The 113,411-nt window shown below is 67.5% G+C and carries 99 protein-coding genes (1 of these 99 running past the window's edge); 41 read left to right on the plus strand and 58 right to left on the minus strand.

From position 1 onward, the window contains the following. On the plus strand, positions 1-732 hold a 732-nt coding region (gene yejK, locus ACTJJX_RS20405), incomplete at its 5' end, for a nucleoid-associated protein YejK (RefSeq protein ID WP_128551626.1). A 42-nt stretch (positions 733-774) separates the two neighbouring features. On the opposite strand, the gene ACTJJX_RS20410 is transcribed toward yejK, so the two are convergent. From ACTJJX_RS20410 to ACTJJX_RS20450, 9 genes are all read right to left on the minus strand, one after another. Continuing rightward, positions 775-1,686, minus strand: a complete 912-nt coding sequence (locus tag ACTJJX_RS20410; RefSeq protein ID WP_003119277.1) for a hypothetical protein — start codon at positions 1,684-1,686, stop codon at positions 775-777. 88 nt (positions 1,687-1,774) lie between these two features. Continuing rightward, positions 1,775-2,527 carry a VIT1/CCC1 transporter family protein gene (locus tag ACTJJX_RS20415; RefSeq protein WP_003143097.1) on the minus strand — a complete coding sequence of 251 codons (753 nt, stop codon included), beginning with the start codon at positions 2,525-2,527 and terminating at the stop codon, positions 1,775-1,777. A gap of 3 nt (positions 2,528-2,530) precedes the next feature. Beyond that, on the minus strand, positions 2,531-3,466 hold the full coding sequence (locus tag ACTJJX_RS20420; RefSeq protein WP_003092916.1) for a glutathione S-transferase family protein: 936 nt from the start codon (positions 3,464-3,466) through the stop codon (positions 2,531-2,533). Positions 3,467-3,586: 120 nt separating this feature from the next. Then, entirely contained in the window at positions 3,587-4,276 is a 690-nt protein-coding gene (locus ACTJJX_RS20425; protein ID WP_016852496.1) for a CatB-related O-acetyltransferase, read from the minus strand. 28 nt (positions 4,277-4,304) lie between these two features. Beyond that, the gene (locus tag ACTJJX_RS20430) at positions 4,305-4,619 is read right to left on the minus strand and encodes a GIY-YIG nuclease family protein (protein WP_003119275.1); all 315 of its coding nucleotides are present in this window, start codon (positions 4,617-4,619) and stop codon (positions 4,305-4,307) included. After that, positions 4,612-5,313, minus strand: coding sequence for a glutathione S-transferase C-terminal domain-containing protein (locus tag ACTJJX_RS20435; RefSeq protein WP_003092922.1), 702 nt, complete (start codon positions 5,311-5,313; stop codon positions 4,612-4,614). Before ACTJJX_RS20435 ends, ACTJJX_RS20430 begins: the two co-directional genes overlap by 8 nt. 66 nt (positions 5,314-5,379) lie before the next feature. After that, entirely contained in the window at positions 5,380-5,862 is a 483-nt protein-coding gene (locus tag ACTJJX_RS20440; RefSeq protein ID WP_016852495.1) for a nuclear transport factor 2 family protein, read from the minus strand. 70 nt (positions 5,863-5,932) lie between these two features. Next, positions 5,933-6,649, minus strand: a complete 717-nt coding sequence (pcsA, locus tag ACTJJX_RS20445) for a phosphatidylcholine synthase (protein WP_003105024.1) — start codon at positions 6,647-6,649, stop codon at positions 5,933-5,935. Between the two features lie 111 nt (positions 6,650-6,760). Continuing rightward, positions 6,761-7,786 carry an amino acid ABC transporter substrate-binding protein gene (locus ACTJJX_RS20450; protein ID WP_003119272.1) on the minus strand — a complete coding sequence of 342 codons (1,026 nt, stop codon included), beginning with the start codon at positions 7,784-7,786 and terminating at the stop codon, positions 6,761-6,763. Between the two features lie 295 nt (positions 7,787-8,081). Between ACTJJX_RS20450 and ACTJJX_RS20455 the strand changes: the two genes are divergently transcribed. Then, the gene (locus ACTJJX_RS20455) at positions 8,082-8,729 is read left to right on the plus strand and encodes an alpha/beta hydrolase (protein WP_003105021.1); all 648 of its coding nucleotides are present in this window, start codon (positions 8,082-8,084) and stop codon (positions 8,727-8,729) included. A 15-nt stretch (positions 8,730-8,744) separates the two neighbouring features. Here ACTJJX_RS20455 and ACTJJX_RS20460 read toward each other — a convergent pair whose 3' ends face one another. Further along, positions 8,745-10,643, minus strand: a complete 1,899-nt coding sequence (locus tag ACTJJX_RS20460; RefSeq protein ID WP_016852494.1) for an acyl-CoA synthetase — start codon at positions 10,641-10,643, stop codon at positions 8,745-8,747. A 283-nt stretch (positions 10,644-10,926) separates the two neighbouring features. Here ACTJJX_RS20460 and rhlB point away from each other — a divergent pair, with 283 nt between their 5' ends. From rhlB to dauR, 4 genes are all read left to right on the plus strand, one after another. Then, complete coding sequence (gene rhlB / locus ACTJJX_RS20465; RefSeq protein WP_003158777.1) at positions 10,927-12,450, plus strand: ATP-dependent RNA helicase RhlB; 1,524 nt, start codon at positions 10,927-10,929, stop codon at positions 12,448-12,450. Positions 12,451-12,610: 160 nt separating this feature from the next. Then, positions 12,611-13,558, plus strand: coding sequence for an NAD(P)H-dependent anabolic L-arginine dehydrogenase DauB (gene dauB / locus ACTJJX_RS20470; RefSeq protein WP_003118294.1), 948 nt, complete (start codon positions 12,611-12,613; stop codon positions 13,556-13,558). Positions 13,559-13,580: 22 nt separating this feature from the next. Then, positions 13,581-14,708, plus strand: a complete 1,128-nt coding sequence (dauA, locus tag ACTJJX_RS20475) for an FAD-dependent catabolic D-arginine dehydrogenase DauA (protein ID WP_003122058.1) — start codon at positions 13,581-13,583, stop codon at positions 14,706-14,708. A 62-nt stretch (positions 14,709-14,770) separates the two neighbouring features. After that, positions 14,771-15,403: a transcriptional regulator DauR gene (gene dauR, locus ACTJJX_RS20480; protein ID WP_003092943.1), complete on the plus strand. Its 633-nt coding sequence runs from the start codon at positions 14,771-14,773 to the stop codon at positions 15,401-15,403. 23 nt (positions 15,404-15,426) lie between these two features. On the opposite strand, the gene ACTJJX_RS20485 is transcribed toward dauR, so the two are convergent. From ACTJJX_RS20485 to ACTJJX_RS20525, 9 genes are all read right to left on the minus strand, one after another. Next, positions 15,427-16,218 carry an ABC transporter substrate-binding protein gene (locus ACTJJX_RS20485; RefSeq protein WP_003118292.1) on the minus strand — a complete coding sequence of 264 codons (792 nt, stop codon included), beginning with the start codon at positions 16,216-16,218 and terminating at the stop codon, positions 15,427-15,429. 637 nt (positions 16,219-16,855) lie between these two features. Next, positions 16,856-17,845 carry a GTP 3',8-cyclase MoaA gene (gene moaA, locus ACTJJX_RS20490; protein WP_003092949.1) on the minus strand — a complete coding sequence of 330 codons (990 nt, stop codon included), beginning with the start codon at positions 17,843-17,845 and terminating at the stop codon, positions 16,856-16,858. A 56-nt stretch (positions 17,846-17,901) separates the two neighbouring features. Further along, on the minus strand, positions 17,902-18,720 hold the full coding sequence (locus ACTJJX_RS20495) for a peptidylprolyl isomerase (protein ID WP_016852493.1): 819 nt from the start codon (positions 18,718-18,720) through the stop codon (positions 17,902-17,904). A 54-nt stretch (positions 18,721-18,774) separates the two neighbouring features. Further along, on the minus strand, positions 18,775-19,458 hold the full coding sequence (gene narI / locus ACTJJX_RS20500) for a respiratory nitrate reductase subunit gamma (RefSeq protein WP_003092953.1): 684 nt from the start codon (positions 19,456-19,458) through the stop codon (positions 18,775-18,777). Between the two features lie 2 nt (positions 19,459-19,460). After that, positions 19,461-20,201 (minus strand): nitrate reductase molybdenum cofactor assembly chaperone, encoded by a 741-nt coding sequence (gene narJ / locus ACTJJX_RS20505; protein WP_003092956.1) that lies wholly within the window; start codon positions 20,199-20,201, stop codon positions 19,461-19,463. Between the two features lie 5 nt (positions 20,202-20,206). Beyond that, entirely contained in the window at positions 20,207-21,748 is a 1,542-nt protein-coding gene (gene narH / locus ACTJJX_RS20510; protein WP_003092958.1) for a nitrate reductase subunit beta, read from the minus strand. Between the two features lie 11 nt (positions 21,749-21,759). Continuing rightward, positions 21,760-25,545, minus strand: a complete 3,786-nt coding sequence (locus tag ACTJJX_RS20515; RefSeq protein WP_003122056.1) for a nitrate reductase subunit alpha — start codon at positions 25,543-25,545, stop codon at positions 21,760-21,762. Between the two features lie 75 nt (positions 25,546-25,620). After that, positions 25,621-27,027: a nitrate/nitrite transporter NarK2 gene (gene narK2, locus ACTJJX_RS20520; protein WP_003105301.1), complete on the minus strand. Its 1,407-nt coding sequence runs from the start codon at positions 27,025-27,027 to the stop codon at positions 25,621-25,623. 12 nt (positions 27,028-27,039) lie between these two features. Next, entirely contained in the window at positions 27,040-28,335 is a 1,296-nt protein-coding gene (locus ACTJJX_RS20525; RefSeq protein ID WP_003105298.1) for a nitrate/nitrite transporter, read from the minus strand. Positions 28,336-28,509: 174 nt separating this feature from the next. On the opposite strand from ACTJJX_RS20525, the gene narX reads away from it, so the two are divergent. From narX to ACTJJX_RS20575, 10 genes are all read left to right on the plus strand, one after another. Continuing rightward, entirely contained in the window at positions 28,510-30,378 is a 1,869-nt protein-coding gene (gene narX / locus ACTJJX_RS20530) for a two-component system sensor histidine kinase NarX (RefSeq protein WP_003105296.1), read from the plus strand. Beyond that, complete coding sequence (narL, locus tag ACTJJX_RS20535) at positions 30,375-31,034, plus strand: two-component system response regulator NarL (RefSeq protein WP_003092968.1); 660 nt, start codon at positions 30,375-30,377, stop codon at positions 31,032-31,034. Before narX ends, narL begins: the two co-directional genes overlap by 4 nt. An 84-nt stretch (positions 31,035-31,118) precedes the next feature. After that, entirely contained in the window at positions 31,119-31,514 is a 396-nt protein-coding gene (gene anvM, locus ACTJJX_RS20540) for an anaerobic/virulence modulator AnvM (protein WP_003092971.1), read from the plus strand. Between the two features lie 171 nt (positions 31,515-31,685). Beyond that, positions 31,686-32,150 (plus strand): hypothetical protein, encoded by a 465-nt coding sequence (locus ACTJJX_RS20545; RefSeq protein WP_003092973.1) that lies wholly within the window; start codon positions 31,686-31,688, stop codon positions 32,148-32,150. Positions 32,151-32,165: 15 nt separating this feature from the next. Beyond that, the gene (locus tag ACTJJX_RS20550) at positions 32,166-32,915 is read left to right on the plus strand and encodes a class I SAM-dependent methyltransferase (protein ID WP_003105293.1); all 750 of its coding nucleotides are present in this window, start codon (positions 32,166-32,168) and stop codon (positions 32,913-32,915) included. 86 nt (positions 32,916-33,001) lie between these two features. Beyond that, complete coding sequence (locus ACTJJX_RS20555; protein ID WP_003113772.1) at positions 33,002-33,832, plus strand: SDR family oxidoreductase; 831 nt, start codon at positions 33,002-33,004, stop codon at positions 33,830-33,832. Positions 33,833-33,852: 20 nt separating this feature from the next. Then, positions 33,853-34,239, plus strand: a complete 387-nt coding sequence (locus ACTJJX_RS20560) for a hypothetical protein (RefSeq protein ID WP_003113771.1) — start codon at positions 33,853-33,855, stop codon at positions 34,237-34,239. A 94-nt stretch (positions 34,240-34,333) separates the two neighbouring features. Continuing rightward, positions 34,334-34,990 carry a tyrosine phosphatase TpbA gene (gene tpbA / locus ACTJJX_RS20565; protein WP_016852492.1) on the plus strand — a complete coding sequence of 219 codons (657 nt, stop codon included), beginning with the start codon at positions 34,334-34,336 and terminating at the stop codon, positions 34,988-34,990. Between the two features lie 104 nt (positions 34,991-35,094). Beyond that, the gene (locus ACTJJX_RS20570) at positions 35,095-35,994 is read left to right on the plus strand and encodes a TIGR01459 family HAD-type hydrolase (protein ID WP_003143075.1); all 900 of its coding nucleotides are present in this window, start codon (positions 35,095-35,097) and stop codon (positions 35,992-35,994) included. Positions 35,995-36,023: 29 nt separating this feature from the next. Then, entirely contained in the window at positions 36,024-36,269 is a 246-nt protein-coding gene (locus ACTJJX_RS20575) for a YgjV family protein (protein WP_003092978.1), read from the plus strand. A gap of 58 nt (positions 36,270-36,327) precedes the next feature. On the opposite strand, the gene ACTJJX_RS20580 is transcribed toward ACTJJX_RS20575, so the two are convergent. Beyond that, positions 36,328-37,602 carry a cation:proton antiporter gene (locus ACTJJX_RS20580; protein WP_003105667.1) on the minus strand — a complete coding sequence of 425 codons (1,275 nt, stop codon included), beginning with the start codon at positions 37,600-37,602 and terminating at the stop codon, positions 36,328-36,330. Between the two features lie 441 nt (positions 37,603-38,043). Between ACTJJX_RS20580 and ACTJJX_RS20585 the strand changes: the two genes are divergently transcribed. The 4 genes from ACTJJX_RS20585 to ACTJJX_RS20600 are packed head-to-tail and all read left to right on the plus strand — an operon-like array spanning position 38,044 to position 41,539. Then, a complete protein-coding gene (locus ACTJJX_RS20585; RefSeq protein ID WP_003092982.1) occupies positions 38,044-38,766 on the plus strand; it encodes an ABC transporter permease in 723 nt (240 codons plus the stop codon). Beyond that, the gene (locus ACTJJX_RS20590; RefSeq protein WP_003113769.1) at positions 38,766-39,701 is read left to right on the plus strand and encodes a glycine betaine ABC transporter substrate-binding protein; all 936 of its coding nucleotides are present in this window, start codon (positions 38,766-38,768) and stop codon (positions 39,699-39,701) included. Before ACTJJX_RS20585 ends, ACTJJX_RS20590 begins: the two co-directional genes overlap by 1 nt. Then, on the plus strand, positions 39,701-40,363 hold the full coding sequence (locus tag ACTJJX_RS20595; protein ID WP_003119254.1) for an ABC transporter permease: 663 nt from the start codon (positions 39,701-39,703) through the stop codon (positions 40,361-40,363). Before ACTJJX_RS20590 ends, ACTJJX_RS20595 begins: the two co-directional genes overlap by 1 nt. 12 nt (positions 40,364-40,375) lie before the next feature. Then, positions 40,376-41,539 (plus strand): osmoprotectant ABC transporter ATP-binding protein OsmV, encoded by a 1,164-nt coding sequence (locus ACTJJX_RS20600; RefSeq protein WP_003105661.1) that lies wholly within the window; start codon positions 40,376-40,378, stop codon positions 41,537-41,539. A gap of 127 nt (positions 41,540-41,666) precedes the next feature. On the opposite strand, the gene ACTJJX_RS20605 is transcribed toward ACTJJX_RS20600, so the two are convergent. The 4 genes from ACTJJX_RS20605 to ACTJJX_RS20620 are packed head-to-tail and all read right to left on the minus strand — an operon-like array spanning position 41,667 to position 46,484. Next, positions 41,667-42,575, minus strand: a complete 909-nt coding sequence (locus ACTJJX_RS20605; RefSeq protein ID WP_003113767.1) for an efflux RND transporter periplasmic adaptor subunit — start codon at positions 42,573-42,575, stop codon at positions 41,667-41,669. 36 nt (positions 42,576-42,611) lie between these two features. Continuing rightward, complete coding sequence (locus ACTJJX_RS20610) at positions 42,612-42,812, minus strand: DUF1656 domain-containing protein (RefSeq protein WP_003082823.1); 201 nt, start codon at positions 42,810-42,812, stop codon at positions 42,612-42,614. Next, positions 42,802-44,997, minus strand: a complete 2,196-nt coding sequence (locus ACTJJX_RS20615; protein ID WP_016852491.1) for an FUSC family protein — start codon at positions 44,995-44,997, stop codon at positions 42,802-42,804. The genes ACTJJX_RS20610 and ACTJJX_RS20615 overlap by 11 nt, the downstream gene beginning before the upstream one ends. Beyond that, positions 44,994-46,484, minus strand: a complete 1,491-nt coding sequence (locus ACTJJX_RS20620; RefSeq protein ID WP_003105655.1) for an efflux transporter outer membrane subunit — start codon at positions 46,482-46,484, stop codon at positions 44,994-44,996. The genes ACTJJX_RS20615 and ACTJJX_RS20620 overlap by 4 nt, the downstream gene beginning before the upstream one ends. A 245-nt stretch (positions 46,485-46,729) precedes the next feature. Here ACTJJX_RS20620 and ACTJJX_RS20625 point away from each other — a divergent pair, with 245 nt between their 5' ends. Beyond that, the gene (locus ACTJJX_RS20625; RefSeq protein WP_003092994.1) at positions 46,730-47,683 is read left to right on the plus strand and encodes a LysR family transcriptional regulator; all 954 of its coding nucleotides are present in this window, start codon (positions 46,730-46,732) and stop codon (positions 47,681-47,683) included. Between the two features lie 94 nt (positions 47,684-47,777). Continuing rightward, the gene (locus ACTJJX_RS20630; protein ID WP_003119251.1) at positions 47,778-48,755 is read left to right on the plus strand and encodes a 2-hydroxyacid dehydrogenase; all 978 of its coding nucleotides are present in this window, start codon (positions 47,778-47,780) and stop codon (positions 48,753-48,755) included. A gap of 17 nt (positions 48,756-48,772) precedes the next feature. On the opposite strand, the gene ACTJJX_RS20635 is transcribed toward ACTJJX_RS20630, so the two are convergent. Next, the gene (locus ACTJJX_RS20635; protein WP_003104227.1) at positions 48,773-49,675 is read right to left on the minus strand and encodes a DMT family transporter; all 903 of its coding nucleotides are present in this window, start codon (positions 49,673-49,675) and stop codon (positions 48,773-48,775) included. 125 nt (positions 49,676-49,800) lie between these two features. Here ACTJJX_RS20635 and mdrR1 point away from each other — a divergent pair, with 125 nt between their 5' ends. The 4 genes from mdrR1 to fecA all read left to right on the plus strand — a co-directional run bounded on the left by mdrR1 (position 49,801) and on the right by fecA (position 54,691). Further along, on the plus strand, positions 49,801-50,682 hold the full coding sequence (mdrR1, locus tag ACTJJX_RS20640; RefSeq protein ID WP_003119250.1) for a transcriptional regulator MdrR1: 882 nt from the start codon (positions 49,801-49,803) through the stop codon (positions 50,680-50,682). A gap of 100 nt (positions 50,683-50,782) precedes the next feature. Continuing rightward, a complete protein-coding gene (locus ACTJJX_RS20645; protein ID WP_003092999.1) occupies positions 50,783-51,292 on the plus strand; it encodes a sigma-70 family RNA polymerase sigma factor in 510 nt (169 codons plus the stop codon). Further along, entirely contained in the window at positions 51,289-52,242 is a 954-nt protein-coding gene (locus tag ACTJJX_RS20650) for a FecR domain-containing protein (RefSeq protein ID WP_003119249.1), read from the plus strand. The genes ACTJJX_RS20645 and ACTJJX_RS20650 overlap by 4 nt, the downstream gene beginning before the upstream one ends. Before the next feature lie 94 nt (positions 52,243-52,336). Next, positions 52,337-54,691: a TonB-dependent Fe(3+) dicitrate receptor FecA gene (gene fecA / locus ACTJJX_RS20655; RefSeq protein WP_003143066.1), complete on the plus strand. Its 2,355-nt coding sequence runs from the start codon at positions 52,337-52,339 to the stop codon at positions 54,689-54,691. Positions 54,692-54,786: 95 nt separating this feature from the next. On the opposite strand, the gene ivy is transcribed toward fecA, so the two are convergent. Beyond that, entirely contained in the window at positions 54,787-55,248 is a 462-nt protein-coding gene (gene ivy / locus ACTJJX_RS20660; protein ID WP_003093002.1) for a lysozyme inhibitor Ivy, read from the minus strand. 220 nt (positions 55,249-55,468) lie between these two features. On the opposite strand from ivy, the gene ACTJJX_RS20665 reads away from it, so the two are divergent. The 6 genes from ACTJJX_RS20665 to tsiT all read left to right on the plus strand — a co-directional run bounded on the left by ACTJJX_RS20665 (position 55,469) and on the right by tsiT (position 60,230). Next, on the plus strand, positions 55,469-57,052 hold the full coding sequence (locus ACTJJX_RS20665) for a peptide chain release factor 3 (protein WP_003093004.1): 1,584 nt from the start codon (positions 55,469-55,471) through the stop codon (positions 57,050-57,052). A gap of 384 nt (positions 57,053-57,436) precedes the next feature. After that, positions 57,437-57,832: a PAAR domain-containing protein gene (locus ACTJJX_RS20670; protein WP_003093006.1), complete on the plus strand. Its 396-nt coding sequence runs from the start codon at positions 57,437-57,439 to the stop codon at positions 57,830-57,832. Continuing rightward, a complete protein-coding gene (locus ACTJJX_RS20675) occupies positions 57,829-58,356 on the plus strand; it encodes a DUF4123 domain-containing protein (RefSeq protein WP_003104236.1) in 528 nt (175 codons plus the stop codon). Before ACTJJX_RS20670 ends, ACTJJX_RS20675 begins: the two co-directional genes overlap by 4 nt. Then, positions 58,349-58,732 carry a hypothetical protein gene (locus tag ACTJJX_RS20680; RefSeq protein WP_003104238.1) on the plus strand — a complete coding sequence of 128 codons (384 nt, stop codon included), beginning with the start codon at positions 58,349-58,351 and terminating at the stop codon, positions 58,730-58,732. The genes ACTJJX_RS20675 and ACTJJX_RS20680 overlap by 8 nt, the downstream gene beginning before the upstream one ends. After that, positions 58,729-59,514, plus strand: a complete 786-nt coding sequence (gene tseT, locus ACTJJX_RS20685; RefSeq protein ID WP_003104240.1) for a type VI secretion system effector protein TseT — start codon at positions 58,729-58,731, stop codon at positions 59,512-59,514. Before ACTJJX_RS20680 ends, tseT begins: the two co-directional genes overlap by 4 nt. Continuing rightward, positions 59,511-60,230: a type VI secretion system immunity protein TsiT gene (gene tsiT, locus ACTJJX_RS20690; RefSeq protein ID WP_003104242.1), complete on the plus strand. Its 720-nt coding sequence runs from the start codon at positions 59,511-59,513 to the stop codon at positions 60,228-60,230. The genes tseT and tsiT overlap by 4 nt, the downstream gene beginning before the upstream one ends. A 626-nt stretch (positions 60,231-60,856) precedes the next feature. Here the strand turns inward: tsiT and ACTJJX_RS20695 are convergent. The 11 genes from ACTJJX_RS20695 to ACTJJX_RS20745 form a co-directional block, all read right to left on the minus strand. Next, positions 60,857-63,151, minus strand: a complete 2,295-nt coding sequence (locus ACTJJX_RS20695; protein ID WP_440782018.1) for an ExeM/NucH family extracellular endonuclease — start codon at positions 63,149-63,151, stop codon at positions 60,857-60,859. 36 nt (positions 63,152-63,187) lie between these two features. Next, entirely contained in the window at positions 63,188-64,750 is a 1,563-nt protein-coding gene (locus ACTJJX_RS20700) for an alkaline phosphatase D family protein (RefSeq protein ID WP_003122044.1), read from the minus strand. 251 nt (positions 64,751-65,001) lie between these two features. Next, positions 65,002-65,517, minus strand: a complete 516-nt coding sequence (gene ubiT / locus ACTJJX_RS20705; RefSeq protein WP_003104247.1) for a ubiquinone anaerobic biosynthesis accessory factor UbiT — start codon at positions 65,515-65,517, stop codon at positions 65,002-65,004. After that, positions 65,511-66,401 carry a U32 family peptidase gene (locus tag ACTJJX_RS20710; RefSeq protein WP_003104248.1) on the minus strand — a complete coding sequence of 297 codons (891 nt, stop codon included), beginning with the start codon at positions 66,399-66,401 and terminating at the stop codon, positions 65,511-65,513. Before ACTJJX_RS20710 ends, ubiT begins: the two co-directional genes overlap by 7 nt. A gap of 11 nt (positions 66,402-66,412) precedes the next feature. Continuing rightward, positions 66,413-67,408: a ubiquinone anaerobic biosynthesis protein UbiU gene (gene ubiU, locus ACTJJX_RS20715; protein ID WP_003093020.1), complete on the minus strand. Its 996-nt coding sequence runs from the start codon at positions 67,406-67,408 to the stop codon at positions 66,413-66,415. Between the two features lie 114 nt (positions 67,409-67,522). Further along, complete coding sequence (locus ACTJJX_RS20720) at positions 67,523-68,746, minus strand: molybdopterin molybdotransferase MoeA (protein ID WP_003114306.1); 1,224 nt, start codon at positions 68,744-68,746, stop codon at positions 67,523-67,525. Continuing rightward, positions 68,743-69,300, minus strand: a complete 558-nt coding sequence (gene moaB, locus ACTJJX_RS20725; protein ID WP_003093023.1) for a molybdenum cofactor biosynthesis protein B — start codon at positions 69,298-69,300, stop codon at positions 68,743-68,745. The genes ACTJJX_RS20720 and moaB overlap by 4 nt, the downstream gene beginning before the upstream one ends. A gap of 100 nt (positions 69,301-69,400) precedes the next feature. Next, positions 69,401-69,853: a molybdopterin synthase catalytic subunit MoaE gene (gene moaE / locus ACTJJX_RS20730; RefSeq protein WP_003093025.1), complete on the minus strand. Its 453-nt coding sequence runs from the start codon at positions 69,851-69,853 to the stop codon at positions 69,401-69,403. A gap of 4 nt (positions 69,854-69,857) precedes the next feature. Continuing rightward, a complete protein-coding gene (gene moaD / locus ACTJJX_RS20735; RefSeq protein WP_003093027.1) occupies positions 69,858-70,109 on the minus strand; it encodes a molybdopterin converting factor subunit 1 in 252 nt (83 codons plus the stop codon). Continuing rightward, on the minus strand, positions 70,106-70,588 hold the full coding sequence (gene moaC, locus ACTJJX_RS20740; RefSeq protein WP_003093030.1) for a cyclic pyranopterin monophosphate synthase MoaC: 483 nt from the start codon (positions 70,586-70,588) through the stop codon (positions 70,106-70,108). Before moaC ends, moaD begins: the two co-directional genes overlap by 4 nt. Positions 70,589-70,861: 273 nt before the next feature. Further along, positions 70,862-72,253, minus strand: coding sequence for a PhoH family protein (locus ACTJJX_RS20745; protein WP_003093038.1), 1,392 nt, complete (start codon positions 72,251-72,253; stop codon positions 70,862-70,864). A 503-nt stretch (positions 72,254-72,756) separates the two neighbouring features. Between ACTJJX_RS20745 and copA1 the strand changes: the two genes are divergently transcribed. Continuing rightward, positions 72,757-75,135: a copper-translocating P-type ATPase CopA1 gene (copA1, locus tag ACTJJX_RS20750; RefSeq protein WP_003103003.1), complete on the plus strand. Its 2,379-nt coding sequence runs from the start codon at positions 72,757-72,759 to the stop codon at positions 75,133-75,135. Positions 75,136-75,166: 31 nt separating this feature from the next. Here the strand turns inward: copA1 and ACTJJX_RS20755 are convergent, their stop codons facing one another. The 4 genes from ACTJJX_RS20755 to ACTJJX_RS20770 form a co-directional block, all read right to left on the minus strand. Further along, positions 75,167-77,887 carry a LuxR C-terminal-related transcriptional regulator gene (locus tag ACTJJX_RS20755; RefSeq protein ID WP_016852490.1) on the minus strand — a complete coding sequence of 907 codons (2,721 nt, stop codon included), beginning with the start codon at positions 77,885-77,887 and terminating at the stop codon, positions 75,167-75,169. A gap of 332 nt (positions 77,888-78,219) precedes the next feature. Next, positions 78,220-79,587, minus strand: coding sequence for a DUF1329 domain-containing protein (locus ACTJJX_RS20760; RefSeq protein WP_016852489.1), 1,368 nt, complete (start codon positions 79,585-79,587; stop codon positions 78,220-78,222). A gap of 60 nt (positions 79,588-79,647) precedes the next feature. Then, entirely contained in the window at positions 79,648-81,573 is a 1,926-nt protein-coding gene (locus tag ACTJJX_RS20765; RefSeq protein WP_016852488.1) for a DUF1302 domain-containing protein, read from the minus strand. A 211-nt stretch (positions 81,574-81,784) separates the two neighbouring features. Then, positions 81,785-83,467: a fatty acid--CoA ligase gene (locus ACTJJX_RS20770; protein WP_016852487.1), complete on the minus strand. Its 1,683-nt coding sequence runs from the start codon at positions 83,465-83,467 to the stop codon at positions 81,785-81,787. 181 nt (positions 83,468-83,648) lie between these two features. Here ACTJJX_RS20770 and ACTJJX_RS20775 point away from each other — a divergent pair, with 181 nt between their 5' ends. Next, a complete protein-coding gene (locus ACTJJX_RS20775; protein WP_003103022.1) occupies positions 83,649-84,824 on the plus strand; it encodes an acetyl-CoA C-acyltransferase in 1,176 nt (391 codons plus the stop codon). A 98-nt stretch (positions 84,825-84,922) separates the two neighbouring features. Here ACTJJX_RS20775 and ACTJJX_RS20780 read toward each other — a convergent pair whose 3' ends face one another. Then, a complete protein-coding gene (locus ACTJJX_RS20780; protein ID WP_003093049.1) occupies positions 84,923-86,104 on the minus strand; it encodes an MFS transporter in 1,182 nt (393 codons plus the stop codon). 101 nt (positions 86,105-86,205) lie between these two features. Here ACTJJX_RS20780 and ACTJJX_RS20785 point away from each other — a divergent pair, with 101 nt between their 5' ends. Continuing rightward, a complete protein-coding gene (locus ACTJJX_RS20785) occupies positions 86,206-86,994 on the plus strand; it encodes an AraC family transcriptional regulator (protein ID WP_004345774.1) in 789 nt (262 codons plus the stop codon). 280 nt (positions 86,995-87,274) lie between these two features. On the opposite strand, the gene ACTJJX_RS20790 is transcribed toward ACTJJX_RS20785, so the two are convergent. From ACTJJX_RS20790 to cioA, 3 genes are read right to left on the minus strand one after another with little or no spacing between them, the layout of a single operon-like run. Beyond that, positions 87,275-87,436: a DUF2474 domain-containing protein gene (locus tag ACTJJX_RS20790; protein ID WP_223656238.1), complete on the minus strand. Its 162-nt coding sequence runs from the start codon at positions 87,434-87,436 to the stop codon at positions 87,275-87,277. A gap of 22 nt (positions 87,437-87,458) precedes the next feature. After that, positions 87,459-88,466 (minus strand): cyanide-insensitive cytochrome bd quinol oxidase subunit II, encoded by a 1,008-nt coding sequence (cioB, locus tag ACTJJX_RS20795; protein WP_003093053.1) that lies wholly within the window; start codon positions 88,464-88,466, stop codon positions 87,459-87,461. A 3-nt stretch (positions 88,467-88,469) separates the two neighbouring features. Continuing rightward, complete coding sequence (gene cioA / locus ACTJJX_RS20800; protein WP_003103027.1) at positions 88,470-89,936, minus strand: cyanide-insensitive cytochrome bd quinol oxidase subunit I; 1,467 nt, start codon at positions 89,934-89,936, stop codon at positions 88,470-88,472. A gap of 437 nt (positions 89,937-90,373) precedes the next feature. Between cioA and ACTJJX_RS20805 the strand changes: the two genes are divergently transcribed. The 3 genes from ACTJJX_RS20805 (at position 90,374) to betT (ending at position 94,453) form a co-directional block, all read left to right on the plus strand. Then, positions 90,374-91,153 carry a MetQ/NlpA family ABC transporter substrate-binding protein gene (locus ACTJJX_RS20805; RefSeq protein WP_003119236.1) on the plus strand — a complete coding sequence of 260 codons (780 nt, stop codon included), beginning with the start codon at positions 90,374-90,376 and terminating at the stop codon, positions 91,151-91,153. Positions 91,154-91,327: 174 nt separating this feature from the next. Next, positions 91,328-92,302, plus strand: a complete 975-nt coding sequence (locus tag ACTJJX_RS20810; RefSeq protein WP_003119235.1) for a sigma 54-interacting transcriptional regulator — start codon at positions 91,328-91,330, stop codon at positions 92,300-92,302. Between the two features lie 189 nt (positions 92,303-92,491). Continuing rightward, positions 92,492-94,453: a choline BCCT transporter BetT gene (gene betT / locus ACTJJX_RS20815; protein WP_016852485.1), complete on the plus strand. Its 1,962-nt coding sequence runs from the start codon at positions 92,492-92,494 to the stop codon at positions 94,451-94,453. A gap of 107 nt (positions 94,454-94,560) precedes the next feature. Here the strand turns inward: betT and ACTJJX_RS20820 are convergent, their stop codons facing one another. The 6 genes from ACTJJX_RS20820 to ACTJJX_RS20845 form a co-directional block, all read right to left on the minus strand. Then, a complete protein-coding gene (locus ACTJJX_RS20820; RefSeq protein ID WP_003114310.1) occupies positions 94,561-96,597 on the minus strand; it encodes an OPT family oligopeptide transporter in 2,037 nt (678 codons plus the stop codon). A gap of 162 nt (positions 96,598-96,759) precedes the next feature. Continuing rightward, positions 96,760-97,593, minus strand: coding sequence for a taurine dioxygenase (tauD, locus tag ACTJJX_RS20825; RefSeq protein ID WP_016562245.1), 834 nt, complete (start codon positions 97,591-97,593; stop codon positions 96,760-96,762). 98 nt (positions 97,594-97,691) lie between these two features. Then, complete coding sequence (locus ACTJJX_RS20830; RefSeq protein ID WP_016852484.1) at positions 97,692-98,510, minus strand: ABC transporter permease subunit; 819 nt, start codon at positions 98,508-98,510, stop codon at positions 97,692-97,694. Continuing rightward, entirely contained in the window at positions 98,500-99,291 is a 792-nt protein-coding gene (locus tag ACTJJX_RS20835; protein ID WP_016852483.1) for a taurine ABC transporter ATP-binding protein, read from the minus strand. Before ACTJJX_RS20835 ends, ACTJJX_RS20830 begins: the two co-directional genes overlap by 11 nt. A 64-nt stretch (positions 99,292-99,355) precedes the next feature. Then, positions 99,356-100,369 carry a taurine ABC transporter substrate-binding protein gene (gene tauA / locus ACTJJX_RS20840; RefSeq protein ID WP_003110398.1) on the minus strand — a complete coding sequence of 338 codons (1,014 nt, stop codon included), beginning with the start codon at positions 100,367-100,369 and terminating at the stop codon, positions 99,356-99,358. A 204-nt stretch (positions 100,370-100,573) separates the two neighbouring features. Next, a complete protein-coding gene (locus ACTJJX_RS20845) occupies positions 100,574-101,494 on the minus strand; it encodes a hypothetical protein (protein WP_023082203.1) in 921 nt (306 codons plus the stop codon). A gap of 324 nt (positions 101,495-101,818) precedes the next feature. Between ACTJJX_RS20845 and ACTJJX_RS20850 the strand changes: the two genes are divergently transcribed. Continuing rightward, positions 101,819-102,145, plus strand: a complete 327-nt coding sequence (locus tag ACTJJX_RS20850) for an HU family DNA-binding protein (protein ID WP_223198316.1) — start codon at positions 101,819-101,821, stop codon at positions 102,143-102,145. A 123-nt stretch (positions 102,146-102,268) separates the two neighbouring features. Here ACTJJX_RS20850 and ACTJJX_RS20855 read toward each other — a convergent pair whose 3' ends face one another. From ACTJJX_RS20855 to rocR, 7 genes are all read right to left on the minus strand, one after another. Next, positions 102,269-102,865 (minus strand): HAD family hydrolase, encoded by a 597-nt coding sequence (locus tag ACTJJX_RS20855; RefSeq protein WP_003114316.1) that lies wholly within the window; start codon positions 102,863-102,865, stop codon positions 102,269-102,271. After that, positions 102,862-103,731 (minus strand): acyl-CoA thioesterase II, encoded by an 870-nt coding sequence (gene tesB, locus ACTJJX_RS20860; RefSeq protein ID WP_003093084.1) that lies wholly within the window; start codon positions 103,729-103,731, stop codon positions 102,862-102,864. The genes ACTJJX_RS20855 and tesB overlap by 4 nt, the downstream gene beginning before the upstream one ends. A 33-nt stretch (positions 103,732-103,764) precedes the next feature. Next, positions 103,765-105,360 (minus strand): nitroreductase family protein, encoded by a 1,596-nt coding sequence (locus ACTJJX_RS20865; RefSeq protein WP_016852482.1) that lies wholly within the window; start codon positions 105,358-105,360, stop codon positions 103,765-103,767. Positions 105,361-105,362: 2 nt separating this feature from the next. Further along, positions 105,363-105,941 carry a GNAT family N-acetyltransferase gene (locus tag ACTJJX_RS20870; RefSeq protein WP_003106018.1) on the minus strand — a complete coding sequence of 193 codons (579 nt, stop codon included), beginning with the start codon at positions 105,939-105,941 and terminating at the stop codon, positions 105,363-105,365. Positions 105,942-105,967: 26 nt separating this feature from the next. Next, the gene (locus ACTJJX_RS20875) at positions 105,968-106,558 is read right to left on the minus strand and encodes a GNAT family N-acetyltransferase (protein ID WP_003106016.1); all 591 of its coding nucleotides are present in this window, start codon (positions 106,556-106,558) and stop codon (positions 105,968-105,970) included. 214 nt (positions 106,559-106,772) lie between these two features. Continuing rightward, positions 106,773-110,411, minus strand: a complete 3,639-nt coding sequence (locus ACTJJX_RS20880) for a transporter substrate-binding domain-containing protein (protein WP_003106014.1) — start codon at positions 110,409-110,411, stop codon at positions 106,773-106,775. A gap of 101 nt (positions 110,412-110,512) precedes the next feature. After that, positions 110,513-111,691: a two-component system response regulator cyclic di-GMP-specific phosphodiesterase RocR gene (gene rocR / locus ACTJJX_RS20885; RefSeq protein WP_003106013.1), complete on the minus strand. Its 1,179-nt coding sequence runs from the start codon at positions 111,689-111,691 to the stop codon at positions 110,513-110,515. Positions 111,692-111,972: 281 nt separating this feature from the next. Here rocR and ACTJJX_RS20890 point away from each other — a divergent pair, with 281 nt between their 5' ends. Further along, on the plus strand, positions 111,973-112,602 hold the full coding sequence (locus tag ACTJJX_RS20890; protein ID WP_003106011.1) for a response regulator transcription factor: 630 nt from the start codon (positions 111,973-111,975) through the stop codon (positions 112,600-112,602). 293 nt (positions 112,603-112,895) lie between these two features. After that, on the plus strand, positions 112,896-113,411 hold the beginning of the coding sequence (locus ACTJJX_RS20895) for a TIGR03862 family flavoprotein (RefSeq protein ID WP_003106008.1). The gene runs 726 nt beyond the window's last position; the window shows 516 of its 1,242 coding nt (coding positions 1-516); its start codon is at positions 112,896-112,898; the stop codon falls past the right edge of the window.

The raw sequence follows: 113,411 nt of genomic DNA on the forward strand, positions 1-113,411 counted from the left end.
AAGCTGATGGAGGAGTCCAATCTCTCCACCGGCGGCCACGTCCTGTTCGCCCACTACCAGCAAGGCATGACCGACTACCTGGCGATCGCCCTGCTGCACCACAGCGAAGGCGTGGCGGTGAACGAGTCGCTGGAGGTCACCCCGTCGCGCCACCTGGACCTCGGCCAGTTGCACCTGGCCGCGCGGATCAACATTTCCGAATGGCGCAACAACAAGCAGTCGAAGCAGTACATCTCGTTCATCAAGGGCAAGGGCGGGAAGAAGGTCTCCGACTATTTCCGCGACTTCATCGGCTGCCAGGAAGGGGTGGATTCGCCGAGCGAGACGCGCACCCTGCTGAAAGCCTTCAGCGATTTCGTGGAAAGCGAGGACATGGCCGAGGAACAGGCCCGCGAGAAGACCGAGACGCTGGTCGACTACGCCACCTCCCAGGCGCGCATCGGCGAGCCGATGACCCTCGACGCGCTTTCGGAACTGATGGACGACCAGCAACCGCGGGCGTTCTACGACTACATCCGTAACAAGGACTACGGCCTGTCGCCGGAAATCCCGGCGGACAAGCGCACCCTCAACCAGTTCCGCCGCTTCACCGGCCGCGCCGAAGGCCTGTCGATCAGCTTCGAGGCGCACCTGCTGGGCTCCAAGGTGGAATACGACGAAGAGCGCGACATGCTGATCATCCGTCAGTTGCCGACCCAGTTGAAGGACCAGCTCAAGCGGCGCAAGGACTGACCCGCGCCGCCCCGGAGCGCCGCCGGCGCTCCCTTTCCCTCCTCAGCCGCAGGCCCAGTCGAAGCGCATGTCGCGGAAATCGAGCTGGGCGTTGCCGCCGCCGAAGTTGTAGCCGCCCAGGTATTCCTCGAACTCTACGTAGAAGGGACTCATCTCCGGCACGCCCTGCACCGGACGCATGGTGCCGCCGATATGGTTCGGCAGGTGCCCTTCCACCCAGGGATGCTCGCGGTAGTTGTCGCGCTCGATCTTGCCGTCCAGCCAGTAGTGCGGCAGCTGGTAGCCGCCGTCGCCGTATTCGCTGGGCACCACCCCGGCGTTGGGGTCTTGCGCCCGCGCCGTCCAGCGCAGGGGGTAGCGCTGCTGGTGGCCGGCCGCCGGGCGGCCACCGAGGGCGCGCAGCAGGTAGTAGTCGTCCTCCGCCCAGTCCGGCACGAAGCTGGCCGCCGAACCAGCCTCCAGCCACTGCGGCGGCTCGGTCTGCGCCAACAGCGGGTTGCCCGCCGGCAGCGCCGGCGGCTGGCAGGGCGCGCCGCTGAATTCAGCGGCGTCGAGCAGGATCAACGCATAGGCGCCGCCGAGGATGTCCTCCATCCGATGCAAACGCGGATGGCTATTGCGCCCGGCCTCCCAGAACGGCCGCAGTTCCGCTTCGGCCGGCGGTTGCGCGGGCGGATCGATGAGCATCTCGCGAATGCCGTCGACGCTGGTCGGTCCACCGTCGTTCTGGTCCGGGGCGAGGGAGAAGAAGCTCAGCGCGACGATCTCCGGGCCATGCACCCGGTAGTCCTCCGGCAGCAGCAGGGTGAAGCCGTGCATCAGCGGATAGCCGGTGTCCGGATCCAGCGGCCACTGCTCCGGACGGATGCCCGGCGGCAGGCCGAAGCACCAGCCGTGGTTGGCTTCGCCGGCGTGCGCGGCGTCGTTGACGATTTCGATGTCGTAGGCGTTCATGGCCACTCCCTGGTCGGTTTTTCCTGTTCCCGGCCACGCCGGCCGGGTGTCGCAGTGTAAAACGGAGTCCCCCGCAGGCGAAGGACTTTCAGCCCAGGCCCACGCCGAGCGCGGTGCCCAACCCATAGGTGAAGGCCGCGGCAAGGGTACCGACCAGCACCTGGCGCAACGCCGAGAACGCCAGCGGCCGCCCGGTGAAACGGGCGGTGACCGCGCCGCTGAACAGCAGCGCAAGCAGGCTGAACAGCAGGCTTGCGACCAGCGCCGCGGCACCGTCGAGGAACAGGAACGGCGCCACCGGCACCAGGGCGCCAAGGGAAAACAGCAGGAACGACGTGCCCGCCGCGTTCCACGGGTTGCCGCCCAACTCCGTCGGATCGATGCCGAGGGCCTCGCGGGACAAGGTGTCCAACGCGCCACGACCGTCGTTCATCAGTTGCAGGGCCACGCGCCGGGCGGACACCTCGCTCAGCCCCTTGGCGGTGAAGATATCGATCAGTTCCTGGGTCTCGGTGTTCGGGCAGAGCCTGAGCAGGCGTTCTTCCTCGGCGATGCGCTTGCTCGCCATCTCGCGGGCGTTGGTCACCGACAGCCACTCGCCGAGGGCCATCGAACAGGCCCCGGACACCAGTCCGGCCATCCCGGTGAGGACGATGGACGAATGCGCCATGCTCGCACCCGCCACGCCCATCACCAGGCACAGGTTCGACACCAGGCCATCGTTGGCACCGAGCACTGCGGCGCGCAGCTTGGTGCCGGCGTCGCGGTCCGGCCTCGCCTCGGGCAACGCGCACTGCGGCGGATCGGCGTCCGGCCGCAGCGGCGGGGTCTCCGCCGGCATGCCTCAACGCGCCTCGATGCGAAAGCCCAGGCGCGGGAAATGCACATGCACGGTACCCGCCCGCGGGTCTTCGCGGCGCAGGATGAGTTCCTCGCTGCCGGCGAAGAGCAGTTCGCCCTGTACCGCGTCGACACCGTAGTCGGTGGCGGCGATGGCGACCGCCTGGCCGGGCAGGAAACCGTTGGGGTCGCTGAAGGATTCGTCCGGCAATGCCGCGGGCTGGCTGCCGCGAGCCACCTCCAGGGCTTCCTCCGCACTCATCTCGGCTGGTGCGCCATGGCCGAAGCCGAGCACCCGTCCCAACCAGGCCTGCACCTGCGGGTAATCGTCGACCAGCGGCGCGGTGACCGGCGTGCCCTTGAGGAACCACAGGCAGTGCGCCACGGCGAAGTCGGCGACGGACGCTTCGCCGAACAGGAAATCGCCGTCCTCGCGCGACAACTGGCGCTCCAGTCGCGCCATGAATGCCGGCCACTGGTGGCGCGCCTGTTCCAGCGGCAGGCGGCCGGCGCTGCCGCCGCTGAATAGCTGGCTGCGATCGGCCATGAAGGCCTTGAGGAATTCCGGCGGCAGCTTGCCGAAACGCACGGCGATGGACTCCGGGGCGAACGCCAGGCTTACCGCGTGCTGGAACAGCACCGCGTCGGCCCACTGGGCGAAGCTCGCGGCGACCATCTCCTGGCCTTCGGGAAACAGCGCCGGAACCGCCTTTTCCTGCTCCAGGCGACGGGCGATCAACGCGGTATCGCAATACACATCGGCGCCGACCTGCAACACCGGGGTCTTCCGATAGCCGCCGGTCAGCGCCACCAGGTCCGGCTTGGGCATCACCGGCGGAATCATCACCGAACGCCAGGACAGTTGCTTGAAACCGAGCAGCAGGCGCGCCTTCTCGGCGAAGGGCGAAGTGGGATAGTGATGCAGGATCAGCTCTGACATGGGCGCCTCCGGGCGGATGTGAGGCACCAGCTTAGCGCGGCTGGGAAAACACGCCTATGACAATCCGGGACATGAAGGGCGCCCCATCGCCTGGCCCGATGGGCCTGGCGATGGGCGCGCTCAATCCAGCCGGCACCCCTGGCGGGTGATGGTCATCCGCCGGTACGCCGCACGCGGCGCCTCGCGCGCCTCCAGGGCGGCGAGGAACTCCCGGGGTCGGTCCAGCGGCAGGCCGGTGAGGAAGGCGCTATCCAGCTCCCACCAGCGTGAGGCGAGCAGGCCCTCGATGATCTCCGGCGGATGCCGGTAGCGGATCACCTGCGCCGGAGTCCCGGCGACGATGGCATAGGGCGGCACGTCGCGAGTGACCACGGCGCGCGTGGCGATGATCGCCCCAGTCCCGACCTTGACACCTTCCATCACCATCGCGCTGTGCCCGATCCAGACGTCGTGGCCGATTTCCGCGTAGCTCAGCACCGGCTCGTAGCGCAGCGCGGTGCCGGTGTGCTGGAAGGGGTGGCTGCTCACCCAGTCGCTGGGATGGGTGTGTTTTTCCTGGCCGATGAAGCAGTCCGAGCCGATCGAGCAGAAACGCCCGATGGACGCCACCAGGGACAGGTCGGTGCCGCTGCGCACATAGCTGTAGGCGCCGATCTCCAGCCTTGGCGGGACGATGCGCAGGTGGCCGAGTTCGACCCGCTCCTCGAGCACCAGCGTGGTGCGCTTGCCGACACTGGCCGGGCCGCCGGCCAGCTTGCAGCCGCGGCGGCGGATCCAGCGTTTCCACCAATGATTCTTCAGGTAACCCACGAATACCCCATGACCGCAGATGAACGTCCTAGATTGCCGGCTCGCCGACCTCGCGCAACACCGGTACGCCGACCAACAGGCGCTCCTTGGCGCGCTTGCTCAGGGCCTTGATCGCCCGCTCGCGGCGCAGGGCGTCGCCCTTGCTGGCGCAGGCCTCGACGTAGACCAGCGCGCGGGCGGGGCTGGAATGGAAGAACCGCGCGCCCTTGCCGCTGCAATGAGTGTCGAAGCGGCGCAGCGGATCGTCGCTGATGCCGCAGTACAACGCGCCGTTTTCCGCCCTCACCAGGTAGACCGACCAACACTTCCCGATCGCCGCCGTGGCGGCCGTCGCCTCACTCACTCCAGACCCGCTCCCGCATCCGCTCGCAATACGCCACCAGGCGCGGATAGCCTCGCGCCACATGGCTGAGTGGGGTATCCAGGGTCGCCTCGATGAGGTTGGCGAGGATACCGTAAGCGGCGGCATCGGCGCTGCACGGATGTTCGCCGCCGTAGTACGGGACCTGGCCAAGCAGGCCGTCGAGGGCATCGAGGTCGTCGCGGGCGAAGGCCAGCAGTTCGTCCCTGCCGTGGACCCCGAGTCCCTGCGCCCTGAGGGTAGCGCGGACCTTGCGGCGCATGGCCCAGGCCACCGCGTCGCGCACGCCGAATGGCAGCGAGCCGAAGAACACCGGCTTGAGCACGCGCCAGCTGTCCTCGTCGAACCAGCGGAAATACAGCATCAGGTAGTACAGGTGTTCGTCGCACAGGCGCGTGATCGCCCGTGCCCAGCCCTTGCCCCGGGCATCCAGGCCGGCGTCGAGAGTGACCCCGTAGCGCTCGCCGAGGGTACGGATGACGATCTCGCTGTCACCGATCGCCTCGCCCTCGATACGCACGTAGGGCAGCTTGCCCTTGGGCGCCTTGCGCGGGTCGCTGACGACCTTCACCTGATACTCCAGGCCGGCCAGGCGCAACCAGGTTTCCAGTTTCAGGCAGTAGGGACTGGCATTGGGTACGTTGAATGCGGCGGGAAACTGGAAGAGCGTGATCATCGCGGCGTCCTGCGGGTTGTCCGCGGCGAGCTTAGGAGATTATCCGCGCTTCGGCCACCGACAGCCTCAGCCGGCCGCCGGATGGGCAGCCTGGTAGGCGGCCAGGCCCTTGCGCGCCTGCCCGCGGATCGCCCGCTGCACCGGCGGCGCCCAGCCCAGCAGCAGGCCCTTGGCGCCAAGCGCCTGGCGGCTCCAGCGCCACAGGTCGAACTGGTCGCGATGCTCGACGATCAAACCGTCGGCGAAGCGGAAACGGGCCTCGATGCGATTCTCCACCCTGCGCCCGGTCTGGGTGAACAGGTAGTGGGCCACCCATTGCGCACGCCCCTCGTTCTCGTCGGCGCGGACGTCCGCGTAGTCCAGGCGGAAGTCCCGCGCCCGGCTGGTCAGCAGGCGCCACATGTCGCCCACCTCGCGCCCGCGCAGTTCGCCGAAGGCCGGGTCGTGGAAGGTCGCCTGGGGAGCGTAGCAGGCCGCCATGGCCTCGCCGTCGAGGCGCTGGAAGGCCTGGTAGAAGCGCTCGATCAGTTCGGCGTTGGGGTGGGCCATGCGGGGTTCCTTGCGATGATAGGGACTTGCCAGGCGTCCCCAGGCGGGAACGCCGTCGTGCCGGGTCGTTTCAGCCGAACCACTCGCGGGCGCTGCGCCAGAGGCAGATACCGACGAAATAGGCCGAGGCGGCGAACCACAGGCCGAGCAGGATCGGCAGGTCGGCCGGCTGCTGGACGATCAGCAGACCGCTGCTGATCAGCCAGACGAAAGTCACGGCGATGTTCAGCGGCATGAACTGGCGCACGCGGAACGGGTGGAGGAACTTCATCCGGGTCAGGGTCAGGGCAGCCAGCACCAGCACCGTGGCGAGGTTGACCCAGGGGTGCAGGTCGAGCACGTAGAAGTACACCGCCACCACGTTCCAGGCGGCCGGGAAGCCGACGAAGTAGTTATCGGTGCTCTTCATGTTGACGTTGCAGAAGCAGAACAGCGATGAAACCAGGATCACGCCCACCGCCAGCAGCTCGAAATGCTCCGGCAGGGGGATGTAGCGGTAGATGAAGATGGCCGGGATGAACACGTAGGTCAGGTAGTCGATCACCAGGTCGAGCACCGAGCCGTCGAAATGCGGCAGCATTTCCTTGACTTCGTACTTGCGCGCCAGGGTGCCGTCGAGGCCGTCCACCAGCAGGGCCAGGCCGAGCCAGAGCAGGCAGGCCTGGGGTTTGTTGTCGACCAGCGCGAGCAGGGCCAGCAAGGCCAGGATCACGCCACTGGCGGTGACGGCGTGGACGCCCCAGGCCTTGGCTTTGTTGATGGGAGTCATCGATAGGTTCACGGGCATTTCTCTTGTTCGGTGTTCGGCATGACGCGTCGCTCTATAGTGCACCGGCACCGGTGCGTCTGTCTGTTATCGGATTGTCGGTGCTGGCGAGAGTTCAGCCAGCCCCGCCGGTCAGCGAATCGGCGGCGCATAGTGCAGGCCGCCGAGATTCCATTGCGCGTTGAGGCCGCGCGGCATCTTCAGCGGGCTGCCGTCGCCGACGTTGCGGGCGAAGATCTCGCCATAGTTGCCGACCTGGCGCACCATCTGCACCACCCAGTCGCGCGGCAGTTGCAAGTCCTTGCCGGCGTCGCCCTCGCTGCCGAGCAGGCGGGCGACGTCCGGGTTGCGGCTGTCCCTGGCCTGGCGCTCGACGTTGCTCGAGGTGACCCCCAGCTCCTCCGCGTTGAGCAGGCCGTACAGGGTCCAGCGGACGATGTTGAACCAGGCTTCGTCGCCCTGCCGCACGGCCGGGCCGAGCGGCTCCTTGGAGATCACTTCCGGCAGCACCACGTACTGCTCCGGCTTGGCCAGCTTCAGGCGCTGGGCGTAGAGCTGCGACTGGTCGGAGCTGAGCACGTCGCACTGCCCCGCCTCCAGTGCACGGGCGCTCTTCTCGTAGCTGTCGTCGAGCACCGCCTTGTAGCGGATGCCGTGGGCCCGGAAGTAGTCCGCCACGTTCAGCTCGTTGGTGGTGCCGGACTGGATGCACACCGTCGCGTCCTTCAGTTCGCGGGCGCTGGACACGCCGAGCTTGCGATTGACCAGGAAGCCCTGGCCGTCGAAATAGGTGACGCCGGTGAAGTGGATGCCCAGCGCGGTATCCCGCGAGCTGGTCCATGAGGTGTTGCGCGACAGCAGATCGACCGTGCCGGACTGCAACGCCGAAAACCGCTCGGTGGCGGACAGCGGGGTGAAGCGCACCTTCTCGGCATCGCCGAACAGCGCGGCGGCCAGCGCCCGGCAGATGTCGACGTCGAGCCCCTTGAAACGGCCCTTGGCGTCGGCGTAGGAGAACCCCGGCAGGCCGTCGCTGACGCCGCACTGCACGTAGCCCTTGCGCTTCACCGCATCCAGCGTCGCACCGGCCTCGGCCGTGGCGCTGGCGCCGAGGCAGACAGCGGCCAGCAGCAGCCAGGTACCTTTCATTATTGTCATCTGTTCGCCACTCCCTTCGCCGCCCCTGGGTGAACCGCCGGCCCCGCGCCGGTCGCTTCCCGGGCCGGTCGCCGCACTGTAACCGCAAGCGCCGCGGCACCGGCAGAGGCAGCCGGCGGCGCGACCGCGGCGGGCGACGAACGGCGTACCCGGCGCACTTCCCTTAGCAAAGCGCATCCGCGGGAAATTGGCGAATGCATGATCTGCGACAATCTGGCCGACTTGCGAGCGGGAAAGCGCCTGTTGTCGAATGGTCCTCCCATTCCGAACGCATATGCCCCTGCCTGGAGCCGTCATGAGCGAACCCCTGATCCTCGATGCCCCGAATGCCGACGCCTGTATCATCTGGCTGCACGGCCTGGGCGCCGACCGTACCGACTTCAAACCGGTGGCCGAAGCCCTGCAGATGGTCCTGCCGAGCACCCGCTTCATCCTCCCCCAGGCGCCGAGCCAGGCGGTGACGGTCAATGGCGGCTGGGTCATGCCGAGCTGGTACGACATCCTTGCCTTCAGTCCGGCGCGGGCCATCGACGAAGACCAGTTGAACGCCTCCGCCGACCAGGTCATCGCTCTCATCGATGAACAGCGCGCCAAGGGCATCGCCGCCGAGCGGATCATCCTCGCCGGTTTCTCGCAGGGCGGCGCGGTGGTCCTGCATACCGCCTTCCGCCGCTACGCCCAGCCGCTCGGCGGGGTGCTGGCGCTATCCACCTACGCGCCGACCTTCGACGACCTGGCGCTGGACGAGCGCCACAAGCGGATTCCGGTCCTGCACCTGCACGGCAGCCAGGACGACGTGGTCGACCCGGCGCTTGGCCGCGCGGCCCATGACGCCTTGCAGGCGCAGGGCGTGGAGGTGGGCTGGCACGACTACCCGATGGGCCACGAGGTGTCCCTGGAGGAAATCCACGACATCGGCGCCTGGCTGCGCAAGCGCCTCTGACGCCCGGAGCTTCTCTCAGACGGCGTGCAGCCGGTAGTTCAGCGCGTAGCCGCCGAGCAGCTCTTCCAGCGCCGCCCGGCGTCTTTCGTCAAGCGCGGGAACGTGCAGGTGGGCGAGCTGGCCGTGGCGCTCGTCGGCGACCACCTCCACGCGGATATCCTCGGCGATCCTCCGGCTTTCCTCCTCCAGCACCCGGCGGATCGCGTCCAGGCGCAGCGCCGGCTTGAAGGTCTTGCCCACCGCGGTGACCGGCATGCTCTCGATCAGCCAGATATCCTTGGGCACCGCCGCGCGCTCCGGTACGTGGCGGCTGGCGTGCTCCAGCAGCTCTTCCTCGCTGGCGCTGGCGCCGGGCTTGAGCTGGATATACGCCACCGGCAGCTCGCCGGCCTTGGCGTCCGGCTTGCCCACCGCCGCCGCCAGGGCCACGGCCGGATGCCGGTGCAGCGCTTCTTCGATCATCTGTGGGTCGATGTTGTGGCCACCGCGAATGATCAGGTCCTTGCTGCGCCCGGTGAGCCAGATGTAGCCGTCCTCGTCGATACGACCGAGGTCGCCGGTATTGAACCAGCCATCGCCGATCCAGATATCGCGGTTCCGGTCCTGTTGCAGGTAGCCCTTGAACACCGTCGGGCCCTTCAGGCAGAGGTTGCCCACCTCGTTCGGCGCGGCATCGCGCAGGTAATTGCCCTCGCCGTCGAGCACCGCGACCTTCACCTGGCAGTACGGCAGGCGCAGGCCGATCGAACCCGGCCGGCGCTCGCCGCCACGCGGGTTGCAACTGGTGCCGCAGGTACCTTCGGTGAGGCCGTAGCCCTCGATCACCTTGAGCCCGGTACGCGCCTCGAACTGGCGGATCAGCTCCACCGGCATCGGCGCCGCGCCGCACAGGGCGAAACGCAGGCTGGACAGGTCGCGGCCATCGCTGGGGACCTGCAGCAACGCCGCGTAGATGGTCGGCACGCCACTGAAGCTGGTGACCCGGTAGCGTTCCACCAGCTTCCAGAAGTCCTGGATCAGGGTCGGATTGCGGTAGCCCTGGGGCCCGGCCAGGAGCACCTGGGCGCCGCGATGGAAGGGCGCCAGGCCGGTAACCATCACGCCGTTGACGTGGAACAGCGGCAGGCCGCAGAGCAGCACGTCGTCCACCCCGTAGTCGGCGTTCAGGCCCATGATCTCGGCCATCGCCACCTCGTTGAAGTGGCTGTGCGGCGCCAGCTTCGGCGTGCCGGTGGTGCCGCCGGTGTGGAAATAGGAAGCGACGTCGTCCGGATGGATCGCCCGTCCGCTCTCCAGGCGGTCTGCCGGGCAGTCGGCGATCAGCGTATCGAAGTCCAGCACGCCCTCCGGCAGCGGCCCGCGCTGGGCCTTGAGCGCCTCGCGCTGCGGCGCCGGCAACAGGTTGGCCGGATCGACCACGACGATCGCGTACAGCTCCGGCAGCTGCGCGCGCAGGCCGGCGACCTTCTGCCACAGGTCGGTGCCGGGGAACGGCGCCAGGGTCACCAGCACCCGCGTGTTGGAGGCGCGGATCAGCTCGGCGATGTGCTCCGGCTCCAGCAGCGGGTTGATCGCATTGACGATCCCGGCAGCCTCGCCGCCCCAGATCACGTAGTGGGTCTGCGGCAGGTTGGGCAGCAGGAAGGACACCGCCTGGTGGCTTTCCAGGCCCAGCCGGTGCAAGGCGTTGGCGGTCTGGGTGACGCGGGCGAACAGCTCGGCATAGCTGATCCGCAGCGGTTCTTCGGCGGCGCTGCCATGCAGCAGGCAGCTCAGGGCGATACGCTGGCCGTGGCGCTGGGCCGAGCGTTGCAACAGTTCGTAGGTGCTGGACGGCAGGTCACGCTGTTCCAGCGGCACGCGTTCCAGGGCTTCGATATCGCTCAGCCCGGCGATCGATGGGGACGGATTCATGGTTTTCTTGTTCTTCCGTTGGTGAGTGGGCGGACACTCGCCGGATCGCTCCGGCACCGTCCCGAAGATGCCACCCCCGTCGTCGCCCTACCGTTGTCTTTTTGTAGCGCGCCACCGGTCGCGCGCACGAGTCCTCCCGAAGGCTGCCCCGGGAGCTTCGCGCAGCCCCCTCCAGGCCCCGTCCGGCCAGGGCTGGAGGGCGCCGGCCAAGCATGGATTTCTCCCCGCTGGCAACATGCTTTACACTGGCGCCCGTTCATTCCTTAACCACTACGAGATCGCCGTGCTCAAAGCACTCAAGAAAATCTTCGGCAAGGCCGACGGAACCCAGCCGCAGAGCGGTTCCTCCCCGGTCCCGCAAGGCCCTGCCGGCGCTACCGCGAAAGGTACCGCCCCCACCGGCGAAAAGCCGACCGAGAAACGCCCACGCAAACCGCGCCCCCCGCGCGCCGACAACGAGTCCGGCGCCCCGCGCGCCGCTGAAAAGGCCGAGAAAGGCGAAAAGCCCGCCAAACCCGCCGCCAAAGAAGGCCGGGACGCCAAGCCGCGCAGCGACAAGCCGCGCCGCGAACGCAAGCCGAAGCCGGTGGACAACTGGAAGCTGGAAGACTTCGTGGTCGAACCGCAGGAAGGCAAGACCCGCTTCCACGACTTCAACCTCGCCCCGAGCCTGATGCACGCCATCCATGACCTCGGCTTCCCCTACTGCACCCCGATCCAGGCGCAGGTACTGGGCTTCACCCTGCGCGGCCAGGACGCCATCGGCCGCGCACAGACCGGCACCGGCAAGACCGCCGCGTTCCTCATCTCGATCATCACCCAATTGCTGCAGACCCCGCCGCCGAAAGAGCGCTACATGGGCGAGCCGCGCGCGCTAATCATCGCCCCGACCCGCGAACTGGTGGTACAGATCGCCAAGGACGCCGCGGCGCTGACCAAGTACACCGGGCTGAACGTGATGACCTTCGTCGGCGGCATGGACTTCGACAAGCAACTCAAGCAGCTGGAAGCGCGCTTCTGCGACATCCTGGTAGCCACCCCAGGCCGTCTGCTGGACTTCAACCAGCGCGGCGAGGTGCACCTGGACATGGTCGAGGTGATGGTCCTCGACGAAGCCGACCGCATGCTCGACATGGGCTTCATCCCGCAGGTCCGGCAGATCATCCGGCAGACCCCGCACAAGGGCGAACGCCAGACCCTGCTGTTCTCGGCGACCTTCACCGACGACGTGATGAACCTCGCCAAGCAGTGGACCGTCGATCCGGCGATCGTCGAGATCGAGCCGGAGAACGTCGCCAGCGACACCGTCGAGCAGCATGTCTACGCCGTGGCCGGCAGCGACAAGTACAAGCTGCTGTACAACCTGGTGGCACAGAACAACTGGGAACGGGTGATGGTCTTCGCCAACCGCAAGGACGAAGTCCGCCGCATCGAGGAACGCCTGACCAAGGACGGCATCAGCGCCGCCCAGATGTCCGGCGACGTACCGCAGCACAAGCGCATCCGCACCCTGGAAGGCTTCCGCGAAGGCAAGATCCGCGTCCTGGTGGCAACCGACGTGGCCGGCCGCGGCATCCACATCGACGGCATCAGCCATGTGATCAACTTCACCCTGCCGGAGGACCCGGACGACTACGTGCACCGTATCGGTCGTACCGGCCGCGCCGGCGCCTCGGGCACCTCGATCAGCTTCGCCGGCGAGGACGATGCCTTCGCCCTGCCGCCGATCGAAGAACTGCTGGGCCGCAAGATCACCTGCGAGATGCCGCCGGCCGAACTGCTCAAGCCGGTACCGCGCAAGCACTGAACGTAGGCGTGGAGAAAAAAGGCGAAGCCATCCGGCTTCGCCTTTTTCGTTTCTGCGACACGCAGGTGCCGCCGTCGGTCATCGAGGCGGGTCGGCGCTTGCCCGGCAATACCTTAAAGTCCAGAATGGACAAATTGTTTACATCCATTCCGGAGATCGCATGAGCGCCGCCACTCCCCTGATCGTCCAGCAGGCCGAAGCCGAGCAACTGCTCGCCCGTATCGACGTCCTCCAGGCCATGCGCCAGCTGTTCCTCGACCTGGCCGCCGGCCAGGCGCTCCAGCCGGCCCAGCAACTGGTGGAGTTCCCCGCCGGTCGCGGCGACTTCATCAACTACCTCGGCGTGCTCGCCCAGGAACAGGTCTACGGAGTCAAGACTTCGCCCTACATCGTTCGCGAACAGGGCCCGTTGGTCACCGCCTGGACCCTGCTGATGTCGATGCAGACCGGCCAGCCCTTGCTGCTCTGCGATGCCGCCCGGCTGACCACCGCGCGCACCGCCGCCACCACCGCGGTGGCGGTGGATGCCCTGGCTCCGGCCGAAGCCGGCCGCCTGGCGCTGATCGGCAGCGGACCGGTGGCCCATGCCCACCTGCAATACGTGAAGGGCCTGCGTGACTGGCAGGGCGTGCGAGTCCATTCGCCGAGCCTGGACGAGCGCCGCCTGCAAAGCCTCCGCGCCATCGACCCGCGCGCCGAAGCCGCCGGCAGCCTGGAGGAAGCGCTGGACGAAGCCGATGTGATCCTGCTCTGCACCTCATCGGCCCGAGCGGTGATCGACCCGCGCCAACTCAAGCGCCCGGCGCTGGTCACCTCGATCAGCACCAACGCGCCCCGCGCCCATGAGGTACCGGCGGAAAGCCTGGCGGCCATGGACGTCTATTGCGACTACCGGCACACCACCCCAGGCTCCGCCGGCGAGATGCTGATCGCCGCCGAACAGCATGGCTGGAGCCCCGAGGCGATCCGCGGCGACCTCGCCGAACTGCTCAGCGGCCAGGCGCCACGTCCGGAATACCGGCGCCCGGCGTTCTTCCGCTCGATCGGCCTGGGCCTGGAAGACGTAGCCCTGGCCAACGCCCTCTACCGCCTGCGCCAGGCAGGCTGATCGCGCGATGCAGGAGAGCAGCATGATCGAAGCGGATTACCTCGTCATCGGTGCCGGCATCGCCGGCGCATCCACCGGCTACTGGCTGTCGGCCCACGGCCGGGTCGTGGTGCTGGAGCGCGAGGCGCAGCCCGGCTACCACTCCACCGGCCGCTCCGCCGCGCACTACACGGTGGCCTACGGCACACCCCAGGTGCGCGCGCTCACCGCCGCCAGCCGGGCCTTCTTCGACAACCCGCCGGCCGGCTTCTGCGAGCATCCGCTGCTCAGCCCGCGTCCGGAAATGGTGGTCGACTTCAGCGACGATCCGGAAGAACTCCGCCGTCAATACGAAAGCGGCAAGGCGCTGGTGCCGCAGATGCGCCTGCTGGACGCGGAACAGGCCTGCTCGATCGTGCCGGTGCTGCGTCGCGACAAGGTCTTCGGCGCCACCTACGACCCCACCGGCGCCGACATCGATACCGACGCCCTGCACCAGGGCTACCTGCGCGGCATCCGCCGCAACCAGGGGCAGGTCCTGTGCAACCACGAAGCGCTGGAGATCCGCCGGGTCGACGGCGCCTGGGAAGTCCGCTGCGACGCCGGCAGCTACCGCGCGGCGGTGCTGGTCAACGCCGCAGGCGCCTGGTGCGACGCCATCGCCGGGCTGGCCGGCGTCCGCCCGCTGGGCCTGCAGCCCAAGCGCCGCTCGGCCTTCATCTTCGCCCCGCCGCCGGGCATCGACTGCCACGACTGGCCGATGCTGGTCAGCCTCGACGAATCCTTCTACCTGAAGCCGGACGCCGGCATGTTGCTCGGCTCGCCGGCCAACGCCGATCCGGTCGAAGCCCACGACGTGCAGCCCGAGCAACTGGACATCGCCACCGGCATGTACCTGATCGAAGAAGCCACCACCCTCACCATTCGCCGCCCGGAACACACCTGGGCAGGGCTGCGCTCGTTCGTCGCCGACGGCGACCTGGTGGCCGGCTACGCCGCCGATGCGGAAGGCTTCTTCTGGGTCGCCGCCCAGGGCGGCTACGGTATCCAGACCTCGGCGGCGATGGGCGAGGCTAGCGCCGCGCTGATCCGCCACCAGCCGCTGCCGGCGCACCTGCGCGAGCACGGCCTGGACGAGGCGATGCTGTCGCCGCGCCGCCTGTCCCCCTGATGACCCGGCGGCGGGTTTGCGGCACACTCGCCTCGCCCGCCGTCCCACGAGAGTTCCTGCGCATGAGCCCGAGCCAAGACCCCAGCCTGGAGAACTACCGGGCGATCGCCGACGGCATCGCCACCCTGTTCTTCCCCCACGCCGAAGTGGTCCTGCACGACCTGCGCAGCCAGCGGGTCGACTACATCGCCAACAACCTGTCCAAGCGCGAGGTCGGCGACGACTCGGCGCTGGAAGACATGCTCGAAGGCGATAGCGACGAGCGCAACATCGGTCCCTACGAGAAACTCAACTGGGACGGGCAGAAGATCCGCTCGGTCAGCACCGTGCTGCGCGACGCCGCCGGCCAGCCGCTGGCGGTGCTGTGCATCAACCTGAACATCAGCCTGTTCGAGAGCGCCAAGGCGGCACTCGACCTGTTCCTCTCGCCGAGCAAGCTGATTCCGCAACCGGACGCGCTGTTCCGCGACGACTGGCAGGAGCGCATCAACACCTTCCTGCACGGCTGGCTGCGGCAGCGCCAGCTCGGCTTGAACCTGCTGACCCGCGAGCACAAGCGCGAACTGGTCCTGGCCCTGCACGCCGAGGGCGCGTTCAAGGGCAAGAGCGCGGCCAACTATGTGGCCAACGTGCTGAACATGGGCCGGGCGACGGTCTACAAGCACCTCAAGGAGCTGAAGGAAGGCGGCGACTGACGGCAACCGCCGCCGGCGAGCGGTCAGTCGCCGTAGATGTCGCTCTTGAAGTACTTGCCCTCGATGCGCTTGTAGGTCCCGTCGGCACGAATCGCGTCGATCGCCGCGTTGAGCTTGCCGACCAGCTCGGCGTCCCCCTTGCGCACCGCGATCCCGGCGCCCTCGCCGAAGTATTTCGGGTCCTTGAACTCCGGCCCGACGAAGGCGTAGCCCTTGCCGCGCGGGGTATCGAGGAAGCCGGTCTGCAGCGGGATGGAGTCGGCGAAGGTGGCGTCGAGGCGGCCGGCCACCAGGTCCAGGTAGATCTCGTCCTGGCTGGTGTAGCGCACCACTTCGGCACCGGCCTTGGCCAGCACCGCACTGGCGAAGCGGTCGGCGGTAGCGCCGCGCTGCACGCCGATGCGCTTGCCGGCCAACTGGCTGAAGCTGTCGTCGAGCTGGGCGCCTTCCTTCATCACCAGGCGGCCCGGCGTGAAGTAGTACTTGTGGGTGAAGTCCACCGAGCGCCGGCGTTCCTCGGTGATGGTGATGGAGGACAGCGCGGCGTCTATCTTGCGAACTTTCAGCGAGGGAATCAGGCCATCGTACTCCTGCTCGATCCACTGGCACTTCACCTGCATCTGCGCGCACAGCGCGTTGCCGATGTCGTAGTCGAAGCCGGCCAGTTCGCCTTCGGCGGTCTTGAAGGAAAACGGCGGGTAGGCGGCCTCGATGCCGATCCGCAGGTTGCCATCGGCGGCGACGGCGGATCCGCTGGCGAGCACGCCGAGCAGCAGGCCTCCCAGCAGGTTCTTGGTGTTCAGCGACTTGATCATGGACGACTCCAGGGGTGACGAAGGTGCGCCCGCGGCCCGGGCGGGAAACAGACGGTGATCTGTCCTTATACTTTTCGTCCAATCTGGACCAAAAAGTACACACCGTCAATCGCCGTCCCTCCTCCGCTACCCCTCCTTACCTCCTTCGAGGAATAGGCCCGCCGGCCCGCGGGACTTAGTCTTGAGCCATACACAGCCACCCCGCGAGGTGTTCCGCTACGCAGACATCACCCCTTGCTCCATTTCAGCTATCACGGTTAAGGCTCTATTTACGCCTGGATCCCCGCGTCACGCTCATGCCGCGGGGATTTTTTCGTTTCGTCAACGCCCTTGAAAGGCTTCGCTACCCGTCGCAAGCCGCGCTCCGCCAGCTAGCGCGTCCAGGTCGGCGCCGAGCGCGAGTACCGAAGGGTGCCTGAGCGACGTACGGGACTAGGCCGGGCTGGACATGCCCGGCCACCCGGACGCGCGGCGCAGCTAGGTGATCGCACGCAGTTCCTGCGACGGTTATGCCGTGATGTTTTCCGGGGGCGAGCTGTACAGCAGCGAGACCGGCGACGAGACCCTGCTGGCCTACCAGAAGAGCGGCCTCGCCCTGGCCGCTGGCGAAGGCCCGCTGGAGGCGCCCCGAGTCGCCTCAGCCGCCGCTCATGTTCATGAAGCGCAGCACCTGCACCTCGCCGGCGGCGCTGAATTCATGGCGCGCCGGCTTGCGCTGGAGCGCCTCGCCGATCGCTTCCAGCAACGGTCCGTCGTGCAGTGGGTGGCGGCGCAGCAGCGCGCGCAGGTCGAGTGAATGCTCGTGGCCGAGGCACAGCAGCAGGCGGCCCTCGACGGTCAGGCGCAGGCGGTTGCAGGTGGCGCAGAAGTTGTGCGAGTGCGGCGAGATGAAGCCGATACGTGTCTGCGGATGCTCGACCAGGCGCACGTAGCGCGCCGGCCCGCCGCTCTGCTCGGCGCTGTCGAGCAAGGCGTGGCGCTGGGCGATCAGCGCGCGTACTTCGTCGCTGGAGCAGAAGCTCTCGCCACGTTCGCGGCCGACCTGGCCAAGCGGCATCTCCTCGATGAAGCTGATATCCAGGCCGCGGGCGATGGCGAAGTCCACCAGCGCCGGCACCTCATCGGCGTTGCGCCCCTTCATCACCACCGCGTTCAGCTTGATCCGGCGGAAACCGGCGGCCTGGGCGGCGTCGATGCCGGCCAGCACCTTATCCAGCTCGCCGTTGCGGGTGATCGCCCGGAAGCGCAGCGGATCGAGGGTATCGAGGCTGATGTTGAGACGCGACAGGCCGGCGTCGTACAACGGCCGGGCGTAGCGCACCAGTTGCGAGCCGTTGCTGGTCATGCACAGTTCGCGCAACCCCGGCAGTGCCGCCAGGCGCTCGCACAGGCCGACGATGCCGGGCCGCACCAGCGGCTCGCCGCCGGTCAGGCGCAGCTTGCGCACACCGCCGGCGACGAACAGCCGGGCGACCCGCTCGATCTCCTCCAGGGTCAGCACCTGCTGGCGCGGCAGGAAGCGCATGTCCTCGGCCATGCAGTAGACACAGCGGAAGTCGCAACGGTCGGTGACCGACAGGCGCAGGTAGTCGATCTGTCGGCCTTGGCCATCGATCCAGTCGGTCATGTCCTGGGTACTCCGGTTGATCTTCGGGAGGGAGAGGGAAACATCGGCGCCGAAGGCTATTGCACCAGCGCCCCATCCGCGCCCTCGAAGGCGAAGCCCTCGATGCAGGCATCTCCCGCCAGCACGCCGATGTACTGCCCCACGGCCCGCTGCAACACCTGCGCTTGCAGGTGCGCGGCGATCTGCGCGCGGGCCGCGTCGAAGTCGAGCGGCTCGCCGCCTTCGCACCCCAGCAGTTCCACCACATGCAGGCCATAGCGGCTTTCCAGCGGATGCTCGAGCAGCCCGGGCGCGCGGCGCAGCAGGCGCTTCTCGAATTCGGGGACGGTCTGCCCCGGCTCGATCCAGCCGAGGTCGCCGCCCGCCTCCTTCGACGGACAGGCGGAGAAACGCCGGGCCAGGTCGACGAAGCGCTCGGGATGCCCGCGCAACTCGTCGAGCAGCTCCGCGGCCTGCTTGCGCGCCGTCTCGCGGCCTTCCAGGTCGTCCGGCGCGCAGGCCAGCAGCACATGGCGCAATTGCAGGCGCCAGGGGCCGAGCAGGCGTCCCGGATTGGCCGCGTACCAGGTCCGGCAGGCGTCTTCGTCGGCTTCCGGGACCTGCACCTCTTCCTCCAGCAATTGGCGGATGCGCGCTTCCTCCGGCGTCTCGCCGTCTTCGCAGCGGGCCTCGATGCCCAGCGCGTCGGCCCGTTGCAGGAGCAACTGGCGGACGATCAGCGCACGGCAGGCGGCCTCCAGCGCCAGCGCGTAGCTGTCCGCCGGGTGGTATTGCAGTTCGCGGGCCAGCAGGTCTTCGCCGATGGCCACGCCGTTGACCTTCAGTTGCGGCAGTTCGACCTTCTCGACGCGTTCTTCGTAGTGGGAGCAACTCATGATCGATCACCTCGGTTCGGCGGGCCGGCGCCGGATGCGCCGGCCGCCCAGGGTTCAGGCAGGACGTTTCTGACGCACGATCTGGTAGCGCCGGCCCAGGTACCACACCGGCGCGCTGACGATGTGCACCAGGCGGGTGAAGGGGAACAGCACGAACAGGGTAAGGCCCAGGCCGACGTGCAGCTTGTAGACCAGGCCCACCGGCGCGATGGCCTCGGCCGCCGCCAGCGGACGCAGGGTGACGATGGCCTGGGCCCAGTCGGCGAGCATCACCATCACCGAGCCATCCATGTGATGGGTCGAGGCGACGATGGTGGAGAGGCCGAGGATCAGCTGGGCGTAGAGCACCAGCAGGATCATCAGGTCGGAGGCGTTGCCAGTGGCGCGCACCCGTGCGTCGGTCAGGCGGCGCAGGATCAGTCCGCTCAGGCCGATGAAGCAGAGCACGCCGAAGAAGCCGCCGGAGACCATCGCCAGCAGTTGCTTGTTCTCGGTGCTGATCAGGTGGTGGTAGACCGAGGCCGGGGTCAGCAGGCCGACGAAGTGGCCGGCGAGGATGAACAGCACGCCGACGTGGAACAGGTTGCTGTATACCCGCATGCCCTTCTTGCTGAGCATCTGGCTGGAACCGGCCTTCCAGGTGTACTGCGAGAGGTCGAAGCGCGCCCAGCTGCCGACCAGGCAGATCAGCAGCGCGACATAGGGATAGATCCCGAAGAACAGAAGATTGGTCGACATGCTCAGACTCCTTCGCGGGCCGCGCGGTACTGCATCTGCGGTACCGGCTGGGCGACCCATTGCAATGGTTGTTCGGTGGACGCCGTTGGACGGCGGCCGCTGCTCGACGGGCAACCGCCGGCGGGGTCGGTGAAGCTCACCGGGGTTTCCTCCCAGGCCCGGTCGATGGCCTCCAGGCTGTCGTCGCGCTGTTCCTGGGCCTGGTCGCGACGCAACGCGCCGAGGTCCGGGCGCTCGCCGCCGAGTTCCAGCAACGCCTCGAAAATCGCCGCATAGGCGCTGCCGCGTTCCTCCAGGCGCAGCGCCAGCAGGCCGAGGATGTGCGCCACTTCGGCGAGCCCTTCGCTGGCCGCCGCGAACGGCAGCAGCGACAGGTATTCGAGGTACAGCGGCAGGTAGTCCGGCAGCTCCGGTACGTCGATTTGCAGGCCGGCCCCGGTATAGCGGTCGAGCAGGTCGACCATCGCCTGGCCACGGTCGCGGCTCTCGCCGTGGACGTGCTCGAAGAGCAGCAGCGAGACCGAGCGGCCGCGCTCGAAGAGACCGTCGTAGCGCGCCTGGACGTCCAGCAGGTCGCCCTGGCAGAGCTCGTTGAGCAGCGCCGCGAGGCCGTCGCGCAGCGCTTCCGGCAGTTCGCAGGTGCGGATCAGCGCATGCAGGCCGAGGCTCTCCTCGCGCAGCTCGGCGCGTGGATAGTCGAGTAGCAGGGCGAGCAGGCGGAACAGTTGGCTGTGATCGTTCATGGCGCTCACTCCTGGATCTGCACGACCTGGATCACGTCGCGGCGGTTGGTCGGCTTGCCGCCGAACAGGTTGACGGCGGAGTTGCTGCCGCCGGAACAGCCGTTGCCGAAGCTGAAGCCGCAGCCGGAACGCTCGGCGAAGGCATCGGAAAGCGCTTCCTCGCGGTGCGCGCTGGGGATCACGAAGCGATCCTCGTAGTTGGCGATGGCCAGGTAGCGGTACATCTCCTCCACCTGCTCCACGCTCAACCCGACCTTGGCCAGCACCTCCAGGTCCTGGCGGCCTTCGACGTGCTCGGCGCGCTTGTAGGCGCGCATCGCCAGCAGGCGCTTGAGCGCCAGCAGCACCGGCGCGGTGTCGCCGGCGGTGAGCAGGTTGGCCAGGTACTGCACGGGGATGCGCAGCGACTCGACGTCCGGGATCACCCCGTCGCTGCCGATGTGCCCCTCGGCGGCGGCGTTCTGGATCGGCGACAGCGGCGGCACGTACCAGACCATCGGCAGCGTGCGGTATTCCGGGTGCAGCGGCAGGGCCAGCTTCCAGTCCATCGCCAGCTTGTACACCGGCGACTTCTGCGCCGCCTCGATGACGCTGTCGGCCACCCCGTCCTTGCGCGCCTGGGCGATCACCGCCGGGTCGAACGGATCGAGGAAGATCTCCAGTTGCTTCTCGTACAGCTCGCGCTCGTTCTCGCAACTGGCCACTTCGTGGATGCGGTCGGCGTCGTAGAGCAGCACGCCGAGGTAGCGGATGCGCCCGACGCAGGTCTCCGAGCAGACGGTGGGCTGGCCGGCCTCGATGCGCGGGTAGCAGAAGATGCACTTCTCGGACTTGCCGCTCTTCCAGTTGAAGTAGATCTTCTTGTACGGGCAGCCGGAGATGCACATCCGCCAGCCGCGGCACTTGTCCTGGTCGATCAGGACGATGCCGTCCTCCTCGCGCTTGTAGATCGCCCCGCTCGGGCAGGACGCCACGCACGCCGGGTTCAGGCAGTGCTCGCAGAGGCGCGGCAGGTACATCATGAAGGTGTTCTCGTACTCACCGTAGATGTCCGCCTGGACCTGGTCGAAGTTCTTGTCCTTGCGCCGCTTGGCGAACTCGGTGCCGAGGATCTCCTCCCAGTTCGGGCCCCACTCGATCTTCTCCATGCGCTGCCCGGAGACCAGCGAGCGCGGGCGCGCCACCGGCTGGTGCTCGGCCTTGGGCGCGGTATGCAGGTGCTGGTAGTCGAAGTCGAACGGTTCGTAGTAGTCGTCGATCTCGGGCAGGTCCGGGTTGGCGAAGATGTTCGCCAGCACGCGGAACTTGCCGCCGATGCGCGGGCGGATCGAACCGTCTGCCGCGCGCACCCAGCCGCCCTTCCACTTCTCCTGGTTTTCCCATTCCTTCGGGTAGCCGATCCCGGGCTTGGTCTCGACGTTGTTGAACCAGGCGTACTCCATGCCTTCGCGGCTGGTCCAGACGTTCTTGCAGGTGATCGAGCAGGTGTGGCAACCGATGCATTTGTCGAGGTTCAGCACCATGCCGACTTGCGAACGAATTTTCATGGCGTCTCTCCTCAAATGTCCTGGGGCAGCGGTTGCGGCAGGGCGTCGCCGCCGAGTCCGCCGTGGCGGGGCTCGTCCAGCCAGTCGACCTTGCTCATCTTGCGCACCACGACGAACTCGTCGCGGTTGCAGCCGACCGTGCCGTAGTAGTTGAAGCCCCAGGCCTGCTGGGCGTAGCCGCCGATCATGTGGGTCGGCTTGAGCACCACGCGGGTCACCGAGTTGTGGTGGCCGCCACGGGTGCCGGTGGTCTCGCTGCCGGGTACGTTCACGATGCGTTCCTGGGCGTGGTACATCATCACCATGCCGTCCTTGACCCGCTGGCTGACCACCGCGCGGCAGGTCGCCGCGCCGTTGGCGTTGAACACCTCGACCCAGTCGTTATCGACGATCCCGGCCTTGGCCGCGTCGTGCTCGCTGAGCCAGATGATCGGACCGCCGCGCGACAGGGTGAGCATCAGCAGGTTGTCGCTGTAGGTGGAGTGGATGCCCCATTTCTGGTGCGGGGTGATCCAGTTCAGGGTGATCTCCGGGTTGCCGTTGGGCTTCCTGTTCAACAGTTTCTCGGTGGTCCGGGTGTTGACCGGCGGCCGGTAGCTGACGAAGCCTTCGCCGAACGCCTGCATCCACGGGTGATCCTGGTAGAACTGCTGGCGACCGGTGATGGTGCGCCACGGGATCAGCTCGTGGACGTTGGTGTAGCCGGCGTTGTAGCTGACGTGCTCGTCCTCGAGGCCGGACCAGGTCGGGCTGGAGATGATCTTGCGCGGCTGCACCTGGATGTCGCGGAAGCGGATCTTCTCGTCTTCCTTGGGCAGCGCCAGGTGGGCGTGCTCGCGGCCGGTGATCTTCGACAGCGCTTCCCAGGCCTTGACCGCGACCTGGCCGTTGGTTTCCGGAGCCAGGGCGAGGACCACCTCGGCGGCGTCGATGGCGCTGTCGATACGCGGCCGGCCCTGGCTGACGCCGCTCTCGACCACGCGATGGTTGAGGTCGCCGACCAGCTTCACTTCCTTCTCGGTGTTCCAGCCGATGCCCTTGCCGCCGTTGCCCAGCTTGTCCAGCAGCGGACCGAGCGAGGTGAACTTGCGGTAGACGTTCGGGTAGTCGCGCTCGACCAGGTGCAGCGTCGGCAGGTTGCGTCCCGGCACCGGCTCGCACTCGCCCTTCTTCCAGTCATGGCCGTCGCCGCCGAACGGCTGCGCCAGCTCGGTGGGGGTGTCATGCAGCAGCGGCACCGTGACCAGGTCCTGCTCCACGCCGAGGTGGCCTTCGGCGACGGCGGAGAACTTCTTGGCGATGGCCTTGTAGATCTCCCAGTCGCTCTTGGCTTCCCAGGCCGGATCGGTGGCCGCCGACAGCGGATGGATGAAGGGGTGCATGTCGGAGGTGTTGAGGTCGTCCTTCTCGTACCAGGTAGCGGTCGGCAGGACGATGTCCGAGTACATGCAGGTGGAGGACATGCGGAAGTCCAGGGTGGTGACCAGGTCGAGCTTGCCCTCGGCACCGTCGTCGACCCAGTCGACCTCGGTGGGACGCGGACCGCCGGCCTTGCCGAGGTCATCGTTCATCACCCCGTTCTTCGCCCCGAGCAGGTACTTGAGCATGTACTCGTGCCCCTTGCCGGAGGAGCCCAGCAGGTTGGAGCGCCAGATGAACATGTTGCGCGGGAAGTTCTGCGGATCGTCCGGCGATTCGCTGGCGAAGCGCAGGCCGCCGCTCTTCAGTTCGCGCACCACATAGTCGGCGACCGGCAGGCCGGCGGCCTCGGCCTCGGCGGCGATGCGCAGCGGGTTGCGGTTCAGTTGCGGCGCCGACGGCAGCCAGCCGAGGCGTTCGGCCTGGATGTTGTAGTCCAGGGCGTGTTCGGCGAAGCGGCTGGCGTCGGCCAGCGGCGACAGCACCTCGTGCATCGACAGCTTCTCGTGGCGCCATTGCGAGCTGTGCAGGTAGAAGAAGCTGGTGCCGTTCATCTGCCGCGGCGGCCGGCTCCAGTCCAGGCCGAAGGCCAGCGGCGCCCAGCCGGTCTGCGGGCGCAGCTTCTCCTGGCCGACATAGTGCGCCCAGCCGCCGCCGCTCTGGCCGATGCAGCCGCACATCATCAGCATGTTGATGACCGCGCGGTAGTTCATGTCCATGTGGTACCAGTGGTTCATCGCCGCGCCGATGATCACCATCGCCTTGCCGCGGGTCTTGTCGGCGCTGTCGGCGAACTCGCGGGCGACCTGCGTCGCGCGCGCCGCCGGGACGCCGGTGATGCGCTCCTGCCAGGCCGGGGTATAGGGCGTGTCGGCGTCCTCGTAGGAGGTCGCCACGTTGTCGCCGCCCAGGCCGCGGTCGATGCTGTAGTTGGCCATCTGCAAGTCATAGACGGTGGCCACCCGCAGGCGCTTGCCGTCCGCCGCGACGATCTCGCGGAACGGCACCCGGCGCAGCAGTACCTCGTCGTTGGCGACGCCCTTGAAGTGCGGGTGCTCCTGCCCGGCGAAGTACGGGAAGGCCACCTCGCAGGCATGTTCCGGGCCATCGAGCAGCGACAGTTGCAGGCGCGTCTGGTCACCGCTCCTGCCGTCCAGCTCGGCGATGTTCCACTTGCCAGACTCGCCCCAGCGGTAGCCGATGGCGCCGGTGGGCGAGACCAGCCCGCCGCTGCGCTCGTCGTAGGCGATGGTCTTCCACTCGGGGTTGTTGTCCTGGCCGAGGTTGTCCGCCAGGTCGGCGGCGCGCAGGTAGCGGGTCGGCTTGAACGCGCCGCCGGCGTGTTCTTCCAGCAACACCAGCATCGGCATGTCGGTGTACTGGCGGCAGTAGTCGACGAAGTAGGCGCTCGGCCGGTCGAGGTGGAACTCCTTCAGGATCACGTGACCGAAGGCCATGCCCAGCGCGGCGTCGGTGCCCTGCTTGGGGTTGAGCCAGAGGTCGGTGAGCTTGGCCACCTCGGAATAGTCCGGGGTGATGGAGACGGTCTTGGTGCCCTTGTAGCGCACCTCGGTGAAGAAGTGCGCGTCCGGGGTCCGCGTCTGCGGCACGTTGGAGCCCCAGGCGATGATGTAGCTGGAGTTGTACCAGTCGGCCGACTCCGGCACGTCGGTCTGCTCGCCCCAGATCTGCGGGCTGGCCGGCGGCAGGTCGCAGTACCAGTCGTAGAAGCTCAGGCAGACCCCGCCGATCAGCGACAGGTAGCGGGCGCCGGCGGCGTAGCTGACCATCGACATGGCCGGGATCGGCGAGAAGCCGATCACCCGGTCCGGACCGTAGGTCTTGGTGGTGTAGACGTTGGCCGCGGCGATGATCTCGGTGACCTCGTCCCAGCTGGAACGGACGAAGCCGCCCAGGCCGCGCTGGCTCTTGTAGCTCTTCGCCTTGGCGGCGTCCTCGACGATGCTGGCCCAGGCGTTCACCGGGTCGCCGTGCTGCGCCCGCGCCTCGCGCCAGAGCTTGAGCAACGGCTTGCGCACCTTCGGGTACTTCAGGCGGTTGGCGCTGTAGATGTACCAGGAATAGCTGGCCCCGCGCGGGCAGCCGCGCGGCTCGTGGTTGGGCAGGTCCGGACGGGTGCGCGGGTAGTCGGTCTGCTGGGTTTCCCAGGTGATCAGGCCGTTCTTCACGTAGATCTTCCAGGAGCAGGAGCCGGTGCAGTTCACCCCGTGGGTGGAGCGCACGATCTTGTCGTGCTGCCAGCGCTGCCGGTAGGCACCTTCCCAGGCGCGGCTCTCGTTGCTGGTCTCGCCGTGGCCATCGGCGAATTCGCCCTGCTTCTTCTTGAAGAACTGCAGGCGGTCGAGCAGGTGACTCATCTTGATCTCCTCACCCGGTCTGTGCCGGGCGTTACAACGCTAATCAGGGGTTGCCGCGGGCTGCTGCCGACGGACTCAACAGGGACTCTCCGCACCCTTGCGCGCGTACCACCACCAGGTGGCGACGATGCAGCTCAGGTAGTAGGCGATGAACACGTAGAGGGCGCCCTCGGCGCTGCCGGTCATGTGCAGCGAGGTGCCGAACGCCTTCGGGATGAAGAACCCGCCGAAGGCGCCGATGGCGGCGGAGAAGCCGATCACCGCGGCCGACTCCATGCTCGCGTTGCGCGCCGCGCCGGCTTCGTCGGCCTGGCCGTCGCGCACCCGCCGGGCCCACTCGTTGCGGAAGATCACCGGGATCATGCGGAAGGTGGAGCCGTTGCCGATGCCGGCGAAGAAGAACAGCAGGATGAAGGCGCCAAGGAAGCCGAAGAAGTTGCCCTGGCCGCCGTCGCCCGGCAGGAAGGCGATCACCGCGAACACCCCGCCGATCATCAGCGCGTAGTTCCACAGGGTGATCCGCGCGCCGCCGAACTTGTCCGCCAGCCAGCCGCCCAGGGGCCGGCTGAGGGCGCCCACCAGCGGACCGAGGAAGGCGTATTGCAGCGGGTTGACGTCGGGGAACTGGGTCTTGCTGAGCATCGCGAAGCCGGCCGAGAAGCCGATGAACGAGCCGAAGGTGGCCACGTACAGCCAGCACATCAGCCAGTTGTGCTTGCGCTTGAAGATCACCGCCTGGTCGCGGAACGAGGCCTTGGCGTCGGCGATGTCGTTCATCCCGAACCAGGCCGCGACCGATACCACGGCGATGAACGGCACCCAGATCCAGCCGGCGTTCTGCAGCCACAGGCGACCGCCGTCGCCGAGCTGCTGCGGCTCGCCGCCGAAGGCGCCGAACAGGCCGCCGGCCACCGCCAGCGGCACGGCGAACTGCATCACCGAGACGCCGAGGTTGCCGAGCCCGGCATTCAGGCCGAGGGCGGTGCCCTGCTGGCTCTTCGGATAGAAGAAGCTGATATTGGACATGCTCGAGGCGAAGTTGCCGCCGCCGAAGCCGCAGAGCAGCGCGATCAGGGCGAACACCCAGTACGGGGTGCTCGGGTCCTGCACGGCGAAGCCCAGCCAGATGCACGGGATCAGCATCGAGGCGGTGCTCAGGGCGGTCCAGCGACGACCGCCGAAGATCGGCACCATGAACGAATAGAACACCCGCAGGGTGGCGCCGGAGATCGACGGCAGCGCCGCGAGCAGGAACAGCTGGTCGTTGCTGAAGGCGAAGCCGGCGCTGTTCAGGCGCACAGTCACCGTGCTCCAGATCATCCACACGGCGAAGGCGAGCAGCAGCGCGGGGATCGAGATCCACAGGTTGCGGCTGGCGATGCGCTTGCCGTTGCGCGCCCAGAACTCGGGGTCCTCGGGGCGCCAGTCGAGCAGCAGCGGTCCCCGTGCGGCTTTCAGTTGGGTATTGGCGATCATGCCCATGACGGCATTACCTCAGGAGTGGGTGGGAAGAGTGGGAGGAAGGTCGACGTCGGCCGAGGCGGCCTGGCCGTCGATGCGGCGTTGCTGCTTGATCGCGTAGTGCATCCAGACCATGCAGACCACGGTCAGGCCGAACAGCAACATGAAGCAGGAGGAGCGCACGCCGATGTGGTCGGCGGCGTAGCCGAACAGGATCGGCAGGCAGAAGCCGCCGAGGCCGCCGATCACCCCGACCATGCCGCCGACGGTGCCCATGTTGCTCGGGTAGTAGTCGTGGATGATCCGGTACACGCTGGCCTTGCCGAAGCCCTGGGCAATGCCGACGACGAACACCAGGAAGGTGAACAGCCAGACGTTCAGGCCGATGCCCAGGCTGAGGTCGCCCTGGATGCCGTGGATGGTCATGGTGGTCTGCGGGTAGGAGAGGAAGAACAGGCACACCAGGCAGACCCAGAACACGCCCCAGTTCACCGAGCGCGCGCCGTAGTGGTCGCTGAACCAGCCACCGAGGGCGCGGATCAGGCCGGACGGCAGGGTGAACAGCATGGTGATGAAGGACGCGGTCTTCAGGTCCAGGCCGTATTCGGCGATGTAGTACTTCGGCAGCCACAGGGCCAGGGCGACGAAGCCGCCGAAGACGAAGAAGTAGTACAGGCCGAAGCGCCAGACGCGCAGCTCGGCGAGCGGCGCCAGTTGCTTGGCCAGGGTCGGCCGCTGGCTGGCCTCGGCGGCACCCTTGAGGTGCGCCGGATCGGTCCAGGTGAACAGCCAGAACAGCACGGCGGTGACCAGCATGGCTACCGAGTAGACCTGCGGCACCATGCGCCAGCCGAAGGCGACCACGATCATCGGCGCCACCAGGTTGGTGATCGCCGCGCCGGCATTGCCAGCACCGAAGATGCCCATCGCGGTGCCCTGGCGCTCCTTCTCGAACCAGGCCGAGGTGTAGGCGATGCCGACCGCGAAGGAGCCGCCGGCCAGGCCGACGAACAGGCCGAGCACCAGGTAGTGCCAGTACTGGCTGGCGAAGGCCAGGCCGTAGATCGGGATGGCCACCAGCAGCATGTGGATGAAGAACACGATGCGGCCGCCGAAGCGGTCGGTGATCAGGCCCAGCGGCAGGCGCACCAGGGAGCCGGTGAGGATCGGCAGGGCGACCATCAGGCCGAACTGGGATTCGCTCAGGCCGAGCTCGTCCTTGATGCGGATGCCGATGATCGAAAACATCGTCCACACGGCGAAATTCACCGCGAAGGACAAGGTACTCATGCCGAGGACGGAGTACTGTTTCTGACGTAGGGAAGCCATGGCTAAACTCTCTGCACGGACAGCGTTCAGCGAGAGCCTAGGGAAGGTGTTCCTATGCAAATTTGATAGGAATCAATGAAATACCGGCCGTTCCGTGCCTAGATGCGCGCCCCTACCTCGAAAGAGGTACGGCTGAAATTATTGCGCAACTAACTGTTTTAAAAGGCTTTTCTCATGAACAAGGCGACCGCGCCGGACGCTGACCAGCGGGACAGATTCTTTGGAGGTAGTGACAGGGCCGGAAAGCCGATCCTGCGCCGCTCCCTGGTAGTCCGCTTCGGCTGCTACCTCACCCTGCTGGTATCGCTGGCGCTGATCGGGATGTTCAGCGCCCTGCTCTTCGCCGACTACACGCACCAGGACGCCGCGGTGATCAACCACGCCGGCTCGTTGCGCATGCTCACCTACCGGGTCGCCCTGGAGCCCAGCCTGGAAGGCCGCCAGGCGCTGCTCGGGACCCTCGGCGAACGCCTCGACAGCGGCGACATCCGCCGCCTGCTGCAACGCCAGGACGCCGACGACCCGATCCGCCAGTTGCACCAGGAGCTGCGCGAGGGCCTCGCGCGCCTGGACCCGCGCGCGCTGCCCGGACGCGCCGTGCTGGACGCCTACGTCGGCGACATCGACCGTTTCGTCGGCATCCTCCAGGCCAAGGCCGAGCGCCGCTCGCAACTGCTCAGCACGGTGCAGGGCCTGTGCCTGTTCCTCAGCCTGCTGGTGGTGTTCGTCACCCTCTACGACCTCAGCTATCACGTCATCGGCCCGCTGCGCGAACTCACCAGCACCGCCCGCCGCCTGGGCCGCGGCGAGCTGGACGCGCGGGTCACCTACAGCGGCGAGGACGAACTGGCGCAACTGGGCGAGCGCTTCAACCAGATGGCCGGCGAGCTGAAGAGCATCTACGGCGACCTGGAAGAGCGCGTGGAGGACAAGACCCGCGCCCTCTCGCAGAGCCACCAGCGCCTCGAACTGCTCTACGCCAGCGCCCGCCGGCTGGGCGAGAACCCCTACGACAGCCGCACCCTGCAACCGCTGCTGAACCAGTTGGAGAAAGTGCTCGACGCCGGCCGCGTGACCCTCTGCCTGAACAAGGACGGGGTCGAGCGCGCCTACAGTTCGCTGACCACCACCGAGCGCCCGGCGGACTTCTGCCTGCAGGGCGACTGCGGTAGCTGCCGCGAGCAGGCCAGCGCCTGCGACCAACCCTCGTCCCTGGCCCAGCCATTGCTGATGCAGCCCCTGTCCATCGCCGGCCACCGTTTCGGCGAACTGTTCATCGAAAGCCGCAGCGGCCGCCTGGAGAACTGGCAGCAGCAACTGATCGAGACCTTCTGCGACAACATCGCCCGCACCTTCGCCCTGTCCCTGCAACAGGAACAGGAAAGCCGCCTGGCCCTGTTCGCCGAGCGCGGCACCATCGCCCGCGAACTGCACGACTCGCTGGCACAGTCGCTGTCCTACCTGAAGATCCAGGTCAGCCGCCTGGGCACCCTGCTCAAGCGCGAGGCGCCGGCGGAGAAGATCGAGGACACCCTCGACGAACTGCGCGAAGGCCTCAACGGCGCCTACCGGCAACTGCGCGAACTGCTCACCACCTTCCGCCTCAGCCTCGACGAGCCGAGCCTGGAAGCCGCGCTGGGGAACGCCGTGGCCGAGTTCGGCGAGCGCGGCGAGGTGACGATCGAACTGGACAACCGCCTGCAACACGTGCCGCTGAGCCCCAACGAGGAAATCCACGTCCTGCAGATCGTCCGCGAGGCGCTCTCCAACGTGGTTCGCCATTCGCAGGCGCAACGGGCCTGGGTGCGCCTGAGCAGCCAGGCCGACGGCCAGGTGAGCATCGCCGTCGAGGACGATGGCGTCGGCTTTGATCCGCAGCAGAACCGCAGCGGCCATTATGGGCTTACCATCATGCAGGAGCGCGGCCAGACCCTCGGCAGCCAGTTGCGCTTCGAAGCGCGCGCGCCCCACGGCACGCGAGTGCTCTTCAGCTTCGTGCCGACCGCCCTGCAACCCTCCGCCGCCAAGGAGCCGACCCCATGACGGACATGCCAGCCACCGCCGACGAACCGGTTCGCCTGCTGCTGGTGGACGACCATCCGATGATGCGCAAGGGCGTCGCCCAGTTGCTCGAACTGGAAGACGACCTCAGCGTGGTCGGCGAGGCCGGCAGCGGCGAGGAAGCCCTGCGCCTGGCCGCCGAGCTGGACCCGGACATGATCCTGCTGGACCTGAACATGAAAGGCATGAACGGCCTGGACACCCTGCGCGCGTTGCGCGAGGCCGGAGTCGACGCGCGCATCGTGGTGTTCACCGTGTCCGACGACAAGGGCGACGTGGTCAACGTCCTGCGCGCCGGCGCCGACGGCTACCTGCTCAAGGACATGGAGCCGGAGCGCCTGCTCGAGCACATCCGCCAGGCCGCCACCGGACAGATGACCCTCAGCCCGCAGTTGACCCAGATCCTCGCCCAGGCCCTGCGGGGCGACGACCGCTCGAAGAGCCTCGACGAGCTGACCGAGCGCGAACGGCAGATCCTCCGCCAGATCGCCCACGGCTACAGCAACAAGATGATCGCGCGAAAGCTGGACATCACCGAAGGCACGGTGAAGGTCCATGTCAAGCGGGTGCTGCACAAGCTCGGCATGCGTTCGCGGGTCGAGGCCGCGGTGTGGGCGGTGGAGAACGACCTGGTGTGAGCCGCGCGCGGGCTTGATTCCGGTCAAGAAATCCACCGCGGCGCTGCGTCGATACTGGCGGCTTCCTTCCACGAGGCGCCCGTCATGATGTTCGAACGCAGCCCCGACGATCCCCTTCCCCTGGTCTACGCCTGCTCCGGCTGCTCCAACGTGGCGCAACTGGCCAACGATCTCGCGCTGCGCCTGGATCGCGCCCGGCTGGCGGAGATGTCCTGCATCGCCGGAGTCGGCGGCGACGTCCCGCTGCTGGTCCGCCGGGCCCGCTCCGGGCGACCGATCCTGGCCCTCGACGGTTGCCCGCTGCATTGCGTGAAAGGCTGCCTGGCGCGCCACGAGGTAGTCCCGACCCTGCACCTGACCCTCAGCGAACACGGCCTGAAGAAGCGCTACGGCGAGGACTGCGAGGCGCAGGACGCCGAGCGCCTGTTCGTCGAACTGGAGCGTCTGCTGACGCCGGGCGGCAAGCGCCGCTGCGAATGACGGCCAGGCCGGGGGCGGCGGCTATCCCCAGCCTGCCGAAACCCGCATCCCCGCCTTTCGGCCTCCCTCGCGCATATCGCGGCGCCTCCGCCGCGTAAGCGTGCCCGTACCGCCTGCGATACGCAGCAGTGCGCTAGGATGTCCCCTCGGCTTCGAAGAAAGGACATTTCAATGCTGATCGGTGCGCTGCTGGTCCTCACCTGGGTCATCCTCCTCGTCCGATACCCGGCCAAGGCCCTGCCGGTCTCCCTGGCGGCTCTCGCCGGGCTGGGCCTGGTGGCGGCCTGGGTGATCTGGCAGGACAACGACGAAAGCCGCCACCTGCAACGCCAGGAACTGCGCCTGAGCTATGCGCCGGAACGCTGTCCGGTGGACCGGCCGCTGGCGGTCGAACTGAAGAACGGCAGCGACCGTCCGTTGCTGGAGCTACGCTGGAGGATCGCCGCCTACCGCCCCGGCGACAGTGTCAACCTGGCCGACACCAGCTTCGACAGCCCGCGCTACCGGGCGCCGAACGCCCTGCTCGGCGGCGACAGCTGGCACGATTGCCTGCCGCTGCCGCCGCTGCGTCCGGGCTATCGCGCCAGCACCCTGGAATTCCGCGCCGAACGCCTGGACGGGCGTTTCGGCAACTGACCGAGGGAGGACCCGATGGAAACCCGCCGTCTGTTCGACCAGGGCTCCGCTGCCTACGCCAGCGCCCGCCCGCGTTATCCCGATGCGCTCTACCGCCATCTCGCCGGGCTCTGCGGCCAGCGCCGGCGCGCCTGGGACTGCGCCACCGGTACCGGCCAGGCCGCGCTCGGCCTGGCGCAGTACTTCGGCGAAGTCCTCGCCAGCGACACCAGCACGCAGCAGATCGAACACGCCGTTGTCCATCCGGGTATCCGCTACAGCGTGCAGGACGCCGAAGCCACCGACTATCCCGACGCCGCCTTCGACCTGGTCTGCGTAGCCCAGGCCTGGCACTGGTTCGACCATTCGCGCTTCAACCGCGAGCTGCTGCGCGTGCTGCGTCCCGGCGGCGTGTTCGCCGCCTGGGGCTACGGCTGGTTCAGCATCGACGCGCAGATCGATGCCGCCATCGACGAGGAATACCTGCGCCCGATCGGCCCGTACTGGGCGCAACAGAACCGCCTGCTGTGGAACGCCTACCGGGATGTCGAGCTGCCGCTGGGCGAACTCCCCGCGCCGGCCTTCGTCATCGAGCAACAATGGAGCCTGGCCCGGTTGTTCGACTACATGGCCACCTGGTCGGCCAGCCGCCTGTGCCGCGAGGCGCAGGGCAACGCTTTCGTGCGCCAGGCCCTGCAACGGGTCGCCGCGCTCTGGGGCGAGCCGACCTCGACACGCAGGGTTCGCATGCCGCTGGCGCTGCGGATCGCGCGCAAGGACGCCTGACCGAGCCTTCGAGCGGTTTTCCGCGGCCGGCGAATCCAGTACGGTAGGCCGCCCTCCTTCCAACTCCCAGCCAAGGAACGCTGCCCATGAGCCAACCCGTCGCCTTCGTCACCGGCTGCTCCAGCGGCATCGGCCGCGCCCTCGCCGACGCCTTCCAGCGCGCCGGCTACCGGGTCTGGGCCAGCGCGCGCAAGGAGGACGACGTGCGTGCCCTGGCCGAGGCCGGCTTCCAGGCGGTGCAACTGGACGTCAACGACGCCGCCGCGCTGGCCCGTCTGGCCGAGGAACTGGGAGTCGAAGCCGCCGGCCTCGACGTGCTGGTCAACAACGCCGGCTACGGCGCCATGGGTCCGCTGCTGGACGGCGGCGTCGAAGCCATGCGCCGGCAGTTCGAGACCAACGTGTTCGCCGTGGTCGGCGTGACCCGCGCGCTGTTCCCGCTACTGAGGCGCAAGTCCGGCCTGGTGGTGAACGTCGGCAGCGTCTCCGGCGTGCTGGTCACGCCCTTCGCCGGCGCCTACTGCGCCTCCAAGGCCGCGGTGCATGCGCTGAGCGATGCCCTGCGCCTGGAGCTGGCACCGTTCGGCGTCGAGGTGCTGGAAGTGCAGCCGGGCGCCATCGCCTCGAACTTCGGCGCCAGCGCCAGCCGCGAGATGGACAGCGTGGTCGACGAACGCTCGCCCTGGTGGCCGTTGCGCCGGCAGATCCAGGCGCGCGCCGCGGCATCCCAGGACAATCCCACGTCCGCCGAAGACTTCGCCCGCCAGTTGCTCGCCGCCGTGCAGCGCCGTCCGCGCCCGCCGCTGGTGCGCATCGGCAATGGCAGCCGGGCCCTGCCGGCGCTGGCCCGCTGGCTACCGCGCGGCCTGCTGGAGCGGCTGCTGAAGAAGCGCTTCGGTCTCGACACGCGCCTCTGAAACCGCCAGGAGATACCGCCATGGGCGACCGCCTTGCCGTACCCATCCGCTACTACGCCCTGGCCGGGATCGCCGCGGCGATCCTGCTCAACGTGCTGCTGCGCGGGGTGGTCCGCTTCGGCGGCCTGCCGGCCAGCCTGCTGATCGCCGCGCTGGTCGCCGGCGGCCTGGCCTGGTGGTTCGCCCGCGCGCAGCGGCGCTGGCCGACCTGGGGCGAGCGCTTGCGCCTGGTCGCCCTGTATGGCGGAGTGCTCGGGGTCCTTTACCTGCTGCTGGTCGGCCTCGCCTCGCTGAAAGGCGATCCCAGCCCGGCGGCACTGCTCATCGTGGTGCTGCACTACCTGTGCTATCCGGCGCTGTTGCTGGTGTTCTTCTCCGGCAGGGTCTATGGATTCTTCCTGCGCTGACAGGTGAGACTGCCTCAACGAATTCTTCACATTCTCTTCAGCTCGGCTTGACCCGCCCTCGCCTAGTGTTGGCCACCCACCGCACGAGGCCGACATGCACCGTTCACCGCTCGCCTGGCTCCGCCTGCTCCTCGCCGCCGTGCTCGGCGCCTTCCTGCTCGGCGGCCCGCTGCATGCCGCCGAGACTGCCGCCACGCGTTCGCCAGCCTGGGCGCAAGCGGTCGACCCGTCGATCAACCTCTACCGCATGAGCCCCACCCTCTATCGCAGCGCGCTGCCCAACGCACATAGCGTCGCGCTGCTGCAACGCCTGCAGGTGAAGACGGTGGTCAGCTTCATCAAGGACGACGACCGCGCCTGGCTGGGCCAGGCTCCGGTGCGGGTGGTCAGCCTGCCAACCCACGCCGACCGGGTCGACGACGCCGAGGTGCTCAGCGTCCTCCGCCAGTTGCAGGCCGCCGAGCGCGAAGGCCCGGTACTGATGCACTGCAAGCACGGCAACAACCGCACCGGACTGTTCGCCGCCATGTACCGCATCGTCGTGCAGGGCTGGGACAAGCAGGCCGCGCTGGAGGAAATGCAGCACGGCGGTTTCGGCGACGAGGACGACATGCGCGACGCCAGCGCCTATGTGCGCGGCGCCGACGTCGACGGCCTGCGCCTGGCGATGGCCAACGGCGAATGCAGCCCGTCGCGCTTCGCCGTCTGCCATGTGCGCGAGTGGATGGCCCAGGCGCTCGACCGGCCGTAAACACGCGCAGGGCCGAAAGGCTTGGTCCCGTCACGCAAGTTTGGCACCCTTGGGACTCGCCGCCGCACGCGGCGGCCCACTTCGACAGCCGCGACGAGACTCCCATGAGCGATGCCCCGACCTCCCCGCGCTTCAGCGCCGCCACCAGCACCCGCCTGCTCGACCATGCGCAACTGGAGGCGCTCTGCGCCGACTATGACGGCTTCCTTCTCGATCTCTGGGGCGTAGTGATGGACGGCACCGAGGCGTTCCCCGGCGCCCTTGCCTGGCTCGCCCGGCGGCACGCCGAAGGCCGCCCGGTCTGGTTCCTCAGCAACTCGTCCAGCAGCGTGGTGGAAATGAGCGCCGGGCTCGAGCGCCTGGGCATCCGGCGCGACTGGTTCGCCGGCATCACCACGTCCGGCCAGTTGACCATCGACGCCCTGCTGCAAACCGCCGAATACCGGCGTGGCGGTATCTACCTGGCCGGCGTCGGCCTGGCCCAGCAGAGCTGGCCGGCGGAAATCCGCGAGCGCTTCGTCGAGGACATCGCCCAGGCGGCGCTGATCGTCGGCGTCGGCAGCTTTCCCCAGGATGAACTGGAACAGCGCTTCGCGCCCCTGCGCGGCGCCACCGACCTACCGTTCCTCTGCGCCAACCCGGACCGCGTGGTGGTTTCCGGCGGCCGCACGGTATACGGCGCGGGCATGCTCGCCGAGCTGTTCAGCGAGGAAGGCGGCCAGGTCAGCTGGTACGGCAAGCCCGACCCGGCGGCCTTCCGCATCGCCCAGCGGCAACTGGAAGCGCGCGGCGCGCGGCACATCCTGTTCGTCGGCGACTCGCTGGTGACCGACGTCCCCGGCGCCCTCGCCGCGCGCATCGATACGCTCTGGCTGGGCGCCACCGGCATCCACCGCGAAGCCCTGGGCGCCGAGTTCAACGGAGCACTCGACGAGGAGCGGGTCAGGTCGCTGCTGCACGGCTATCCGATCCGACCGCACTTTGCCGCGCCAGGGCTGGTCTGACCCTCAAAGGTCGGAAAAAGGATGCACGCATGCACTGGCTGGACTACCTGCAATGGCCCGCCATGCTGGTCACGGTGGTGGCCGCCTGGCTGGTGGCGTCGGCGCATCGGCGAAGACGCAAGGTCGGCTTCTGGGTGTTCCTCGCCAGCAACCTGCTGTGGATCGCCTGGGGCCTGTACGCCCAGGCCTATGCGCTGATCCTGCTGCAGGTCTGCCTGGCGGCGATGAACCTGCGCGGCACCCATCGCAACGAAGCGCCACAGGACAGCGCCTGATGGCCGCCAACGAAAACGCCCGCCATGACGGCGGGCGCTCGCTTTGCGAAGGCTGCGCTCAGTGCGCCCCCTCGCTTTTCTCCAGCGGCTGGCCGGCGTAGATACGACGCACCAGCGGGCCGATGGAAAGCCCCTGGAGCAGGATCGATACCAGCACCACGATGTAGGTCAGGCTGAGGATCAGGTCGCGCTCCGGCCCCAACGGCAGGGACAGCGCCAGCGCCACCGAGACGCCGCCGCGCAGCCCACCCCAGACCAGGATGCGGATGGTGCCCGCCGGTACCTGCCGGTTGGCGCCACGGAAACGGCGCAGGACCAGGATCGCCGGGCCCACCGTGAGCAGGCGCGAGACCAGCACCGCGCCGCCTAGGGCGAAGGCCGCCGCCACGTGCAGCCAGGAGAACGGCAACAGCAGCAGCTCCAGGCCGATCAGGGCGAACAGCAGGGCGTTGAGGATCTCGTCGATCAGTTCCCAGAACTTGTCCACGTAGCGCCGGGTCTCGTCCGACATCGCGTAGTGGCGTCCGTGGTTGCCGATGATCAGCCCGGCCACCACCATCGCGATCGGCGCCGATACGTGCAGGCGCGCGGCCAGCGCGGCACCGCCGATGACCAGGGCGAGGGTCAGCATGACCTCCACCTGGTACTGGTCGATGCCGCGCATCATCACGAACACGCCGTAGCCGAGCACCGCACCGAAGACCACGCCGCCGATGGCTTCCTGGACGAAGAGGATCGCCGTGGCGCTGACCGTGGGCGCCTCGCCGAGCTGGAGGATGCCGAGGATGATGGCGAACACCACCACCGCGGTGCCGTCGTTGAACAGCGACTCGCCGACGATGGTGGTCGCCAGCGGTTTCGGCGCGCCGGCGGACTTGAGGATGCCGAGCACGGCAATGGGGTCGGTCGGCGAGATCAGCGCGCCGAACAGCAGGCAGTAGATGAAATCCACCTGCCAGCCGAACAGCGGGAAGGTGTAGTAGGCCAGGCCACCGATGACGAAGGTGGCGATCAGCACCCCGGCGGTGGCCAGCAGGCCGATCGGCCACTTGTAGCTGCGCAGGTCGGAGAGGTCGACGTGCAGTGCGCCGGCGAACAGCAGCGCGGGCAGGAACCAGGTCATCAGCACTTCGGAGAAGTCGATGCGGCGGATGATTTCCTGCATCTCCACCTCGAGGATCGGATAGCCCAGTTCCGACAGCCCCTGGACGATCAGCGAGAACACCAGCGCCGTGGCCATCACGCCGATGGTCGGCGGCAGGCGGATGAAGCGGTAGTTCACGTAGGTGAGCAAGGTGGTCAAGGCAATGAATGCCGCGACGAGATCGAGCATGACGCGGGGTACTCCCTTAGCAGAAGGTAAAACACCTACCCCAAAAGGCCGATCCGTGAACCGTGGGGTGCGAATGTCTGGAAAAGCCCGAGAAAATTTCGGAACCCGCATCATAACCGCAGAAAAGCCCTGGACGTCCAGCGCACCGATACGGTGCATGGCGCGCCGCCGACGCGGCAGCACCATTATCGACCGCTTCCCCGGGAAAATTTCTTCGTTCGCCGCCAGCCCAGGCGAGACGGCGGCTGCGGCCGCTTGCCCAGGCCCGGTCATGGCACAAGCATGGCCGTTTCGTTGAACCTCCGCGAACGACGAACGGTCAACCCTTTCAGGGTCGGGAATTCGGTGCCCATCCGAAGCCTTTGATTTCCGGCCTGTTTCCGCGCTTCGACGAAGCGCCCGACAGCGTAGCCAACGCTCATTCCGAAGGGAGTCCCGACCATGGTGAAAACCTGTGGCAAGGCCCTGCTCGGCCTCTGCGCCGCAGCCGCCGTACTGGCCTTGCTGATCCACTGGATCACCCCCGCGACCATCCTCCACTACCGCGAGGACCTGCTGTTCTACTTGCAGGCCCACCTGGTGCTGGTCTTCAGTTCGATGGCGGCCGCCCTGCTGGTCGGCGTGCCGGCCGGCATCCTGCTCAGCCGTCCCGGCATGCAGGCCCAGGCCGAACGCCTGATGCAGGTGTTCAACGTCGGCAACACCATCCCGCCGCTGGCGGTGCTGGCCATCGCCCTGGCGATCATCGGCATCGGCAACGGCCCGGCAATCCTCGCCCTGTTCCTCGCCTCGCTGCTGCCGATCGTGCGCAACACCTACGAGGGCCTGCGCAATGTCTCGCCGGCGCTGAAGGAAGCCGCCACCGGCATCGGCATGACGCCCAACCAGGTGCTGCTGCGGGTGGAACTGCCGAACGCGGTGCCGATCATCGTCGGCGGCGTGCGCGTGGCCCTGGCACTGAACGTCGGCTCCGCGCCGCTGGCGTTCCTGATCGGCGCCAACAGCCTGGGCAGCCTGATCTTCCCCGGCATCTACCTGAACAACCACCAGCAACTGCTGCTCGGCGCCGCCTGCACGGCGCTCCTCGCCCTGCTGCTGGACGCCCTGGTGGTGCTGTTCAGCCGCATGTTCCTGGAACGCGGCCTGACCGCCAAGGAGGCCTGATGAACCGACTGATCCGCTCACTCTGCCTGGCCTGCGCCGGCCTGTTCGCCGCCGGCCTGGCGCAGGCGGAAACCCTGCGCATCGGCGGCAAGACCTTCACCGAGCAGCGCATCCTCACCGCCATCACCGCGCAGTTCCTGCAGAAGCGCGGCTACGACGTGACGGTCACCACCGGCCTGGGCAGCACCCTGGCCCGCGCCGCCCAGGAAAGCGGCCAACTGGATATCGTCTGGGAGTACACCGGCTCGTCGCTGATCGTCTACAACCACATCGACGAGAAGCTCGACGCCGCGGCTTCCTACCGCCGGGTCAAGCAACTCGACGAAGCCCAGGGCCTGGTCTGGCTGAAGCCGACCCGCTTCAACAACACCTATGCCCTGGCCATGCCCGAGGAACAGGCCGAGCACCTGGGCATCCAGAGCGTCAGCGATCTCGCGCGGGTGCTCGCCGAACAGCAGGAGGCCGAGCCCGGGAGCACCCACCTGTTCGCCATGGACCCGGAGTTCGCCGGCCGCCCCGACGGCCTCGGTCCCATGAGCGAGCTGTACGGCCTGCACTTCACCCGCAACGACATCCGCCAGATGGACGCCGGGCTGGTCTACACCGCGCTGAAGAACCGCCAGGTGTTCCTCGGCCTCGTCTACACCACCGACGGCCGCCTGAAGGATTTCAAGCTGCGCGTGCTGAAGGACGACAAGCAGTACTTCCCCTTCTACAACGCCGCCCCGGTGGTGCGTAAGGAGGTCATGCAGCGCCATCCGGAGTTCGCCACGCTGTTCGATCCGATCATCGAGCGGCTCGACGACGCCACCATGCAGGCGCTCAACGCGCGGGTCGATATCGAGCAGCAGACGCCACAGAAGGTCGCCGCCGACTTCCTCCGCGAACACCACCTGCTCGACGACGGCCAGGCCGGCCAGGGAGGTAGCCAGTAATGGACTTCTTCAGCGTGCTTTCCCATCTCGACTGGTCCCAGGTCGGCCAGCTCACCCTCCAGCACCTGCTGCTGGTACTGGTCGCCGTAGGCCTGGCGATCCTCGTCGGCGTGCCGCTGGGCGTGCTGATGACCCGCTTCACGTGGCTGGCCGGCCCGCTGCAGGGCGCCGCCACGGTGATGCTGACCATCCCCTCGATCGCCCTGTTCGGCCTGCTGATGCCGGTCTACTCGGTATTCGGCCAGGGCCTCGGGCCGCTGCCGGCGATCACCGCGGTGTTCCTCTATTCGCTGCTGCCGATCCTGCGCAACACCTACCTCGCCCTGACCGGCGTCGAAGCGGGCATCCGCGAGGCCGGCAAGGGCATCGGCATGACCTTCTGGCAACGCCTGCGGATGGTCGACATTCCCCTCGCGGTGCCGGTGATCCTCGCCGGCGTACGCACCGCCGTGGTGATGAACATCGGCGTGATGACCATCGCCGCGGTGATCGGCGCCGGCGGCCTGGGCGTGCTGATCCTCACTTCCATCAGCCAGAGCAACATGCCGATGCTGGTGGTCGGCGCGGTACTGGTCAGCCTCCTGGCCATCGCCGCCGACCTGCTGCTGCAATGGCTGCAACGCATCCTCACCCCCAAGGGACTGCGCGCCAGCGCGCACTGACAGGAGCCGAACATGATCGAACTGGACAAGCTCAGCAAGACCTTCACCCAGAAGAACGGCAAGGAGTTCCGCGCCGTCGATTCCGTCAGCCTGACCGTGGAGAAAGGCGAGATCTGCATCTTCCTCGGCCCCTCCGGCTGCGGCAAGACCACCACCCTGAAGATGATCAACCGGATCATCCCGCCGACCTCCGGCCGCGTGCTGATCGACGGCCAGGACACCGCGGACCTCGACGAAGTCACCCTGCGCCGCCACATCGGCTACGTGATCCAGCAGATCGGCCTGTTCCCGAACATGACCATCGAGGAAAACATCATGGTCGTGCCGCGCCTGCTCGGCTGGGACAAGGCGCGCTGCAAGGAGAAGGCCCGCGAGCTGATGAGCATGGTCAAGCTGGAGCCCAAGCAGTACCTGCAACGCTACCCGCGCGAACTCTCCGGCGGCCAGCAGCAGCGCGTCGGGGTAATCCGCGCGCTGGCGGCGGACGCGCCGCTGCTGCTGATGGACGAGCCGTTCGGCGCGGTCGATCCGATCAACCGCGAGTCGATCCAGAACGAGTTCTTCGAAATGCAGCGCAAGCTCGGCATGACCGTGATCATGGTCAGCCACGACATCGACGAAGCCATCAAGCTGGGTGACAAGGTGGCGGTGTTCAAGAGCGGCCGGCTGCTCCAGTACGACCACCCGGACACCCTGCTGGCGCACCCGGCGGACGAGTTCGTCAGCGCCTTCACCGGCCAGGACAGCACGCTCAAGCGCCTGCTCCTGGTGCGCGCCGAAGACGCCGCCGACAGCAGCCTGGTCACCGCCCGGCCGCAGACCCCGGTGGCCGAGGCGCTGGAACTGATGGACGAGAACGACCGGCGCTACCTGATCGTGGTGGATGACCAGGGCAAGGGCCTGGGCTACGTGCGACGCAAGGACCTGCGCCGCCAGGAGGGCACCTGCGCGCCGTTCGTCACCCCGTTCCGGGTCACCGCCAGCCACGACGAGCACCTGCGCATCCTGTTGTCGCGGATGTACGAGTTCAACAGCTCCTGGCTGCCGGTGCTCGACCCCGACCAGCAGTTCCTCGGCGAGGTCACCCAGGAATCCATCGCCGACTACCTCAGCTCCGGCCGCTCGCGCGGCGGCAAGGGCCTGATCGTGTCGCCGGCCGAACAGGTCGGGGCCTAGGCCGCCGGGTGGATATTCACCGCCGGCAGCCGCCAACCGCAGCGTATTCCTGGCGAGTGGCGCCCTCTTCCGCCCCGCCGAAACGAAAAAGCCCGGCATCCGCCGGGCTTCTCCCTGCCCCTTCCACTCAACCGGCCCGCCCCGGCGCCTGCGCCGCCGAGGCCTGGTCGTCGCGCCCTTGCGGCTTGACGATCACCGTGCAGGTGATCCCCGCCGAGAGCAGCACGCCGTCCGGCACTTCGTCGATGTGTACCCGCACCGGCACGCGCTGGGCCAGGCGCACCCAGTTGAAAGTGGGGTTGACGTCGGCGGTCAGCTCGCGGCTTTCCGGGTTGTCGCGGTCGTAGATGCCGCGGGCGATGCTTTCCACGTGGCCCTTGAGGTGTTCGCCGCTCATCAGCTGCATGTCCACCGGGTCGCCTTCGCGGATGTACGGCAGCTTGGTTTCCTCGAAGTAGCCGTAGACCCAGTAGGAGTTCTTGTCGATCACCGCCATCTTCGCCTCGCCGACCCGCGCGTAGTCGCCACGGTGCACGTTGAGGTTGGTGACGTAGCCGTCGACCTGCGCCACCACCCGGGTGCGCTCCAGGTTCAGGCGCGCGGCGTCGAGCTGGGCCTTGGCCTGCTCGTAGTCGGCCATCGCCGCGGCGGCGGTGTTGTGGGCGTCGTCGCGGCTTTCGCGGGAGACCACCATCTCATCCATTTCCGCGCGCCGCCGGGCGTTCAACTGGCGCATCTCCAGGGTCGCCTTGCGCGAGGCAACCAGCGACTCGGCCTGCTTCACCGCAATACGGTAGTGGTCGGGGTCGATCTGCATCAGCAGGTCGCCTTTCTTCACCAACTGGTTGTCGCGCACCGGGACGTCGACGACGATCCCGGAAACGTCGGCGGCGACATTGATCACGTCGGCGCGCACGCGACCGTCACGGGTCCAGGGGGTGTCCATGTAGTTGACCCACAGGGTCCGCCCGATGAATACGGCGACCAGCAGGATCAGCAGGGTCGCCAGCAGGCTGATTACGGATTTCAAGGTCATGGTCGGCTCACGATAACGAAGAGGTGCGCTACCGCCTCAGCGGTAGATGGTCAGGGACAGGCCGCCGTACAGGCAGGCGAACAGGCTGACCCGGAACAGCGCCGGGTGCCAGGTGAAGCGATACAGGCCAACCGAGGCGAAGATCCGGTCGAGCCCCCAGGTGAGCGCCGCGGCGATCACGAACAACAGCGTCAGGGTCGGCATGTAGACCCCATGGATGGCGATTTCACGAGGCATGGACGGTACCTTGGCCGCTCGTCCGGCCGGCCAGTTCGGTCAGTGGCGAGGTCGGCGCGAGCAGGGAAGAACGGATGAAGTGCAGGTAGCTGCGCACCCGCCGTAGCGGCGAGCTGTCGAAGTGCGGCGCGCAGGGTTCGTCGGTGTGCCTGGCCGCGTGGATGGCCTGGTCGACAGCCGCCAGGGCGCGCTCCAGGTTCTCCGCACCGGGGCGCACGAACAGCCGGATCAGGGCCCGCCCCATGGCGCGGATCGCCTGGCGCCAGGGCATGGCCTCGGCGTAGCAGGGTTCGTCCGGCAGGCGCTCCTGCTCGCGACGCAGCTCGATGATCGCGTGGCCGACCTCGAGCACCAGGAACATCCAGCGCAGCAGCCCGCGCTGCACGTCCGGGCGCCCGGCGGCGACGCCATAGGCCTGGTTCAGCAGGTCGCGGGTACCGCTTTCGAAGGCCGAGCCAAGCCCCCTGCTCCTGCCGCTGATGGCGAACACCACGCGCATCCGCAGGTCGCGCTCGAGGCGCTTCCACAGCCAGGCGCTGTTGGGCGGCAGAATGACCGCGGCGGCCGCGGCCGAGAGCAGCATCGAGAGGATCAGGGCGATGTACTCGTTGATCACGTGGGCCGGGTCGTAGACGGTCAGGTTCGCCGGCACCGAACCGAAGCAGAAGAACACCAGCAGGCCGAGACCGTAGCCGGCCCACTGCGGCCGCGAGGAGATGAACGCGCCGAGGGCGAACACCGGCGCCAGTACCAGGCATAGCAGCGGGAAACCGTCGATATGCGGGTAGACGAAGAACATCTCGCTGAAGCCGAGCAGCGCCGCCGCCATGGTGCCGATGGCCATCTGCATGGCGACCTTCTTCGGGTTCGGCGCCGCCGAGGCCAGCGCCGAGACCGCCACCGCGTTGAGGGCGAAGGTGCCGCCGCTGGGCCAGGTGCTGTAGATCCAGAAACAGCCGAACAGCAGGATCATCAACCCGGTGCGCATCCCCGCCACTGCCGCCGCCACCGCGTTGGCCTTGGCGGTGAAGGCGTCCTTCCACTGCTCGCGCTCGTGGCGGTGGGCGGCCAGCGAGGCATGGGTCAGGGCGTAGTCGTGCATCTCCTCGGCGAAACGGTAGAGCAGCTCGGCGGCGGTATTGAAGTCCAGCCGCGCCTCTTCGCCCGGCTCCCGCGCCAGCAGTTCTCCGCGCGCCTGGCGGATGCGCGCCATCAGGCGTTCGCGGCAGTCGGCGAGGCGCTGGGCGAAGCGCTCGGCGTCATGGTCGGTGACGGCGCGGCCACGGATCTCCTCGAGCAGCCCGGTGATTTCCTCCAGGCACGGTTCGAACGCTTCCAGCACCTGGGTGGAGCCCTGCGCGCGCAGGCGTTCGAGCAGTTGGTGGAGGGCGTGGAAACGGGTATTCATGGCCATGAACTCGCTGCTCAGGCGAATCAGCCGGCCATTGCGCAGGCGCATGTGCGGATCCTCGAAGGCGCTCGCCGCGCGCATCGTCTCCAGGCCCACCGCCTGGGCGGCGAAGGCCACGTTGCTGCTTTCGAAGCGCTCGCGCCCGCCGACCCCGCGCAGGCTGTCGAGGACGAACGCGGCGAACAGGCCGAAGCGCACGTACAGCGCATTGCGCATCGCCGCGCTGGTGGTCTGCGGCATGATCACCGCGCTGACCACCCCCGAGCAGAGGATCGCCAGGCTGATTTCCAGGACCCGCCAGATCGCCTGCATGAAGGCGCCTTCCGGATGGCTGGTGGCGGGAATGCCGATCAGCGTCGCGGTGTAGCCGGCGAGCACGCAGGCGTAGGAGCGGAAGTCACGGTAGCGGGCGGCCCCGGCGGTGCAGAGGCCGATCCAGATCGCCGAGCTGAGCAGGAACAGCACTCGCTCCTGGGCGAACAGGGCGATCAGGGTGACCATCACGCTGAGGCCGACCAGGGTGCCGAGGAGGCGGTAGAAGCTCTTGGCGAACACCTGGCCGCTCTGCGGCTGCATGACGATGAACACGGTGATGGTCGCCGTGCTCGGCTGCGGCAATTCCAGACGCATCGCCAGCCAGAGGGTCAGGAAGGCCGCGCAGAGCACCTTGAACACGTAGATCCAGGTCGCCCCGTCGCTGCGCGCCCACTCGGCCAGCGCGCGCCGCCACTCGTCGCGGCTGGGCAGGGCGAAACCAGCGGAGCGGCCACTCATCGCGAAGACACCGCTCTGACCGGGACGTTCTCCGGCGCCAGCTTCCGCTGCGCCGGCGTATCGGCGCCGGCCCCGACGCCGCCGCCGAGGGCGGTGAGCAGGCTGGCGTGGGCGGCCAGCCGGGCGGCCTGCACCTGCTCCTGGACCAGTTGCTGCTGGAACAGCCGGGTCTGCGCGTTGAGCACGTTGAGGTAATCGGTGAGGCCGCGCTGGTAGGCCAGGGTGGCGATATCGTAGGTCTTCTGCGCGGAAGCCACCGATTGCGCGGCGAAGTCCTTCTGGATGTCCACCGAATGCAGGCGGATCAACTGGTCGGAAATGTTCTTCAGCGCATCCACCAGGGTCTGGTTGTATTGCTCCACCGCCGCGTCGTAGCCGGCCGCCGCCTCGCCCAACTGCGAACGCAGGCGGCCGCCGTCGAAGATCGGCAGGGTCACCGCCGGGCCGGCGCTGTAGGTGTACTTGGCGCTGCGGAAGAACTCCAGCATGCCGCCGCCGACGGCACTGAAGCCGACCGAGGCCATCAGGTCGACGTTGGGGTAGAAGTCGGCGCGCGCCACGTCCACGCCCTTGGCCAGGGCGGCGACCTGCCAGCGGCGGGCGACCACATCCGGGCGGCGACCGAGCAGTTCGGCCGGCAAGGCGCTGGGCAGGCTCGGCTGCGCCGCCAGGTTCAGGCTTGGCCGGCGGATCGTGCGGCCCTCGCCCGGGCCCTTGCCGGCCAGGGCGGCGAGCAGGTTGCGGGTGAGCTGGATTTCTTCGTCGATCACCTCGATGCGGCGCTCGGTCTCGGGCAGCGGCACTTCCGCCTGGCTGACCTCGAAATGCGTGCCGATGCCGCCGCGCAGGCGACGCTGGGCCAGGGCGAGGATGTCGCGCTGCTGTTGCAGCATGGCCTTGGCGATGTCCATCTCGGCGTACTGCAACGAGAGCTGGACGTAGGCGCGGACGATGTTGCCCTCCAGCTCGAGCTGCGCCTGGCGCGCCTCGGCGGCGGCCATGTGGGCCAGGTCGACGGCGCGCTCGCTGTCGCTGCGGTCGCGCCCCCAGAGATCGAGCTTGTAGTTCAGGCCGATCTCGGTGGAGTTGTTCCAGGAAGTGGTCCGCGCCAGGTCGCCGGGGCCGTAGAAATAGTCGTCCGGCCAGCGGTGGCGGACCAGCGAGCCCTTGCCCTCGATCTGCGGCGACTCGATGGACTCCACCAGCCCGGCCATGGACTTCGCCTGGCGTACCCGCGCATGGGCTACCGCCAGGCCTGGATTGCCGTCCAGCGCCTTCTCGATCCAGGCGTCCAGCTGCGGATCGGCATACACCTTCCACCACTGCGCCTGCGGCCAGCCGGCCTCGCGGGCGGCAGCCTGGATCGCATGGTCGGTGGCCAGGGCGTTGGCGTCGAGCGTGGCGGCCTCGGGGGCGATATCGCCTGTACTGACACAACCGGATATTGCGGAGAAAACGACGAGAAAACCGACGAAGGAGCCGACCAAGGTCAGTTCCTTCCTGAGAGCACGCGGCACGTTGTCTGATCCTGGAGGGGCGAAGCACGGAATTTGAACGGTACGGGCGCCGTTCAACCCGCTCGAGCGTTCGTGCGCTCGGGGGCCGATGAATTTTAAGAGGCTGGCGGCTGCTGATAAGCTGGCTCAAGTGCGATTGTTTATTGCGTAATGTGAAATAATCCGCCCTCGCAACAATCTGACACACTTCTGCGCGTGCCTAGGAGGCCCCGTCGATGGACACCCTGCAAAACATGCGAGCCTTCGTCTGCGTGGCGGAAACCGGAAGCTTCACCGCGGCGTCCCAGCAGCTCAACACCACCACCGCCTATGTTTCGCGGGCGGTGGCCAACCTCGAGACGCACCTGCGCACCCGCCTGCTCAACCGCACCACTCGTCGCATCGCCCTCACCGAGGCCGGCCAGCGCTACCTGCTGCGCTGCGAGCAGATCCTCGCCTACGTCGAGGAAGCCGAGGCCGAAGCCAGCGACGCCCATGCCCGACCCGCCGGCAAGCTGAAGCTGCATTCGATGACCGGCATCGGCCAGCACTACGTGATCCGCGCCATCGCCGGCTACCGCCAGCAGTACCGCGACGTGACCTTCGACCTGACCATGGCCAACCGCGTGCCGGACCTGCTCGACGAGGGCTTCGACGTGGCCATCGTGGTGGCCTCCGAGCTGCCCGATTCCGGCTTCATTTCCCAGCGCATCGGCGAGACCTACAGCATTCTTTGCGCCTCGCCGGAGTACCTGCGCCTGAACGGCACGCCGAGCGAGCCTTCGGAGCTGGCCAGCCACGACTGCCTGCGCCTGGTCAGCCCGGTGGTGCCGCTGGATCGCTGGCTGTTCGACGGTCCCAACGGCCAGGAAATGGTCTCCATCGGCGCCTCGCCGTTCCAGGTCAATGTCGGCGACGCCATGACCGAGGCAATCCGCTCCGGGCTGGGCATCGGCATCCTGCCGGTGTATTCGGCCATCGAGGACCTGGGCAAGGGCACCCTGGTGCGGGTCCTGCCGCAACACCGCCTGCAACAGCTCAACGTCTATGCGCTGTACCCTTCGCGGCAGTATCTCGACGCGAAGATCAAGACCTGGGTGGAATACCTCAAGGAAAGCCTGCCCGGCCTGCTCCAGCGCGACGAAGCGGCGCTGGTGGAGCTGGGCCTGGAACTCGGAAGACCCTCCTGAGCCGATAATCGCCCGCCCAGTGGCGGGCCCCTGCCCGCCGCTTCGATGGCGGTGGTATGGTCGGCGCTTTCGCTCCCGCTTGCAGAGTCCCGTCATGAAAAAGAACGTCTTCGTCTTCAGTCGCCTCGCCCCCGAGCATCTCGAACGCCTGCAATGCCAGTTCAACGTCCGCGTGCTCGAACCGAAACAGGGCGACATCGACGCCCAGTACGCCGCCGCCCTGCCCGATACCCACGGCATGATCGGCGTCGGCCGGCCGCTCGGCGCCAGGCAACTGGAACAGGCGATGCAGCTGGAAGTCATCTCCAGCGTCTCGGTCGGCTACGACAACTATGACCTGGACTACCTGAACCGCCGCGGCATCGCTCTCACCAACACGCCCGACGTCCTCACCGAGACCACCGCCGACCTCGGCTTCGCCCTGCTGATCAGCGCCGCGCGACGGGTCGCCGAGCTGGACGCCTGGGTCAAGGCCGGGAACTGGAAGCGCACCGTCGACGCCCCGCAGTTCGGCACCGACGTGCATGGCAAGAAACTCGGCATCCTCGGCCTCGGCCGGATCGGCGCGGCCATCGCCCGGCGCGGCCGTTTCGGCTTCGGCATGCAGGTGCTCTACCACGGCAACAACCGCAAGCCGGAACTGGAACAGGAACTCGGCGCGCGCTTCCTCGGCTTCGACGAACTGCTCGGCGAGGCCGACTTCGTCTGCGTGGTGGTGCCGCTGGGAGCGCAGACCCGGCAGTTGATCGGTGCGCGCGAACTGGGCCTGATGAAACCCTCGGCGATCCTGGTCAACGTCGCCCGCGGCCAGGTGGTCGATGAGGCCGCGCTGGTCGCCGCCCTGCGGGAGAAGCGCATCCTCGGCGCCGGCCTGGATGTCTACGAGAAGGAACCGCTGGCCGAATCGCCGCTGTTCGCCCTGGACAACGTGGTGACCCTGCCGCACATCGGCTCGGCCACCCACGAGACCCGCCGGGCCATGGCCGAGCGGGCGCTGCAGAACTTCGAGGCGGCCTTGCGCGGCGAGCGGCCGCTGGACCTGGTCAATCCGCAGGTGTGGCGACGCGGCTGAGCGCGCCTCCCTCTCCGCTAGGTCGAGCGCGCCGGCCCGGCCAGCGCCGGCGCCTTCGGCTTGCGGAACACCAAGACGTTGCCGAGCATCACCAGGACCAGCCCGGCCAGCGCCGGTGCGGTCCAGCGGTAGCCCTCGGCGAAGGCCGAGATGTTCAGCGCCACCACCGGGAACAGCACGGTGCAGTAGGCGGCGCGATCCGGGCCCATGCGCCCGACCAGGGTCAGGTAGGCGGTGAAGCCGATCACCGAGCCGGGGATCGCCAGGTACAGCAGCGAGCCGACGTAGCGCGCGCTCCAGTCGAAACTCAGCGGCACGCCCTGGAACAGGCACAGCGCCAGGAGGATCAGGGTGCCATAGAGCATGCTCCAGGCATTGCCGGTGAGCGGGCGGATGCCGGCCTTCTGTTGCAGGCTGGAAAGCATGTTGCCGGTGGAGAAGCACAGCGTGCCTAGCAGGGCCAGGCCGAGGCCGTAGAAGGTTTCCGGGGTGGCCTGGTGACCCACCAATTCCGGCCAGAACAGCAGCCCCAGGCCGAGCAGGCCGAGACCGCCACCGGCCATCACGTTCGACGCGATGCGCTGGCCGAACCACAGGCGGGCGTTCAGCGCATTCCACAGGGTGGCGGTGGAGAACACCACGGCCACCAGGCCGCTGGGAATCCACTGGCTGGCGGTATAGAAGCAGATGAAATTCAGGCAGAACAGGCATACGCCCTGGGCCATGCACAGGCGTTGGCCCCGTGCGTCCAGCCTTTGCAGGCGGCGGCCGAGCAGCAGCACGGCGAACAGCACCAGCGCCGCCAGGGCGAAGCGGTAGGCGATCGACAGGGTGATCGCCACCGGGCCCATCTGTAGCTTGATGGCGATCCAGGTGGTGCCCCAGATGAGCACGGTGAGCAGGTACAGCGAAAGATTCATGGCGACTCCGCAACGACAGGATGCCGTCAGTCTGCGGTCGAGGCCGGGCGCGACCATTGTCCATTCTTGCGCTTTTCATCCGCCGCCTCTCGCGGCAGCGTCCGGGCGCGGGTAGCATGGCCGGCATGCACCAACCCAGTGATTTCCAGGTATTCCGCACCCTCGACCGGACCTCCAATGCGCGCCTGCTGCGCAGCAGCACGCTCAGCGACGGCCTGGCGCTCGCCCATTGGTACCGCGACGAAGCGGAGATCCTCGGCTACAGCGACCCCGGCCATCACACCCTGTCGCTCTACCTGCAGGGCGGCTGGCAGACCTTCCGCCGCGATCGTCCCGGGCTCTATGGCGGCCCCGACCGCTTCTGCGTGATGCCGGCCGAACACCACTCCGACTGGGCGGTGACACGCGGCCTGGGCTTCATGCACCTGTACATAAGCCCGGAACGCCTGGCCGGCGCGGCGGTACGCACCCTCGATTGCGAACCACGCAGCCTGCAACTGGAGGAGCGCACCTACATCCAGGACGAGCCGCTGGCCGCCCTGTGCCGGACCCTGGAACGACAGGACTGGAACGAACCCGGCGAGCGCCTGCTATGCACCAGCCTCGCCCACCAGGCGGTGGACCACCTGCTGCTCACCGGGTGCGGCAGGCGTACCGACGTGCGCTGGCAGGGCGGGCTGGCCGCGCACGTGCGGCGGCGCCTGGCCGACTACATCGAAAGCCACTTGGAGCAGCCGCTGGAACTGGGGTCGCTGGCGGAGCTGGCGGCGCTCTCCGAGTACCACTTCGCGCGCATGTTCCGCGTATCCTTCGGCCTGCCGCCGCACCGCTACGTGCTGGAACGACGCCTGGCGCGGGCCCGCGACCTGCTGGCGTACTCCGCGCAGCCGCTCCAGGAGGTCTCGCTGGCCTGCGGCTTCGCCAGTCCGAGCCATTTCAACCGGCGCTTCCGCGAAGCCCATGGCGCCACCCCGGGGCAGTACCGCGCCGCCCTGAAAGGCTCCTGAAAGCCAGGCGCCGACAGCCTGCGGTTGTAGGCAGGCATTCCCGCAGCATAAAATGATAACTATTATCATTCGTTAATCCTTCTGCTCCGGGAATGTCCAGGTGTCGAGCGCCGACCTCGCCCATGCGGCCGCGTTGCATACCCTCTACAGCGACCACCACCACTGGCTCACGGGCTGGCTGCGGCGCCGCCTCGGCTGCCCGCAGAACGCCGCCGACCTGGCCCAGGACACCTTCGTCAAGGTCCTGGTTTCGCGCCAGGCCGCGCGCATCGACGAACCGCGCGCCTTCCTCACCACCATCGCCCGCCGCGTGCTGTGCAACCACTACCGCCGCCAGGACGTCGAGCGCGCCTACCTGGAAGCCCTGGCCAGCCTGCCCGAGCGGGAAGTCCCCAGCGAAGAGACCCGCGCCATCGTCCTGGAGACCCTGGTCGAGCTGGACCGTCTGCTCGACGGTCTGCCGCCGCTGGCCAAGGAGACCTTCCTGCTGGCCCAACTCGACGGCCTGGGCTACGCCGAGATCGCCACGCAGCTGGGCATCTCCCTGAGCAGCGTCAAGCGCTACATGCTCAAGGCTGCGCAACGCTGCTACTTCGCCGAGCTGCCATGAGCCTGCCCGCCGCACCCAAGGTGCCGCCGCAGGTGGCTGAACAGGCCGTGCGCTGGCTGGTCGAGCTGCAGGGCGGCGCCGACGACGAACGCCTGCGCCAGGCCTGGCAGCGCTGGCGCCAGGCGGCCCCGGAACACGAGCAGGCCTGGCGCCACATCGAGGCGGTCAACCAGCGCCTGGCCGGGATAGGCACGCCACTGGCCCTGGCCGCCATCAACGCACCGCATTCGCCGCAACGCCGGCGCGCGCTGAAGACCCTGCTGCTGGTCCTGGCCGCCGGCGGCAGCGCCTGGGGCCTGCGCGAGAGCGGCAGCCTGCAGCGCTGGAGCGCCGACTATGCCACCGGCGTCGGCGAACGCCGGCGCCTGGCCCTGGCCGACGGCAGTCGCCTCGAGCTGAACAGCGACACGGCGGTGGATGTCCGCTTCGATGCCGGCGAACGGCGCCTGCTCCTGCTGCGCGGGGAAATCCAGCTCAGCACCGGCCAGGACCCGCGCCCGCTGCACGTGTACAGCGCGGAAGGCCGGCTGCGACCGGTGGGCACCCGGTTCGACGTGCGCCAGTTCGCCGGACGCACCCGCGTCGCCGTCCACGAAGGCGCGGTGCAGGTGGAGAACCACGCCGGCCAGGGCCTGCTGCTGCCCAGCGGCCGGCAGCTGGACTTCGACCGCGAGCGACTCGGCGCTCCGCAGCCGCTGCCGGTCGGCAGCGGCGCCTGGACCGACGGCATGCTGGTGGCCGCCGGCATGCGCCTGGACGAATTCCTCGCCGAAGTCGCGCGCTACCGCCCCGGCCGGCTGGGCTGCGACCCGCGCATCGGCGGCCTGCGGATTTCCGGCAGCTATCCGCTGGACGATAGCGAGCGGATCCTCGCCACCCTGCCGGCGGTGCTGCCCGTGGAGGTACGGCGCGTCACCCGCTACTGGGTCGGCGTGCACCCGCGCGAATGAGCGGAAAGATATTTCCGCGCACCTGAGCCTTTTTCCCCACCTCGCGTGACAGAGGAGGAAAGCCAACCTCGAAAGATCCACTGGAGTGTCCCTCATGTCCCCGTCACGCGCCCTGTCGCCGCTCAGCCGCGCCCTGCTCCTCGCCTGCCTCGGCGGTCCCGTCCTGGTTTCCGCCGGCAGCGCCTGCGCCGCCGAGATCCGCACCGATGCCCGCCAGTACTACCGGCTGCCCGCCGAGCCGCTGGAGCAGGCGCTGAACCACCTAGGCCGCCAGGCCGGCGTGCTGATCGCCTTCAGCCCGGAACAGACCGCCGCGCGGCGCAGCCAGGCGCTGGACGGCGAGTACACCCTGGAGGAAGCCCTGGCCGCCCTGCTCGCCGGCTCCGGCCTGGAGGCGCGCGCCCGCGGCGACGGCGCCTATACCCTGGAGGCGCTGCCGGTGGAAGACCCGGCCAACCTGCAGGCGCTCACCGTGGTCGGCGACTGGCTGGCCGACGCCAGCGCCGCCGACGTCTTCGAGCATCCCGGTGCGCGCGACGTGGTCCGCCGCGAGCAGTTCCAGGCCCAAGGCGCGGCCAGCACCCGCGAAGTGCTGGAGCGCATTCCCGGGGTCAGCGCGCCGCTCAACAACGGCACCGGCAGCCACGACCTGGCATTGAACTTCGGCATTCGCGGCCTCAACCCGCGCCTGGCGTCGCGCTCGACGGTGCTGATGGACGGTATCCCGGTGCCCTTCGCCCCCTACGGCCAGCCACAGTTGTCGCTGGCGCCGGTGTCCATCGGCAACATGGACGCGGTGGACGTGGTCCGCGGCGGCGGCGCGGTGCGCTACGGGCCGCAGAACGTCGGCGGCATCGTCAACTTCGTGACCCGGGCGATCCCCGAGGACTTCGCCACCAAGCTCGACGTGCACAGCGAACTCAGCCCCAGCTCCAGCCAGGACGGCCTGAAGACCACCCACAACGTGCTGATCGGCGGCACCGGCGCCAACGGCCTCGGCGGCGCCCTGCTCTACTCCGGCACCCGCGGCGGCGATTGGCGCGAGCACAGCGATACGCGGATCGACGACCTGATCCTCAAGGGCCGCTTCCAGCCCAGCGACGAACACACGTTTTCGGCGATGACCCAGTACTACGACGGCGAGGCCGACATGCCCGGCGGCCTCGGCACCGCGGCCTACCGCGACGACCCGTACCAGTCGACCCGTCCCTACGACAAGTTCTGGGGCCGCCGTACCCTGGCCAGCGCCAGCTACGAATACACCCCCAACGCCAGCCAGAAGCTCAACGTCACCGGCTTCTTCACCAAGACCCTGCGCAGCGGCTACCTCGACCAGGGCCGCAACCTCACCCTGTCGCCGCGCGAATACTGGGTGCGAGGCCTGGAAACCCGCTTCAGCCAGGGCTTCGAGCTGGGCGAAAGTCGCCACGAAGTGGGCATCGGCCACCGCTACGTCAACGAAGCCAGCCACGAGCTGCGCTACTGGACCCGCGCCGACAGCGGCCAGCTACCCAGCACCGGCAGCCGCAACGACCGCGACACCCGCGGCAGCACCGAAGCCAACGCGTTCTACATCGACGATCGCATCGACATCGGCAACTGGACCATCACCCCCGGCATCCGCTACGAGAAGATCGATTCCGAACAGAAGAACCTGCTGAAGAACAGCAAGGACAGCGGCCGCTACAACGCCTCGCTGCCGGCGCTCAACGTGATCTACCACCTCACGCCGAGCTGGAACCTCTACGCCAACACCGAGGGCTCGTTCGGCACCGTGCAGTACAGCCAGATGGGCAAGGCGGTGCGCAGCGGCGACATCGAGCCGGAGAAGGCCCGCACCTGGGAACTCGGCAGCCGCTACGACGACGGCATCCTGCGCGCCGAACTGGGCGCCTTCCTGATCAACTTCGACAACCAGTACGAGAGCAACCAGCAGACCGACAGCGTGACCGCCCGCGGCAAGACCCGGCACAAGGGCATCGAGGCGGCGATCGCCTACGACCTGGCCGATCTCGACCCGCTGCTCTCCGGCTTCGACGTCTATGCCAGCTACGCCTACGTCGACGCGAGCATTCGCGAGGACGGGCCGAACAAGGGCAACCAGGTGCCGTTCTCCTCGAAGCACAAGGGCACCCTTGGCGCCAACTATCGCACCGGCGCCTGGAGCTACAACCTCGACGGCAGCTTCCAGACCAGCCAGTACGCCGACAACGCCAACACCGAGAGCGAAAGCGCCGACGGCAGCACCGGGCGGATCGCCGGCTGGATGGTCTGGAGCGCGCGCGGCACCTACGACTTCGGCCCGCAACTGAACGACCTCAAGCTCGGCCTGGGGGTGAAGAACCTGTTCGATCGCCGCTACTACACCCGCTCGTTCGACGACAACAACAAGGGCCTCTACGTCGGCCAGCCGCGCACCCTGTACGTACAGGCCTCGGTCGGTTTCTGAAGAAAGACCGCGGGAGCGCATGGCGCAACGGCGGACGATCGCCAGCGATCATCCGCCCTCCCCGCCGCCGGGCCTGGTTACCCTCAGGCCCGGCGTCACTTCCAGTTCGGATCGCTCTCCAACTGTTTCATCAGCAGCTCGCGGACCTGCCTGGAGGGTTCGCCGTACCAGCGATAGGTGGCGTACTTGCTCGGCGTCTGCATGACTTCGGCGGGCTCGTCCGGCAGGCTCACCTGCAGCCCGTAGGCGGCACTCTTGTCGCCGCGGAACGCCACCAGCAGGCGGTTGTTGCCGCAATCGTGGGGTTTGCAACTGTTGGCCAGGACGTAGGGCTGGCCCTCCAGGCTCAGGCTGGTGGACGGGGAACTCGGGCCGCTGGCGTCGGAAACCCATTTCGGCACGTCGCTCTCGCCCTTGAACATGGCATGCCAGGTGGCCTTGTAGCCGGGCTGGCCGAGCAGTTCGAACAGCCGCGGCTGCTCCTCGGCCTGCGCCGGCGCCCAGTGCAGCGCCGCGCCCAGCAACGCCAGGGAGAGCAGTCTGGATACTCCGTTCATGGTGATTTCCTTCGATCGGGTGAAATGAAAGCAGTCTATCCGGCGGTGGCCGCCGCTGGCTGCTTGGAACGGCACGACTGCGACAAGTTCGCTGTCCACCGGCAATTCCATCGATCGCCGGATGACAGGCATCCCGACGCGCCGCGTTTTACCGCTATAATCCCGCGTTTTTCCGGGCCGTCCCGCGCCCACGCCAACGGATTCCAGCAGGCACGCATCCATGACCACTCAGGCCGCCGAAGTCGCGAAGCGCCGTACCTTCGCGATCATTTCCCACCCCGACGCCGGTAAGACCACCATCACCGAGAAGCTCCTGCTGATGGGCAAGGCGATCGCCGTCGCCGGTACCGTGAAGTCGCGCAAGTCCGACCGCCACGCCACGTCCGACTGGATGGAGATGGAAAAGCAGCGCGGCATCTCCATCACCACCTCGGTGATGCAGTTCCCCTACCGCGAGCACATGATCAACCTGCTCGACACCCCCGGCCACGAAGACTTCTCCGAAGACACCTACCGCACCCTGACCGCGGTGGACTCGGCGCTGATGGTGCTCGACGGCGGCAAGGGCGTCGAACCGCGGACCATCGCCCTGATGGAAGTCTGCCGGCTGCGCGACACGCCCATCGTCAGCTTCATCAACAAGCTCGACCGCGACATCCGCGACCCCATCGAGCTGCTCGACGAGATCGAGGCGGTGCTGAAGATCAAGGCCGCGCCGATCACCTGGCCGATCGGCTGCTACAAGGACTTCAAGGGCGTCTACCACCTGGCCGACGACAGGATCATCGTCTACGTCCCGGGCCACGGCCACGAGCGCATCGAGACCAAGGTCATCGAAAAGCTCGACTCCGACGAAGCCCGCGCCCACCTCGGCGATCTCTACGACAATTTCGTCGAGGAGCTGGAGCTGGTGCAGGGCGCCTGCCACGAATTCGACAAGGACGCCTTCCTCAAGGGCGAGATGACCCCGGTGTTCTTCGGCACCGCGCTGGGCAACTTCGGCGTCGACCAGGTCCTCGACTGCATCGTCGACTGGGCGCCGCAGCCGCTGTCGCGCGCCACCCACGAACGCAGCGTGGAGCCGACCGAGGAGAAGTTCTCCGGCTTCGTGTTCAAGATCCAGGCGAACATGGATCCCAAGCACCGCGACCGCATCGCCTTCATGCGCATCTGCTCGGGCAAGTACGAGAAAGGCATGAAGATGCGCCACGTGCGCCTGGGCAAGGACGTGAAGATCGCCGACGCGCTGACCTTCTTCTCCTCCGAGCGCGAGCAACTGGAAGAGGCCTATGCCGGCGACATCATCGGCCTGCACAACCACGGCACCATCCAGATCGGCGACACCTTCAGCGAAGGCGAGAACTTCGGTTTCACCGGCATCCCGCACTTCGCCCCGGAACTGTTCCGCCGCGTGCGCCTGAAAGACCCGCTGAAATCCAAGCAGTTGCGCCAGGGCCTGCAGGAACTGGCCGAGGAAGGTGCGACCCAGGTGTTCTTCCCCGAGCGCAACAACGACATCATCCTCGGTGCGGTGGGCGTGCTGCAGTTCGACGTGGTCGCCAGCCGCCTGAAGGAGGAATACAAGGTCGAGTGCGCCTACGAGGCGATCAACGTCTGGTCGGCACGCTGGATCGAGTGCGACGACGAGAAGAAGCTCAAGGAGTTCAAGGACAAGGCCTTCGAGAACCTCTCCGTGGACGGCGGCGGGCACCTCACCTACCTGGCGCCGACCCGCGTCAACCTCAGCCTGATGGAAGAACGCTGGCCGGACATCCGCTTCCGCGCGACGCGCGAGCATCACTGATCGCACGGGAGGAGCCAGGGACAGCCTCCCTGGCTCCTCCCGCGGCGGTCTCGGCGCAGGGCGGATAACCGTATCGCGGCTATCCGTCGCTCCAGCGCGGTATCGGCGGACAGCCCCTGCGCAGGCAAAGCGAACGCGACGCTGTGCGAAACGCCTCCTTCCCTCCTCCCAGGCTCCCCTCCCCATCGCGCCATCGCTCCGTACGCCTGCGCCTTTCGCAGGCGGGTGACGAGACTTCCAGGTAGGAAATCCCTTCAAGCGCAACCAGGCAAGGACGCGGTTGCCCAAGCCGTTTCCGAAGGTGCCTCCTGAGCAGTTCAGATAGGTTGTCCGCCCCCGACTGGCACGGCAGAGTGCCAGGGTTTATCTCATAGGGACTTGAGCATGAGCGGCAAACCCGCTGCGCGCCTGGGCGATCCGACCGCGTGTCCGCTACCGGGCCACGGCAGCAACCCAATCGTCGGCGGCTCGCCCGACGTCTTCTTCGACCATCGGTCCGCCGCCCGCCAGGGCGACGCCACCGCCTGCGGCGCCACCCTCAGCGCCAACGTCATCGCCAACGTACTGATCAATGGCAAGCCCGCCACCGTGGTAGGTAGCGTCGGCACCCACGGCAACCTGGTGGTCGGCGGGGCGGGCACGGTGCTGATCGGCAACAGCGGCGGCGGCGCACCCGCTCTCGCCCTCGCCCCACCGAAGCTGTGCCTGCAATGCCTGCTGCTGGCGGCACGCCGCAACCAGGCCCTGGTGCCCCTGGAAAGCCTCGGCGGCGCACCGTGAGCCGGCTCCAGCCGGCGCTCGCGGCGCCTACGCCGGACAGCCGCCTGTTCGCCCTGGCGGACGGCGCCCGCTACCTGACCCTGGACACCCGCCTGGAAAAGGCCGCGGGGGAAATCCGCTCGCGCTGGCTGCTGGCCGGGAGCGAGCTGGACGAAATCGCCCATGCCGGGCCGGTCCTGATCGAATTCATGGACAGCGCCCCGCTTTCGTCATCGGGCGAGTTCCTCGGCTGGCTGCGCGACTGGGACCGCCGCTCGCCCATGGCCTCCTGGCTGTGGAGCCGGGCGTCCTTCGAAAACCTCGCGAAACACTTCGCCGGGCTGCTCTTCACCCGCATGCCCGACGGCCGCCGGGCGCTGTTGCGCTACTACAGCCCGGAAGTGCGCCGGGCGCTGGAACAGGTCATGACCGCGCGGCAATGGACGCAAGTGATGGCGCCGCTGGAGCGTTGGCAGGTCTGGCAGCCCCTGCAGGGCGGCTACCTCGTCTATGACCGGGAAACGGAGCGGACCGCCGATGCTTGAACTGGATGCCGGCCAACTGGATCGCCTGCAGCGGGTCCGCGACGACGAAGTCATCGAGCGGGTCCTGCTGGAGGTACGCCGGGAGGCTCCCGCCTGGCTCGAACGACGCGGCCTGCTGCCCGCCATCCGGCAACTCGGCGAGCTGCGCGCGACGGCGCTGGAACTGGGTATCGAAGAGCCCGGGACGATCGAACGCTTTCTTCTGCACGGCCTGGCCTTCCCCGCTTTCCAGGACACGCCGGCGTTTCTCGCACACATGCGCCGGCCGCTGGCGGACAGCCCGGAACAACGCTTCCAGGACTACGAACGGATCGTCGAGTTTCGCCTGGCCAGCCAGAAATGGCGCGCGTACGAAACCTCGGGGAGACCGGCATGAGCGGCATAGGCGCGCTTTTCCGACCGCTGCCCCGCATGGGTCCGCGGCTGCCCTTCGAACTACCCGCGCCGCCCCGGCCGCACTTGCCGATGCCGGCGCCGCGCCCGCTGCCGCGACCGGCCCCCGGCGCGCTGCCCAGGCCGGTACCGCGTCCGATGCCGGTTCCGCAGACCCTGCCCAGGACCGAGACCGGCACGCTGAGCCGCGACCGGACCCGGGAAGCCGAGCGCGATTGCAGCAAGAGCCAGGGCCGCGACAAGGACTGCGTGGAGTGCCCGCCGTCCCGGGGCGAAATGGCCATCGCCAATAACGGCAAGGGCCACAGCATGTCGGACCTGTCCGCGCGCTACCAGCAGTGGGTGACCAATTTCCCGTTTCCCCACGAATGGTTCTGGAGCGGCACCTGGTGGGACGGCTTCGACGAGCCGCGCTGCACCCTGCTGGAGGCGAAGGCCAACTACGCCTTCCTGTTCGTCCCGCTGCTCGGCGTGCCCAGGCCCTGGGCGCGGGCCAAGGTGAAGTCGGACCTGCTGCAGAAGGCCGAGGTCCACAGCGACAAGGCCCGACCGACCCCGCCGGTGTTCGTCGAATGGCACTTCCTGCAGCGGATCGTCTACGAGTACTGCGCCGCGGAGTACCTGCGCATGGGACTGGCCAACCTGAAGGCATTCTGGAATCCGATGCCGGGAACGGACGAGCACGACGACTACCAGGAAACCCGCGCGAAGGAACAGGAAGAGATGAAAAGGTTTTGCGAAGAGAACCCGGGGTATTGCGCATGACGGACGCCAAGGCTTTCAGGCGCTACATATTCGAGCTGTACTTCGATCCGGCACGGCTCCTCGCACTGGACGACGACCAGCACCTGCAACGGATAGAGCGCTTCCTCGATGCCCTCGCGCCCCTCCATCCGGTGCTGGAGAACTGGTACCTGTGCGGCGACTCCCTGCGCGATGCCCTCAGCCACAACGTCACCGAGCACCGCCAGGATCTCGCCAAGGCCCTGTCGCGTGACCGACGCACCCGGGCGGTGGAACTGGTGCTATGGAACGGCGAGGAGGATCCGCTCAAGGGCGGGTTGTCGCTGGACTACGAGGCCAGCGGCAGGGCCGTCTCGTCCAGGCTCCAGTTGGAAGATGCCGGCAGCCTGCTGCAAGTGTTCGACGCACCGGCTTCCTCCTTCGTCGCGATCTTCCTCGCGGCGCTGGAAATCTGGCCCGAAACGACCTGGGGCATGCTCGCTCCGCATGCGTACTTCGTACACCAGCGGACCTTCCCGGACCGCCGCAGCATCGGCTGGATCGGCTTCTGCCCGCATCCGCTAAGGGCCACGGACTTCCCGGCGGCTACGGAGCTGGTCGACATTCCCGGCCGTGGCACCCTGCTGCTGAACGGCCGCGAACCGATGGACGAAACCCGTCGCGAACATTTCGAGCGCGTCGGCGAAGCGGACATCAAGCTGATGGAACTGGGCTACCTGCCGCCGCTGCGCGGCTGACGACGTACGAACCTGGTGGGGCCTACGTTCCGTGGGGCGAATACGCCACCGGCGTAATCCGCCGGCATCCCGCCGCAACGGCGGATAACCGCAGGCGGTTATTCGCCCTACCAGGCCCACGTGCCACGCAGCAAGGCCACCCTGGAGTGACCTCCGTTCCGTGGGACGAATACGCCACCGGCGTTATCCGCCGATATCCCGCCGCAACGGCGGATAGCCGCAAGCGGTTATTCGCCCCACCAGGCCCACGTGCCACACTGGAAGGCCACCCTGGAGGGGGCTCCGTTCCGTGGGGCGAATAACGCCACCGGCGTTATCCGCCGAGATCCCGCCACGACGGCGGATAACCGCAAGCGGTTATTCGCCCTACCAGGCCCACGTGCCACACTGGAAGGCCACCCTGGAGGGGGCTCCGTTCCGTGGGGCGAATACGCCACCGGCGTTATCCGCCGAGATCCCGCCACAACGGCGGATAACCGCAAGCGGTTATTCGCCCTACAGGCCCACGTGCCATGCAGAAAGGCCACCCGAGGGTGGCCTTTCTGCATGGCGACCAACGCCACGGGCGCTATCCGCTGCCTACCTGCGGTGCTTCTTCATCGCCACCCGGCGCAGGTCGATACCGATCACCACCGGGTCGTGGTCGGAGGCCCGGTACGGCTCGGCGTTGTACAGGCTGTCCTGCTGCCGAGGGGTCTTGAACTCGACGTTGTAGTCCAGCACCCGGGGCTCGTCGGCGTTGATGTGCCACTCCACCGCGCCGCGTACCTGGCGCGCCAGGCTGGCGTTGGCGAGGGCGTGGTCAAGGTAGCCGGACTGCCCGGAGACACGTAGGAATAGCCCTTTCCTGCGCCCGCCTGACGCGCCACCAGGTCGGTGTAGCCGGCGCTGCGGATGACGTTCACCGGGTCTTCCTTGGCATAGGAATTGAGGTCGCCGATGATCAGGCGGTCAGGTTCCTTGGCGCCCGTCGGATCGCCCGCCAGCCAGTCCACCAGGGCCTGGGCGGCGCGCGCCCGGGTCAGGTTGCAGTTGCCCTGGCCGTCGCCGGTGTCCGGGTCGCCGTCGCAGGCCGAGCCCTTCGACTTCAGGTGGTTCACCGCGATGGTCAGGCGTTCGCCGCCATTGATCTCCTGGAAGGTCTGGGCCAGGGTCGGACGGTTGCGGGTGTCGTCGAACTCCGGGTTCACCGAACTGTCGAGCACCGCCGCGGATCGATAGGTGCGGACCTTGTCGCCGCGATAGATCAGCCCCACGGCAATTTCGTCGCTGCCCAGCTTCGCCCGGTTCGGGTTGACGAAGGCATAGCGCTGGCCCTGGGGCAGGCTGGCGTTGAGGCCGTTGACCAGGTCGGCGATGGCGCTGAACTCGCCGTAGCCGTCGTTCTCGATCTCCATCAGGCCGACGATGTCCGCCTTCGAGGCGAGGATCGCCGCGACGATCTTCGCTTTCTGCCGTTGGAACTCCTCGGCCGTGTTGGCTCCGCGCGAGGTGGGGAAACCGCCGCCCTTGCCATCGCCGTTGAAGTAGTTGAGCACGTTGAAGCTGGCCACCCGCAGGCGCCCTTCCACCGCCGGCTGGGCCGGACGCGGATTGGCCGCCTCGAAGGTCGGCGTCTGCAACGGCTGGATACGGTAGCTGCCGGCCGAGTAGTCGAGCACGCCGTCGATGGCGCTGGTACGGTCGCCGACGCGCAGGCTGTTGTAGGCGCTCAGTTCCGGTGCCGGGTAGCGGATCGGGTCGGGGTTCTGCCCGCTGCGGCCGTCGTCGAGGAGAATCCGGTCGAGGTCGTTGCGCGCCTGCATGGCCTTGGCCTGTTCGCCGGGAGCCACCACGTTGGTCGGAGTCATCTGGCGGCCGCCGGAGGACAGCAGGACCTCGCCGTAGCGGCCGAGGTTGTAGACCTCGTTGACGGTCAGCGTCTGGCGGAGCTGCACGCGCATGCCTTCGTAGCGCTCCAGCGCATCGGCGCTGGCCAGCGGCAGGCTGATGCCGGCCGGCGTCGGCAAGGCCACGCCGCTCGCCAGGACGCTGACCTGCAGCGGCCCGACCAGTTCGGTGAGGCCGTTGAACTCGCGGACCTGGCCGGTCACCCGGACGCGGTCGCCGAGCTTGACGTCGCTGCCGTTGCCGCCGTCGTAGACGAAGATGCCTTCGGAGGTCGCCGGGTCGCCGTCCACCGTGGCATCTTCCTGCTGCACGTAGAAGCCCTTCAGCTCGCTGGCGTTCTGGAAGTCGCCGACCACCACGCCCTCGATGGCGACCCGCTGGTTCACCAGCGGACTTTCGGCGCCGGCGCCCTGCACCTCGTGGATCGGTCGCAGGCCGGCCTCCTCGCCGCCGCCGGGCTCACCAGCGCCATGCTGGCCGAGGTTGGCGAAGGTGTCGCGCGGGTAGCCCAGCCATTGCGCCGCCGGGTCGAAGGCGTCGCTGGGATCGCTGTCGCCGTCGCGGATGTCGGCCTTGCGCACCAGGCTCCGGTCGAGGGTCTGCACATCGCCGCTGCCCCAGGTCGTGCCGGGGTTGAAGCCGACCTGGCCGAGGCTGTCGAGGATCTCGCCGCCGCGCCGGCGCAGCAGCACCGCATCGTTGCCATTGAACCAGCTGCCTTCCACCCGCTGGCTGGCCAGCGCCAGCAACGCCGGGTCGGCCACGCCGTTGGCGAGGACGAAGGTCTTGCCCGGCGCCAGGCTGCCGCTCAGGTCGATGCTGCGGCCCGCCGCGCTGGCGCCGTTGAAATAGAACTCGACGCGGTAGGCGGAGAGGTCGAGGACCTGGCTGCCGCTGTTGTAGAACTCCAGCGCCTTGTTGTTGCCGCTGCCTTCGACATACTCGGAGATGATCAGCTCGGCGGCGTTGGCCACCGGCAGGCCCAGCAGGGCCAGGCCGCCCAGCAGGGCGGCGTTACGCAAGGGGTGCATCGGGATACTCCTTTATCGGAATGGGGTCGCCGCGGCTCAGGCGCCGTCGGGCTGCAGTTCCTGGGAAAACACCGGCTCGCCGTCGAGGTCGCGCAGGGTGACGGTGAGCGCGCGGCTTTGCGCATCGATCTCCACCTCGCCGAAGAACTGGTAGCCGGCGAAGGGGGAACTGTTCTGGACCAGCGGGGCCTTCTGGAACATCACCTGCGGGCCGAACGTGCCATCCAGCGCGTTGGGTCCGAAACTACCGGCATTGAGAGGCCCGGCGACGAACTCCCAGAACGGCGCGAAGTCCTTGAACGCGGCGCGCTCCGGGCTGTAGTGGTGGGCAGCGCAGTAATGCACGTCGGCGGTCAGCCAGACGGTGTTGCGCACCCCGGCGCGCTGGACGAAGCGCAGCAGATCGGCGATCTCCAGCTCGCGGCCGAGGGCGGCGCCGTCGTTGCCGTTGGCGATGGCCTCCCAGCGGTCGCGACCCTGGGCGTCCTTGCCATCGAGCACGCAGAGGCCGATCGGCATGTCGGCGGCGATCACCTTCCACTGCGCACGCGAACCGCGCAACTCGCGCTTGAGCCATTGCAACTGCTCACGGCCGAGGAAATCGGTGGCGGCGCTGCGCCGCGCCTGCAGGTTGGCGCTGTTGCCGCCGCGGTAGCTGCGCATGTCGAGGACGAACACGTCGAGCAAAGGGCCGTAGGCGACCTTGCGGTAGATCCGCCCGTCGCGCCCCTGGCGCTGGAAGCGCAGCGGCGCGTATTCGAGGAACGCCTGGCGTGCACGGGCCGCCAGCACGTCGATGTCCTTCACCTGGTAGCGCTCGTCGAGCTGCTTGCTGGAGGACCAGTTGTTGGTGGTCTCGTGGTCGTCCCATTGCCAGATCTGCGGCACCTCGGCGTTGAAGCGGCGCAGGTTGTCGTCGAGCAGGTTGTAGCGGTAGTTGCCGCGGAACTCGTCGAGGGTCTCGGCGACCTTGCTCTTGGCCTCGGTCACCCGGTTGCGCCAGATGCGCCCGCTCTCGGTCTCGATGCGTTCGGGGATCGGCCCATCGGCATAGATGGTGTCGCCGCTGTGCAGGAAGAAATCCGGCTGGCGCCGGCGCATGGCTTCGTAGATACGCATGCCGCCGATATCCGGATTGATCCCGAAACCTTGCCCGCAGGTGTCGCCGCTCCAGACGAAACGGATATTGCGCGCCTCGCTCGGCGCACTGCGCAGGTGGCCGAACCAGGGCTTGCTCAGGCTGCCGTCGCGGGCATCCTCGAAGCGCACCCGGTAGAAGATCGACTGGTCGGCCGGCAGGCCACGCAGGTCGATGCGCGCGGTGTAGTCGAGGCGCTCGTCGGTGACCGGCGAGACCAGCCGACGCGGCTCGCTGAAGACGCTACGGGTGTCCCATTCGACGATCATCCGCGCCGGGCGGTCGGTGCGGCTCCAGACCAGCGCGCGGTCGCCCTGCACATCGCCGGATTGCACGCCATCGGTCAGCTTCGGCCGCGCCCTGGGCGAGGCGATCACCGCCGGCGCGCCCAGCGCCGGCAACAGCAGTCCAGCGCCCAGGCCTTGCACGACGCGGCGGCGCTTGAGGTCCATCCCACTCATACCGGAGTTCTCCGCAGGCTTCACGAAGGTCCGGTTTACCGGGGCAAGTTGACAGGGGCGTTACGGGGACAGACAGGCTATCCGTTTGGTCAGGGGAAACGCCCATTCGCTCCGCGCCGCCCATGCGGCAACGAACCGGGCGTTGCCTCGCTGAAAAGAGCTTCAGTGAGTTTCAGGCTTCAGGGAATACACCCAATCGGAGGGGCGCGCCCAGCGACATTGGCGTCGCTATACGCCCCTTTCCACCGACCTCAGCCGCCCCGCGCGCCCTGGACCGGCCCCTGGGGCGCCTCGCCGCGCTCCTCCTGCACTGCCCGCCCGGCCCGTTCCACGGCGTTCCACAACCAGGGCGGCAGGTGCTCCGGGTCGAGGCTGTCGAGGAGGTTCTTGACCGCCAGGCCCAGCTCGGTGTCGCCCTCGATCACCAGGCGGCGGCGGAAGAACAGGGTATCCGGGTCCTCATGCCGGCTGGCCAGCAGCAGGAAGTCGCGCCAGTCGCCACGGATGGTCACGCTGGCCCGTGGCCGTTCGACCAGGCGCAGGCCGCCGGGCACCCGGGTGACGCACCAGCCGACGCCGAGGTCCCTGACTTCCAGGCGCAGCCAGCGACCTTCCAGCAGGTCGAAGGCGCCCTCCTCCAGCGGCTGGGCGAACAGCCGGTTGGCGACCCGTTGCAGGACCAGGTGCTGGAGCCCGCGCGGAACCTTCGCCGCCAGCGGCAACAGGCGTCCGGCGACGCCGAGGAGCAGGCGTTGGCGGTTCAGCATAGCCCTGCCTCCTCTGCCCGCAGCATCCCCGGCCGGCCGTGCCAGTAGCCGTTGCAGCCTTCCACGGCGAGCGGCGGAGCGGCACCCTTGCGTACCCGGTCGAAGGCCGCGATCACCTCGGCCATGCCCTGCGCCCGAGGACTCAGGCGTAGCAGGTCGGCGCCGCTATGTTCCAGCGAGCGGTAGTCGGCCAGCAGGTTGCTGACCTTGCCGGACATGGTCTGGATGCCGTTGAGGGTGAACAGCGCCTCGCCCTCCTGGCTGAGCAGCGGGATACCTTCGGGATACTGCTGGCAGCAGAACTGGCAGTCGTCCTTGGGCCGGTTCTCCGCCCGCGCGGTGAAGCAGCGCGCCGAGTAGGCCAGCGGCAGGTGACCGTAGGCGAAGACCTCGGTCTGCAATTGCTCCAGGCCCAGCTGCGCAGCCTGGTCGAGCACCCCGCGCAGCAGCTTGCCGGAGACTTCCACCGGCGGAATCCAGCGGCGCATGCCCCAGGAATACAGTTCGGCCAGGGCATGACCGTTGTAGAGGTTCAGCGCCGGACCGCCGACAAAGGGCACGCCGCGCTGGCTGAGGTAATAGACGGCGGCCATGTCGTTGGCCTCGACCCGGAGTACGCCGTTCTCGCATAGCCGGCGCAGGCTGGACAGCTCCGAAGCGGCCTCGATCAGCGCCAGCCCGGAGAGCACCAGCTCGGCACGGGTCGCCTGCGCCAGCTCGCGGGCCAGCGCCTGCCAGTCATTCAGGGACAGCGCCCGGCGCTTGGCGCAGACGGTCTCGCCGAGGTAGATGACGTCGAGCGGCTGGCTGGCCATCTCGGCGTAGAAATCGAATATCTGCCGCTTGTCCCAGTAGAACAGCAGCGGTCCCAGGCTCAGTTTCATCGCGGCGGTCCTCACTGCCAGGAACGGTGATAGGCGCCCAGGGTGGTCTGGTGCCCTTCGGAAAGTCCGGCCAGCGCGCGCTGCCATTGCGGCTGCACGCTATAGGCGCCCGGCGCGCTGGCGTAGCTGTCCAGCGCCTGGCGCCAGACCCGGGTGACCTGCTCGACGTAGGCCGGGCTGCGCTGGCGGCCTTCGATCTTCACCGCCGCCACGCCGATTTCCGCCAGTTGCGGGACCAGGTCCAGGGTGTTCAGGCTGGTCGGTTCCTCCAGCGCATGGAAGCGCTGGCCATTGACCAGGAAACGGCCCTTGCAGAGGGTCGGGTAGCCGGCCGCCTCGCCGGCGGCGTAGCGGTCGATGAGCACTTCGTTGAGGCGCGAGGTCAACCCCTCCGGTTCCTCGCTCCAGCGCACCGCCCTGGCCGGCGAACAGACGCCGCAGAGGTTCGGCGACTCGCCGGTGACGTAGGAGGACAGGTGGCAGCGGCCCTCGGCCATGATGCACAGGCTGCCGAAGGCGAACACCTCCACCGGCACCGGGCTACCGGCCGCCACCTGGCGTACCTGCGCCAGCGATAGCACGCGGGGCAGGACCGCGCGACGGATGCCGTAGCGTTCGTGATAGAGGGCCAGGGCCGCGGCATTGGTTGCCGAGCCCTGCACCGACAGATGCAGGTTGAGCCGCGGATGACGCTTCGCGGCATAGCCGAGCACCGCCACGTCGGCGGCGATCAACGCATCGACGCCGAGGTCGGCGGCCTGGTCCACCGCGCGCTGCCAGCGCTCCCAGCCCTGCGCGCTGGAATAGGTGTTGACCGCTACGTAGAGCTGCCGCCCGGCCTCGTGGACTCGCCGCAGGCCTTCCTGCAACTGGCGTTCGTCAAGGTTGAGGCCGGCGAAATGGCGGGCGTTGGTGTCGTCGCGGAAACCGACGTAGATGGCATCGGCGCCCTGTCGCAGGGCCGACTTCAAGGCGGGCAGGCTGCCCGCCGGACAGACCAGTTGCATGGGGTTGCTCCTCTGGCGAAAAACGCGCTCCGCGGCAGTGGGCAACCCCGGGGCACAGGCGCCACACTCTAGAAAGACGCTCCCGGTCGGCGCTTGACCGGGATCAAGAAGGCCTCAGGCCATCAGTGCGGAGAACGGCAGAAAGTCGATCGCATCACCCACGCCCAGGGTGGCGCCGCGCTCGATCACCGCCAGCCCGTCCGCCCAACTGGCGGCAAGCAGCATCGCCGAGCCCTGCTGCGGGTGGATTTCCACCCGCCCCCGTTCATCGAGCCGCGCCCGCAGGTACTGGCGACGCGCCCGCGGTTGCGGCCAGTCGAAGGCCGCCGGCAGCGCCAGCGGCCGCGGCACTACGTCGAACAGTCCCTGCTGGCGAAGCAGGAACGGACGCGCCACCAGCAATGCGGTGACCAGCGCCGCCGCAGGGTTGCCGGGCAGCCCCAGCCAGGGCTTGCCGGCCACGGAGCCGAAGGCGAACGGCTTGCCCGGCTGGATCGCCAGGCGCCACAGGTTGACCTCGCCAAGCTCGGCGATGGCGCGCTTGAGGTGGTCTTCCTCGCCTACCGAGACACCGCCGCTGGTGACCAGCGCGTCCCATTCGGAGGCCGCCAGGCTGAGCGCATCGCGGCTGGCCACCAGTTCGTCGGCGAGCACTTCCTCGTCGTGCACCTCGAAGCCCAGACCGCGCAGCAAGGCGCCGATGCAGTAACGGTTGGCGTTGTAGATCTGCCCGGCCAACAGTGTCTGGCCGGGCTCGCGCAATTCGTCGCCGCTGCTCAGCAGGCCGATGCGCAAGCGCCGACGCACCGAGACCGTGGCGACGCCGAGACTCGCCAGCAGGCCGAGTTCCTGCGGGCGCAAGCGCTGTCCGGCACGCAGCACCGGCGCGCCACGACGCAACTCCTCGCCGCGCCGGCGCACATGCTGGCCGGCGCTCACCGGCGGCAACTGCACGCGCTCGCCGTCGACCACGCAGAGTTCCTGCGGCACCACGCAGTCGGCGCCGGTCGGCAGCGGCGCGCCGGTGAAGATCCGCGCCGCCTGGCCCAGCGGCAGGCTCATGCCGCGGGTGTCGCCGGCGGCGATCCGCGCGCCGACCGTCAGGCTGCCGCCGCTGCGCGGCAGGTCGGCGGAGCACAAGGCGTAGCCGTCCATCGCGCTGTTGTCCCAATGCGGCAGGTCCATCGGCGCCAGCAGGTCCTCGCCGAGCACTCGTCCCAGCGCCCGCTCCAGGGCCAGGCTCTCGCAGGCTGGCGGGCGCGGCGCGCGCGCCAGCAGTTCGGCCAGCGCCTCGTCGAGCGGGCGCAGTTGGCCGCCATCGCAGGCGCAAGCGCTCACGAGCGGCACCCGCAGCCGGCCACCGGCGCCACGGCTGGCGGGGTCTTCAGGTGCGGGACGAAATTGCACGGGCGGGTGCGGCTGTCCAGTTGCGCCAGGAGAATCTCGTTCCAGGCGGTGCGACAGGCGCCCGGCGAGCCGGGCAGGCAGCACACCAGGGTACCGTTGCTGAGCCCGGCCAGCGCCCGCGACTGGATGGTGGAAGTGCCGATCTCGCGCTGCGAGACCTGGCGGAACAGTTCGCCGAAGCCCTCGACATCGCGCTCGAACAGCGGCCCGACCGCCTGCGGGGTGTTGTCCCGCGCGGTGAAGCCGGTGCCGCCGGTGATCAGGCCGACCTGTACCTCGGGGTCGGCGATCCAGGCCGAGACCACCGCGCGGATCTGGTAGATGTCATCGGTCTTCAGGCTCCGCTGGTGCAGGCGATGACCGGCGGCCAGCAGCGCGTCGGCGAGGGTCTGGCCGGAAGTATCGGTTTCCAGGGTACGGGTGTCGCTGACGGTGAGGATGGCGATGTTCAGCGGCTGGAAGGTGGAGGTGGCCAGGTGGCTCATGGAAGGGGTCCTAGGAACGGGCGATGCCTCAGCCTGAACCGCGGGCCCCCGGCTGGCTATTCCTCCGAAGAGGTAAGCCGGCGGCGCGAGGAGGTAGACGTCACTCCTCCCAGCGCTGCGCGGCGGCCTGGTCGCTGCAGCGGCCTTCGACCCAGCGCGGGCCTTCGGCGGTGTCTTCCTTCTTCCAGAACGGCGCGCGGGTCTTCAGGTAGTCCATGACGAAGTTGCAGGCGTCGAACGCCGCCTGCCGGTGGGCGCTGGCGCAACCGACGAAGACGATCGGCTCGCCCGGCTCCAGGCGGCCGATGCGGTGGAGGATCTCCAGGCGCAGCAGCGGCCAGCGCTGCCCGGCCTCGGCGGCGATCTTGCCGAGGGCCTTCTCGGTCATGCCCGGATAATGTTCGAGGAACATCCCGCCGACCTCGCGACCGTCGTTGAAGTCGCGCACGTAGCCGACGAAGCCGACCACCGCGCCGATGCCGACGTTCTGCGCATGCAGGGCGTTAAGCTCCTGCCCCGGATCGAAAGCTGCCTGCTGGACGCGGATGGCCATGGGTTCAACCTCCGGTGACGGTGGGGAAGAAGGCGACTTCGTCGCCGTCCTGCAACGGCTCGTCGAGGCCGCACAGTTCCTGATTGCGCGCACACATCAGGTTCTGCTCGCCGAGGGTACGCTCCCAGGCCCCGCCGCGCTCCACCAGGAGCTGGCGCAAGGCGCCGAGGGTCGCCAGCCCGGCGTCCCAGTTCAACTGCTCGCCGTCGATGCCGAGGGCTTCGCGGTAACGGGCGAAATACTGCACGCGGATCATGCCTGCCCTTCCTCCTCTTTGCGGTAGTGGCCGCTCTTGCCGCCGAGCTTCTCCAGCAACTGGACCTGCTCGATGACCATCCCGCGGTCCACCGCCTTGCACATGTCGTAGATGGTCAGGGCCGCGACGCTGGCGGCGGTGAGCGCCTCCATCTCCACGCCGGTCTGCCCGGCCAGCCGGCAACGCGCGCGGATGCGCACGGCGTCCGGCGCCTCGGCCTGCAGTTCGAGCTTGACGCTGGTAAGCAGCAGCGGATGGCACAGCGGGATCAGTTCGTGGGTGCGCTTGGCCGCCTGGATGCCGGCGATCCGCGCCACGGCGAAGACGTCGCCCTTGGGATGGCCGCCGTCCTGGATCAGTTGCAGGGTTTCCGGGCGCATGCGCACCACGGCCTCGGCCGTGGCTTCACGGGAGGTCACGGCCTTTTCCGTGACGTCGACCATGTTGGCGCGGCCCTGGGAATCGAGATGGGTCAGCACGTGGGTGCTCCTGGAAGAGGATACTGGCCAGTCATTGTAAGCCCTGGAGGGCATGACGCGATGCCTGGGGGAGGTTCGGAAGGGGGATGATTGTATACATAAAGAGGTAGGGCAGGCCGGCGCAAGGCGCCTCATCCCGATCGGGTAACGATGCGGGCCCGGTCCCCGGACCGGACCGGGCCTGGCCTGGCCTGGCCTGGCCTGGCAGGATGTATATCCCGCCCGGCTTTTTCAACCGGGCGGGATATCGGCCGGCGATTGCCGCCGGCTACCTCACATGTGCGCCTCGGCGTACTCCGCCAGCACCGAGCGCGGCACCCCTTGCAGGGTCACGTGCACGCCGTGGGGGAAGTCCTTGAAGCGTTCGGTGAGGTAGGTCAGGCCGGAGCTGGTGGCGGACAGGTAGGGCGTGTCGATCTGCGCCAGGTTGCCCAGGCAGATCACCTTCGAACCGCTGCCGGCGCGGGTGATGATGGTCTTCATCTGGTGCGGCGTGAGGTTCTGGCATTCGTCGATGAGGATCAGGCTCTGCTGGAAGCTGCGCCCGCGGATGTAGTTCAGCGACTTGAACTGCAACGGCACCTTGCTGAGGATGTAGTCGACGCTGCCATGGGTGCATTCGTCGTCCATGTGCAGCGCTTCGAGGTTGTCGGTGATGGCGCCGAGCCAGGGCTCCATCTTTTCCGCCTCGGTGCCGGGCAGGAAGCCGATGTCCTCGTCCAGGCCCTGCACGCTGCGGGTGGCGATGATGCGCCGGTAGCGCTTGCTGACCATGGTCTGCTCGATGGCCGCGGCGAGCGCCAGGATGGTCTTGCCGGAACCGGCGGCACCGGACAGGTTGACCAGGTGGATGTCCGGGTCGAGCAGCGCGTACAGCGCCAGCGACTGGTACACGTCGCGTGGCCGCAGGCCCCAGGCTTCCTGGTGCAGGAGCGGCTCCTGGTGCAGGTCGAGGATGGTCAGCTCGTCCTGCTGGATGCCCTTGATCCAGCCGACGAAGCCCTGTTCGTCGACGATGAACTCGTTGATGTGCACCGCCGGCAGGTTGTCGGTGAGCTGCACGCGATGCCAGGTACGGCCGTGGTCCTGGCGGGTCTCGACCTTGCTCACGCGGTCCCAGAAAGAGCCGGCGAGGGAATGGTAGCCGCGCGACAGCAGGGCCACGTCGTCGATCAACTGGTCGGTGTGGTAGTCCTCCGCGTCCACCCCGCAGGCGCGCGCCTTCAGGCGCATGTTGATGTCCTTGGTCACCAGCACCACGCGCACGCCGCTGTGGCGGCTCTTCAGCTCGACCAACTGGTTGATGATCTTGTTGTCGTTGAGGTGCTCCGGCAGCCAGGTGATGGGCTCGGCACGCTTGCTCATGAGGATCGACAGGCTGCCGCTGGGGCCGTTCTTGCCACGCTGGATCGGTACCCCTCCCTCTACCTGCTCGGGCGTGGCCTCGCCGAGTACCTGGTCGATCAGGCGGATGGCCTGGCGGCACTCGGCGGCGATGGTGTGCTTTCCGGTCTTCAGCTTGTCCAGCTCTTCGAGCACCGTCATCGGGATCGCGACGCGGTGTTCCTGGAAGTTCAACAGGGCATTCGGATCGTGGATCAGGACATTGGTATCGAGGACGTACAGGGTGGGCTGGGTGGGGCGGGAACGTCCGTGGTCATCCATACGCGATCACCTTCTGCTAAGGGCCTGGCGACGGAATGCCGGGTCGGCGCTCCGCCGGGGGGCGAGCCGCCTTCTCTCTTCCGGTGGGGAGAGCCTGACAGCAGAGGTGAGGGCCGGGGCCGCCACCTGTGCTGCAGGGTTCGGCGGTCTACGGTTCCACAAATACCGCAAAAAATATGACGGTAAAAAGTACTTTTCGTCATCAGCAGGTTTTTTTTCCGCAAGCGACGAAATACCTTGGCGCAGCCCTTCGCGAGGTCTAGTGTTATCGGTCCCACCCCTGTGAAAACCCTCCGCTTTTCCGTGCCGCAACGGTTTTCCAGCGCCATTCCCCCTCCCCCCTGCCCCTGCGACATAAAGCCGCCACTGCGCCCTGCGCCGCCTTCCTGTATGAATCCGGGGCTTGACCTTGACACGATGTCAAGGCTGAACCTGGCGACAGATCTCACCGGCGCCTCCCAGGGCGCCTGCGGTGCCACTTCTGTCCATTCCAAGGAGGACTCATGAACAGCGCCACGCTAACCGAGCTCGATCTGCCGGTCAGCGGCATGACTTGCGCGTCCTGCGCCGGCCGTGTCGAACGAGCCCTGAAGAAAGTGCCCGGGGTCGCGGCCGCCTCGGTCAACCTGGCCAGCGAGCAGGCCCGCGTACAGGCCCCGGCGGACAGCCTGCCGGCCCTGGTGGCGGCGGTCGAGCAGGCCGGCTACCAGGTTCCGGCGCGCAGCCTGGAACTGTCCATCGAGGGCATGACCTGCGCCAGTTGCGTCGGCCGGGTCGAGCGGGCGCTGAAGAAGGTGCCCGGCGTACGCGAGGTCAGCGTCAACCTGGCCAGCGAGCGCGCCCACCTCGAGTTGCTCGGCGCAGTGGACAGCCAGGCCTTGCTGCAGGCGGTGGAACAGGCCGGCTACAAGGCCCGCCTGCTCGACGCGGGGCAACCACGCCAGGACGATGCCGAGCGCCGCCTGCGCCGCGAACGCTGGTGGGTTATCGCCGCGCTGTTGCTGGCGTTGCCGCTGGTGCTGCCGATGCTGGTGGAATGGGCCGGCCTGCACTGGATGCTGCCGCCGTGGGCACAGTTCCTCCTGGCGACCCCGGTGCAGTTCGTCATCGGCGCGCGCTTCTATGTCTCCGCCTGGCGCGCGGTGAAGGCCGGCGCCGGCAACATGGACCTGCTGGTCGCCCTCGGCACCAGCGCCGGCTACGGCCTCAGCGTCTACCTCTGGCTGACCGCCCCGCCCGGCCACATGCCGCACCTCTACTTCGAAGCCTCCACCGTGGTGATCGCCCTGATCCTCCTCGGCAAGTACCTGGAAAGCCGCGCCAAGCGCCAGACCGCCAGCGCCATCCGCGCCCTTGAGGCGTTGCGCCCGGAGCGCGCGGTGCGCCTGCGCGACGGTCGCGAGGAAGAGGTGGCGATCGCCGAGTTGCGCCTCGGCGACGAGGTGGTGGTGCGTCCCGGCGAACGCTTCCCGGTGGACGGCGAGGTGCTCGACGGCAGTAGCCACGCCGACGAGGCGCTGATCACCGGCGAGAGCCTGCCGGTGCCCAAGGCTCCCGGCGACAAGGTCACCGGCGGCGCGATCAACGGCGAAGGCCGGCTGCTCCTGCGCACCACTGCGCTCGGCGGGGAAACGGTGCTGGCGAAGATCATCCGCCTGGTGGAAGACGCCCAGGCCGCCAAGGCGCCGATCCAGAAGCTGGTGGACAAGGTCAGCCAGGTCTTCGTCCCGGTGGTGATCCTCATCGCGCTGGTCACCCTCGGCGCCTGGCTGGTCGCCGGGGTCGGCCTGGAGCAGGCCCTGGTTAACGCCGTGGCGGTGCTGGTGATCGCCTGCCCCTGCGCCCTCGGCCTGGCCACCCCGACCGCGATCATGGCCGGCACCGGCGTGGCCGCGCGCCACGGCATCCTGATCAAGGACGCCGAGTCCCTGGAAGTCGCCCATGCGGTCACCAGCGTGGCCTTCGACAAGACCGGCACCCTGACCTCCGGGCGACCGCAGATCATCCACCTCGGCGGCGACGACCCGGAGCAACTGCTCAGGCTCGCCGGCGCCCTGCAACGCGGCAGCGAGCACCCGCTGGCCAAGGCCGTGCTCGAGCGCTGCGCCGAGCGCGACCTGGAGGTTCCGCCGGTGAACGCCAGCCAGGCCCTCAGCGGTCGCGGCATCCAGGGCGAGGTCGAGGGTCGCCGGCTGGCCCTGGGCAACCGCCGCCTGCTCGACGAGCAGGAACTCAAGCCCGGCGCGCTGGCGAGTGCCGCCGCGGACTGGGAGGCCGAGGGCCGCACCCTGTCCTGGCTGCTGGAACTGGCTCCGGAGAAACGCGTGCTCGGCCTGTTCGCCTTCGGCGACAGCCTCAAGGATGGCGCCGCCGAAGCGGTGGAGGCCCTGCGCGGACGGGATATCCACAGCCACCTGATCACCGGCGACAACCGCGGCAGCGCGGCGGTGGTGGCCAAGGCCCTGGGCATCGACGACGTACACGCGGAAGTGCTGCCGGCGGACAAGGCCGCCACGGTCGCCGAGCTGAAAGGCCGGGGCCGGGTGGTGGCGATGGTCGGCGACGGCATCAACGACGCCCCGGCGCTGGCCGCCGCCGACGTCGGCATCGCCATGGGTGGCGGCACCGACGTGGCCATGCACGCCGCCGGCATCACCCTGATGCGCGGCGACCCGCGCCTGGTGCCGGCGGCGCTGGACATCTCGCGGCGGACCTACGCGAAGATCCGCCAGAACCTGTTCTGGGCCTTCATCTACAACGTGATCGGCATCCCGCTGGCGGCCTTCGGCCTGCTCAACCCGATGGTGGCGGGCGCAGCGATGGCCTTCTCCAGCGTCAGCGTGGTCGGCAACGCCCTGCTCCTGCGACGCTGGAAGCCCTGAGCCAGCACGCCAGGCACATGGGGTGGCGCGCCTAGCGCAACAACCCCATGTGCTTGGCCCGCGCCACCGCCTGGGTGCGACGCTCGACGCCGAGCTTGTCGTTGATATGGCGGGCGTGGCTCTTCACCGTATGCAGCGAGATGAACAGCCGCTCGCTGATCTCCTGGTTGGACAACCCCTGGGCGATCAGCTCCAGCACCGCCAGTTCGCGCCCGCTGAGCACCTCGCCCGCACCGCCCGCGGGCTCGGCGGGCGGCTCCGGCAACAGCGCGCGCATGCGCTGGGCGCCGGGACAGGCAGGGAAGCGCTGCAACTGTTCGCGCAACCATTCCGGCTGCTGCACGAGCAATTCGTGGAGCGGCAGCAAGGCTCCGCCGACTGCGCCCTCCATGGCCTGTTGCAGGGTCGCCAGCGCCTCGCGCTCGCGGCCCTGCTCCAGGTGCAGCGCGGCCAGTTGGCCGAGGGCCAGGCGAGCCGGCAGCAACGCGCCGTTCTCCCGCGTCGAGCGGGCCAGCCGGTCCAGGCGCCGGGCGGCTTCCTCCGGGCGTCCTTCGCGGCGCTCCAGGCCGGCCTGGAGCAACTCCACATGCAGCGGCAGCAGCGGACTGCATTCCGGCGGCGTGGCCGCCTGCCCGCCGTAGGTGCCGCCCAGGCGCTGTAGCCAGACGCCGGCCAGTTCGGTCTGGCCCTGGGCCAGCCAGAGTTCGCACTTGATCAGGGTGATCGCCGCCAGGTAGTAGATCGGCGGGATATCCCAGGCATGCATCAACCGCTCGACGTCGCCAAGCCGGGCGAACGCCGCCGCGTAGTTGCCCAGGCGCCCTTCCAGGCTGGCCAGGACGCAATAGCCGATCACCAGGCTGACATCCCGGCAGCTGCGGGTTTCCTCGATTCCCTGCTTGATCCACTTGCGCGCTTCGTCCGGCTGCAGCGCCAGGCTGCGCAGGTAGCCGCGGTACAGCAGGAGCCGCCCGCGCACCGCGTAGCGGCGTTGTGCCGGCAGGTGCTGGAGGCGTTCCAGGCCCTGGCGCACCTCCTCCTCGGCGCGCGCCACCTCGCCGCGCGCCTGGAGGACGCGGGCGCGGTCGTAATGGACCAGTGCCTCGAACAGCGGGTTGCCGTAGCGCTGGGCGAACTCCAGGGCGTCGCGGTTGTAGTTGCGCGCCTGCCAGAAGTCGCCACGGGTCACCGCCAGGTTGCTCAGCGTCGACAGGCATTGCAGGCGGGTGCCGTAGCGCTCCCCGGCGAGGTCCTGCAAGGCCTCGCGGCAGTGCGCCTCGGCCTTGTCGATGTCGCCGCGGCCGCGCGCGATCACCCCGCTCAGGGCCTGCCACTGGGCCAGCAGGTCGCGTTGCGCGGACTCGTCCGGCGCCGGCAGGAAACGCGCCAGTTGGCCGGCCAGCTCTTCCGCGGCATCCAGCTGGCAGGCCAGCGCCAGCGCCCAGCCGTACAGCAGGATCAGGCGCGGCGTGCTCGCCAGGAGGCTGTCCGGCAGGTCCATCTTCCAGCGCAGCAGGGTGGCGATGTTCTGCTCCGCCAGCAGTTGCTCTTCCGACAGGTTCTGCACCAGGCTCGCCGCCACGTCCGGCTGGCCGGCGCGCAGCGCCTGTTCCACCGCCTGGTCGAGCAGGCCATGGCGGCTGAACCAGCCGCAGGCGCGCAGGTGCAGGGAGCCGGCGGACGGACCGAAGTCGGGCAAGGGACGCGCCAGCAGCAGGTCGGAGAACAGGTGGTGGTAGCGGAACCACTGGCCGTTTTCGTCCAGCGGCACGAGGAAGACCTGGTGCTGCTGCAGGTGGTCGAGGATCGCCGCGCTGTCGCCGGCCTCGCGCACGGTATCGCAGAGTTCGGCGCAGAAGCGCTCGAAGCGTGCGGTCTGGGCGAGGAACGCCTGGACCTCGGACGGCTGCCGCTCGATCACCTCCTCTAGCAGGTAGTCGCGGATCAGTTCGTCGGCGCCGTGTACCCCGGGGCTGACCTGCTCCTCTGGATCGCCGCGCGCCAGCAGCCAGAGGCGCAGCCCGGCGACCCAGCCTTCGCTGCGCTCGAGCAGCGCGTCCAGCGCGTCCTCGTCGAGTTCGAGGCCGCTGGCGGCCATCAGCGCCCCGCTCTCCTCGGCGGTCAGGCGCAGGTCCTGTTCGCTGAGTTCGAGCAATTGCCGCGACAGGCGCAGGCGCGCCAGGTGCCAGTCCGGCCGCTGCCGGCTGGTGACCAGCAGCACCAGGCCCTCGGGCAGGTGATTGAGGAGGAATTGCAGGCAACGGTCGAGCACCGCGCCCTGGGCCAGGTGGTAATCGTCCAGCACCAGTAGCAGGGGACGCTGCGGGTCCAGGCAGGGGGCGAGTTCGTCGAGCAGGTCGTCGAGCCAGGTCTCGAAGGCGAACGGCTGGTGACGCTGGCGCATCTTCAGCAGGCCGAGGGCCTCTTCGCCCAGGGTCGGGTGGTACTGTCGCAAGCCATCGAGCAGGCGTTCGAGGAAACGTCCGGGATCGCTCTCGCGGCTGCTCAGTCCCAGCCAGAGGCTCTGCCAGCGCGGATCGAGGCTTTCGCAGAACTCGATGGCCAGGGAACTCTTGCCGAATCCGGCGGGCGCGGCGATCAGCAGCAGGCGACCGTCCAGTCCGTCGCGCAGTCGACGGCAAAGACGCGGGCGCGCCACATGGGCCGACGGCAGCGGGGGGCGGAAAAAGCGGTTGGCCGTCGGCAGGACGGCGGATGGAGTGCCCGAGAAGGTGCGCGAGAAGTCAGTCATCACCCGGTTTCTTGGTTTATGTATGGGGCGTGAACGCTCCGGAGACTAACCACAAGTGATGGCTATTTGAAGCACTATCCATCGGCTCGGACGAAATAGCGCACCGGCGCTTCAGCTCGATAACCAAGGAAAGACCGGTTTCCCGGCGCGGTCCAGGCGCGGCAAACGTTTCCCGGCCACACAGGTGCCCGCCGGGAGGATGGCGACGACGGAATCCGCGGGCGAGGCGGGAAAACACTTTGTAATGAATTGACGGCCGGAGCGGCACGCCGCCCGCGAAAACGAAGAAACCGGCACAAGGCCGGTTTCTTCGTGGCTAGGAACGCCGTTTCTCAGCGTACCCCTTCCTGGCGCAGCGCCGCCGGGGTGTAGTCGCTTTCCGAAGCGCTGTAGTTGAAGTCGTAGGCCTGTTTCTCCTCGTTCTTCATGCCCAGCGCCAGGTAGCGGCCGGAGAGCAGGTCGTAGAGGGTTTCCACCGCGTACCAGGGCACCTGCTTGTCGTAGTACTGCTCGGCATGCGCCTCGGCCACGCGCCACAGGGTGCCGCGACCGTCGTAATGGTCGATCTCGGCGGCCTGCCAGGTGTCCTCGTCGATGTAGAAGTCACGCTTGGCGTAGATGTGCCGCTCGCCCGGCTTCAGGGTCGCGACCACATGCCAGACGCGGTGCAGCTCGTAGCGGGTCAGGTCCTGGTTGATGTGGCCGGCCTTGACGATTTCGCTGTACTTGATCTTCGGATCGTCGAGCTTGTAGCTGTTGTAAGGAATGTAGATTTCCTTCTTGCCTTCCAGCTTCCAGTCGTAGCGGTCCGGCGCACCGTTGTACATGTCGAAGTTGTCCGAGGTGCGCAGGCCGTCGGCGGCGGTGCCAGGACCGTCGTAGGACACCTGCGGAGCCCGCCGCACGCGGCGCTGGCCGGCGTTGTAGAGCCACGCCAGGCGCGGCTCCTTGACCTGGTTGAGGGTCTCGTGGACCAGCAGCACGTTACCGGCCAGGCGCGAGGGCGCGGTGACCCGCTGCTTGAAGTAGAACAGCACGTTGCTCGGCTTGTTCGGGTTGTAGTCCTTCAGGTTGGTACGGAAGGTGAAGGCATCCTGGAAGTAGACCAGCTGGTAGGAGCCGTTGACCTGCGGAGTGGCCTGGGTCACCAGGCGCCGGACGCTGCCGCCGCGGTAGCGGGTGATGTGGTTCCAGATCACCTCCAGGCCGTTCTGCGGGATCGGGAACGGGTTGGCGGTATCGAAGTTCTCCAGGCCGTTGCCGCCTTCCACCAGCTTGGTGGTGGTGGCGTTGCGCTTGGCCGCCTCCTGCACCGCCGCCGGGACGGTGGCGCTGCGGTGGGTCTTGTATACCGGGATCTTGTAGGTATCCGGGTAGCGCTTGAACATGGCCAGTTGGCCGGGAGTCAGCTTGTCCTTGTACTGGTCGACGTTCTGCACGGTGATGGTGAACAGCGGTTGCTCGCTGGCATAGGGGTTGGCGAGGAAGCCACGGCTGTCGACGCTGCCGGCGTTGGTCGCCAGGCCGCCGTCCCAGGCGGGGATGCTGCCGTCGGCGTTGCCGGCCTTCTCCGCCCCCAACGGAGTCAGGCTGGTGCCGAGCTTGGCCGCTTCGTCGGCGGATACCGCCGCCATCACCTGGGTGGCCAGCAGGCTCAGGGCCAGTACACCGGTATGCAGAAGAATCTTCGTTGTTTTCATTCGCTCGTCGTCCTCGTTAAGTCCTGCTCGCCGGCCCGGTTCGCACCGGGCCGGCGTACATCAGAAGTTCATGCCGAAGCTGAGCGCGACGAAGTCGCGATCGTCCACGGTGGTGTACTTGCCGTCGAAGAAGTTGGTGTAGGAGAGGCTCGCGGTGTAGGTGTTCTGGTACTCCGCGTCCACCCCCAGGCTGACCGCCTTGCGGCCTTCCTCGAAGTTGGCGCCGGGGCCGGGCGAATAGCCATCGACGTCGTGCGACCAGGCCACGCTGGGCTTGAGGTTCACGCCCATGAACACGTCGTTGTAGTCCCAGATCGCACGGGCGCGATAACCCCAGGCATCCGAGGTGGTATAGCCATCGTTCTCGCAGTAGCGGCTGACGTTGTTCGCTTCGGCGGTGCCCAGCGTGCTGACGTTCAGCGCCTGGCAGCTGGCCAGGCCGGAGATGGTCCCCGGCAGCGGCCCCGGTCCGAAGACCGGGTCACGCCCGTAGCGTGCCTTGGAGGTGCTTTCCAGGCCGCCGACGTGGGTCCAGCCGATCTCGCCCACCAGGGTCAGGCGCTCGGCGCCCATCACCTGGTCGAAGAAGTGCGTCAGGGTGGTCTGCAGTTGGGTGACCTCCTTGCGCCGATAGCCGTGCAGGTCCTGCCCGGCCTGGCCGTTCAGCACCGAGGCGTTGTCGTAGGGGCGGTTGCCGCCGATGCTCACCGGGTCGAGGCCGGCGAAGAGGATGTCGGTGGTGTTCAACTGCACCGGCGCGTTGGGCCGGTAGCTGACTTCGCCGCTCCACGCGGTGCCGTTGGGCAACGTGGTGGAGAAGCTCAGGCCGAACATGCGGATATCTTCCGGGTACTCGATGAAGTAGCTGGAGTTGCCGGCGGTGGCCGCCGCCGCGGCCTGTGCGGCCAGTGCCGGGTTGATCGCGGCGAGGCGGGTGGCGAGGTCGTTGATCGCCGCCATGGTGCTGGCCGAGGCGCCCTGGCCGCTGAAGATCGGCAGGCGGCTGTGGTAGTTCATGTAGTAGGCGCCGAACTCGGTGTTCAGTTCGTCGGCGAAGTAGCGCAGGGCGAAGCCGTACTGGCCGCTGTCGCGAGCGTCGCGGTCCGGCCCGCGGCGGACCAGGATGCCCTCGTCCCAGGGCGACGGGGTAACGCTCAGGCCAGCCCCGGCGAGCACGTTGTTGAGCAGGTTGATGGACGCCTTGTTGTTGGTCAGCACCGCCAGGTTCTGGTCGCAGCCATCGGCCACCACGTCCGGCTGGGAGAAGAAGGTGCCACAGTTGTCGACCACCGTCTGGTCCCACTCGATCTGGTAGAAGCCTTCGGCGGACAGGTTGTCGGTGAGGTTCTGCGACAGGTAGAACATGTTCACCGGGATCAGGCCTTCCTTGATCTCCGAGCCGGGCCGGCGGAAGGCGGTGACGTCGATCGGGTTGATGGCGCTGATGCCGTTCTGGATGAAGGTGCTCTCGCCCCAGTTCACCACCTGCTTGCCCAGGCGCACGCTGCCCGGCAGGTCGCCGATGGCATAGTTGTGGTAGATGAAGGCGTCGAGCAGTTCGGCTCCGGAGGACTTGGCCAGGGTCTTACGGCCGCTGTCGTCGATGTCCTTGAACTCGCGGTGCTCGTCCTTCAGCTCGAAGTCGTACCAGTACTTGCCGCGCAGGAACACACCGGTATCGCCGTACTTCAGTTCGAGGTCATGGATGCCCTTGAAGACCTTCGAGAACGTTTCCCCACGCTTGAAGTTCAAGTGGCTGTCGTCGGAGGTCTGGGAAAGTCCCTTGCCGCCGTTGTTCACACCGATCAGGTTCTTGTTCGGCTTGGCGGTCGACCAACTGGCCCCGACCGACAACGCCGAATCGAAGGAACCTTCGATTTCCCCGATGTTGAAGGTCACCCCAAAGGCCGGAGCCGCCAGCGAGGAAGCCAGGCTGACGGCCAACGGCAACCGGGCCCGACGCGAGAACGGATTACGGGTTGTCATCGACGCTACTCCATGTGTGTTTTTTGTTATGAGTGCGTGGACTATAGCTAGCGCTGCCTGCCGCTTGATCCCTCGAAAGTGTGATTTGCGCGGCGCAACCACTCTGGCTCGCGCCTTTGCGGCGGATGGAGAATGACCGGGCGGTCGCGAAAACGCGGAGACCAAGCGTTTGCTTGGCCTCCGGGCGTTTCGGCGGTGTAGGAAAGCCCCGTCAGACGGTCGACAGGAAGGCGCTGCCGGCTTCCTGCCACTGGGCGATCTCGATACGGATGCGCTTCTTGTCCAGCTTGCCGACGCTGGTCTTGGGAATATCGGTAACAACCGCGATCTGCGAGGGGATCGCCCACTTGTTGATGTTGCCCTGCTCGACGAAAGGCTTGAGGTGCTCCTTCAGGCCACGGGCGTCCAGTTGCTGGCCCTCGCGCACCACCAGCAGGGCGAACGGGCGCTCGCCCCATTGCGGATCGGGCACCCCGACCACCGCCACTTCGCGTACCGCCGGATGGCGGCTGATCAGGTCTTCCAGCTCCAGGGAGGACAGCCACTCGCCGCCGGTCTTGATCACGTCCTTGATGCGGTCGCGGATCTCGATGAAGCCCATGCCGTCCAGGGTCGCCACGTCGCCGGTGTGCATCCAGCCGCCGCGCCACAACTCCTCGCCGCGCTCGGGTTCGCGGAAATACCCCTGGGTCAGCCATGGCGAGCGCAACACCAGCTCGCCCTGGGATTCGCCGTCGGCCGGGAGGAAGCGGCCCTGTTCGTCCATGATCGCCGCATCCACCAGCGGCACCGGCACGCCGGCCTTGATCCGGTAGGTGGTGCGCTCGTCCTCGCTTCCGGCCAGCAGTTCGTCGTTGAGGTAGGCGCAGGAAATCAGCGGACAGGTCTCCGACATGCCGTAGGCGGCGGTCAGTTGGATGCCGCGCGCCTTGGCCGCCTCGTAGAGCGAGCGGTTCAGCGCGCTCCCGCCGATGATCACCTTCCAGCCCTTGAAGTCCACGCCCTGGGCAGCCCTGGCGTTCATCACCATCTGCAGGATGGTCGGCACGCAGTGGGAGAAGGTGACCTTCTCGCGCTTCCACAGTTCGACCAGCAGTTCCGGATCGTAACGCCCGGGATAGACCTGCTTGACCCCGAGCATGGTCGCCACGTACGGAGTGCCCCAGGCGTGGACATGGAACATCGGGGTGATCGGCATGTACACGTCGCTGGTACCGAGCAGGCGGATGCTGTCCAGGCTGCCGATGGTCGAAGCCATCGCCAGAGTGTGCAGGACCAGTTGCCGGTGGCTGAAATACACACCTTTCGGATTGCCGGTGGTGCCGGTGGTGTAGAAGGTGGTGGCGATGGAGTTCTCGTCGAAATCGGGGAAGTCGTAGCGCGGGCTGGCCGCGGCCAGCAGCGACTCGTATTCGCCGACCAGGCCGGGCAGTTCGGCGCTCTTCTCCGCGCCGTCGGTGAGCAGGATGGTCCGCTCCACCGTGGCCAGCTGCCCCGCCATCGCCTGGTAGAGCGGGACGAACTCGCTGTTCACCAGCACGAAGCGATCCTCGGCGTGGTTCATGGTGTAGAGGATCTGTTCCGGGGAGAGGCGGATGTTGATGGTATGCAGCACCGCCCCGATCATCGGGATGGCGAACATGCATTCCAGGTAGCGATGGCTGTCCCAGTCCATCACCGCCACCGTGTCGCCGGCCTTCACCCCGGCCTCGCTGAGTACGTTGGCCAGGCGCGCGACGCGCTCGTTGAAGGTGGCGTAGCTGTAGCGCACCTGGTCGCGGTAGACGATTTCATGACTCTTTTCGTAACGACGGCCGGAAAGCATCAGGCTCTTGATCAGCAACGGATACTGATAAGCGCCGGCGGCGGCCGGGATGAGACGGGTCTTCAGCATGGGGCGTACACCTGGGAGCGGGTTCGTTGTCAGGATGAGGCCGACTCTAGAGCCGTCGGCGGGCTTTGTTCATCAGTCAAAAGAGTGATTTGCCCCGTGACCTTTCGGAGCCTCCCGGTCACAAGATAGAATCCGCCCACTGAATCGTTCAGACCCTATCCAGAACAAGAGGTAACGTTCCATGTCCGATATCGTCATCGTCGCCGGCGCCCGTACTCCCATGGGCGGCTTCCAGGGCAGCCTGGCCGGCGTTTCCGCGGTCGACCTGGGTGCCGTCGCGATCCGCGAAGCGGTGCAGCGCGCCGGCATCGCCGCCGAGGACGTACAGGAAGTGATCATGGGTTGCGTCCTGCCCGCCGGCCTGAAGCAGGGCCCGGCCCGCCAGGCCGCGCTGGCGGCCGGCCTGCCCGCCGCCACCGGCTGCACCACCATCAACAAGCTGTGCGGCTCGGGGATGAAGGCGGTGATGCTGGCCCACGACCTGCTCAAGGCTGGCACCAACCAGGTGATGGTCGCCGGTGGCATGGAAAGCATGTCCAACGCGCCCTATGTCCTGGAGAAAGCCCGCAGCGGCCTGCGCATGGGCCACGGCGAGATCAAGGACCACATGTTCCTCGACGGCCTGGAGGACGCCCGTACCGGCCGTTTGATGGGTTCGTTCGCCCAGGAGACCGCCGACAAGTACGGCGTGACCCGCGAGGAGATGGACGCCTATGCCATCGAATCGCTCAAGCGCGCCCAGGCCGCCATCGCCGATGGCTCGCTGGCGGCGGAAATCGTCCCGGTCACCGTCACCAGCCGCAAGGGCGAGAGCGTGGTGAAGGACGACGAGCAACCGCTGACCGCCAATCTGGAGAAGATCCCGAGCCTCAGGCCGGCGTTCCGCAAGGACGGTACCATCACCGCCGCCAATGCCAGCTCGATCTCCGACGGCGCCTCCGCGCTGGTCCTGATGACCGCCGAGGAAGCCCAGCGCCGTGGCCTGAAGCCGCTGGCGCGAATCGTCGGCCATGCCACCCAGAGCCAGGACCCGAGCGAGTTCACCCTGGCGCCGATCGGCGCGATGACCAACCTGTTCGCCAGGACCGGCTGGAGCAAGGACGACGTCGACCTGTTCGAGATCAACGAAGCCTTCGCCATGGTCACCATGCTCGCCATGCGCGAACACGGCCTCGATCATGCCAAGGTCAATGTCTATGGCGGCGCCTGCGCCCAGGGCCATCCGGTCGGTTCCACCGGCTCGCGGATCATCCTCACCCTGATCAACGCCCTGCGCCAGAAAGGCGGCAAGCGCGGCGTCGCCTCGCTGTGCATCGGCGGCGGCGAAGCCACCGCCGTGGCGCTCGAACTGCTCTGATACGGCGTTGAGCCATCGGCGCCCGGCCGGCTCGCGCTGTCCGGGCGCCCTCTTCCTCAGGTGCCCACCGCGGCGCTGCGCGCCGGACGCCCTCTTCCTCAGGTGCCCACCGCGGCGCTGCGCGCCGGACGCGGAAACACCAGCGCCGCGGCGAAGGTCAGCGCGGCGAAGCCCGCCAGTACCAGGTACAACCCCAGCAGCCCCTGCCGTGGTTCCAGGTAGGCGATCATCGGGATCGCCGCCGCGCTGGCGCCGAACGACAGGAAATAGCGCAGGGCGAAGACCCGCGCCTGCCACTGCGGCGCGACGAAGTGGGCGACCATCGCATCGTTCACCGTCACCTGGCCGAACACCGCGAACATGAACAGCGCGCCGAACAGCACCACTGCGCTGCCGTGGCCGTAGGCCAGGGCCAGCAGCAGCGGCACCTGGCAGAAGGTGAGGAAGACGAACGGCAACTTCAGGTTCAGGCGATCGATCAGGCGCCCCATGATCAGTTGCGCCACCGCGCCGAAGGCATAGGCCAGGCTGACCACCACGCCGAGGGTCTGCGGCGACGCCAGCAAGTCGCTCAGGCGCTCCTGGAACAGCTTCGGGTAGGTCACGGTGCTGGCGTTGAACACCACCCCGCCGGTGGCGGTGACCAGCGCCAGCACGCCGAACACCCGGCGCATCGACAGGCCCTCGCTGTCCTCGCCACGCGCCGCGGCCTTGGCCGACAGGTGCGGCGATGGCTCCTCGCGCACGCAGAAGAAAAAGCCGATGCCGAGCAGGATGGCCACCCCGCCGGGCAGGATGAACGCCGCACGCCAACCGAAGTGCGCGGTGAGAAAGCCGGTAAGCAGCGCGGCGAAGGCGACCCCGAGGTTACCCCACATGCCGTTGATGCCGATCTCGCGGCCGCGGTTCTCCGCGTGTGCCACCAGCATCGCGGTGCCGACCGGGTGGTAGATCGCGGCGAATACCCCGATCAGGGTCAGCCCGGTCACCAACATCGGTACGCTGCCGGCCAGCCCGGTGAGCAGTGCGGCGGCGCCGATACCGAAGAAGAACAGCAGCATCATCCGCCGCCGGCTCCAGGTATCGCCCAGCCAGCCGGCCGGCAGCGAACAGGCGCCGAAGGCGATGAAACCGCCCAGCGACAGGCCGATCAGACCGGCGTAGTCGAGGTCGAAGCTGCCGGCCATGCCGAGCACGGCGGCGGGGAAGATCAGCATGAACATGTGGTCGATGACATGCGCGGCGTTGATGAAGCGGATAACGGTTCGAGGTCGGTTCATGGCGTGCGGCCTGAATGGTCGGTGAGGAATGGGCGTCATGACCCGGGCATGATAGGTTGACCGAAAAGCGCAGACAGGACAGCGAGGTCATCGAAACGGACATGCTGATCGAGCACCGCCCGGACGGCCTGCTGGCCGCCATCTCCCTCGACTTCCCCGACGGCCATCACCTGGGGCGGCATTTCCACCCGCAGGCGCAGTTCCTCTACGCCGCTCGCGGCCTGATGCGCCTGGCCACCCACCACGGCGCCTGGGTGATCCCGCCGACCCGCGCGGTATGGATTCCGCCCCGGGTGGAGCACGAGATATTCATGTCCGGCGAGGTGCACATGCGCACCCTGTTCATCGAGCAACCCGAAACGCCGACACCGCTAAGCGACTGTTGCGTACTGGCGGTGACGCCGCTGCTGCGGGAAATGATCCTGCGCGCCATCCACCTCGAGAGCCAGCCGCGCCTGGACGACTTCCGCCAGCGCCTGCAAGGGCTGATCCTCAGCGAGATCGCCAACCTCGAACGGATGCCGCTGTACCTGCCGATGCCCCGCGACCGCCGCTTGCAGGCGATCTGCCAGGCATTGCTGAAACAGCCGGAACTGGGGCTGACCCTCGATGACTGGGGCCTGCGGGTCGGCGCCAGCTCGCGCACCCTGGCGCGGCTGTTCGCCCAGGAATTGCAGATGAGCTTCCATGAGTGGCGCCAGCAATTGCGCCTGACCGAAGCCCTGCCGCGCCTGCTGGCCGGCGACAGCGTGCAGGTGGTCGCCCGCGACCTCGGCTACGGCAGTACGCGGGCCTTCAGCAGCATGTTCCGCCGCCTGCTCGGCGAAACCCCGCGCGACTACCTGGGGCGACTGGAGCAACTGGCACGGGTCAGGGGCCGCGAGGACTGATGCCCCACGGCGCAACGCCAAGCAATGGCGAATCGGCGGATAACGCCTGCGGCGTTATTCGCCCTACCAAGGCTTCAGTAGGGCGCATCCGCCGCTCCCGTAGGGCGCATAACCGCAGCGCGGTTATCCGCCGAACCGGCCTGGATGGTGCAAGGCGGGAACGCGAGGATTGACGCCCTACGGCGCAACACCGAGCACTGGCGGATCGGCGGACAAAAAGAAGCCCTCCAGCGGAGGGCTCTCGGAAAAGGGCGCCGGAGCGCCCGGATGGGATCGTCGATCAGTGCGGGACGCCCAGCCCCGCCGCGCTCATGAACAGGCGCATCAGCCAGGCGGCGACGCCCAGGGCCAGCACGCTGGCGGTCCAGATACCCGCCAGCCAGGCCAGGCGTCGCCAGAGCGCTGGCTTGGCCGCGCTATCTCGTTCGGGATGACTCGGCATACGGACCATATGCGGCGCCTCCTCAGTGATAGCCATCGCCGTGCTTCACCTTGCCGCGGAACACGTAGTAGCTCCAGGCGGTGTAGCCGAGGATGAAGGGAATGATGAACAGCGCGCCGACCAGCATGAAGCCCTGGCTCTGCGGCGGCGCCGAGGCCTCCCAGATGCTCACCGCCGGCGGGATGATGTTCGGCCACAGGCTGATCCCCAGGCCGCTGTAGCCGAGGAAGATCAACACCAGGGTGAGCACGAACGGCTTCACGTGGTCGTTGTTGGCCACCGAGCGCAGCAGCGCATAGAAGGTCACCAGGACCAGGATCGGCACCGGCAGGAACCAGAACAGGTTCGGCAGGCTGAACCAGCGTGCGGCGATCTCGGCATGGGCCAGCGGCGTCCACAGGCTGACCACCCCGATGATCGCCAGCAGCACCAACGCCAGCGGGCGCGCCAGGTCGTGCATGCGCTCCTGCAGGCGGCCTTCGGTCTTCATGATCAGCCAGGTGCAGCCGAGCAGGGTGTAGGCGACGATCAGGGCCAGGCCGCAGAACAGCGGGAACGGCGCGATCCAGTCCAGCGAACCGCCGGCGAAGCTGCGGTTCTCCACCGGGATGCCTTCGATGAAGGCGCCCAGCGCCACGCCCTGGAAGAAGGTCGCCACCAGCGAACCGCCGATGAACGCCTTGTCCCAGATGTGCTGCTTGGCCGGCTTGGCCTTGAAGCGGAACTCGAAGGCGACGCCGCGGAAGATCAGCCCGACGAGCATGAAGATCAACGGCAGGTAGAGCGCCGACAGGACCACCGCGTAGGCCAGCGGGAAGGCCCCGAACAACGCCGCGCCGCCCAGCACCAGCCAGGTCTCGTTGCCGTCCCAGACCGGCGCCACGGTGTTCATCATCACATCGCGGTCGCCGCTGTCCTTGAAGAACGGATAGAGCATGCCGATGCCCAGGTCGAAGCCGTCCATCACCACGTACATCATGATGCCGAAGATGATGATGACCGCCCAGATGAGGGGAAGATCGATACCCATGTCTCAGTTCCTCTTGTCCTGGTCGCGGTCGGCCGCTTGCGCGTGGCCGTCGTGCTCTTCGTCGAAACCTTCGCCGGCGGCCGACAACGGCCGTGCCGGCGTGCGCTTCTGCCCGGCGCCTCCCGGGTTGGTCTCGCGTCCCTCATGGGTGACCGGGCCCTTGCGCACCAGGCGCATCATGTAGCCGATACCGACGCCGAACAGCGAGAAGTACACCACCACGAAGGTCAGCAGGGTCAGGCTCATCTGCGTCACGCTCTGCGCCGAGGAGGCGTCGGCGGTGCGCATCAGTCCGTAGACCACCCAGGGCTGGCGGCCCATCTCGGTGGTGAACCAGCCGGCGAGGATCGCGATCAGGCCGGACGGTCCCATCAGCAGGGTCAGGCGCAGGAAGGCCTTCGAGTTGAACAGCTTGTCCTGGCCGCGCCAGCGCAGCCACAGGCTCCAGACGCCGACCAGGATCATCAGCATGCCGAGGCCGGCCATGATCCGGAACGACCAGAACACCACGGTGGAGTTCGGCCGGTCTTCCGGCGGGAAGTCCTTCAGCGCCGGGATCGGCTCGGTCAGGCTGTGCTTGAGGATCAGGCTGCCGAGCACCGGGATCTCCACCTTGAAGCGGGTTTCCTCGCGCTGCATGTCCGGCCAGCCGAACAGGATCAGCGGGGTCGGCTCGCCGCTGCTGTTGTCCCAGTGGCCTTCCATCGCGGCGATCTTCGCCGGCTGGTGCTCCAGGGTATTGAGGCCATGGGCGTCGCCGATCAGCGCCTGTACCGGGGCGACGATCAGCGCCATCCACATGGCCATCGAGAGCATCTTGCGGATCGCCGGGTTGTCGCGCCCGCGCAGCAGGTGCCAGGCGGCCGAGGCGCCGACGAAGAAGGCGGTGGCGAGGAACGCGGCGACCGACATGTGCAGCAGGCGGTAGGGGAACGACGGGTTGAAGATCACCGCCAGCCAGTCCACCGGGATCACCCGGCCGTCGACGATCTCGAAACCCTGCGGGGTCTGCATCCAGCTGTTGGAAGCGAGGATCCAGAACGTCGAGATCAGCGTGCCGATCGCCACCATCACCGTGGCGAAGAAATGCAGGCCCGGTCCCACGCGGTTCCAGCCGAACAGCATGACCCCGAGGAAACCGGCCTCGAGGAAGAACGCGGTGAGCACCTCGTAGGTCAGCAGCGGACCGGTGATGGACCCGGCGAAGTCGGAGAAATGGCTCCAGTTGGTGCCGAACTGGTACGCCATGACCAGCCCGGACACCACGCCCATGCCGAAGTTGACCGCGAAAATCTTCGACCAGAAATGATAGAGGTCGCGGTAGACCTCTTCGTTCGTTTTCAGCCAGAGGCCTTCCAGTACGGCCAGGTAGCTGGCCAACCCGATGGTGATCGCCGGGAAGATGATGTGGAAGGACACGGTGAACGCGAACTGGATGCGGGCAAGGTCGATAGCCTCCAATCCGAACATGGCAACTCCTCTTCAGGTTCTCGGCCCTTCCGGCTTACGTGCGGATTCGGCCGTGCTTCCTCACGCGCAACGCTACGCAAGGTTTTGGAACACATCCTTCAGCTATCGTTCTTGTCATTGGAAAGCGACCGCAGCCCTGGATGGCAGGAATGCGGGAAGGGTCGCAAGCAGATTCCCGGACCGCCCGCCTTGATGCAGAGCAATTCGGTACGAAAATCTTACCCGTTAGCCTAGACCGTCCTGCTGTGGTCGGTTGTCGCGAGACAAATTGCCTCAGCTCTCTCATATTCATTAATAGAATATAAAAATAAACAAATAATATTTTTATGGAATAAAAAGAGTCGCTACTCTCCCCTTCAAGCCGCCCCTCGCGTGTTGGCGCCCCTCCTTCACCGCCCTGAACGCAGCGGCGGACATCGCCCTACAAGGATCGAAGAATGAAAAAACTGCTCCTGCTGACTGCCCTGGCCTCCGTCATCAGCGTTTCCGCCAACGCAGCGGAAAAGCTCCTCGTCGCCGCCACGCCGATCCCCCACGCGGAAATCCTCGAGCTGATCAAGCCGACCCTGGCGAAGGAAGGCGTCGACCTGCAGATCAAGGTGTTCACCGACTACGTGCAGCCCAACGTGCAGGTCGCCGAGAAGCGCCTGGACGCCAACTACTTCCAGACCCTGCCGTACCTGGAGAACTTCAACAAAGGCAAGGGCACCAACCTGGTCACCGTGGTCGGCGTACACGTCGAGCCCTTCGGTGGTTATTCGAGGAAATACAAGTCGCTGGCCGAGTTGCCCGACGGCGCCACCGTCGCCATTCCCAACGAAGGCAGCAACAGCGGGCGCGCCCTGCTGCTGTTGCAGAAGGCCGGCCTACTCAAGTTGAAGGATCCGAACAACGCCCTGGCCACGCCCAAGGACATCGCCGAGAACCCGAAGAACCTGAAATTCAAGGAACTCGAATCGGCCCTGCTGCCGCGCGTGCTGGACCAGGTCGACCTGGACCTGATCAACACCAACTACGCGCTGGAGGCCAAGCTCAACCCGGCCAAGGACGCGCTGGTCCTGGAAGACCACGATTCGCCCTATGTGAACTACCTGGTGGCGCGTCCGGACAACAAGGACAGCGACGCCCTGAAGAAGCTTTCCGCCGCGCTGACCAGCCCGGAAGTGAAAGCCTTCATCGAGAAGAAATATGCCGGCGCGGTGGTCCCGGCCTTCTGACCCCAGCCCGTCCCGACTCCCACGCTGGGCGCCGTTGCAGCGCCCCTTGTTCACGCCGGTGTCGCATGGCTTGCACCGGCGTTTCTTTTTCCGCAACGGCCCCCGCCCGCAGCCGTTCCGGCCGTCGTCGCGGCGCAGGCGCTGGAGGCGCCCCGTGCCGCCAAGGAGTTACCCATGAGCGAGAAACCACGCCCCGCGCCGCTGACCTTCCCCGACGCCGACCGCAGTCCGCTGAGCATCCGCGCCAAGGCCCTGGTGTTCTTCGACCCACGCTCGCACCGGGTCCGCGAAGAACTCGAGCGCCTCGCGCCACAGGGCCAGCCGGTGCTGATCGAAGGCGAGACCGGCACCGGCAAGGAGCTGCTCGCCCGGCAGATCCACCGCCACAGCGAACGCGCCGGTCTGTTCGTAGCGGTCAGTTGCAGCGCCCTCAGTCGCAACCATGCCGAAGCCGAGCTGTTCGGCTACGCTCCCGGCGCCCATAACGGCCCGGTCGGCAGCCGCGCCGGCTGGTTCGGTTCGGCCAATGGCGGCACCCTGTACCTGGACGAGATCGCCGACCTGCCGCTGACGCTGCAGGCCAGGCTGCTACAGACGCTGGAGGAACGCGAGGTGCTGCGGGTCGGCGCGCAGCAGCCGATTCCCCATGACGTGCGCCTGGTCACCGCCACCAGCGTCGACCTGGACCAGGCGGTGCGCGCCGGCAAGTTCCTGGCCGGCCTGCAACAATACCTGCACGACGGCCGCCTGAGCCTGCCGCCATTGCGCGAACGTCCGGGAGACATCCTGCCGCTGGCGGAATACTTCATCGGCGTCTATGCCCAGCGCCTGGACCTGCCGGTGCCGGCCATCGGCGTGGAAACCCAGCGGGTCCTCGAGAGCTATCCCTGGCCAGGCAACATCCGCGAGCTGGAAAACGTCGTCCACTTCGCCCTGCTGGTCAGCGACAAGGAAGAAATCCTGCCGCAGCATCTGAATTTTGGCGGGGCAACGCCAGACCCATCGCTGGCCGGTCTGCGGCGCCTGCTCGGCCAAGCCGGAGCGCCGTCGCTGGAGCAGGTACAGGCCCTGCTCCTGCAACTGGCCACCGAGCAGGCAGGCGGCGACGAGGAGGCGGGAAGGCGGCGCCTGGGACTGGCGGCGAACTGAAGGAATCCTTCGGCGAACGTGCGGGAAAAGCGCGGCGCCGAAGGCTTCCATACGTCCGAAGGATTGGCTCCCGGGCCCTTGATCGTGTTTATATTGAACGCTTGATCAAATTAAGGACGAGGAGACCAGCCTGTTTTGACTGACGCACAATCGCCCTCCGCCACCCCCTCCACCCCCACGCCCATCCGCATGAATCCCCCGGTGTTCTACGGTGCGGCGATCCTGATCCTGCTGTTCGCCGCAGTGGTCATCGGCTTCCCACAGCGCGCCGGCGAATGGCTGCTGGCCGCGCAGACCTGGGCCTCGCAGACCGTCGGCTGGTACTACCTGCTGGCGATGACGCTGTACCTGATCTTCGTGGTGGTCACCGCGCTTTCCGGCTACGGCAAGATCAAGCTCGGTGCCGACCACGACGAGCCGGAATTCAGCTACCTGTCCTGGGCCGGCATGCTGTTCGCCGCCGGCATCAGCATCACCCTGTTCTTCTTCTGCGTATCCGAACCGCTGACCCACTTCCTCCAGCCGCCGCAAGGCGAGGCCGGTACCCAGGAAGCCGCGCGGCAGGCCATGGAACTGCTGTTCCTGCACTGGGGCCTGCACGGCTGGGGCGTATTCGCCCTGGTGGCGATGGCGCTGGCCTACTTCGCCTACCGCCACAACCTGCCGCTGGCCCTGCGCTCGGCGCTCTACCCGTTGATCGGCAAGCGCATCAACGGGCCGATCGGCTACACGGTGGACTGCTTCGGCATCATCGCCACGGTGTTCGGCCTCGGCGCCGACATGGGCTTCGGCGTGCTCCAGCTCAATTCCGGGCTGGACTACCTGTACGCCATACCGCATACCCATGCGGTGCAGATGGTGCTCATCGTGCTGATGATGGGCGCGGCGATCTCGGTGGCGGTCTCCGGGGTCGACAAGGGCATCCGCATCCTCTCCGACATCAACATGCTGCTGGCTTGCAGCCTGTTGCTGTTCGTGCTGTTCGCCGGTCCGACCCAGCACCTGCTCAACACCCTGGTGCAGAACGTCGGCGACTACCTCGGCCACCTGCCGGGCAAGAGCTTCGACCTCTACGCCTACGGCGGCCCCAGCGACTGGCTGGGCTCGTGGACGGTGTTCTACTGGGCCTGGTGGATCGCCTGGGCGCCCTTCGTCGGCCTGTTCATCGCGCGCATCTCGCGCGGCCGGACGATCCGCGAATTCGTCTTCGGCGTGCTGTTCATCCCGCTCGGCTTCACCCTGGCGTGGATGTCGATCTTCGGCAACAGCGCCCTGGAGCAGGCCCTCGGCGGCGCCAGCGAACTCGGCCGGGTGGCCATCGAGCAGCCGTCGATGGCCCTCTACCAGATGCTCCAGAACTACCCCTGGAGCCGCGCGGTGATCACCGTCACGGTGCTGGTCAGCTTCGTCTTCTTCGTCACCTCGGCGGACTCCGGCACCGTGGTCCTCTCCACCCTCTCCGCCCACGGCGGCAGCGCCGACGACGACGGGCCGAAGTGGCTGCGGGTGTTCTGGGGCTCGGTCACCGCGCTGGTCACCGGCGGGCTGCTGTTCGCCGGCAGCATCGACGCGCTGAAGTCGGCGGTGGTGCTGACCTCCCTGCCCTTCTCGCTGATCCTGCTATTGATGATGTGGGGCCTGCACAAGGCCTTCTACATGGAGTCGCAGCGCCAGCGGGCGCGGAGCCACTCCCTGGCGCCGCTGATGAGCGGCAACGGCAAGCGCTCCGGCGGCTGGAAGCGACGCCTGTCGCAGGCCGTGCACTTCCCCTCGCGGGACGAGGTGTACCGCTTCATGAACGACGTGGTGCGCCCGGCGATCAGCGAGGTTTCCGAGGTGTTCCGCGAGAAGGGCCTGGCGGTGGACGCCCAGCTCGACCCGGGCAACGCCTCGCTGAGCCTGGAGATCGGTCATGGCGAGCAGCATCGGTTCCTCTACCAGGTGCTGATGCGCGGCTACTTCACGCCGTCCTTCGCGCGTGCCGGCATGGGCGGCCTGCACCTGAAGAATCGCCGCTACTTCCGTGCCGAGGTGCATCTCGCCGAAGGTAGCCAGGACTACGATCTGATGGGCTACACCAAGGAGCAGATCATCAACGACATGCTCGACCAGTACGAGCGGCACCTGCAGTTCCTGCACCTGGTGCGTTGAGCGCAGGAAAAGGGGGCGCGCAGGGCGCCCCTTCCCTCATCCTCCGTCCCTGACCGCGGGGAATGACGCTAGCGGCAACATCCCATCCCCGTGCAGCTGCGAATCCCTCAGCGCGCCAGCACTCGCCGGTAGAACAGCACGCAGATCGCGACGAATACCACCAGTCCCAGCCACTGGGCGATGCCCGCGAAGCCGGCGCCGGCCAGCGCCAGCGGCGCGTCCTCGCCGGTGGCGCCGATCACCCCGGCGAGCAGGATGCCCATCAGGCTCTCGCCGACGATCAGCCCCGAAGCCAGCAGCACGCCGCGTCGCTTCGGCTCTTCGGCATAAGCCTCTTCGTCGACCCCGGCCGCCGCCGCACGCTTCTTCAGGGCATTTTCCAGCAGCCAGGAAATCAGCGCACCGACCACCAGGGTCATGCCGATGGTCGGCGGCAGGTAGATCCCCAGGCCCACCGCCAGCACCGGCAGGCAGGCCTTGCCGGTACGGCGCAGGAGCAGGTCGACGAGGATCAGGGCGATGCCCAGGGCGACGCCGATGAGGATCATGTTCCAGTTCAGCGCGTCGTGGAAAATCCCGCTGGCGATCGCCGTCATCAGGGTCGCCTGCGGCGCGGCCAGGGCCTGGCCGGGGTCCATTCCCTCGCGCGGCAGGGCCCCGGTGAAGCCGTAGGCGCTGTAGAGCAGTTCCAGCACCGGGGGGATCACCAGCGCGCCGACGATGCAGCCGACGATCAGCGCGACCTGCTGGCGCCAGGGCGTGGCGCCGACCAGGTAGCCGGTCTTGAGGTCCTGCAGGTTGTCGTTGGAGATCGCCGCGATGGCCAGCACCACCGAGGTGGTAAACAGCGCCAGGGCGATCGCCAGCTTGCCGTTCTGGCGGTCCAGCAGGCCGCCCTCGATGCTGCCGAAGCCGAGTATCAGCAACGACACCAAGATGACCGCGATGATTCCGATCCCCGAGATCGGACTGCTCGACGAACCGACCAGGCCGGCCATGTAGCCGCAGGCGGCGGCGATCAGGAAGCCGAAGAAGAAGGCGAACACCACGCATACCGCCACCAGACTCCAGAACTGCGGGCTGGCCATGTCCGGCGCGGCGGCACCGAGGAAGTGGCTGAAGACCACGAACAGCGAGACCAGCAGTATCCCGGCGATCAGCAGGATCCACTTGGCCGGCATGTCCAGCTCGGTGCGCAGGCTGTTCGCCTGGCTATTGCCGCGCACTGCCCCGAGGGAGGCCCAGACGCCCCGCACCATCGGCTTGAACAGGGTCGCCAGGGTCCACAGCGCGGCCACGCCGATGGTGCCGGCGCCGAGGAAGCGCACCTGCGAACTCCACAGTTGGGTGGCCAGGTCCGACAGGCTCTGGCCGTCGGCCGGCACGCTGTTGACGGTCAGCAGCGGCACCGCGACGCCCCAGGAGATCACCACGCCGATGAGGATCGCGATGCCGGCGGTGATGCCCATCAGGTAGCCGGCACCGACCAGCGCCAGGGAAAAACCGGTGGAAAGGCGGAACGCCGCCTGCCCGGCACTGAGCCAGACGCTGAAGCCTTCGGCGAGAACCTTGAAGCCGCTGCTCCAGAGGCTGAACAGCGCCGCCACCAGGCCGCCGCCGAGGATGTCGTAGAGCCCCGGCGCGTTACCGGCGGCACGCGGCGCGCGGGCGTCTTCCTCGTCCTCGGCGCCGTCGCTGCCGACCCGGAGGATTTCCGCCGCCGCCACCCCTTCCGGATACGGCAGTTCGCTCTGCACCACCATCACCCGGCGCAGCGGAATGGTATAGAGCACCCCGAGAATGCCGCCGATGGAGCAGATCGCCGCGGTCTGCCAGAACGGGAAGCCACTCCAGTAGCCGATCATCAGCAGGCCGGGAAGGATGAAGATGATCGAGGACAGAGTGCCGGCCGCCGAGGCCTGGGTCTGCACCATGTTGTTCTCGAGGATGTTGGCGCCGGAGAAGTAGCGCAGGACGGCCATCGAGATCACCGCCGCCGGGATCGACGAGGCGAAGGTCAGGCCGACCTTCAGACCGAGGTAGACGTTGGAGGCGGTGAAGACCACGGTGATCAGCGCACCGAGGATCAGGCCACGCAGGGTGAGCTCTGGCAGGGTCAGCTCATCCGGGATGCGTTCTTGCATGGATGAAAACTCTCGAAACAATTGGACCCGCCAAGCTTAGGCGAGAGCGGCACGCCGGGACACGACAGCGAATGTCGCAGAGGCGACCTTTTCGAGAGGAAAAGCTGGCGGAACGCACAGTTGCCGGCGCGGGCCGCCGGAGGAAGCCCGCGCGCGGTGGCGTCAGACGGGCTTGTCGCCGAGGATGGTGGCGCGATGCATGACCCGCCGCTGGGGCCGGTAGTCGTCCACCGCGTAGTGCTGCGTCACGCGGTTGTCCCAGAACGCCACGTCGTTTTCCTGCCAGCGCCAGCGCACGGTGAATTCAGGTCGCGTGGCATGGGCGAAGAGGAACTTCAGCAGCGCATCGCTCTCGGCCGGCTCCAGCTCGTTGATGCGGGTGGTAAAGCCATCGCTGACGAACAGGCCCTTGCGCCCGGTGACCGGATGGGTGCGCACCACCGGATGCGAGCGCGGCGGATTCTTCAGGCGGGCCTCCTCCAGGCGCGCCAGGTCGGCCTCGGTGACGCCGAAGCGTTCGCGGGGGAAGGACTTGCCGATGTCGTGGGTCGCCGTGAGGCCGTCCAGCAGACGCCGCAGCGGCGCCGACAGCGCCTCGTAGGCCGCCGTGCTGCTCGCCCAGAGGGTGTCGCCGCCGTACGGCGGCAATTGCTTGGCGGCGAGCACGGCTCCCAGCGCCGGGGTCTCGAGGAAGGTCACGTCAGTGTGCCAGATGGCATTGTCGCGCACGTCGGTGACCGCGGTGTCGAGGACGATGACCTCCGGCTGCTCCGGCACGCTGGGGTAGATAGGATGGATGTGCAGGTCGCCGAAGCGGGCGGCGAAGCGCGCCTGGCTCCTGGGTTCCAGCGACTGGTCGCGGAAGAACAGCACCTGGTGTTCGAGCAGGGCCTGCTCGATGGCCCGCTGGCCGGTGTCGTCCAGCGGCGCGCCGAGGTCGATGCCGGAAACGATGGCGCCCAGGGCCGGGCTGATGGGTTGGATGGTCAGGCTCATGTCGTGCTACTCGTCGGGCAGGTTGCGGGCGNCGCCCTCGCTCCGGCCTTCGCCGCGTGAGTGAAGGCCGGTTCGGAAATGACTCGGGACTCTCGCGCTCAACCCCAGGCGGCGAAGCGCCGCTGGACCCAGCGCAGCCCCAGTTCGAAGGCCAGGGCGATGGCGGCGATCAGCAGGATGCCGACCACCACCACGTCGGTGGCGAGGAATTGCGCGGCGGACTGGACCATGAAGCCGAGGCCTCGGTTGGCCGCGATCAGCTCGGCGGCGACCAGGGTCGACCAGCCGACGCCGAGGGCGATGCGCAGGCCGGTGAGGACCTCCGGCAAGGCACTCGGCAGGATCACGTAGCGCACCACCTGCCAGCGGCTGGCCCCCAGGCAGCGCACCGCCTGCACCCGCGATCGGTCTACGCGACGCACGCCGGCGGCGGTAGCGATCAGCAGCGGCGCGAACAGCGCCAGGTAGATCAGCAGCACCTTGCTCAGCTCGCCGATGCCGAACCAGATGACGATCAACGGCAGGTAGGCCAACGGCGGGATCGGCCGGTAGAACTCCACCAGCGGATCGAGGGCCGCTCCGGCCAAGGGATTGAGGCCCATCAGCACGCCCAGCGGGATCGCCGTCAGCACCGCCGCGCCGAGCGCCAGGAGCACCCGCAGCAGGCTGGTGCCGACGTGTTGCAGCAGGGTGGCATCGAGGTAGCCCTCCTGCCATAGCCGTTGCAGGGCTTCGAAGAGCTGTTCGGGCGCCGGCAGGAACAGCACGTCGACCCAGCCGAAACGGGTCGCCGTCCACCACAGCAGGGCCAGGGCCAGCACGCTGGCACCGGCGGCCCAGCGCCGACGGTCGCCGGGCAGACGGCGCTTGCGCGGGACAGGATTGGCAACGGCGAGTCCGAGGGTATCAGTGGGCATGTTCGGCCTCCGCGACATCGAGGAATTCGTCCAGCAACGCCTGGCGCAAACGGCCGAACTCGGGATCGGACTTGATCGAACGCACCGTTTCGCCGGCGGCGTAACGCCGCGCGAAGTCCACCGGCAGGCGCTTGACGATGCGCGCCGGCGGGCCGTCCATCACCACCAGGTCGGTAGCCAGGAACAGGGCTTCGTCGACGCTGTGGGTGATCAGGAAGAGGCCCTTGCCGGTCTGCTTCCACAGGTCCAGCAGGAGCACCTGCATGCGCTCGCGGGTCAGCGCGTCGAGCGCGCCGAACGGCTCGTCGAGCAGCAGGAAGTCCGGCTCGACCGCCAGCGCGCGTGCCAGCCCGAGGCGTTGCCGCTGGCCGCCGGAGAGCTGGGCGACGGACTGCTCGGCGTACTCCTGGAGGCCCACCAGTTGTAGGACCTGGCGCGCCCGCGCGCTGCGCTCGGCCTTGCCCAGGCCACGGATGCGCAGGCCCAGGGCGACGTTGTCGAGGGCGTTGAGCCAGGGCATCAGGGCGTCGTCCTGGAACACCACGCCGCGCTCGCCGCCGGGCCCTTCGAGTGTCCGGCCGTCAATCTGCACGCGTCCCTGGTCCGGCTTCTGGAAACCGGCGAGGATGTTCAGCAGTGTCGACTTGCCGCAGCCCGAAGGACCCAGCACCACCAGCGACTCGCCCTTGGCCAGGCCCAGGCTGAGATCGCGGAGGATGGCGCGGCGCTGGCCGCGCTGTTCGAATGAGAGGCTGATCGCCTCGGCCGTCAGACGGCTCATGTGTTCTGCCCTCCGTAGGGTAAGAAAGCCTCCGCTCCGACAGGCCGGAGCGGAGTCGCGGAATTCAGCGCTGGCCGACCTGGACCTGCTCCGCCTGGCGCACGAAGTCGGCGCTGACGTAGGGCGAGTAGTCGCCGAGGACGGCCGGCACGCGCTTCTGTTCCTTGAGGAATTCGGCAGTGCCGGCGATAGCCTTGGCGGTGCCGCCGCCGAGCAGGTCGGCGGACAGTTGCGCCTGGCTTTCCGGGAAGGTCGAGCCGGCCAGCAGTTCGGGGACGTCCCTGGGATCGGCGCCGGTCAGCCGGGCGATCTTCTTCACCGGCTCGGAGTCGGCGGTCCATTCGGCCTTGTGCGCGTTGTAGTCGGCGAAGGAATCGAGGCTGACGCGGGCGAAGCGGGCGACGATTTCAGGATGCTTCTCGGCGAAGTCCTTGCGCGCCACCCACACCTCGAAGGTCGGCGCACCCCACTGGCCGACTTCGGCGGCGTCGGTGAGGACCTTGCCGCTTTTCTTGATCTCGCCCAGCGCCGGCGACCAGACGAAGGCCCCGTCGATGTCGCCGCGACGCCAGGCGGCAGCGATCTCGGCCGGGTTGAGGTTGACGATCTTCACCTTGGACGGATCGATCTGCCAGTGCTTGAGGGCGCCGAGCAGGCTGTAGTGGGAGGTTGAAACGAACGGGGTAGCGATGGTCTTGCCGGCCAGGTCCTCGGGTTTCCCGATCCCGCTTCCATTGCGCACCACCAGCGCCTCGGCGGCGTTGATCTGCGCGGAAACGATGAAGGCGACGATCGGCAGCTTCCGCGAGGTCGCCGCTGCCAGCGGGCTGGACCCGATGTTGCCGAGTTGCAGGTCTCCGGAGGCGAGCGCGGCGATCACTTCCGGACCGCTGTTGAAGCGGCGCCAGTCGATCTTCTCGCCGATGGCTTTCTCGTACAGGCCATCGGCCTGGGGCACCTTGGTCGGGTCGATGCCGGTCTGGTAGCCGACCGTGATGTCGGCGGCCTGGGCGGCGACAGAAAGGCTGGCAAAGGCCAGGGCTGCCACCAGGCGGTGCAGGGAATTCGGGCGTTTCATCGGGCGAACCTCGGAGGCAACGGTGCCGCGCTCCGGAGGAGAACGGACCAGGGACGGGCAATGGGTGGCGACAGCGAGTCCGGTGGTCCGGTGCGATGCAGATTACAGATATAAAAAACTCGATATAAATAATATTTTGGAATTAGTTTATGAGCGCGAATGCGCCCCCGGATGCCCTTCCGCCCTTGCTCCATGCCCCCGTCCCTACAGGGCCGCGCCCAGCAAACGGGCTTCCAGGGCCTGTCGGCGCAGGCAGGCGAGCAGCCCGGCGCGGGCCACCGCCTCCGCCTCGCTCGCCAGCAGCGACGCCGCCGCGCTTTCGCGGAATGTCAGCGCGCCGCCGCGGGCGAATGCCGCCTGGAAGGACTCCGCCGCCAGTTCGACAAGACGCAGCGCGAGGGCGAGGAGACGCGGCGCCTCTCCCTGCCCCGCCACGTCGCCCGGCACCCGCGCAGCCTGGCCCAGGTCGAGGTTGGCCTGGGCCAATCGGGTCAAGCCTTCGCGCAGTTGCCCGCACGGGGTCGGCGGCAGGCCGGGCGGCACCAGGATGTCCTCGGGATGCAGCCGCAGCCTCTGGTAATGCAGCCGCTGCCCGGCGGGCAAGAACAGCCCCGAGCCATCGGCGAGGCCGGAGATGTCGATGCCTGCCCGCCCCGTTTCGGCGACAGCGATCAGGTGAGCGCGGGAGGGCGCGTGCCAGGCTGAGATCAGCAAGCGATCCACGTCTTCCACGGCGAAGCAATCGCTACCCCGCCCACCCACCAGGAAACCGCCCCGCCAGTGCTCCTGCGCTTCGGGCTGGGCGCGCCGCAGATCGACCGCCTCGCTCCACAGCCAGCGGCGCTCGACGCTGGCCGGCAACAGGCGGCGCTGCTGTTCAGGACTACCCAGCAGGCGAATGGAAGCGATCTGCAGATGATGCAGGGCCAGGCGCCGTGCCAGCTCGAGTTCCTGCTCGGCCAGGTGGCGGACGCCAGCGAAGATTTCCCCCCAGCCCCGCTCCATGCCGGCGAACACGCGCGGCACTGCCAGCGCCAGCAGTCCACTGTCGCGCAGGCTTGCCGCCCAACCGGCCATGGGTCGCGGTGTCCTGGGGTCGGGCGAGTGGAGCCGGGCTTCGCTCATGCGGCACCTCGAACGGGGAGCGAGGGCCAGGCGTTGGCGCGAGGTAAGCAGGCTCCGGTGATGGAAAGGGACGGGATGTCCTGCTTATAACCCTAATGGATGAAACCCTAACTCATAAATAACCAATAATCCTTAACTAAGAACCGGAGGCATGCGCCCCTGGCAGAACCATGAGGATGCGTCGGGCAACCGACGCCGGCATCATTCCGGACAGCCGCGAAAACCTCTGTAACGGCTCTGTCATGCGCGTCGTGCGAGGAAACAAATAAGCGGAGAAAAGGGAACCTTATTCGCGCCAAGCTGTTTAAAATCACGCCCGTTTCTGTGCGAGGCCCCTCGCGCAGTCTTTTACCAAGGAGCTACACCACCATGGCACTGACCAAAGACCAACTGATCCAGGACATCGCCGAAGCCATCGACGCGCAGAAGACCACCGTTCGCAGCGCGCTCGACCAGCTCGCCGAGATCGTCAAGGACGCCCTGGAGAACGATGGCGAAATCACCCTGCCGGGTATCGGCAAGCTGAAGGTCTCCGAGCGTCCCGCGCGCACCGGCCGCAACCCGCAGACCGGCAAGGCGATCGAGATCGCTGCCAAGCGTGTAGCCAAGTTCGTTCCGGCCAAGGCGCTGACCGACGCGATCAACGGCTGATAACGGCCGCCGCATCCCGCACGGATGCGCAGGAAAAAAGCGCAGGAGCCTGGCCTCCTGCGCTTTTTTCGTTTTCGGGGAGCCGCTGGCGCTGCCGCCCTCGAGGTTTTCCGCCGGATATTCCTACGGCGTTTGCAGTTGCTCGAGCAACGCATGGCAATCGGCAGCGTGCCAGTCGGCCAGCTCCGGCCAGGGGTTTTCCGGCAGGTTGACCAGCACCGTGCGACTACCCGCGGCGCGTCCGCAGTCGAGGTCGAAACGGTAGTCGCCGACCATCACCAGCTCCGCCGGCGTCACGTTCCAGCGTCGGGCGATGCGCAGCAAGCCATCAGGGTCCGGCTTGGGCCGCGCCTCGCCGCGCCCGAGGATGTGCTCGCTGGGGAAGCAGCCGCCCAGGCCGATCGCTTCGAGGGTGATCAGCGCCAACTGGTGGTCGTTGCGGGTCAGGATGCCCAGGCGCACGCCGCGCCGCTGCAACTCGCGCACCAGTTCCAGTGCGCCCGGCGCCGGCCGCGCGGCCTCGGCCAGGGCGCGCTCGTGTTCGAGCAGCCAGGCGTGCTTGGCCGCCGCCTCGGCCTCGGGCAGGGCGGCGAGGTGCAGCAGGATGTCGTCCTGCTCGGGGATGTCCAGCGCTCGGCGGATCGCCGGGAAGTCGTGCACGGCCCGGGTCAGGGTGCCGTCCATGTCGAACACCCAGTGGCGGATGTCGGCCAGCCTCACGCCCAGTCCTCACGCTTGCGGATCAGGCCTTCCTGGCTCGACGAGGCGACCAGCTGGCCGCTCTGGTTGAAGATGCTGCCGCGCACGAAACCGCGTGCGTTGCCGGCCCAGGGGCTGTCGATGGCGTAGAGCAGCCACTCGTCCGCGCGCAGGTCGCGGTGGAACCACAGGGCGTGGTCGAGGCTGGCGACCTGCATGGTCTTCTGCCACACCGAAACGGCATGGGGCTGCATCGAGGTGGTAAGGAAACCGAAGTCCGAGGCGTAGGCCAGCAGGTACTTGTGCAGCGCCGGGACGTCCGGCAGCTTGCCGTCGGCACGGAACCAGAGGTACTTCACCGGTTCGTCGGGCTGCGGGTCGTAGGGGTCGTGCTGGGTGACCGGACGAATCTCGATGGGCTTCGGATACAGCAGCTTGTCGCGGATGCGCTCGGGAATCCGCTCGGCGCGCTGGCGGGTCAGCTCCAGTTCCGAAGGCAGATTATCCGGACCAACCACCTCGGGCATCTCGATCTGGTGGTGGAAACCTTCCTCGTCGTACTGGAAGGAGCTGCTCAGGGTGAAGATCGGCTGGCCTTTCTGGATCGCGGTGACCCGGCGGGTGCTGAAGCTGCCGCCGTCGCGCACCCGGTCCACCTGGTACACCACCGGCATGCTGGCGTCGCCGGGACGCAGGAAGTAGCCGTGCATGGAGTGTACGTGGCGATCGTCCTCCACCGTCTGGCTGGCCGCCGACAGCGCCTGCCCCAGGACCTGGCCGCCATAGAGCTGGCGGAAGCCGAGATCCTGGCTCATGCCCCGGAACAGGTTCTCCTCGATGGGTTCCAGGCTCAGCAAAGCCACCAGGTTGTCCAGTATCTGGGTCATGGGGTGTTTCCTCGAATTCGGGCTGTCGACGGGCTAGTCGCGGCGCATGGCCGGGTACGCGGGCATGTTGCAAAGACGAGTGTCCCACACCGCGCGGCCGAGGGTGAAATGGTAGAGACTGGCCATGGACTCATCCGTTAGTCCAAGCAGCTCATGCACCAGGGGGTCGTAGTAGCAGCCGATACCCGTCCCAGACAGCCCGGCGGCCTCCGCCTCGAGGTAGAGCAACTGGCCGACCTGCCCGCATTCCCAGTACAGCCGCGGATAGCACCAGGGACCTTCTTCGAGCGCCGCGCCGAGATGGGCGAGCATGGCGAGCGCGACGTAGCCGTCGCCGGCGATGTCCTGCTGGCAGGAGAGATACGCCGACAGCGCGCGTGCATCGCCTTCCTGCAACAGGTACAGCGGCAACTCCGGATCGACGTGCTGCCAGAGGAAGTCCTCGCGCATCGGCGGCCGCCGCAGGCCGCTGCGGTCCAGCCAGTACAACCCCGGCACCAGGCCCCGGACGCGATGGACGAACAGCAGCAGATCGACCCGCGCGGCCTCGCCGGTGACCGCGAAAGGCACCGGCGAGCGCTCCGGCAGCAGCCTGCGCAGCCAGGCCCGCAGCAGCCCGACATCGATGCCGGCGCGCCCGTCCATGCGCTGCGCGCTACGCCGCCGATGCAGCAGCGGTCGCAGCGGCAGGCCGGGGTTGTCGTTGCCGGGCTCGCCCGGTGCGACCCTCCACGGGCGTGCCGGCAGGCGCGGCGCCCGACATAGCCCATGTATCCGCTGCAACTCCGGCCAGTCCCGGTACTCCCGCGACAGCCGGTTCGGCGCGCCGGCCAATGGCAGGGCCGCCAGCCCTTCGCACAGGCGCGGCGAAAGGGAAGGCTCCTGCGTGAGCGCCGGCCCGATCCAGAACAGTGCGTCGACGCTCTCGCACTCGGCGAAGCCGTCCCGGTCAAGGCCGAACAGGCCGTCCAGTGCACTTTCGGCGACGCCGCGCAGCAGGCGCATCTCCCAGCCCTGGATCGCCGCGGCGATCGAGAGGCAGGCCAGCGCGTGGCCGAGGTCATGCTGGCAGTAGCGATAGGCTCGCTCACCGTATTTCCAGGCCTCGCGCCAGGGCACGCTGGTCAATGCCAGGAGGCAGCCGCCGGGCGGCAAGCAGTCATCCAGCAGCGAAGCCAGCGGCGCCGGCAGTTCGCCGCGCACCTCCAGGGCATGCTTGTCGGGACGGTAGTGGGCGAGCAGCGGCGCCGGCTCCAGGGTACCGCCGGGAAGCAGCAGGTAGGCTTCGGTGGGATGCAGGTTGCCGCTCGACGGATTGACCCGCAGCGCCCAGCGAGTGCCGCCGGCCTCCTTCCAGGCCGACAGCGCCAATCCGTCGTAGAGCATCTGCGAGAGGCTGCGGCGATCGAGCCGGGAGGGCGCGGCCGCCGGCCCGGAAAACACCCCGTCGTAGGGTGGCGACTCCTCCAGCGGCCGATGCAGCAGTTCGATTTGCCGGCAGCCCCGGTACTGGCGGAACGGCGCCGGCTGGGTCGCCCAGTCCAGTCCGCCGGGACCGGGTGCGTAGCGCTCCGGGCGATGCATGCTGAGGCGATGGTAGGAGAGCACCTCGCCGCCGCCGTCGCCCATGTTCACCGCTCCGCCCAGCGGGCCGCGTCGACGCGATAGAGGATATGCCGGCGCATCGGGTGATCCGCTGCCAGGAGTGGGTGGTCGAAATCCTCGGCCGGATCGCGACGCATGCCCAGGCGCTCCATCAATCCCCAGGAGCGGCGGTTGGGCGGCGTGGTGAAGGCCACCACCTCGGGCAGGCGCAGCCGCTCGAAGGCGAAGTCCAAGGCGGTTTCCGCCGCTTCGCGGGCGAGTCCACGCCCCCAGTAGGCGGGCGCCAGGCGCCAGCCGATCTCCACGGTCGGGGCGAAGTGCACGTCCATGGTCACGTCGAACAGGCCGGTGAATCCGATGAACGCCGCCTCGCCCGGTAGCTCCAGGGCCCAGGGCCCGTAGCCACGCTCGGCAAAATGCGCCTGGACGCGATCGACCAAGGCGTCGCTCTGCGCGCGGTCGAGCACACTGGGGAAGAATTCCATTACCTGCGGGTCGGCGCACATCTCGGCGAACGCCTCGCGGTCGCTGTCGCGCCAGGCGCGCAGCAGCAGGCGCGGGCCATGCAGTTCGGAAATGGCGGAAGGGGGAAGGTTCGCGTTCATGGGAGGCCTTTTCGGAAACGGCCGACTCATCTGCGAAGCCAGTCCTCGCGCGTCAACCGGTACAGCACATGATGCCGCAAGCGGTGGCCGGGAGGCAGGTCGGGATGCTCGAAGTCGTCGGTGGGATCGCGATGCATCCCCAGGCGCTCCATCAGCCCCAGGGAGTTCTCGTTGGCCGGTACGGTGAAAGCCACCACCTGGTCCAGGCCAAGGGTATCGAAGGCGTAGCTCAGCGCCGCCTCGGCCGCCTCGTGGGCGAAGCCCTCCGCCCAATGCTCGGCGGCGAGACGCCAGCCGATGGCCACCGCGGGTACGAAGGGCGCATCGAAGTCCACGACCTCCAGCCCCACGTAGCCGATGAAAGGATCGCCGCCCTTGACCTGCAGCGCCCACCAGCCAAAACCGTGCTCGGCGAAGTGCGCGTCGATGCGGCGCAGCAACGCGTCGCTCTGGGCACGATCCAGGCAGGACGGAAAGAACTCCATCACCAGTGGATCGGCATTCAGCTCGGCGAACCTGGCCCGGTCCTGCACCAGCCAGGGCCGCAGGATCAGACGGTGGGTATACAGCCGTGGCGAGCGAAGATGCTCGATGCTCAGGCTGGTCAGGTCGGCCATCGCTTGGTTCCTTTCGTTCAACGCACTCCAGAAGGACTATCTGACCGCAGGAATCGGCTGGGGTGCCCGCGAGGGCGGTATTCCGATCTTTGGTCAGGCTCCGCGGAAAAGGCTCCCCAACCGGAGTGTAGTCTTTTCCGCGCCTGGACATGCCCGATCCTCGGGCAAAGCGATGACGATTGGTTTACCGCCCGGGCAACGGGCGCGGGCCACGTCAATCCGTGCACTCTTCCACCAGGCTTTCGTCCAGGGCGAGGATCGCCAGTTTCACCCCAACGGCGCACTCTTCCACCCAGGCGAACGAGGCGTTCGGGCTGAGGCAGGCATCCTCGAGGCGCCGGCAGCTTTCCACCAGTTGCTCGCCACGCACCACCCTCGCCGCGCCCTTGATCCGATGCGCCAGCTCGGCCAGTTCGCCGGTCTCCTGGCGTTGCACCAGTCCCTCGAGGGTCTCCAGGTCCTTGCGGTTGCTGGTCAGCAGTTCGTCGAGCAGCCGCCTGAGCATCGTCGGCTCGCCGCCGGTCAGCGCATGCAGGGAATCCAGGTCGTAGAGACGGGGGGCCGTCGGTATGGCGACGGGTTCGGCATCGATGGTGACGGGCAGCTCGTCGGCGGCGAAGCCCAGGGCCAGCAGGCGCTCCTCGAGGACATCGAGGCCGATGGGCTTGATCAGGCACTCGTTCATTCCAGCCTGGATGCAGCGCTCGATCTCCTCCGGCTGGGCGTCCGCGGTGAGGCCGATGATGACCACCGGCTCCTCGCCATTCTCGCGCTCCTCCTGGCGGATCGAGCGGGCAAGGTCGGAGCCGCTCATCAGCGGCATGTGGCAGTCGGTGATGACCATGTCGAACGGTTGCCCATGCCACAGGTTGAGAGCGCTCAGGCCGTTCTCCGCTTCCTCCACGTCATGACCGAGGAAGCTCAGCTGTTGATGGAGGATCTGCCGGTTGACCGCATGATCGTCCACCACCAGCACCTGCAACCGCCGCGCCTGGCGACTGCCGAGCGGGATCGCCCGCACGTTCTCGACGATCGGTTCCAGCACCTGCAGGCGCAGCTCGACGTCGATCCGCGTACCCTGCCCCAGCTCGCTGCTCATCACCAGGCGCCCTCCCATCATTTCGCACAGCGAGCGCGAGATCACTAGGCCGAGCCCGGTGCCCTCGGTGTTCTGCAGGTTGCGGTTGACCTGGGCGAAAGGCCGGAACAACTGCTGCTGGTCGCCCAGGGAAATACCGATGCCGGTGTCTTCCACACAGAGATTGACCTGCAACAGCGACGGCTCCACCTGGCGGCCATCGATGCGGATGCGGATCGAGCCCTCGTCGGTGAACTTGATCGCGTTGCTGACCAGGTTGGAGAGGATCTGCTTGAAGCGCATGGCATCCAGCAGTACGTCGCCGTTGATGCTCGAATCGATCTCCAGCACCAGGCTCAGGCGCTTTTGCCGGGCCAGGCCTTCGAATACCCGTGCCACCGATTCCACCAGCTCGCGCAGGTTGGCCCGTTTCGGCGACAGGCTGAGGCGACCTGACTCGATGCGGGCGATGTCGAGAATATCGCCGATCAGCTCCAGCAGGCTCTTCGCCGAGGCATAGGCGATCTCGATGCTGGAACGGTCCACCCGACCGGTCTCGGCACGCTTGAGCGCCAGTTCGAGGATACCGATCACCGCGTTCATCGGCGTGCGGATCTCGTGGCTCATGGTCGCCAGGAAGGTGGTCTTGGCCCGGCTCGCTTCGTCGGCCAGATTCTTTGCCTCTTCCAGCTCATCGATCAACTGGCGGTGCTCGGTGATGTCCAGCCAGCCACAGATGACACCGCGGATGGTCCCGCTGGAATCGCGGAACGGCTGGATCCAGTGGTCGATCCAGCGCTCCCGACCGCCCAGCGCCACCGGGTAGACCGCCTCGATGGTCCTGCCCTCGCGCATGGCCATCAGGTAGCTGCGATGGAACTCCGGAGCGGTCTCGAAGTTTTCCATGGGCAGTTCGAGCACGGTGCGGTTCATCACCTCCTCGGAACTCAAGCCGACGCTCTGCAGGTAGCTGCGGTTGCAGGACAGCATCCGTCCGTTGACATCGCGCACATACAGCGGCGGAGGCATGCAGTCGGTCAGGGCCTCGACGAACCGCAACTGGTCGCTGAGCGCCTGTTCGACCCGCGCGCGCACCCTGATCTGCCGGCGCTGATAAGTGACCCAGCCCAGGCAGAGCAGCAGCAAGGCCGCTGCGATCGCCAGGATCTCGGTGATCACCAGGATGTAGTCGACCCAGGTCTGGCCGCTCATTCCCGGCGGCGAGCGCCAGCGATTGACGATATCGCTCAGGTCGTCCGGCGAGATGCTCAGCAAGGCCTTGTCGAGAATCGACTGGAGTTCGGCGTCGCCTCGGCGAACGGCGAAGTGGGCGGTGGCCGCACCGATGGGAACCAGGTCGGCGATCGCCAGCCTCTCGCGGAACAACCGGACGATGTAGTAGCGAGCGGTGACCAGCGGCACCACCGCCGCGTCGGCCCGTCCTTCGTAGACCAGGTTCATGGCATCCAGCGCGACGCCGACCTCCACCATCGAGGCCTGCGGATAGCGCTCGCGCACCTGTTGCATGCCCACATGGCCGGCGGGAATCGCTATGCGCTTGCCGTCGAGGCTCCCGGGGCTCTCCGCGCGTCCCTTGTCGTCCGCCCGGGTGACGAGGACGTACGAGGTGGACAGGAACGAGCGGGTGAAACGCAGCATTTCCTCGCGCTTGCTGCTGCGGCTCATGATCGCCAGGTCCGCCTCCTTCCTGGCCAATACGCCGATCTGCTCGGGGAAGCCGCCACTGCGAGGCGTGACCTGGAAATGCAGGCCGGTGCGGCGGGAAATCATGTCCAGCAGGTCGGAGGCGATGCCCGAGAAGGTCTCGTCGGAATTGAAGAAGGCCAGCGGCGCCAGGTCGTCGTTGATGACCAACCGCACCACCGGGTGGCGAGCGATCCAGCGACTCTCCTGCGGCGTCAGCGCGATACGCTGGCCCGTTGGCAGGGAACCGCTGCCGACCCAGCGCCTGGCGATGCTTTCGAGACGGTCCTGGTTGATCGCGCCGATGGCCGAGTTGACGACGCGCAACAGGTTCGTGTCGCCGCGACGAAGGAGGAAGCCGTAGCCCCCTTCCAGGCGGGCATCGGCAAACCGCTCGAACCTCACGTAGCCGTAATAGGACCGATTGATCCGGTGGTAGGCGCTGAGCACATCGTCGAGATACAGGTCGGTATGTCCGAAAGCCACCGCGGCAACGGCCTCGTCATGGCTGCCGAAGACCACGAAACGCGCCCGCGGGAAACGCTGGCGCAATTCCCCGACATGCTCCCGGGCCACCGCCACGCTGAGTCCGGCGAGATCCTCCGGCGAGTTGCGCTTTTCCCCCATCCGCTTGAACACCGCCAATCGATCACGGGCATAGGGTTGGCTGAGCACCAGGGAGGAATCACCCGCCGAGCTGTAATGGCTGCCAAGCAGGTCGATCTTTCCGGCAGCGAGCGCCGCCACGGCATCCGCATGGGTATCGAAGCTCACGACCTTGATGCGCATGCCGAGCAACTGCCCGACCAGCGTGGCGACGTCCGCCGTTATGCCTTCGTAGTTCTCGTCGTCGAGCCGGACGTTGAAGGGCGAGGTCTCGTCCAGCGCCGCGCCGAGCCTCAGGTGACCCTTGTGACGCAGCCAGGCCCAGTCGTCCTCGGCGATCGCCATGTCCTCGTGCTCGATGCGCAACTGGCTGAACAGCGTCAGGGACGGATGCGCTTCGACGGCGAACAGGCGTCCGCCCGACAGCAGCAGGCAGAAGAACAGCAGGAATAGTTTTGATCGCATGAAAGGTCTGTGCGGCAGGGCCGGCAGTTGTATGGAAAGGAAACGCGTCCGGCGCGAGGCCCGGCGTTCGGCTAGAGGCAGCCGAGGCCAGGGCGGCGGCGTCAGGATCCGGAGCAATAGTCGAGAAAGTGCTGTTCCGGCATCGGCCGGGCGAACAGGTAGCCCTGGGCTATGGAGCAACCGAGTTCGATCAGGCGTACCCGTTGTTCGTCGCTCTCCACCCCTTCCACCACCAGGGAAATTCCCAGCGCCTGCGCCAACGCCACGACACTGCTGATGACGGCGCAACTCCTGGGCTGGGTCTTCATCTTCTGGACGAAGGTTCTGTCCAGCTTGATCTGGCTGAAGGGAAACTCGCAGAGCCGGTCGAGGGACGAATAGCCGGCGCCGAAATCGTCCATCGCCAGGCCGCAGCCCATGATCCGCAGACGCACGAGGTTCTCCAGGCTGCTGGCAGGAGCGCTGATCAACCCGGTCTCGGTGATCTCGAACATCACCGAACTGGGCGGCAGGTGGAACTCGGTCAGCAACGCCGAGATGTTCTCGGCCAGGGCACGCGAACCCAGTTGCGAAGGATGGACGTTGAACGCCAGGTTGATCGGCTGCCCCAACTGCGCCAGCTTCCTGCGCGTCGCCAGCCCCTGGCTGAACAGTTGCCAGAACAGCTTGTCGACCAGGTTGTAGGTTTCCATCACATAGAGGAAATGCGACGGCGGCAATACGCCGAGATGCGGGTGGTTCCAGCGTGCCAGGACCTCGGCGCCGATCAGGCCGCCGCCATCCAGGGCCACCTTGGGCTGGTAGTAGGCTTCGAACTCGCCGTTGTCGAGGCCGCGCACCACGTCCGCCACGGAGGGCAGCTCGGCGACTTCGATCTGTCGCGGCAGGTCCTGGCGACGAGCGTTGTAGCGGGTCAACAGGGCGGTGATCCGCTCCAGGCTGAATGGCTTGCCGAGGTCGCCGAGAAAATTGAGGCCCAGGCACTCGATCATCGAAATGGTGGCCTGGCGCAGGATGGGATCCACCTCGCTGCTGAGGATCACCGAATGGACCTTGCCGCTCAGGCTTGCGTGGCGAAGGAACGCCAGGCCGTCCATGCCGCTCATCTGCAGGTCGCAGATGGCGATGTCGACGTGTCCGCAGGACTCCAGGATCGCCACCGCCTCCTTGCCGTCCGCCGCCTCGAGGATCGATCCGGGCACCACTTTCTTCAGGGCTGTGACGGCTACCAGGCGCTGAAAAGGCTCATCCTCCAACACCAGAACATTCAAATCATTCATCACGGTCCACACAGGGTTTCCAGGAAATACCGGCGATATACTGCTGTGTTTCCCTTACTAGACCTATGGGACAAGTCCCCATGTTTTGTGGGAATTTTCCTACTGATTTGGAGGTTCGGTTGGATTAGCATGGTTCCACATGAAAAACCGAGTCGCCCCGCCTTAACAGGCTATTCTGGACGGCGATCTCGGCCTAGCGCCCAACATGGATGACCACCGGCGGCAGCGCCCGGGAAATCGAATCCCGACCCTGTCCCGGTCCCTCAAGGTAAATCGAATTTATGCATACCGTCCTGATCGTCGACGACCACCCCGTCATCCGTCTCGCCGTGCGCGTCCTGCTGGAAAAGCATGGTCTGCAGGTGGTCGCCGAGACGGACAATGGCGTGGATGCCATCCAGTTGGTCCGGGAGCACGAACCGGACGTGGTGATTCTCGACATCGGCATTCCCAAACTCGATGGCCTGACCGTGATCTCGCGGATCAAGTCCCTGGGACTGCGCAGCCAGGTGCTGGTACTCACTTCGCAATCCGCAGAGGCGTTCTGCAAGCGCTGCATCCAGGTCGGTGCCCGTGGGTTCGTCAACAAGGAAGAAGACCTGAACAACCTGATCAACGCCCTGAACGCGGTGACCGCTGGCTACACGTTCTTTCCTTCGCTCACGTTCGATACCCTCGGCACCCCGCCGGAACGCATTTCCGAAAGCGAGCTTATCGGCCTGCTCTCCGACCGCGAGATGATCGTCCTCCAGCATCTCGCCATGGGCTATTCGAACAAGGCCATCGGCGAGAAGCTGTTCCTCAGCAACAAGACCGTCAGCACCTACAAGACCCGCCTGCTGCAGAAGCTCGGCCTGGGTTCGCTGGTCGACCTCGCAGAGTTCGCCAAGCGCAATTCGCTGATCCACTGACCTGGCGCTTGGCTGTCGAAGCCAAGGCCTAGCGCACCTTCGGGCAAGCGCGACCGGAAGCCGTTCCTGCCACGCGACGAGCGTCGGCGGATTTCCACAAAGCGTGTGGAACCGCCTGTGGATAAGGTGCGAAAAACGCTTCGCGCAGCGCATCGTGCCTGGCCTTGCGACGGTTGATCAGTTCCTGACCAGGCGCACGGCGAGCGGACCAGGTGGCATCGACAAGGCTCGGAGGCGGTCTTCGCCTCGGTTACACTGCACGCCGGTTTCCCCAGGTCTCGCTCGTCGTCCACATGCCCAGTCAAGCATCCTCCCCTTCCCCCCAGGTCGCCATCGTCGGCGGCGGTCCCGCAGGCCTGATGGCCGCGGAGGTCCTGAGCCAGGCGGGCGTACGCACGGAAGTGTTCGACGCCATGCCCTCGGTCGGCCGGAAATTCCTCCTCGCGGGCGTCGGCGGCATGAACATCACCCATGCCGAGGCCAGGGAACAATTCCTCGGCCGCTATGGCAGGCGCCAGAAGGAAATCGCCGCACTGCTCGGCGAATTCGACGCGGATGCGTTGCGCGCCTGGATCCACGGCCTGGGTATCGACACCTTCGTCGGCAGTTCCGGCCGGGTGTTCCCCTCCGACATGAAGGCCGCGCCGTTGCTCCGTGCCTGGCTCAAGCGCCTGCGCGAGCAAGGCGTGCTCATCCACACCCGCTGCCGTTGGCTGGGCTGGAACGCGGACGGTACGCTGGACATCCAGAGCGCCGCCGAGCGCCTGTCGATACGCGCCGACGCCGTGATCCTGGCGCTCGGTGGCGGC

The organism is Pseudomonas sp. 22490, assembly GCF_052044465.1.
Lineage (GTDB): Bacteria > Pseudomonadota > Gammaproteobacteria > Pseudomonadales > Pseudomonadaceae > Pseudomonas > Pseudomonas aeruginosa.

Excerpts from the sequence above, each read along its gene's own strand:
- ACTJJX_RS20410 (WP_003119277.1), bottom strand. The coding sequence starts at position 1,686 with ATGAACGCCTACGACATCGAAATCGTCAACGACGCCGCGCACGCCGGC.
- ACTJJX_RS20415 (WP_003143097.1), bottom strand. The coding sequence starts at position 2,527 with ATGCCGGCGGAGACCCCGCCGCTGCGGCCGGACGCCGATCCGCCGCAG.
- ACTJJX_RS20420 (WP_003092916.1), bottom strand. The coding sequence starts at position 3,466 with ATGTCAGAGCTGATCCTGCATCACTATCCCACTTCGCCCTTCGCCGAG.
- ACTJJX_RS20435 (WP_003092922.1), bottom strand. The coding sequence starts at position 5,313 with ATGATCACGCTCTTCCAGTTTCCCGCCGCATTCAACGTACCCAATGCC.
- ACTJJX_RS20440 (WP_016852495.1), bottom strand. The coding sequence starts at position 5,862 with ATGGCCCACCCCAACGCCGAACTGATCGAGCGCTTCTACCAGGCCTTC.
- pcsA (WP_003105024.1), bottom strand. The coding sequence starts at position 6,649 with ATGCCCGTGAACCTATCGATGACTCCCATCAACAAAGCCAAGGCCTGG.
- ACTJJX_RS20450 (WP_003119272.1), bottom strand. The coding sequence starts at position 7,786 with ATGACAATAATGAAAGGTACCTGGCTGCTGCTGGCCGCTGTCTGCCTC.
- ACTJJX_RS20455 (WP_003105021.1), top strand. The coding sequence starts at position 8,082 with ATGAGCGAACCCCTGATCCTCGATGCCCCGAATGCCGACGCCTGTATC.
- ACTJJX_RS20460 (WP_016852494.1), bottom strand. The coding sequence starts at position 10,643 with ATGAATCCGTCCCCATCGATCGCCGGGCTGAGCGATATCGAAGCCCTG.
- dauB (WP_003118294.1), top strand. The coding sequence starts at position 12,611 with ATGAGCGCCGCCACTCCCCTGATCGTCCAGCAGGCCGAAGCCGAGCAA.
- dauA (WP_003122058.1), top strand. The coding sequence starts at position 13,581 with ATGATCGAAGCGGATTACCTCGTCATCGGTGCCGGCATCGCCGGCGCA.
- dauR (WP_003092943.1), top strand. The coding sequence starts at position 14,771 with ATGAGCCCGAGCCAAGACCCCAGCCTGGAGAACTACCGGGCGATCGCC.
- ACTJJX_RS20485 (WP_003118292.1), bottom strand. The coding sequence starts at position 16,218 with ATGATCAAGTCGCTGAACACCAAGAACCTGCTGGGAGGCCTGCTGCTC.
- moaA (WP_003092949.1), bottom strand. The coding sequence starts at position 17,845 with ATGACCGACTGGATCGATGGCCAAGGCCGACAGATCGACTACCTGCGC.
- ACTJJX_RS20495 (WP_016852493.1), bottom strand. The coding sequence starts at position 18,720 with ATGAGTTGCTCCCACTACGAAGAACGCGTCGAGAAGGTCGAACTGCCG.
- narI (WP_003092953.1), bottom strand. The coding sequence starts at position 19,458 with ATGTCGACCAATCTTCTGTTCTTCGGGATCTATCCCTATGTCGCGCTG.
- narJ (WP_003092956.1), bottom strand. The coding sequence starts at position 20,201 with ATGAACGATCACAGCCAACTGTTCCGCCTGCTCGCCCTGCTACTCGAC.
- narH (WP_003092958.1), bottom strand. The coding sequence starts at position 21,748 with ATGAAAATTCGTTCGCAAGTCGGCATGGTGCTGAACCTCGACAAATGC.
- ACTJJX_RS20515 (WP_003122056.1), bottom strand. The coding sequence starts at position 25,545 with ATGAGTCACCTGCTCGACCGCCTGCAGTTCTTCAAGAAGAAGCAGGGC.
- narK2 (WP_003105301.1), bottom strand. The coding sequence starts at position 27,027 with ATGGGCATGATCGCCAATACCCAACTGAAAGCCGCACGGGGACCGCTG.
- ACTJJX_RS20525 (WP_003105298.1), bottom strand. The coding sequence starts at position 28,335 with ATGGCTTCCCTACGTCAGAAACAGTACTCCGTCCTCGGCATGAGTACC.
- narX (WP_003105296.1), top strand. The coding sequence starts at position 28,510 with ATGAACAAGGCGACCGCGCCGGACGCTGACCAGCGGGACAGATTCTTT.
- narL (WP_003092968.1), top strand. The coding sequence starts at position 30,375 with ATGACGGACATGCCAGCCACCGCCGACGAACCGGTTCGCCTGCTGCTG.
- anvM (WP_003092971.1), top strand. The coding sequence starts at position 31,119 with ATGATGTTCGAACGCAGCCCCGACGATCCCCTTCCCCTGGTCTACGCC.
- ACTJJX_RS20545 (WP_003092973.1), top strand. The coding sequence starts at position 31,686 with ATGCTGATCGGTGCGCTGCTGGTCCTCACCTGGGTCATCCTCCTCGTC.
- ACTJJX_RS20550 (WP_003105293.1), top strand. The coding sequence starts at position 32,166 with ATGGAAACCCGCCGTCTGTTCGACCAGGGCTCCGCTGCCTACGCCAGC.
- ACTJJX_RS20555 (WP_003113772.1), top strand. The coding sequence starts at position 33,002 with ATGAGCCAACCCGTCGCCTTCGTCACCGGCTGCTCCAGCGGCATCGGC.
- ACTJJX_RS20560 (WP_003113771.1), top strand. The coding sequence starts at position 33,853 with ATGGGCGACCGCCTTGCCGTACCCATCCGCTACTACGCCCTGGCCGGG.
- tpbA (WP_016852492.1), top strand. The coding sequence starts at position 34,334 with ATGCACCGTTCACCGCTCGCCTGGCTCCGCCTGCTCCTCGCCGCCGTG.
- ACTJJX_RS20570 (WP_003143075.1), top strand. The coding sequence starts at position 35,095 with ATGAGCGATGCCCCGACCTCCCCGCGCTTCAGCGCCGCCACCAGCACC.
- ACTJJX_RS20575 (WP_003092978.1), top strand. The coding sequence starts at position 36,024 with ATGCACTGGCTGGACTACCTGCAATGGCCCGCCATGCTGGTCACGGTG.
- ACTJJX_RS20580 (WP_003105667.1), bottom strand. The coding sequence starts at position 37,602 with ATGCTCGATCTCGTCGCGGCATTCATTGCCTTGACCACCTTGCTCACC.
- ACTJJX_RS20585 (WP_003092982.1), top strand. The coding sequence starts at position 38,044 with ATGGTGAAAACCTGTGGCAAGGCCCTGCTCGGCCTCTGCGCCGCAGCC.
- ACTJJX_RS20590 (WP_003113769.1), top strand. The coding sequence starts at position 38,766 with ATGAACCGACTGATCCGCTCACTCTGCCTGGCCTGCGCCGGCCTGTTC.
- ACTJJX_RS20595 (WP_003119254.1), top strand. The coding sequence starts at position 39,701 with ATGGACTTCTTCAGCGTGCTTTCCCATCTCGACTGGTCCCAGGTCGGC.
- ACTJJX_RS20600 (WP_003105661.1), top strand. The coding sequence starts at position 40,376 with ATGATCGAACTGGACAAGCTCAGCAAGACCTTCACCCAGAAGAACGGC.
- ACTJJX_RS20605 (WP_003113767.1), bottom strand. The coding sequence starts at position 42,575 with ATGACCTTGAAATCCGTAATCAGCCTGCTGGCGACCCTGCTGATCCTG.
- ACTJJX_RS20610 (WP_003082823.1), bottom strand. The coding sequence starts at position 42,812 with ATGCCTCGTGAAATCGCCATCCATGGGGTCTACATGCCGACCCTGACG.
- ACTJJX_RS20615 (WP_016852491.1), bottom strand. The coding sequence starts at position 44,997 with ATGAGTGGCCGCTCCGCTGGTTTCGCCCTGCCCAGCCGCGACGAGTGG.
- ACTJJX_RS20625 (WP_003092994.1), top strand. The coding sequence starts at position 46,730 with ATGGACACCCTGCAAAACATGCGAGCCTTCGTCTGCGTGGCGGAAACC.
- ACTJJX_RS20630 (WP_003119251.1), top strand. The coding sequence starts at position 47,778 with ATGAAAAAGAACGTCTTCGTCTTCAGTCGCCTCGCCCCCGAGCATCTC.
- ACTJJX_RS20635 (WP_003104227.1), bottom strand. The coding sequence starts at position 49,675 with ATGAATCTTTCGCTGTACCTGCTCACCGTGCTCATCTGGGGCACCACC.
- mdrR1 (WP_003119250.1), top strand. The coding sequence starts at position 49,801 with ATGCACCAACCCAGTGATTTCCAGGTATTCCGCACCCTCGACCGGACC.
- ACTJJX_RS20650 (WP_003119249.1), top strand. The coding sequence starts at position 51,289 with ATGAGCCTGCCCGCCGCACCCAAGGTGCCGCCGCAGGTGGCTGAACAG.
- fecA (WP_003143066.1), top strand. The coding sequence starts at position 52,337 with ATGTCCCCGTCACGCGCCCTGTCGCCGCTCAGCCGCGCCCTGCTCCTC.
- ivy (WP_003093002.1), bottom strand. The coding sequence starts at position 55,248 with ATGAACGGAGTATCCAGACTGCTCTCCCTGGCGTTGCTGGGCGCGGCG.
- ACTJJX_RS20665 (WP_003093004.1), top strand. The coding sequence starts at position 55,469 with ATGACCACTCAGGCCGCCGAAGTCGCGAAGCGCCGTACCTTCGCGATC.
- ACTJJX_RS20670 (WP_003093006.1), top strand. The coding sequence starts at position 57,437 with ATGAGCGGCAAACCCGCTGCGCGCCTGGGCGATCCGACCGCGTGTCCG.
- ACTJJX_RS20680 (WP_003104238.1), top strand. The coding sequence starts at position 58,349 with ATGCTTGAACTGGATGCCGGCCAACTGGATCGCCTGCAGCGGGTCCGC.
- tseT (WP_003104240.1), top strand. The coding sequence starts at position 58,729 with ATGAGCGGCATAGGCGCGCTTTTCCGACCGCTGCCCCGCATGGGTCCG.
- tsiT (WP_003104242.1), top strand. The coding sequence starts at position 59,511 with ATGACGGACGCCAAGGCTTTCAGGCGCTACATATTCGAGCTGTACTTC.
- ACTJJX_RS20695 (WP_440782018.1), bottom strand. The coding sequence starts at position 63,151 with ATGCACCCCTTGCGTAACGCCGCCCTGCTGGGCGGCCTGGCCCTGCTG.
- ACTJJX_RS20700 (WP_003122044.1), bottom strand. The coding sequence starts at position 64,750 with ATGAGTGGGATGGACCTCAAGCGCCGCCGCGTCGTGCAAGGCCTGGGC.
- ubiT (WP_003104247.1), bottom strand. The coding sequence starts at position 65,517 with ATGCTGAACCGCCAACGCCTGCTCCTCGGCGTCGCCGGACGCCTGTTG.
- ACTJJX_RS20710 (WP_003104248.1), bottom strand. The coding sequence starts at position 66,401 with ATGAAACTGAGCCTGGGACCGCTGCTGTTCTACTGGGACAAGCGGCAG.
- ubiU (WP_003093020.1), bottom strand. The coding sequence starts at position 67,408 with ATGCAACTGGTCTGTCCGGCGGGCAGCCTGCCCGCCTTGAAGTCGGCC.
- moaB (WP_003093023.1), bottom strand. The coding sequence starts at position 69,300 with ATGAGCCACCTGGCCACCTCCACCTTCCAGCCGCTGAACATCGCCATC.
- moaE (WP_003093025.1), bottom strand. The coding sequence starts at position 69,853 with ATGGCCATCCGCGTCCAGCAGGCAGCTTTCGATCCGGGGCAGGAGCTT.
- moaD (WP_003093027.1), bottom strand. The coding sequence starts at position 70,109 with ATGATCCGCGTGCAGTATTTCGCCCGTTACCGCGAAGCCCTCGGCATC.
- ACTJJX_RS20745 (WP_003093038.1), bottom strand. The coding sequence starts at position 72,253 with ATGGATGACCACGGACGTTCCCGCCCCACCCAGCCCACCCTGTACGTC.
- copA1 (WP_003103003.1), top strand. The coding sequence starts at position 72,757 with ATGAACAGCGCCACGCTAACCGAGCTCGATCTGCCGGTCAGCGGCATG.
- ACTJJX_RS20755 (WP_016852490.1), bottom strand. The coding sequence starts at position 77,887 with ATGACTGACTTCTCGCGCACCTTCTCGGGCACTCCATCCGCCGTCCTG.
- ACTJJX_RS20760 (WP_016852489.1), bottom strand. The coding sequence starts at position 79,587 with ATGAAAACAACGAAGATTCTTCTGCATACCGGTGTACTGGCCCTGAGC.
- ACTJJX_RS20765 (WP_016852488.1), bottom strand. The coding sequence starts at position 81,573 with ATGACAACCCGTAATCCGTTCTCGCGTCGGGCCCGGTTGCCGTTGGCC.
- ACTJJX_RS20770 (WP_016852487.1), bottom strand. The coding sequence starts at position 83,467 with ATGCTGAAGACCCGTCTCATCCCGGCCGCCGCCGGCGCTTATCAGTAT.
- ACTJJX_RS20775 (WP_003103022.1), top strand. The coding sequence starts at position 83,649 with ATGTCCGATATCGTCATCGTCGCCGGCGCCCGTACTCCCATGGGCGGC.
- ACTJJX_RS20780 (WP_003093049.1), bottom strand. The coding sequence starts at position 86,104 with ATGAACCGACCTCGAACCGTTATCCGCTTCATCAACGCCGCGCATGTC.
- ACTJJX_RS20785 (WP_004345774.1), top strand. The coding sequence starts at position 86,206 with ATGCTGATCGAGCACCGCCCGGACGGCCTGCTGGCCGCCATCTCCCTC.
- ACTJJX_RS20790 (WP_223656238.1), bottom strand. The coding sequence starts at position 87,436 with ATGCCGAGTCATCCCGAACGAGATAGCGCGGCCAAGCCAGCGCTCTGG.
- cioB (WP_003093053.1), bottom strand. The coding sequence starts at position 88,466 with ATGGGTATCGATCTTCCCCTCATCTGGGCGGTCATCATCATCTTCGGC.
- cioA (WP_003103027.1), bottom strand. The coding sequence starts at position 89,936 with ATGTTCGGATTGGAGGCTATCGACCTTGCCCGCATCCAGTTCGCGTTC.
- ACTJJX_RS20805 (WP_003119236.1), top strand. The coding sequence starts at position 90,374 with ATGAAAAAACTGCTCCTGCTGACTGCCCTGGCCTCCGTCATCAGCGTT.
- ACTJJX_RS20810 (WP_003119235.1), top strand. The coding sequence starts at position 91,328 with ATGAGCGAGAAACCACGCCCCGCGCCGCTGACCTTCCCCGACGCCGAC.
- betT (WP_016852485.1), top strand. The coding sequence starts at position 92,492 with ATGAATCCCCCGGTGTTCTACGGTGCGGCGATCCTGATCCTGCTGTTC.
- ACTJJX_RS20820 (WP_003114310.1), bottom strand. The coding sequence starts at position 96,597 with ATGCAAGAACGCATCCCGGATGAGCTGACCCTGCCAGAGCTCACCCTG.
- tauD (WP_016562245.1), bottom strand. The coding sequence starts at position 97,593 with ATGAGCCTGACCATCCAACCCATCAGCCCGGCCCTGGGCGCCATCGTT.
- ACTJJX_RS20830 (WP_016852484.1), bottom strand. The coding sequence starts at position 98,510 with ATGCCCACTGATACCCTCGGACTCGCCGTTGCCAATCCTGTCCCGCGC.
- ACTJJX_RS20835 (WP_016852483.1), bottom strand. The coding sequence starts at position 99,291 with ATGAGCCGTCTGACGGCCGAGGCGATCAGCCTCTCATTCGAACAGCGC.
- tauA (WP_003110398.1), bottom strand. The coding sequence starts at position 100,369 with ATGAAACGCCCGAATTCCCTGCACCGCCTGGTGGCAGCCCTGGCCTTT.
- ACTJJX_RS20845 (WP_023082203.1), bottom strand. The coding sequence starts at position 101,494 with ATGAGCGAAGCCCGGCTCCACTCGCCCGACCCCAGGACACCGCGACCC.
- tesB (WP_003093084.1), bottom strand. The coding sequence starts at position 103,731 with ATGACCCAGATACTGGACAACCTGGTGGCTTTGCTGAGCCTGGAACCC.
- ACTJJX_RS20865 (WP_016852482.1), bottom strand. The coding sequence starts at position 105,360 with ATGGGCGACGGCGGCGGCGAGGTGCTCTCCTACCATCGCCTCAGCATG.
- ACTJJX_RS20870 (WP_003106018.1), bottom strand. The coding sequence starts at position 105,941 with ATGAACGCGAACCTTCCCCCTTCCGCCATTTCCGAACTGCATGGCCCG.
- ACTJJX_RS20875 (WP_003106016.1), bottom strand. The coding sequence starts at position 106,558 with ATGGCCGACCTGACCAGCCTGAGCATCGAGCATCTTCGCTCGCCACGG.
- ACTJJX_RS20880 (WP_003106014.1), bottom strand. The coding sequence starts at position 110,411 with ATGCGATCAAAACTATTCCTGCTGTTCTTCTGCCTGCTGCTGTCGGGC.
- rocR (WP_003106013.1), bottom strand. The coding sequence starts at position 111,691 with ATGAATGATTTGAATGTTCTGGTGTTGGAGGATGAGCCTTTTCAGCGC.
- ACTJJX_RS20890 (WP_003106011.1), top strand. The coding sequence starts at position 111,973 with ATGCATACCGTCCTGATCGTCGACGACCACCCCGTCATCCGTCTCGCC.